The organism is Nocardia sp. NPDC004654 (assembly GCF_040609595.1).
GTDB lineage: Bacteria > Actinomycetota > Actinomycetes > Mycobacteriales > Mycobacteriaceae > Nocardia.
The window spans coordinates 391,948-505,437 of the sequence record NZ_JBEXKI010000006.1; the positions used below are offsets into that span (position 1 = coordinate 391,948).

Genomic DNA, 113,490 nt, shown 5'->3' on the forward strand with positions numbered 1-113,490 from the left:
GTTCGAACTGGGCCCGCATGGCGTCGGTGAACACCGCGACGCCGTTGCCGCCGCCCGATTTGGCCGACAGCAGGGCGTGGTCGGCGCGACGCAGCACGTCGGCCACCGTGGTCTCGCCGGGGATGCCGACCGCCACACCGACACTCGCGCCCCGGCTCACCGATTCCCCGCCCACGGTCACCCGGCGGCCGATGAGCTGCTGGATCCTGGTGGCCTCCAGCTCGGCGGTGACCGCGTCCATCGGCTTGGCGGGCACGATGACGAACTCGTCGCCGCCGAGGCGGGCGATCATGTCGTTGGCGTCAAGGTTCTCTCTGAGGCGCGAGGAGAGCGTGCGGATGAAGTTGTCGCCCGCGGTGTGCCCGAGGAAGTCGTTGAGCGCCTTCAAACGGTCGAGATCGAGGAAGAACGCCGCCACCGGGCCGGGATTGCCGGGCCGTAGTCGGTCCTCCATGTGCTCGAGCAGCGCGCGGCGGTTGGCCAGACCCGTCAGATCGTCGTGCAGCGCGATGTAGCGCAGCCGCTCCTCGGCCACCACCCGCGCCTGCACCTGGGCGAACAGTGCGGCGATCGCCTTGAGCACGTTGAGTTCCCTGGTGCTCCAGTCCCGGTCGCCCTGTTTGATGAAACCGAGCACGCCGGTGGACTCGCCGCGCGAGATGAGCGGCACGCACGCCATCGCCACCTGGGGAATTCCGGAGGAGCGCCGGATCGTCTCCTGGTAATCGGCGGAGCGGTGGTCGGGGCGCACCACGATCGGTTCGGTGGCGAACTCGAGTTCGCGGAACACCGAGTCGGCGTTCTCGAACTGCACGACCTTCAGCGGATCGGGATCCGGGATCTCGCCGCGGTGCGGCCATTCCGCGACGAGCACGGTGGCGCGCCGTTCCCGGTCGGTGTGGCGCAGGTAGCTGAAGTCGACGTCGAAATGCTCGACCAGCTTGGCGAGCACGCGTTCGCTCGCCGCCACCATGGTCGTGGCGTCGACGCCCATCAACTCGGCGGCGACTTGCGTCACCAGTGAGTCGAGCGTTCGCCGAGGCACCTTGTCTCCGATCGTGCTAGCTGCGGTCGCCCGCACCCGGCACTGGAAGCCGCCTGCTGCGGACCGTGGCTGCTGCCGCGTAGCTCAGGCGAAGCACCAATGCCATGATCTCATGTCCAGGCACTCCCAGCAGGTCCAGGAAACGGCCCTGAAGTGACGTTAGTGTATCCGCGAAATCCGGGGAAATCGCGATCAGCTCGTCGGGGTGCCGCGCGTAGACGAAGACCGGGGACACTGGTTGCACGGCCAAACCGCGCCGTTCGGCCTCCAGCCAGACGCGCTGCAACGCCGCGCCCGCGGTGGCGTATTCGGCCAGACTCGCGCCTTCCGGCCCCGGTCGGCACGGCAGAGTCACCGCGACGAGAGCCGAGCTGGACAGCACCCGATCCCGGCTGTACTCGCCGAGCGCGGCGCCGCCGGACCACTCGTGCAATCTCGCCATCACATCGGCGCGTCCGGCGATCCGCATCTTGGCCTGTTCGTCCGGCGCAAGCTCCATGCCGCGCACGTCGATACCGGTGCGCAGGTCCTCGCCCGGCCAGCGCAGTTCGCCGTACATCTCCTGGTGCAGTCGCGGGGTGAGGTGGCGGATCCGGTCGGACTCGCCGAGCAGCGCCGCCGCGTGGGCCAGCTCGGTGCGGCCCGTGATCGCGTGCACCACGCCGCCCGCCGCGGCGGCGGCCGCGGCGAGACCGGCCAGCACGCCGTCGGCGAGCGGCGCGCCGGTGCCGAGCCTGCGGTTGGTGTCGCGGGCGAGCGCCGCAGGATAGTCGCGCGCCAGCAGGGGATCCGAGCCCGCGCCGAACTCCAGCAGCGCGGCGAAGCCGTCGTCCTCGACGAAACGATGACCGCCGAGGATGCCGTGCGCCGCGGCGGCCGCGCGGGCGTTGTGCAGCGCGGCGCCGATCGCGACCGCGCTGCCGCGGTAGCCGATATCCAGCGACGAGGACTTATTCCTGGCGAGTTCGATGCGCAGCGCGTCGTCCTCGATCAGCAGCCGCCACGGCTGGGTGTTGCCGCCCGACGGCGCACGCTGCGCGCAGTGCAGCACGTTCACCCGCGCGGGTCCGGACGGCGCGGCGGCGGGTTCGGATTCGTTGTCCCAGACCAAGTCTTCGGGTTCCGGCTCGGCGAGTCCGTCGAGTCCGCGTTCCAGGTCGATCCTGGTCCGGCCGGAAGAGAGCTTGTAGCCGAGGCCGATCCGGCGCACGGCCGTGGCGACGATGGCCGCGCCGAGCTGCACGTCACCGCCGAGCTGCGGCCAGGTCGTGACGGTCTCGTCGATCTCCACCAGGCTCGCCGCCATCCGCGCCGACAGTTCCTTCGGATCCAGGATCCGCATCACGTGCGGAGCTTTCTCCTTGGTGGACAACCCGCGCAGATCGGCCGCGGTCGTCGCGCCGAGCAGGCCGTGAAAGGGCGGTCGCTCCGGTTCCAGGTCGTAGCGCTCGACGTCGAACAGGCCGCGGTCGCTGGTGTCCATCAGCAGCGGCAGCCGGTGCCGACGCGCGCCCTCGCGGACCGCGAACTTGACGTCGAGCGAGTCGCATTCCTCGACGACGATCGATAGCCCGTACAAGAACTCGTCCACCGAGTGCTCGTCGACCCCCGCGGTGTACACCTCCACCGGCAGGTACGGATCGAGCTCGGCGATCCGCCGCGCGGTCACGATCGACTTGTTCACCCCGATGTCGAAGATGTTGCCCGGCACGCGATTCAGGTTCGACAGCTCGATGTCGTCGAAATCCGCCAGGCGTAGTAGCCCGCACGAGCCCTCCATCGCGAGGGTGTGCGCGATGGCGTGTCCGACGCTCTGCCCGATCACCCCGACAGCCAAGCCCGCGAGCCGCCGCTGTTCGGCGCGAGTCACCTTGTTGCGGTTGCGGTCCAGCCGGATCGCGCGGAAGGTTTGTTCGCCGGGCAATCCGACCAGCGTGCGCCGCCACGGGTAATAGACCCATCGGTCGTTTTCCGGGCCGCCCTGAGGCGGATTGTGCACCTTGCGGAGTTCGGCGTGCAGCACGTCACGCAAGTCGAGAATGCGGATCATCGGTGACTTACGCAGTTGCGTGAGGACGGACGCTTCGTCCGGCACCGTCTCGTCGAGGATCAGCGGCCGATAGTCCGCACCGGGACCAGGGTCACCGTTCATGCCTGCGCCAGTCCCCCCGTCCGAGCGTCGACCGCGGTGGACAGGCGGCGCGCCTGGGCGAACCAGGCGCCGAGCGCCGCGCGTTCGAGGGCGAGCAGCGACCCTTGCAGCTTGCTGGCGTTGGCGCGGTACGCGCGGGTGTCCCACCAGAGCGGGACGGTGCGATACCGATCGTCCGGATACGGCACCGGCGGCACGCCCTCGGCGATCCGTCCACCGCTGGATTCGTAGAGGCGGGCGGTGTGCGCCGCGGCGGTGACGAAACCGAACCGCGCGCCGAGCAACCAGGCCGCGTGCACCACACAGCGCGAGATCGCCGCGCCGAGTTGGGCACGGTGCGCGATGCCGTCGCGCGCCACCCACACCGCCTTGACCTCCACGATGCCCTCGCGAATCCGCTCGGAGATCATCGCGCGCAGGTCGGCCTCGCCGGGGCGTCCGGCCCACGCGCCGAGCCCGTGCACCTCGTCCTCGACGAGGTAGGGACCCTGCGCCCGCAGCCCGGCTACCACCTGGCCCGCCGGGTCGACCGCCGCGAAGAACAACGACGTCGAGCGCCCGTCGGCGACTTTCTCGTATTCCAATGCCGGATCGACTTCGTAGTGCCGGTAAACGCGCAGCGCACCGCGCAGATAGCGGCGCCACAGATCCGGATGTGCGTCCGGAGGAGCCACATGAAAGACATAACCGGAATGCATGTCGCGAAACCGCAACACCTCGGCATCGCGCGCGCCGAAGGCGCCGACTGCGACTGTTTCGACAGTCATGGTGTTCCTACTCCGTTGCTACCGCGCCCGCGCGCGGTTTTCGAGCCGGGCCGACCCCCTCACCCGCTGCCCGAGCGCTCCGGGAGAGTTTGCCTAGGGCAGTATCCGTCATCCGGCATGAATTGACCAGGCGTCTGGTTAATCTCCCGAAAACTGATCGTGTACCCCGAAATACATGCAGGTCAAAGGCTAGAAGGTATTCCTAAGTTAAAAAGGAGAGACCAGTCGGTTCACATTTAGTTAACCCGCAGCTATCACACCAGGATGGAGATGAACAACTCGACCGCGTCGGCTCCGCGCCAGACCTCGATCTCCTCCCGATAGGCCCGCGTGATTTCGGCGGACGCCGTCGCGTCGTCGACCTGCGCCCACACGTCCTCTACCGGGTCGTGATAGTCCCCATTCGGTTCGAACCGAGCGTAGACGCCCTTCGGTACCCGTACCAGCAGATCGCCGACAGGAACATCGCCCGGTTCCGCGTATTCGAAACAGACCATCGCGTTGTAGTTTCCGGCCGGATCCGGCACGTAGACGGTGTACATGGGTTGAGCGGCGGCCCCGCGATCACGCAACCGGTCCTTCAGGAACTCGATGAGGTCGCTGTTGCTGACCTTGAAGCTCGGCCGCACCCGCGGCACCACCAGTCCGCCGTAGAGCGCCTCGTTGCGGACGACGATCGCATAGGTCATCGGGGATCGACCGCCAGGTACAGATCGATCTTGTACGCGTGCGGGTAGCACTCGAAATCGCCGGTATAGGTCCGTTTGATCTGCTTGTGCTCCTCGGCGTAGGCGATCTGCGTCCAGAGGTCGGTCATCACCTGCGGAAAATTACCCACCGACGAGAACTTCGCGTAGCTGCCGCGCGGCAAGCGGGCGACCAGATGGCCACGAGTCACCTCGGCGAAGGAGCCGCACTGGTATCCGACGATCTGGGAGTTGTACGTGCCGAGTTCGCCGGTGTAGTCGGTGTAGGCGCTGGCGAGCGGTCCGCCGAGCTCCTGGTGCAGCACGGCCGCCCATGCCGCCTCCAGATCGTGGTCACGCAGTTTCCCGAGCGCACGCTTCGGGCTGCGCACCGGCAATCCGGCAACCCACGTCTCGTCCCGCTCGACGATTTCAAACTGCATGGAAAGACTCTTTCGAGGTGCATCCAGGGGTCCGCCCGCATCCGGTCGGCTAGAAACGCCATGCTATCAACATGATCCGGGTGGTACCGATCACATGTCCTACCGCCCGCCCGACCGGTTGGCCGCGCTGAACTGGACAGATGTCCTGCAAGACGGCGCCGCAGGGTGTCGAATGCGACGCCGTTGTCCACACCGACGCCGCCCCCGATCGCCCGGTGGAACCGGGCTCGGGCCGTCGAACAGCGAACCGATAGCAACGATCGAGCCACCCCTCGCGCGCCCCTGTCGGGTCGAGCGCCGACCTGCCGTCGCCGCTCGACCCGACCGCGTCCCGTTTCCCTACTGGGGCACCGGATCCGACCCGACCGGCCGGATCAGGCAGATCAGAAACCGGGGCGGTCCGCCGGGCAGCCGGGCGCCGTAGAGCTCGACGGACTGCCAGCCCTGGCGCAACGTCAGCAGCCGCACCGCCACTCTGGTTCGGTCGCTGCGCCGCTCGGCCAGTTCGCGCAGTGCGCCGAGGTAGCCGTCCACGTCGTCGGGATGCACGAGATGGGTAGTGGCCAAATTGAATTCGCGGCCGTCGTCCGGATCGAGGCCGCGCGAGGCCGGATGGTGCCGCCAGGCGATGCCCGCGAGCGGCGGGGTCAGCCATTCGATGATCTGCATGGTCTCGGCGTCGATCAGCGCGGTAGTGCCGCCGAGCAGCGTGACGGCCGCGTCGTCCCGATACGTCGCGGGCACCAGACCGGGGGCGCGGTCCGACGCCACCTCCAGCAAGAGTCCGCGCAGCGCGCCATCGTCGTGATAGCGCAGGAAACCGAACACCCGCGCGATGCGGTCGCCGGGCGTGCGCACCTGCATGGGGCCGCGCCAGGCGACGCCGGGGCGCGGGGCGAGCGCCGCGGTCATCAGCCGGTCACGGTCCTCGCATTCGATGACGCGCGACAGGAACCAGGCGCCGTGCAGCATCGAATGCCCTTCGGGCAGTACCGATCCCCCGCCGCCGTGGTTGCGCAACGTCCACTGGCGGCTGTCCCACACGAACGCGTCGACGGCGGGCGGATCGGGCGGATCGGTACGCGACGGACCGGCCCACAGCAGCACGGCCAACACCGCGTCGTCCGGCCCCGGCACCGGAATCGCCAGCAGCCGATGCGTTTCGCCGCGCACGAGCACCGTTCGTTCGCACCGCCGCGCGCCCCCTACCGCCTGCTCGATGACCGCGCCCGCCGCCCCGACCAGCGCGGCCGGTCGTATCGCCCGGTGCAGCGCACGCGCGCGCACCGTCCCCTCCTTCGGCAGATGCCGAATCACCTTGTCCGGCTCCGCCGTATCGACAAGAAACCACATACGTCCTCCCCCTCACGTACTTCGGTTGCGTGTACTCCTAGCTGTTCTGCTCCCCATCGGCCGGATCCCCACGGCCACCAACGCCCCGAATACCGACTCTAACCGTCGCGGGAGCGGCCGGGTACCTCGCGAAGCTGCGGCGAGGCGTTCTTCGGTTCAGCCCCAGCCCGCGAAGCGGCCGATCGCGACGAACAGGGCGAGCAGCACCAAGACCAGGTTCACCGGCAGGTTCTTCGTCTCGCCGCGGCGATAGTGCACCAGCATCGCGCCGACCTGGAGTGCGGCAAGGCCGAGCGCGGCCAGCGGCGTGAGGACCTCGGCGATACCGGTGGCGCGGGGCAGGATCAGACCGGCGGCGCCGAGCAGTTCGGCCACGCCGATCAGGCGGACCGCGCCGGGCGAAAACTCCTGCGCCCAGCCCATGCTCGGGTTCGCGGTGAGCTTCTCGTACGGCTGGACGAGCTTCGCCAGGCCCGCGGCGAGATACACCACAGCGAGCAACCCGGCGACAATCCACAGCGCGATGTTCATGGCCCGTCCCTCGTCCGGAATGAAGTTCCTACACGTGGAGCCAAGTGCTCCCCAGAGCGTACTCGGGTACGGCGCGCCGCCCCGGCCAACCAATCGTTACCGGCGATAGTTGGAGGCGATGGACAGCGAGACACAGCAACATCCCACCGCGCCGGACCTGCGTCTCATCGGGATCGGCGTCGCGGCAGTCGCCTGCGTCGTCGGCTGGGCGGCGCTCGGAAAGAGCAGCTTCGGATCGGTTTCGGACACCGCGCTCGACTGGGTGCTCGGCAACTTCGACTGGCTGTTCGTGGTGTCGGCCGACCTATTCCTCGTGCTCTGCGTGGTGATCGCCGCCAGCCGTTTCGGGCGTGTCCGGCTCGGCGCCGACGACGCCGAACCGGAGTTCAGCAACCTCGCGTGGATCGCCATGATGTTCAGCGCGGGCATGGGCATCGGCCTGATGTTCTACGGCGTCGGCGAACCGCTCCAGCATTTCGTGTCGCCGCCGCCCGCCGCCGACGTCGAGCCGCAAAGCACCGCGGCGGCCAGCACCGCGCTGCAATTCTCGCTGTTCCACTGGACGCTCACGCCGTGGGCGATCTACGGAATCGTCGGATTGGCCTTGGCGTACGCGGGTTTTCGCAAAGGTCGCGGCAATCGGCTGTCGGCCGCCTTCGTTCCGCTGCTCGGCGCGCGCCGCGCCGCGGGGTGGCAGGGACAGGCGATCGACCTGCTCGCGGTGTTCGCCACCGTGTTCGGCACCGCGACCAGTCTCGGACTCGGCGCGCTCCAGGTGGCAAAAGGGCTGAATCTCACGGTCGGCACCCCTGATTCGGTGACCGTGCAGCTGATCGTCATCGGCGCGCTCGGCGCCGCCTTCGTCGTTTCCGCGTTCTCTGGACTACACCGCGGCGTGAAATGGCTTTCGACACTGAACATCGCGCTCGCCGCCCTGCTGGCGCTGTTCGTCTTCACGCTCGGACCGACCGTCTACATCCTGGACACGATCCCGGCGAGCGTCGGCAACTACCTGTCGAATCTGCTGCCGATGGCCACTCGCACCGGCGCCTACGCCGACCCCACGTGGATGGGGACCTGGACGATCTTCTACTGGGCGTGGTGGCTGTCCTGGGCGCCGTTCGTCGGCACTTTCGTCGCCAGGATCTCGCGTGGTCGCACCATTCGGGAGTTCCTGGTCGGCGTGCTGCTGGTGCCGAGCGGAGTGACGGTGGTGTGGTTCTGCGTCATGGGCGGCACCGCGATCCGGGCGACCACCACGGGCGTCATCGATCTGACCGCCGACGCCGCCGACGCCGAGGCCGCGCTGTTCGGCATGCTGGAAGCGCTGCCCGCCGAAACCGTCACCTCGTGGGTCTCCATGGTTTTGGTGATGACCTATTTCGTGACGAGCGCGGATTCCGCGTCGCTGGTCATGGGTTCGCTGACCAGCCGTGGTTCGCTGCATCCGCCCTCCTGGCTGGTGGTCGTCTGGGGCACTCTGATGGCCGCGGTCGCCGCCGTCCTGCTGGTCGCGGGCGGGCTCGGTGCGCTACAGACCGCGACGATCCTGGTCGCCCTGCCGTTCGTGCTGGTAATGCTCGCGCTGTGCTGGTCGCTGCTGACGGAATTGCGCGAGGATCCCGGCGCCGGGCCCGCCGCCCACCACCCGCTCTACGGCCTGCGCGACGCGGTGCGCGCCAAGGTCGGCGAGGCGATCAGCGAAGCCGACCGCGGCGGGCACCGCCCGCGCCGCGCATCGGGCCGCGGGATCGAGCACCCGATACAGCGGGAGCCCGGCCACTCGTCCTGATCAGCCCGACGGTGATTGTGTCGGAGAACACTCCTGCGCTACAGTCGAAATCTGAGACCGGACAGTTCCACAGATGCCGGCGCCCGAGCACCATGGGGGACCTCGATGACGAACGGCCCGGCGACGCGCGGCTGCCGCGCCGCTGATCGCGCTCGTGACGCTGGTGACCGCGCAGGCCGAGAAGCCCGTGGCGTAACCCATTTCTCGCCCGTAGACGGCATCGAGCACTACCGCTCGGCACGCGCCGAGATCGCCTGGCTGCGCTACCTGGCACTCGGCGACGCCGTCGCCTGACACCGAACACCGCTTCGCAGAAAGAAATTCACCATGCTCTTCCGCCGCAACGCCTGGGTGACCGGGCTAGGCGCCGCCGTGCTCGTGACGGCGGCGCTGCTCTCCCCCGCCGCCGTGGCCGCGCCCGAAGCCGGTTGCGCCGAACCCGCCGCGGGACAGGCGCCGGAACGAAGGGACGCCGCCGAGGTCGGGATGGATTCGGCGGCGGTGGCCGACGCGGTGCAGTTCGGCGCGCGCACCGGGTCGCACGCGGTGCAGATCTACCGGCACGGCTGCCTGGTCGGCGAGCACACGCCGACGGGCAATGTGCCGATGCCGCTGGCCAGCGGCAGCAAGGGTATGGCGGCGGTGGCCGTCGGGCGCGCGGTGACCATGGGCTATTTCGGCCTCGACGATCCGCTCGGCAAGTTCTTCCCGCAGGCCGACGCCGCGCACGCGGCCATCACTGTGCGTCAGGTACTCAACCAGACCACCGGCATCCACTTCAGCTGGCCCGCCGATCTCGCGGGGCTGCAAACGGATTCGGTGCGGCAAACCCTCGCCGCGCCGGTCGAATACGAACCGGGCAGCACGTTCCAGTACGCCCAGAACATCCTCGCGCTGTTGCCGGAGATCATCGAGATCACCACCGGCGCGGACTTCCAGGACTTCGTCCAGCGCGAAGTCATGGGCCCCATCGGCATCGACCGTGGCAACTGGGTCTGGCTGCGCGACCGCAGCGGAAACACCGCGGTCAACGGTGGTCTGGCGATGCGTCCCGCCGACCTGGCCCGGATCGGCAGGCTGCTGTCGCAGGAAGGCCGGTGGGAAGAACGGATACTCATCGATCCCGGGTACCTCCGGCAGGCCACGACTCCGACCGAAGCCAACGGCGGCTACGGGTTCCTGTGGTGGCTCAACGCGGGCGACACCTATCGCGGCGTGAATGTTCCCGTCGCGCAGCTGTATTCGCATCCTGTCTTTGTCGGCTCGCCGCGCGACACCTATGCGTTCTCCGGAGCGCTCGGCCAGTTCCTCACCGTGGTCCCGAGCCGCGATCTGGTGATCGTCCGCCTCGGCGTGCCCACGCGCTTCGAGCCGGGCAACCTCACGGGGATGCTCACCGGCACCAGCAATCCGGACAACAAGGAGCTGTTCCGGAGGGTGGCCGCGGCGGTCACCGATCTGCCCGCGCTGCCGTACGAAGATCCCTACGCCGTCCAGGATCCGAATCAGCCGCTGGTGCGGAACCCGGAAGATCTCGGCAAGCTCGTCGACCCGCTGAACGTCGCGGCCGTCCTGCTCGGCGTCGGGCCGTACGCGTCGACGGAATGCAATGTCTTGTGGTGCAACGGGAAACCGGTCCACGAGGACGTATTCCGGTTGATTCTCGACGTGGCGGGCCAGATCTCCGGAGCGGTGGCCGCGCTCGGAAACACACCCCGCTGAGGACGGCGAGGGTCGGCCAGTGCCAGCACTGCCACACACGGCGCTGCCGTCGCTCGCATGACACCGATGGCCGCCCGGCTCCTCCGTCGCCGGAACGCCTTACGGTACGGGCCTCGGAAAAATCAGTGGCCGCGCTCCGGACTCGGTTATACAGTTCCTCGCGCGCACAACCGCGCGGTGGACGCGACCCACCCGGTCGCCCAGAAGGAGGATGATGTATGCCCCGGCTCGCGCCGAGAGCGCCTCGACGCGTGGCTCGGAACCTCGACCACGCCGGTAACGCCGACCGCCACTGACCTTTTCGAGGCGCACTCGGCCTGCTCCCGCTGCTCTTCACACAGCCAAGGAGTAAGGAGAATCCGGGTGTCCCACCCCAACATCTCGACCCACCGCGGTCCGAGCCCCGCGCTACGGACCGGCACCTTCACCTGCGTGCGCTGCGGCCTCGTCGTCGCCACGCTCGCGCCGGACGACAGCAGACGCAACCACTGCCCGAGCTGTCTTAATTCGCAGCACACCGTCGACCACGTCGAGGGCGGCGCCTCCGACTGCCACGGCCGGATGACTCCGCTGTCGATCGCGGTGCAGCGCAACGGTTCCTGGTCGGTGGTGCACCGCTGCACCCGCTGCCACGAGCTGTCGCTGTCGCCGGTGTGCGGCGACGACAATCAGCTCGTGCTGATGCGACTGGCCGTGCGGCCGCTCGCGGAACCGCCCTTCCCGCTCGAAGTCTTCGGCGATCTGTAGGGCGGGTGTGAGATGCCGCGAAGAAAGACGAAATCGGCTCGCGCGCAACGCCGTAAGGACGTGCTGCACGGGCCCGGCGGCGAATCCGGCGACGCCTTCCGCTGCGTCGGCTGCCGGATGGCGGTGTCGGTCGTGGCACCGGGCACCGCGCACCGCAACCACTGCCCGCACTGCCTGTCCAGCCGCCACGTCGACGGCCGGATCCCCGGCGACCGCGCGTCGACATGCGGCGGGCGGATGTCCGCGGTCAGCCTCTCGGCCCGCGACGACGGCGAGTGGCTGCTCGTACACCAGTGCGCGGCCTGCGGCGCGCTCAAGGCGAACCGCATCGCGGGCGACGACAATCCGCTGGCGCTGATGCGAATCGCGGTGCGGCCGTTGGCCGATCCGCGACTCGGCAGGCGCGCGCTGCTGGCGCTGTGACGGTCGGGGCCGGGCCGCCCGGCCCCGACTCACCACCAGCCGAGGATCGGCGCCAGCCTGCGACCGAGTTCGGGCGCGAGCGACCGCGAATAACTGGCGGTCAGATGGTGCTCGTCGTGATAGACGAGGATGTTGCCCTCGATCACCGGGCAGACCTCCGGCGTGCAGAGGGCGTCGGTCAGGTCGATCGGGAACACGTTGGGAAAGGACGCGGCGGGCTCGGCGGCGGGATTCACCTCGTCGAGCGCGTCGGTCCTGCGCATGCCGCAACTGACGCCGTCGCCGCTCTGGGCCAGGCAGTCGATGGCGCGGTAGCGGATGCCGTCGCGGCGCAGCCAAGGCGTGTCGCGCACGGCGAGCACATTGAGTCCGTGCTCGGCCAGCCGGGACCAGACCTCGAGGTAATCGGTCGGTGTCTCGTCGCCGGTGCGGTCGCGCGGGCGGGTTCCGGTGGTGAACACCCACTGCGGCCGGTCGACGCCGAGCCGGTCGATCACCTCCGCCGACCAGTCGCGACAGTCGGGAATCGGCTCGCCCTTGTACATCGGCTCGGCCGCGACCGTCAGCGGGCAGCCCATCTTCAGGTACACCGTGATGCGGAAGCCGTGTTCGCGGGCGAGCACGTCGAGCGCGGGCACCCAGTGCTCGGCGTGCGAGCTGCCGACCACGGCGATAGTGCGTTCCGCGTCCGCGTCGCCGTAGGTGCAGGTGATCACGTCCCGGGTGTCCCAGTCCGCGATGCACTTGTCCCGCGACGGGTACGCGGCGTCGGCGGGCGCCTCGAAGACCGTCGGGCGCATCTTGGCCCGCGGGACGGCCGCGCCCGCCGCCAACGCCTCGGCGCCGGGATAGCGCGTCGGATCCAGGTGCGCGACCGGCTGCGGCGGCAGGATCGCGGTCACCACCTGTGCGCCGACCGCCACCGCGAGCAGCGTCGCGCCGACGCACGCCACCGCCCGGCCCGCGTGGCGGCGATATCCGGCGAAGCGGGCGACCGCGCCGGTCCGCAGCGGCTCCTCGACGAAGCGGTGGGTCAGATAGGCCAGCGTGAACGACGCCGCGAGCACCACGAGCCCGCCTTCGATGCCCGCCGTCGGCGTACCTCGCTCGGCGAGCACGAAGATCAGGATCGGCCAGTGCCAGAGGTACAGCGCGTAGGCGAGCTCACCCAGCCGGACCATCGGCGCGGCGGCGAGCAACCGGTTCGGCAGCGGCTGGGCGGCGGTCGGCAGACCGGCGCCCGAGAGGATCAGCGCGACGGCCGCACCCACCGGGATCAGGGCAGCGGGTCCGGGAAACTCGTTGGCGCCGTTGGTCAACCAGCCGCAGCCCAGCACGACGAGCGCACCGGCCACCGCCAGCAGCACCCGAAACGCGCGCGGCAGTGCCAGTTTCGGCGCGAGCACGGCGAGCAGCGCACCGGCGAGCAGTTCCCAGCCGCGCGCCAGGCTGTCGTAGTAGTTCCAGCCCTGGTGCAGTTCCGCGCCGCGGGCGGCGTAGAGGAACGAGGCCACCGCCAGTCCGCCGAACACGACCGCCGCCGTCGGCCGCAGCGCGGTCACCCGGCCGAACCTGCGAACGACGGCCACCAGCAGCGCGATTCCGGCCAGCGCGACGAGATAGAACTGACCCTGCACCGACATCGACCACAGGTGCTGGAGCGGACTCACCGACGGGTCGGCGGCCAGGTAGTCCGACCAGGACAGCGCCAGATACCAGTTCTGGTAGTACAGCAGCGAGGCCAGCGTCTGCGTCGCCGCCTCGGTCCACTGCGTGTACGGGCGAATCAGCACCGTGCCGATCGCTACGACGGCCAGCACGAGCACCAAGCCCGGCAGCAGCCGCCTGCCCAACCGCCGCGCCGTGGCGCCGAGTTCGACAGCGCCGGTCGACTCCGCGCGCCGCAGCAGCGATCCGGTGAAGAAGAAGCCGGACAGGACGAGGAACACGTCCACGCCGCCGGAGACCCGGCCCAACCAGATGTGGAACACCACCACCAAGGCGATCGCGACGCCGCGCAGTCCGTCGAGGTCGTGCCGGTAGGCGTGCTTCCGCTTCGCGCGCAGCCGCCGACCGGCTTCGTCGGGCTCGATGGGCCGTCCCGGCGCCGGAGCCGGACGTCGTCCGATCACGCCCGGCGCAGTGGTCGCCGAACTCCCACGCCGATCGTCGACCTCGCCGGAGCCGACCGCCGGAGACCCCCCTTCCACCGGCCTCATCGATGCATCGACCGGCGCCGGACCCGCGCGCCGCGGCCTCTGGTGTCCGCGAGGCGGACACACGGTGAACATGACATGACAACCCTCTTATCACGTGCGGAGAAGCAAAATCCAACCGGACATAAGCGCGACTAATCGGACAAATGTCACCAATCAGTTCTTGCTTCGTTCAAGCGGTGCTAATACGCTGCGCCCCTTGTGAGCACAATCGCGGCGATCGAACCGCGCCGAGTAGGGCTGAAGTGGGGGGCGATTACCTCACTAGGAGTGATCGCGGGATATCTGGCGGTGTTGCTTGCCGATCCGCGGCACTACTACACCGACGATACCGAGGCCCAGTACGCCCCCATGTGGGTGGCACTCGGAAACCAGCTGCGCGAAGGGCGGTTGCCGATCCTCGTCCCGCACGAGTGGATGGCGGGCAACTACACACTCGAGGAGGCGGGGCTGCTCAATCCGGCCCACCTGCTCGTCTTCTTCATCGCCCCCTCGATGGACGACCTCGCCCTCTACGCGACCCTGGTGAAGCTGGTCTTCTCGATCATCGCGGGCCTCGGCGTCTTCCGTATCTGCCTCGCGTACGGCGCACGCGCGCCGTGGGCGGCGGTCGCGGGCGTGGCGTTCCCGCTCAGCGGCTGGTTCCTGTTCTTCGACGAGGCGAGCTGGTTCACCCCGCACGTCGCGACCGCGTGGATGGTGCACGCCTGGGCCTCGGGCGTGAACTACGCGCGCGGGCGCAGCGGACCCATTCCGGTGTTCGTCTTCCTGTATCTCACGCTCACCGTCCAGTACGCCTTTCCCGCGGTGGAATCGGCGCTGGTGATCGTCGCCGTCGCGGCGGGCGAGATCGTCCACCAGCAGCGCTGGGCGCCCGCGGTGCGGCTGATGCTCGCTTCCGGCTGCGCGGCGCTGACGGCGGCGATCGCGAACCTATCCGGAATCCTCTCCTCGCAGGTCACCTGGCGCGGTAGCGCGCAGATCCACAACGATCCGTTCCTGACGGTGCCGTGGTCGGAGTCGCTCAACGCCAGCCTGCCGAGCACCACACCGGCGTTCACCGCCTGGTGGGGTCACGTGCAGCCGCTGCCGATGGTCTATATCGCGTGGTTCCTCATTCCCGCGCTCGCCTTCGTCGACTGGCGGGCGGCGCGCCGCTCCGCACGGGAGTTCAGCGGCATCGCGTTCTTCGCGACGGCGGTGCTGATGTGGACCGCGGGCCCCGGCGCGATCGGCCCGCTGCGCTGGCCCGCGCGGGTGCTGCCGATGGTGGCGATCGCGCTGCTGGTGCTGGTCTGCGTATTGCTCAGCCGGTACGGCGCTTTCGCGGCCTCGCGAAGGCGGATGGTCGCCGCCGGGGTGTTGATCGGGCTGCTGTTCGTCCGATCGTTCTCGGCCGCACCCCTGTTGGCGCTGCGGCATCTGATCGCGGCTGTCGTGGTCGCCGCCCTAGGCTTCGCGGTCGTGTGGCTCGCGCGGCACCGCGGCATCGTCGCGGCGTGCGCGCTGACCATGGTCGCCATGTTCCCGATCGCTTTCACCCAGGTGGCGATCGCGCCGCTGACCCCGCTGTCGTACAACTTCCCGGAGAAGCGCTCCGAGATGCGTGCGGCCTTCCCGGATTTCGACGGGCTCACTTTGCAGCTCGCCGACCGGGCGATCATCGCCCCCGAGGACCGCGGTCTCGACGGCGCGTACGGATCGCTGGCCATCGGCAACTACGCCAAGGCGCTCGAACTCGACTACGTCAACGCCTACACGCCCATCGGCCACACCGGCATCGCCGGACTGCTCTGCATGGCATGGGACGGCAGCACCTGCCCGGACGCGTTCCGCCGCGCCTTCGCCGACGAACCGTCGACCGGAGTTCCCGTCGTCGACCTGATGAAGGTCGATCGGGTCGTCCTGCACCGCGCGCAGTATCCCGACGCGCGCGATCACCCCGCCCCGCCCGGCTGGCAGTGGGTGGACTACCGCGGACACGAGCGCTTCATCTGGGTGCTGGAACGCCAGGACGGTCCGGCCTCCACCCGCGACGGCGCCATCGCGCACACCTCCGGCGTCACCGCGTCGTCCACCGGCTCCTACGACGACATCACCACCCGCGCGAAGGTCAGTTCCGCGACCGGAGGCCGGGTCGTGTTCTCCCGCCTCACTTGGCCGGGCCACCGCGTCACGCTGAACGGCCGCGAACTGTCCACGTTCGCCGTCGCCCGCACCTTCCTTGCCGTCGACATCCCGCCCGGCACACAGAACGCCGAACTGGTCGTCGACTGGCGGCCGCCGGGCTGGCAGATCGGAATCGGCACGGCGATAGCCGGTTTGGCCGGGCTCGGTGTGTTGCAGTGGGCCTACCTGCGCGCACGCCGGCGGACGGACGATACGCCGGACATCGCGGAACCGGATGTCGCCGAGGAGATGGCCGAGGCGAAGGGCTGACCCGCGTCCGACGCGAAACAGACCGCGCGGGACGCGGTGTGTGAAATTCGTTTCATCCGAATGCGATGCGGCTCCGAATCAGATGCGTAGGAAACTCCGCTTCTGCGAATGAGGACGCCGCATGGCCAACAAGGCAGTTATCCCGTTCCGTTCCTTCTCACTGCGCACGACGACGCTGGTCGTCGGCGCGATCTCGGCCGCGGTCGTCACGGCCGCGCCCGCGATAGCCGACGCGCCTCCGCCCGGCGAGGCCATTCCGGTCGGCGCCGTCGCCGAACAGTTCCCGTTCGGCGCGAACATCTTCGGCGCGGTGATCCCGCTGCCGATCGTGCCGGCGCCCGCCGCCGACCCGATCGAACCCGCGCCGCGGACGGCCGTGGACGACGAGTTCGAGGCGGCCACACCGGTCGTCGAGGCCGCGCCCGTCCCGGCGCCGACGAACGTGCTCCGCGTCGGCAACGTCGAACTCGGACGGCCCGACTGGGTCACCCCGGAGCAGGCCGATCAGATCAACGGCGCCACGATGGTCGCGCAGAACGGCCTGTCCGGCGCACTCCAGTCCTCGGGCATGGAACGCTCGCGGTCCGACCAGATCTCGGCCGACGTCATCGGCACCGCGGCCCAGGGCGCGCTCGTCGGCGCGGCCGTCGCCAGCCCGATCGCGGTCGCCTCCGCGGTGATGGGCGCGGCCATCGGCCTCGTCGTCGGCATTCCCTTCGCCCCGGCCGGGCTGTTCTTCATGCCCGTCCTCGCCGCGACCCTGGCCGTCGGCATGATGTCGCTGCCGTTCGTCGCCGCCGGAGCGGGCATCGGCGCGATCGTCGGCGCCGTGGAAGGCTCGATGGCCCCGCCCATCGCGCCCGCCGACGAGCTTCCCGCCGCCTGAGTTTCGATTTTCGTTAGTACACAACCCAATACGTCAGGGGCGGGCTCGACTGGATCGGGCCCGCCCCGCTGAAGAACGCATCGACTCGGCTCAGCCGGGGCGATGCGGTGGCCGAAGATGCCCCGCAGGTTTCAGTTGGCCCCGCGGGTTTCAGTCGGCCCCGCGGGTTTCGGTCCGCGCCGCGGGTTTCGGTCCGCCGAGCCGATCGGTCCATCGTGTCGAGAACCCCGAAGGGTCCCCGGCCGCACAGCCGTGATCCGAATCAGGCCCGACGATCCACCGTCGCCCAAGCGGCGACGGCGACCACACCCGACACCACAGCCACCGACGGCCACGCGCCGATCTTCTTGGCCAACGGGTGCGAGGCGCCGAGCGCGCCCACCGACAGTCCCGTCAGCGCCGCCGCCCCACCGGTGCCGACCGCCTTTCGCCACCGCGGCAGCGCGGCTGCCGTCGCCGCAGCGAAAACCACACCGCCGAGCTCGCGCTTCTTCGTCGCCTGCGCGAGCGCGAAACCACCGCCGAGTCCACCGGCCGCCAACAGCGCTGTGGGAATCCGAGCCATGTCCAACTACCTCCTCGTAACGATCACTTCCTCAGCCATAGTGCCAACGCGTTGCGCGGAAGCTTCCCGCGTGCGCCCGGAACGGGCGAACACCGCAGGTCAGGAGAGCCTGGATCGGCTCCGGCTCGGTAGCGGGGACATCGGATCCGCGCTGGTTCAGGAGCCGGGCCGGACGATCATGAGCACGACGACGACCACCCACAACAGGTTGTAGACACCGGCGAGCATCCCGAGCACGCGCAGCCGCCGACCGTCGTCCGGCGCCGCGAGCGCGTCACGCTGCATCGGATGGATCTGGACCGCGAGCAGCCCGCCCGCGACGGCCGTGAGCACCATGGCCAGCGTGATCCAGATTTCGCCCATCCGGCCCTGCACCGCGGCCAGCACGATGCCGACCACCGGCACGATGACCCCGAGCGCCGCGTAGACACCGGTCACCCGGTGCATCGCCTGCGCGACGGGGACACTGCGTTCGGCCCCGTTGCGCGTCGGCGCGCCCGCCGCGACCGGGGCGTACCGGGGGAACAGGCTCGACGCCACCGCCGAGCCACCCACGAACACGATGGCCGCCACCACGTGAACCGACAGCAAGACATGCTTCACCGATCGACTCCTTCATCCTTCAGTTGGACTGAAGCCTAACGGAAAGCTTCAATCAAGCTGAAGGACGTGCGCGGAATCACCGCGCGGTGCGCGATTCGGGAAACCCTCCGGCAAAGGCCGCGAGGATGGCCGCGCCGATCTGCCGTCGGATCGGGTCGGCTTCCGCGCCGAACAATCGCTCGTCCACCTCGGCGACGACCCCCTCGGCCTTGCGGAGCAGCCGAGAACCCTTGGGCGTCAACTCGATCGTCGACGCCGACCCGGCGCGGGCCGTGCGGTCGCGCACCAGCCCCGCGGCGACCAGCGCCTTCACCGCCGTGTGCACGCTCTGGACGCTGATGCCCGACATCCGCGCCAGATCACTGAACGACGCGCCGGGCACGCCGGAGATATGACCGAGCAGCCCCAGCCGGGCGATGGTGAGATCCAGCGGGGCGAGGGCGGCGCCGAGCTCGGTCTCCACCTTGCGCGCGAGGGTCAGCACGATGATGGATGTGCTGATCGCGGGCGGTCCAGGTCGGGCGTTCTCGGTGGTCACGCCTTCAGTTTCGCGCATCTCGACCCCCGAGCGCGGCACGGGTGAACAAGTCGCTAACCTTCAGTCTTATTGAAGGATTGCTCGCGCGCCGCTACGCTGTGGCGCATGAGCGAAAGTACTACAGGCAGTAGTAATTCCGATTCGCCAACCGGTCGAGTCTCCCGCCGCACCTTGTTCGGCGCGAGCCTCGTCACGGCGGGAGCGGCAGCCGTCGGCGCGGTCGCCGGTCGAGCGACGGCGCCCGATCCCGCGCCGCCCTCCCGCACCGAGTCTTTCCACGGCCCCAGGCAAGCCGGTATCGCCACCCTCACCCAGTCGCACGCGCTGTTCCTGTCCGTCGACGTCGCGCGGCCGGATCGAACCGTGCTCCGCGAACTCCTGACCGGATGGACCGCGACGGCCGCGGCATTGACCCACGGCGACCCTGTCCCGGAAACTCCGGACACCGCACGCGGTTTCAGCGCGCATACCGATTTCGCCACCGATCTCGATCCGGCTCGGCTCACGATCACCTTCGGGCTGGGACCCGCGCTCTTCGACGAGCGCTTCGGCCTCGCGTCCCAGCGCCCGAACCACCTGCACCCACTCCCCGAATTCCGCGGCGACGCACTGAATCCCGCGTGGAGCGGCGGCGACGTCCTGGTTCAGATCTGCGCCGACGACGCCCAGATCGTGAGCCACGCGTTCCGCGCCCTCCGCGCACGCATGCCCGGCCTCGGCCGCATGCGCTGGACCCAGCACGGCTTCCTCACCAGACCGGCGGACGGCGGTACTCCGCGAAACATGTTCGGCCACAAGGACGGCACGGCGAATCCACGAGCTGGGACGGCTGATTTCGACCGCGCCGTGTGGATCGACTCCCCTGACGAACCCGATTGGCTGCGCGGCGGCACCTACCTGGTCTTCCGCAAGATCCGCATGAAAACCGCCGACTGGGACCAGCTTCCCCTCGCCGAGCAAGACCGCATCATCGGCCGCCGTCGCGGCGACGGCGCACCGCTGCACGGCGAACGCGAGTTCGATCCGCTCGACCTCGAATCCCGCACGGCCAGCGGCGAACTCGCCATTCCCGACGGAGCGCACGTCCGCCTCGTGCACAACATCCCCATGCTGCGTCGCAGTTACAACTACGACTACGGCACCCTCATCGCCAACGCGAGCGGCATCGCCGAGGAACCGCACACCCACGCGCCGGGGACGCCGGAGCACACCCACGGCGGACACAACCAGCTCGACGCGGGCCTGCTCTTCGCCGCCTTCATGAACAACCCACCCGAGCAGTTCATCAAGGCCCAGCACGCACTCGCGAACGGCGACCGCCTGAATCCGCTCATCCAGCACACCGGCAGCGCGCTCTTCGCGATACCGCCCGGCATCGAGCCAGGCGGGTCTGTCGCTGACGCTTTGTGGAGCTGAGCGGCCCGCATCCGCTCCGGTCTCGGCTCTGGTGCAACGCAGCAGCTTCATTCCGGCAAACGTGCCGTGTATCGTGGGCGACCTGACACCGTATTTGTGATGGGGGTCACTCCCCAGTGCTTGCCCCGAGGCGGCGCGTGCCGCATCTCGCCGGGGATATCGGAGCCGCGACAACGGAGCCATCATGAGTTCACCGAATCGATTCGACCAGCTTCAGCACCGGGTCGCCGACATCGCGCCGGTGTTCCGCAAGCCGCTGGATTCGCCGTACGACATCTCGAACGAGCTTTTCGAGGCCCTGCGCCACGTGCTGCACGACGTCGGCGGGCAACCGGACATTCCGGTGGCGTACCAGGAAAAAGTCGAAGAGCCGTGGGAGATGAGCACCTACGTCACCTGCGAATGCCTCGGCTGGCGCGGGGTGTGGAACTCCGAGGAACGCCGACGCGCCGAGAACGACCTCGGCGCGACCCTCTACTTCGGGCTTCCCTACTACGCGCGCTGGGCGACGGTCGCGGCGAAGGTCCTGATCAACAAGGGCCTGATCACTCCGGACGAGCTGTCGGCGAAATTGGACGAGGTGCGCGCGCGGCTGAAGGAGCGAGCATGACCCGCAAGTACCGCATCGGTGAGCGCGTGACGGTGCGCGACGCGACGTCGATGTTCCACACCCGGACCCAGAGCTACACCCGCGGCCGCACCGGCGTCGTCGTCGAATACCGGCCGGAGTGGATCATCCCGGAAGACGAGGCGTGGGGACGTGACGACGGCCGCGTCGAGCCGTTCTACGTCGTGCGGTTCCGCCAGAAGGATCTGTGGCCGAATTACACCGGCTTCGACGCCGACACCCTGGAGACCGAGGTCTCCGAGCGCTGGCTCGAGCCCGCAGAGGAGGACGATTCGCAGTGAGCCACACCCACGACCACGGGGCGCACGCGCCGATCCAGGCGAGCGAGGAGATCAGCGAGTTCGAGGTGCTGGAAACGGCGATCCGCGAACTCGCCATCGAGAAGGGCCTGTTCTCCCAGGAGGACCACCGGCGGTTCTCCGAATGGGCCGAGGCGGTCGGCCCGCACGGCGGATCGAAACTGGTCGCGAAGGCGTGGCTGGACCCTGATTTCAAGGCGCGCCTGCTCGCCGACGGCACCGAGACCTGCAAAGAGATCGGCATCGACTGGCGCGACCCCACCGGTTCCGGCACGCCGAGCGACTACACCTACTTCTACGTCCTGGAGAACACCCCCGAGGTGCACAACGTCATCGTGTGCACCCTCTGCTCGTGCTACCCGCGACCCGTCCTCGGCATGTCACCCGACTGGTACCGCACCCCCAATTACCGTCGCCGCCTTGTCCGTTGGCCGCGCGAGGTGCTCGCCGAATTCGGCCTGCACTTCCCGCCGGAGGTCGAGATCCGAGTCCACGATTCGAACCAGAAATCCCGCTTCATGGTCATGCCGATGCGCCCCGAGGGCACCGAGGGCTGGACCGAGGAACAACTCGCGGCGATCGTCACCCGCGACACCATGATCGGCGTCGCCCTCCCCCAAGCCGACTGGACCGCCCAGAAACCACCCGACCAGGTCGAGGACGCCATGCGAAGGGAGGGACGCCGGTGACCGGCCCCTACGACGTCCTGCTGAACACCCTCGTACCCGGATCCACCCGCGAATCCACCCTCCCCCAACTCGACCGCAAACCCGACCCGTGGGAGTCGAGCATGCAGGCGACGTGCGAATGCCTCTCCTGGAGAGGAGCTTTCGACAACCTCGAACGCCGGCACGCGGAAGACGTACTCGGCGAGACCATCTACCACGACTTTCCGGTGCGAGCGCGGTCGGCGGTGATCACCGCGCATACGTTGATGGATCGCGGGGTCATCAGTCCCGAGGAACTTCGCGCCCGAATGGATTTGGTGCGGGAAAGGTTTCATCGGGAGTAGAGCTCGCGAACGACGCACGTTCGAGCCGGTTCGTAGACGGTAGGTCAGCCGGATTCCACGTGCGGCCTGCACTATCCGGCGATAGCGGTCATTCCCGCGCCGCCTCGGGGGCGGAGTCCGGACACGCACCAGCGACGAGCACACCGCTCGCATCACCGACAGAGCACCAGCGTCCGGACGGGCTCGCACGTCGTTCGGAAATCAGCGGATGGCAGCACTGGGCGATCTCGCTCAGCGAGGATGTGCAACCTCAGGCGAGGTCGAGGAAGTCCGGTGATCGACGGTTCGTCCAGTCGGCAGTCTCCGACTTTCGCTCCATATCAGCCGCTGGTTCTGGCTCCGGCTCCGGCTCCGGCTCCGGCTCGGGCTCGGGATCCGGCTCGGGCTCCGGCTCGGGCTCCGGCTCAGGCTCGGGCTCGGGATCCGGCTCGGGCTCCGGCTCAGGCTCGGGCTCGGGATCCGGCTCCGGCTCGGGCTCCGGCTCGGGCTCCGGCTCCGGCTCGGGATCCGGCTCAGGTTCCGGCTCGGGCTCGGGCTCCGGCTCAGGCTCCGGCTCAGGCTCAGCATCCGGATCCGGCTCAGGTTCCGGCTCGGGCTCCGGCTCAGGCTCGGGCTCCGGCTCCGGCTCGGGCTCGGGCTCGGGCTCCGGCTCAGGCTCGGGCTCGGGCTCGGGATCCGGCTCGGGCTCCGGCTCAGGCTCCGGCTCCGGCTCAGGCTCCGGCTCGGGCTCCGGCTCCGGCTCGGGCTCCGGCTCCGGCTCAGGTTCCGGCTCCGGCTCCGGCTCGGGCTCAGGTTCCGGCTCGGGCTCGGGTTCCGGCTCGGGCTCCCAAACCGAGTCGGCAGGCGGGGCGGCCGCCTCGTATCCCGGGATCGATGGCACGGGGGAATACCTCGGGGTGTACGGGATCTTCGAGGTCGTGTCGAGTGGACCATCGGATTCCGGTTCCTGGACCGGTGCCCGCTCGCCCTGCGACGAGTTGCCGCCCTGACTGGCCTGTTCGCCTGCCGGGTCCGCACCGTGCGGTGTCCGTGGAATCTCGGTGGTGGGCTGCTGGGTGGCCGCTGGGTGTTCCGGTGTGGATCCAGGCTCGGATGTCTCTGCGCCTTCCGATTTCGCCTGGCTCGGCTGCTTTATCGGTCCCTTCTCCGTCGTCTGGTTCGGATCGGTTGCGGTGATCGGTTCCGGGGTGGGTCCCAATCTCTCGAAGTCCGCTCGCAGTTCCCGTCGCAGAGCGATGAACTCGTCGATCTGGCGCTGCAAGTTCCCGCGCTCGGCGGCGAACTCGTTGGGTCGCAACCCAGCAGCCTCGAGCGCGGCGGTCTTCTCGGCGAGCTCGTCGACTCTCCGCGCCAACCCCTCGTCAGCCGCCTGGCGCATCCGATCCGGGCTCATCCCCTCCGGATCGATGTTCAGTCGTCGCAACTTGTCTCGAAGCGCGTCGCTTCCCTCCGCAGGCGATTTCCGTTCCTCCTGGGCCTGCCCCGCATCGGGCGTCGGCCCATCCCCTCCCTGCGCCACCCCCTCTACGGTCGGACGCGGCGTACCGGACGATGCCGCGGGCACTTTCGGGCCCGGCGCTTCCGCCGGACGCACAGCGGCTACCGGTTCAGGCGCGGACGTGGCTTCCTTCCCGGTCGACGATGCCTCCACCGGCGAGCCGTTGGTGAGAGCCGACCGATGGCCTTCCGGTGTGCTCGCGCGTGATTGGGGAACGGCTGGGCGGTTGTCGCTGCTTCCTGCGCGTTGCGCGGACGAATCCGGGGTATTCGCAGGGGACGCAGGCTGCGGTCGAATCCCGTTTCGCGTCTCGGATGCGGGCGTGCGCCCCTCCGAGCCGGACATCGGGCGCAACTGGACGCCATCAGCGGCGCTGGGACCGGATGCGGCGCGCTGCGGACCCGTCGTGGACTCGGACGACAGTCCCGACGCCGACGCAGGCGATCGTGTTTCCCCCTCGCGTGCACCGGAATTCGGCTCGACCCCAGCAGTGCCTTCGTTACCCCGCGGCTCGGAGGAAGGCGGACCGGCCTCGTCCGCCGAGCTACTGAACATGCGGTCACCGCCGGCGGTTCCCGCCTCTGCGGTTCCCGCCTCCGATTCGACTCGCGATAGGTCCGAACCGGAGCGTGGCGGAACACTCTCCGACGTTCCCTCCCCTTCGGGCGCGTTGGAGCGCCCCCCGCTTCCTCGCTCTTCGGCACCGGTGTTGTCCTTACCCGACGCTTCACCGCCAGAAGTTCGGTTGCCATTGGCGGACTCGCCATCGTTCCCAGCACCGTTCTCCGGCGAGACGCCAACCGGCCTCTCGCCACCGACCGTGGACGAATCGTCGCCGCGAATTCCGTTATCCGGAGCGCCAACTCCGCGTTCACCACCACCCGCATGCGACGGATCGTCTCCGCGGCTTCCGGACTCGGCGACACCACGCTCACCACCACCCGCATGCGACGGATCGACCCCACGGCTTCCGGACTCGGCGACACCACGCTCACCACCACCCGCATGCGACGGATCCACACCGCGGGTCCCCGTACTCGAGGCGACAACACCGCGCTCACCACCGTGCGAAGGATCCGCGCCGCGGAGACCAGCACCCGCCGAAGACCCTGCGCGATTCCCGTTCGCCTCCGCCAGGCCACCGCTCGAAGTATTCCGCTCAGGCGCAACAGAGTTCGGCTGACCCTCACGCGCCGACGAAGCACTCGCAGGTTCGCCGGAGCCACTCCCCGAACCGGTTTCGCCCGCGTTCCGAGGTGTCTGAAATCCCGAGCTCCCGTCGCCCCCCGGACCGAACTGCGCAGGATCCGCGGCGCGGAACCCACCTATGCCGGGACCACGGCCCGCCATCGAATGGCGAAATCCCTTGCTGCCGCCGGTAGCCACACCAAAGGCCGCGCCACTGGTGAGCCAGAGCGGATCTCCCCAATCGAGCGGGTTCAAGCTCCCACCGTTGAACGCGTTGCCGAATCCCTGCGCGGCAACGGCACCGACCACGCCGGCGCCCGCACCGACAACCGCACCCTTGAACGCGTCGCCCCAACGTCCGCCGGGCAAGGGGACTTTCGCGGCACCTTTGGCCAGCAATCCACCCGCAGGCCCGCCGAACGCACCCGCGGCGCCAGCGGAATAAGCGGTCGTGCCGACGCGCTTCCAGTCCATCTTGTCGCGAGTGCCCGCCCCGGCCTGATACGCCTGGATCGCCGCGTCCTGTCCCGCGCCGAGCACCGTGCTGAACGCGACATGCTTCGCCAGGAATTTGGTGACGGCGGCAATGCCCGTCTTCGCCGTGAATTGCGCGATGGCGCTGACCGCCCGCTGTCCGAGGATCCGCACCGCCGCGCGCGTCGCCACAATGGCGGTCGCCTCGACCAGTGGCGCTGTAGGCGGAAAGAGCCACGCCGCAGCGATCTCGAACGCCAGCATGGCCAGCGAGCTGATGATGAGGATCTTCGTGTACTGGATCTCGGTGGCGAGCGCGTCCGCGGCGTCCGCCACCAGGTCGAGAACTTCGGCCAAGTGCTCCAGCGACTCCGGGCCGTGGTCCAGTTTGTCCAGGGCAGTGGTGATCGCTTCTACGCCGTCGCCCCACGGGTACGCCGCGATGGTCGCTTTCCTGGCCGCCTGCAGTTCCGGAAGGAGATCGCGGATGTCGGCGGCGGCCTTGCGCCAGTCGTCGGCGATCTCCCACATCTTGTCTTCGTCGCCGTCCGGCCAATCCGAGCCGGCGATCCAGCCGAGCCATTCCAGCTCGCCGGGAATAGTGATGGACACGTGCTACCGAATGCCGTCGCCCGAGCGCTTGTCCGTGCGTGCGAGCAGCGCCGCCGCCTTGTCTTGCCCATCGGAATATGAATCCAGCGTCTTGGCCGTGTTACTGATCCCCTCGGTGAGGTTCTTGCGCGCCGCCAGGTATCCCTCCGGACCGTCGGCGAAGGTGGTGCCGTAGCCATCACCGCCCCAAGCCGCCCCTCGGGTGTCCAACGAGGTTTCCAGGGTGGCGAGAATGCCGTTCACCTGATCTCGAAGGTCCCCCATCGCCCCGGCCGCGCGACGCAACCGATCCGGCGTTATCCCGAGTTTCGTTGCCACCCTTGCCCCTTCCACCGATGAATCGGTTTCAGAGAATGGCACCCTTCGGGCAGCAGCGATAAGACGTCCGCCTGGGATTTTGCGGGAATCTGACATGCGTTGAGCAGCAATGGGTCTCGCCCCGCGGCGCATCGGAGCCGGTCCCCCGGTCGAATGACCACGCATCCGCTGCCAGACGCATTGACGGATCCTTGACGCAGACGAACGCGACGAGCCGGATCGTGTCCTGGGCGCGGCTCCGTCGCCACCGCGCTCGATCCAGTCTCGGCGCCGTCACGTGCAGATCTTGCGATCACTGATACTTCCGGACGGCATTTTGTGGACCGGATCACCGAGGCCCGCTCCGGCTGGTAGCTTCCCGTACCCCTTGGTAGGTTTCGGCTTGTTCGCGCAGCGTCGCGCAACCTTCAGTCTTTGACCCGCGGAACGTTCCTCCGATCTACAGTTCGCGCGCCTCTCTCGTCGACAAGAGGCGGACATCGTCAAACTCACCCTCTCGCAGCCGATTTCGCGGCCATTTCTCGACGGCGAAAGCGGCGGCGGCATCGATGGAGCTTTCATGACACGCACCATCGCGCCGGCTTCGGCACGTGCGCGAGATATACCCGACGCCGTAGTGCGGAGTCGTGGTTTGTTGACGGGATACTTCGCCGGACTCGGCGTCGTGATGGCCGTCTGGGGAACCAGAATTCCGGCCATCCAGGAGTCCGCTGGACTGGACACCGCGGGGCTGGCCGCGGTACTGCTCGCCGCCGCGGTCGGCATGGTCGCCGGACTCCAGGTAGGTGGTCGGCTCGCCGAACCCGCCCGCCTTCCCCAGCTGTTGACCAGCGGCGCACTAGGTCTCGCCGCAAGCCTCGCATTGCTGGGCGCCTGCCGAACTCCGATCGCGCTCGCCGCCGCGGCGCTGCTCTTCGGCGCCACGCACGGTGTGCTGGACGTCGCGGCGAACGGCGCGGCGGTGCGTTGCCAGCAGGCATACGGTCGCCCGATCATGTCGAGCCTGCACGCGGCCTACAGTCTCGGCGCCCTGGGTGGCGCCTTGCTCGCCGCTGTCACCGCGCACGATTCGCACACCTACGTCTTCGGCGTCACCGCGGGCGTGGCGATCGCGGCGACGGTCGCGGCGGCACCCGCGACCCGTTGCATCGGATCGCAAAGCGCTGACGTCGGTCCGGTGGAAACCCATGCGGCGGAGCCTTTGTCGGAGCTGTCCCGAGCTCGGCTCTGGCTGTTGGGCTTGCTGGCTGCCGCGTGTCTGCTGGGCGAAGGCGCTGCCGCCGATTGGTCGGCAGTCCATCTCAGCGGATTGCACGCGTCCCCCGCGATCAGTGCCGCGGCGTACGCCGGATACAGCGCGGCCATGGCGGCCGGACGTCTCGTCGGCGATCGACTCATCGCACGCTTCGGCGCGCCGAAAGTGGTTCGCACGGGCGCACTTCTGGCCTCCTTCGGACTCGTCGCGGGTCTGGTGGTGACCGACGTGCCCTTCGCGTTGGCCGGTTGGGCCGCATTCGGCCTCGGTCTGTCCGTCACGATTCCTTCGCTGTTCAGCGCGGCCGGAACGGGTGGTCCGCGCGCGGTCGCCACCGTGGCCGTGGCCGGCTACCTCGGTCTGCTCGCGGGCCCGGCGCTCATCGGCGCCCTGGCCACCGCGACGACCCTGCCCCTCGCCCTCATGCTGCCCGCCCTGCTCGCCGCGGGCGTGGCCGTCCTATCTCATCGAGCACTGGAGAACCGGTGGTAACCGCACTATCTCAGCAGCCCGCGGAACTCGACGCGGTCATCTTCGACTACAACGGCGTCATCGGCCTACAGCCCACCGTTCCCATGTGGACCGGCCTCGCCGAACTCGCCGGGTGGCCCGCCGATCAGCTCGGACACTTCCAGAATGCTTTCTGGAGCGCCCGAGAACCCTACGACTCCGGCGAGTCCGACGACGCCGACTTCTGGACCGCCGTACTCGGCCACCGCCCGGACCCGGAACTGCTCACCCGGTTGCGTGCCGTCGACACCGCGATGTGGACCTCGACCGACGCCCGCGTCGTCGCCCTCCTGCACCAGGCCCGACAGGCAGATCTCCCAATGGTGCTGCTCTCCAACGCACCCCATCCGGTGAGCGATGCACTCGACGCCTCCGACTGGCGCCCCCTGATGACCGACGCCCTCTACTCGGCCAGGCTCGGCAAGAACAAGCCCCACCCCGACACCTACCGAAACGCCCTCGCCGCCACCGGAGTTCACGATCCCGGCCGCGTCCTGTTCATCGACGACCGCGCCGACAACTGCCAAGCCGCCGCCCACCTGGGCCTGCGCACCCTCCACTACACCGGCTCGCCCGCCGATATCGAACATCACCTCGGCCTCGCCACGGTCGCCGCATAGGTTCCTGCCAGTAGCCACAGGGGATTATCGAATCGGCGCAACACCGCCAGCCTGTGGTGGACACGAAGCTGGCCAAACGCTCGGTTGGGGCATCCCAGCCGAGCGTTTCGCAGGGGTGTCCGGGCTTCCGGCTTGGGCTCCGGTTCCGGGTCGGGTTCGGCCGTAGCTTTGCTCGGGCTCCAGACTTATTTTGCAGGTGAGGCAGCCGCCGTGTATCTCCAGGTTGGTGAAACTGCCGTTCACCCGATCCCGCAAATCCCCTCATAGCCCCAGCCACGCGATGCAATTGATCTGGCGTAACCCCGACTCTCGCCGCCATACATGCCCTCCCACCGAAGAGGCCGGTCTCCGGCGTTGGCACACATCCGTTAGCAGCGAGAAGACAACCGCTGCCGATTTGCGAGACCCTGACATACGTTGAACACCAGTGAATCTCACCGCTCAGCACGTTACAGCGGGTGCCCATCGGAACGAACCGACACCAGCTGCGAGACACATCGACGAATCTTTGACGCAGACAACCGCGACGACTGCGGCATCGAGTGCTGGGTCCCGGCCGAGTCGCCGCCGCGCTCGTCGCAGGGTCGCGGTAGCGTCGAGCTCAAAGGCGATGGGTGCGGTATGAAGGCCCCAGCGCTCAGGTTGTTGCGCAAACATGAGACGCCGCGTCCAGCCGCTGCGTCGAAGCCTGCCCCTATCTACCCAATTGCGCCAATACGCAGACGTCCTCATCCGGACGGTTATGCGTGAATGGAACCGACGACTCTTCGCTGTCCAAACTCAATCGGTGAATATTCGTGAAACGTCCGGTACTGGCAATCAGGTACTCGAGACCCTGGTAGTCGTAGCACCACTTGTGAGACTCGTAGGTCATACTATGCGCAAAGACTGAAAAATAAGCGCTCGCAGGAGCATCTTTGGGGATCCTATTCTGCGCCCACTCTACGAATCCTGGTAGCTCTTGGAGCTTACCAGCGATGTACGCTTCAGCGTACAGTTTCAGATCCGGGGCGGTTACCAGCAAATAGCCGTCGGGCTCCAAAAGCTTCGCACAATTTACTATCACGCGCACGCCAGCTTCAAAGTCGAAATGTTCGATCGTATGCTGGAGGCGAACTAGACTGAATTTTCCAAGTCTCGATAGTCGCTCGTCCGATGCGTTCAGGATATCCACTCTGAAGTATTTACTTTTTAAGTCGGACGGCACTAAACCCTCCGGAAAAATATCGAGGTAGTGAAAGTTTGGCGCAAACTCTCCGCCGGACCCCACGTCGAGCCAGCGGAGACGCCCTGATCCGACGAGACTCTGTTGTAGATTCATTCGTTTATCGTAACAGCCCCCAACAGCAGTTGGCGCCGTTGCCTCGAAGTGTCCGATTATTCAAATCTTACGACGCGACTATTGTGATGTTTCGCAAATAGCGGGGTAAAGGTCGATGATCCAGATACATTTTTGCTTGCGATCGCCTATGGCCAACTTGTTCTCGCGATTCACCGAGAGGCCGAATGGCTGTTGAACCCAGGGTGCTCCAAACTTTTCGGATACGACACTTAACGCCAGTGACTCGCCACCGTTTCTCCGGAACAATTTGAGCGACTCAGATTCTTCGTCCGACACAAATAGGTACTCATACCACGAGTGCACGCCTACCGGGTACCGAAACTGGTACTCACCATCACCATATTCGCCGAGGCTATAGATTTGCCTACCACCGCGATCGAACGCCACCAAGCGATGGTTGAATGTATCCGCAACCCAAATTCCCTGTTGATCAATATGCAAGCCACATGGCGCATTGAGAGGACTTTCCGGGTGGGCTACGCTCCAACGAGCGCCCGAGAAATCATTTCCACTCGCAATTAGAACGCGGTGATTATCAGTATCGGCAATTGCCAACATGAAGCGGTGACAGCGAACATCATGTGGCTTCCGCAGCGGTACCGATGCGCACTCCCGCACCGGCCTGACGTTGACAGCCATATCGTCAACTATTTCCGCAAGTATTATCTCATCCGCGGACTTGTTCGCTACGCACAGTAACCGGCGATCGAGGTGTACGTGGTGCGGTTCGAAGAGTCCAGGGAGTACGACTTGCGAGTCGATCGGACCGATCCTGACAATATGTTCGAACCGTTCGTCAGCCACATACAGATCTTCGCTCCACCATGAGACTCCGGTGGGACGGAGAATCTGTGACGGCCGAATACGCACATCCAGCCACCGAGGGAGCGGACCTACTAAACCCCTAAAAATATCCTCGAAAAGCCTGTCGTAGCCAACCTCGCCCGACAATACTATAGACCGAATATGCCCATCATATGCCCACGTTGGCAGTTCGGCATTTACCGGCACCACGAGAACGGGATTGGTTTCTGTGGCACACAGCGTACGCAGTCGATCGAAACAGCGGTCAGCGATTGCCGGGTCCTGTGGGACGAAAATCAGCACTTCTGGAAACCTAGCTCGCTCAATCCATTGAGGTGTTGCCGTCTGGCTGGCTAGGGAATCGACGGTCACGGACCATTGTCGGATGGCGAGGTCGTTCCGAACCGCGTCAGCAATTGCGGCATCTGAAGACTCCCGAAGAATTATCACCGCTGGCATTTCGTTGACCTATCTCCTAGATACTCACCACGTCCGTTGTGGCATCACCGCGACTAGGCAAGAATGATGGATCTACAATCGCACGTCGTAGTTCATCCATACCGTAAAGTTGAGCCGATTCCCAGAGTTCTGGCATAACAGGAAGTTTAGAGGAAAGAGTTGCCGAACCCAGCTCGGCAAGGGACCTCGAGCGCGGGTGAATGAATTTCTCCGTCACGGTCCTTACAATATCGTCGGCGAGTAATGGACACAGCGTTAGTTTTGTTGGAGCGGCCACGCATACATTTTTGAAGCCATAACTTTGAACAGACGGCAGATCGAGTCGATTACGATCCGCCCGCAGCTCACCCTTAGGTGCGCTATAGCTTCCCCAACACTCCGCACTATCAAGTCCAGTAGTAGCGCGACGTAGCAGCCGAGCAGTGGCTCGTAGCCACATCACCGCAGCATTTTCAGAGCAATCTGCTCCACCATATGACAGATAGTTGGAAACGAGCCAATAGCTCTGCGCCTCCCTCTGTCTACTCACTAGAAAAAGACCGTAAGCGTCATTTTCTGGCACGACCAGGCTGAGGTTGGGCATCTGTCGCCCAGCTAAGATCATCATGTAAGAAACACGATTCAACGCTTGACCCCGATAATTTGTCGCCGAGGATATCAAAGGAAGGTTCCCAGTGCCAGCCGCTAAAACATAGTATCGAGCGCAGATCCGGTGCACACTGTCGCCCTGGCGAATTACGACACCGGTTATGGTGTCACCCTCACATTCGAGGGAGGTGGCTTCCGCCTTTACCTGCACAACGCTCTCCAGTTGCGTTGCCGCATATGCAAACCAAGGAGTAAATATGTAGGTTGATTCTTCGGTAGAGAAGCAACGCTTCAAATACCCGCTAGACAGGCCTGGAGGTGGTTCCGATATTTCGAATTGCAGCCCACCCCGCCGCCATGCCCGCTCAGCGACGTCTGCAGTATAGCGACTTTTGAACCCAACACAGGAATTCAGATTATGCGGTTGCACCCCGGCAGCATGCAGAAGATCGTACCATCGGTCCGCACCCTCGCAGAGCGCCTTGACGAGTACTGGGGACGGCTTCCCGTAGATATGACCGCGATGCAAATAACCGTGAGAATGGTTCGATTGCGCCCCGCCCAGACCGACTGAATCCATTAGTGTTACAGAAAAACCAGCCTCTGCTAGTCGCTGCGCAGCAAGGATGCCGGATGCTCCGGCACCGACTACCAGGACGTCACCCGCAAATATGCGACTTTCGCTTTCAGACAGCACTTTGGAAGCTTGGTCTTCGTCTGTCATCTACAATGCTTTCTTGCATCAACGGATTCCGTAGACAAGCCCTCTTCAGCCGTCGTCGTGATCTCTGCGCGTTTCACATCAGCGGTGAGTGCCTCTTTGATGAAGTCGAGATACCCGCTGAACCGCTCTTCGTTCCGAGCTTTGCGCGTGCCGCACGAGCCAAGACCAAGCATCGCCTGAACGCGCTGCCGTCGCGCCAAGGTAGCTGAAGGGGAGCTCTTTTCGTCCTCATAGAGGTGGCTCAGGATTCCGATCATCAACGGCACAGGCGTTCTGCCGAGACCGGCTCGGCCGGGTAGCGTAGCCGGTCGCAGCTGCGCATTGGAATCGAGGGCATGAAGCACCTCGAGCACTGTGACTCCGTTAGCCATGTCGATGTCCTGTTGATTGCCGAGTTGCCAGGAGAGGAGTTGTCGTAGACTGCGCGGTAACTGTCGGTGGATCGGCTCAAATGCCTTGCCATCAGCTGAGTTCGAAAAGGCCGAGGTCACGTTCGTGCAGAGCGCCTCGAGCTTGGCGTCATACGCTGCGGCACTCACCACGATGTACTCGCGCCGTAAATTGTCGGCATCTGACTCGATCCCCATCCCGAGTGTGATCGTCCTGCAATTGAAGCGTACCCCTACCCAGTGCTGATGCGGTTGAAACATGTTGCGCTGCTTGTTTTTTCAGCACATTTGTGTTAGTACATAGTGGCGTCGCACCGGCCGAAGCGGTCGAACCGCGCAAAGCCTCCAGTGTCATATCCGCGTCCCCGGTTTCGATGCGGTATTCGGCCGGGGTGTTCGGGCTCGTCGAGCCGCAGTGATGCGGTGCCCCGCTCCGGTCTGGACACACGCTGGCGGAACGAACCCGACACACGAGGTCACGGTTCGTTTCGCTCGGTCAGGACTCGGACAACACCCGTCAGTCGCCGACGAACAGGAGATACCCGTTGGCGCGTAGCGCGATCGATTCCGCCCGTCGCAGCAGCTCGACAGCCTGCCGCTCGGCATCGGTCCGTACTTCGATCCCCTCGATTCGATCCAGGATCAAGTCCAGCTGGTACCGGTTGAACATGGTGTCGCCGTGCCGGTAGATCCCCCGTACCAAACTGGTTTCGGGCTGTGCCGCGCACAGCCTGAACAGCGTTTCGTTCGCATCGTCACCGAAATGGTGTTCCTCGGCGTGGTTGATGTCCTGCACAACGATGTCTGAAGCCACCTGATCCCTCCTCATCTCCCGCGGGGTGCAAGCGGCGCGGTCAGCTCGATTCCGTGCCACTGCCCGACAAGAGAAACTCTTCGAGCCGGTCGACGAAACCCGGTGCCGCCGGGACGAAATGGCCCGCACCTGGTGCTATGAGCCGTTGCGCCCCGAGTGCGTCGGCAAGCAGGTCGCAGATCCGTTCCAGGCCGGAAGAGTGCCCACCCGATGCGACTAGAACAGGGACATCGGCCGCGCGCAAAGCGGTCAGGTCCGGTCGTGCTTGCCCCGGTAAACGAGCGCCCCACGCGCGGCGCACTGCTCCATCGGACAACCGACTCCCTCCCCCATCCGGTGCCCCTGCGAGAGTGAGGAATTCGCGCAGTATTGCGGGGTCGGCGTCGAGACCGTGGGTGAGCACCGTATTTCCCAGACTCTCCAACCGAGCCACTTCCGGATCATCAGGGGCGAGGAAGTACAAGGGTGGTTCGATGAGGGTGAGCGAGCGCACGGTCTCGGGTGCCTGGGCGGCGGCGAGGAGCGCCCCGAGGACCCCGTAGGAATGGGCGACCACATGTGGGCGCCGATCCTGGAATATACGTCCGAGATCGTCCGCGTCGATCTCGAAGTCCTGTTGCCCACCCGGTGGCGGCGGACTCACACCGAAGCCGCGTCGGTGCACGAGCAGCAGCGTCCACCGCGCGGACAGCGAGTCCAGCCCAGTCCAGGTTGCCTTCGGCCCCGCGCCACCGTGCACGAGTGCCACCGCAGGTCCGGTCCCGTGCTCGAGGATCGTTAGAGCTTGCATGACTCCGAGTGTCCGCCATGCGGTCGAAACCGGGCTACCCTTGACTTCGAGCTGGTCACGCTGCCTCGAGGGACGCCGAACTCCGGCGCCGCGGCAGCCGCTGACGCGGGCGGTCAATCGGGCAGCAGGCCGTGCTCCATGGCGAAGACGGCCGCGCCCGCGCGTGTGCGGCGGCCGGTCTTGTCGTAGATGTGCGCGAGGTGATGTCCCACCGTGCGCTCGGACAACACCAGTTCCGCCGCGATCAGCCGGTTCGAGAGGCCACGTGCGGCGAGCCGCAGCACTTCGACCTCACGTTCGGTGAGGCCGCATGGGAATTCGGTACGCGGCTTGCGCAGACCCGCCGCCTCCACCACCGCGGCGCAGGCGGCCATATCCAGCCTGCCCGTGGTCGCCTCGGCGACGAGCATCTGCGCGGCGTCGTCGGGAGAGAAGGCAGGGCGGTGCGGTCGAGGCTCGGTCAGTGCCGCGAAAACGTCTGCGGCGGCGAGGATTCGGGCCGACTTCGACAGGTCGTGGCCGCCGACACCGCGGTGGTAGCCGCTGCCGTCGAGACGTTCGTGGTGGCCCGCCGCGATCTCGCGCAGATCGGCGAGGCCCAGGCACCGTTGCAGCACTCGGTCGGTCCAATACGTGTGCAGCCGAACGCGTTCCCAGTCGCCAGGGCCGAGCGGTCCCGGACGATCCCAGATCGCGGAGGACACCGCGGCCCGGCCGATGTCGTGCAGCAGTGCCGCGGCGCGGAGGGTGTCGAGATCGGCGGCGCCCATCCCGGACAACCTGGCCGCGCCGCAGGCGAGATCGGCCACGTGTGCCGAATGCCCGAGCAGCCAGCGCCCTTTCAGGTCGACGACGACGGCGAGCGCGAGGCACAGTTCCATCCGTTCCGCGGGCCGGATGTACAGCGGAACCCCGGGCTCGGCGTGCATGACCGCGGCGAGCGCGTCCGGCACGTCGAGGCAGTCCCACAACTCGCCCGCAGCGAACGAGGCCACCACCCCCGGGTCGAGATGCCCGCCAGCGCGGCGCCGCAGTTCGTCCACCGCGCCGCGGCGTCCCCGGCCCACGGCCGCGAGGACCGCTTGCTCGGCGACGTGAACGATGCGTCCCGGCAGTGAGATCTCTTCGCCCCGAAGATGTTCGGGTGCGCCAAGGCCGTCCCAGCGTTCCTTGACCTCGGTCAGCGCGACCACCGCAGCGTCCGGCAGCCCGAGCCGCGGTCCGAGCGCACGGCTGACTTCGCACACCGAGCGGACCGCCGCGGATCCCTGCGCCGGCGTCGTCGTGACGAAACGCTCCCGCACCAGCGGTTGGACCCCGGGCGCCCAGGAGCCGAACTGCTCCAGTTGCGCGGCGAAGACCGGTGCGTCGCCGCTGTCGATCACGTGGTAGGCCTGCTGGAAAGCGATGTCGTCGGCGAACGCTGCGGCGTTCTCCGACGCTCGGCTGGTGCACCCGACCGCCCCGAGCAAAGCGGCGTGGAAGACGACGCGCCGGTCGGCCTGGTCCAGACCGATCCGCTCGGCGAGCGCGGTCGCGAGCAGGCAGGTTGCCAGTCCCTTCTCGAACGGCGCTCCGGTCGCCAGATCGGTGGTCAGTGACAGCGCCGCCAGGACCTCGGTGACCCGGATGGATGCGGCTGGTACACCGCCCGAGCGAGCTGATCCCCGGTACTCGTTTTCGGTGTCGAGACGGGGGGAGGAGTCGGCCACCCTCCTACCGTATCGCGGGCCGGATCAGCCCGAATCACATCGACTACGGCCCGCGTCGATCCGGCAGACCGGTCGACGCGGGCGCGTCCCCATCGATTCATCGGGCGCCGAGCGCCTCGAGGGCCTGTCGTGCCCGCGGAGCGTGCAAGGGCGAGAAATGGGGGTTCGTACGCAGCGCCTCGGACAGTGCGGCTGCGGCCTGATCGGCCTCGCCGAGCGAAGCGAGGATCATGCCGCGATGGTAGGCGAGAGTGGCGCTGCGCCAGCCGAGCGATGCCGCCCGGTCGGCGTAGACGATCGCTTCGGCATCACGCCCCGCCTTGTGCAGCGACCAAGCGAGCACGTCGGAGGTGATGACGCTCTGTCGGCGGCCGAACTCCAGCTGCGCCAGCCGGACCGCCTCGACCGGGTCGCCATGTTCGGCGGCGAGCTGAGCGGCGTCCACGTACTCGGTGGCTCCCTGCTCTTCGAGCCTGCGGAACTGGTCGGCGACCTCCCGAAACCTGACAGCTGCCTCGTCGGGCCTGCCCGCGGCCTCCAACAGCTCTCCGAACTCGATCAGGTACTCGGGCAGCGGCGCGCGATCGGTCAGTGCCGTGTACTCCGCGATGGCCCGGTCGAGATCGCCGCGGGCGGCGTACGTCTTGGCCATGCCCTGTTGCAGCGCCGCATCCGCCGGGTTCGCCAGAAGACCGGAGCGATAATGGCTTTCGGCCTCGTCGAGGCTTCCGGTGTGGAACGCGAGCTCGCCGAGGTGGTAGCGGCAGAAGGCGATCTGGTCGGCGGTGTTCGCCGCGTTCAGCGCCATCTGCAGCGCCTGCCGGGCCTCGTCGGTGCGACCGCGCAGTTCGAGGTCGTAGGCGGCGCGGGTGAACGACGGAACGCCGGGACGCAGGTCGAGCATCCGCTGCACGGCCGCGCTCGCGGCGTCGGCCTCACCGAGTTGGGTCAGCGCATCGATGAGGACGCCGTGGGCGTCCGCACTGTCCGGTCGCAGCGCGAGGGCTTGTTCGGCGTAGCCGCGCGCGGCGATGAAGTCGTGCAGGGCGTTGGCGAGCGCACCGAGTCCGGTCAGCGCTTCGGCATTGCCATCGGGTTTCAGCTCCAGCGATCGATCCAGCGCCCGCTGCGCCTCGCCGTAGTTCTCGGGATCGCCGGTCACCCTGGCCAGCTCGACATAGGCGGCGCCGAGACCGGCCCAGCCGATCGCGTTGCCGGGCACTCGATCGAGTTGTTGCTGCGTCTGGGTGATCTGTGCGACCAACGGGCCGCTGGGGTCGGTGGTGACGGGCCGCGCGGTCGGGGAGTCGTCGGGCAGCGCGGCGGTCACTCCCAGCGCGGCGGCGATCGTGGCGGCCAGGACGAAAAGGATGAGCGAAGGCTTGCGGAGGGTGCGGGAAAGAAGCTCGGACATCACGAGTCCTTCGGGTGATCATGTGCGCGAGGAAGAGGGACCGTTGCGGTGGTGGGACCCGATCGAGTCCCACCACCGGAACGAGATGTCAGGCGCTCGGCGGCGGGCTCGACACCGATGCCCTGCGCGCCCGGCGGCGGATCAACAGCCAGCCGCCGCCCGCGACCACGGCGCCCACGCCGACACCGGCCGCGACGAGCAGCACCGAAGATGTGCTGTCGTCGGCGTTCTGCGGCAGCGTGACGGCCACGTTCGCAGTCGCGTTCGTCGCCTTCGCCTGGACCGTGGTCATGCCCGAGGACGGCAGTGCGACGTACGGGAAACTGCTGGAGAACGACGCGTCGTTGACATCGACCGCGTCCCCGGCGGCGAGCGCCTCGACCGGTTTGCCGGTATGCGCGGCGCCCACCATCGCTTGCAGCGCGATGTCGACCACGTCGTCGCTCAGCCGCCGGCCGTTCGGGAACCCTTGAAGGTCGCCGCCGATCACGCCGAGCCGGTTGGGCTGGGCCGTCACCGGCACCGACATGTTCAAGCGCAACATCTCCGATGGCTGGAATGCCGCTGCCTGTGCGTCGGCATTGAGGATCTGCGAGTTCAGGTCGGCCTGGATGGGCGGGGCGCTGCCGTCCAAGGTCGGCGCCTTCTTCGCGATCCCGGTGAGGAAGATCTCCACGAGGTCGTTGCGAGGGGCCGTTGGTACGGGCACCTTGTACAGCGACTCGATCAACTTCGGCAGTTCGGGATCAGTGACCCGCCGGACGACCTCTGGAATCGTCGCGTCCCTGCTCGGTGACAGCCCGTTGAACGCGTCCTTCAGCGCGACCGGGACGACGACCTCGTTCACCAGCGGGTTGCCCAGTCTCGAGACCTGCACGAAGTCACCGACCGATGTCGCGGCGCCCGGGCTCAGTTGCAGCGAGCGGCGCTCGGTGTCGCTCCACACCCCGACCACGGGGTTGCGCGCCGGGTCTCCTCGCAGCGCGAGATCGCGCTTCGGCACCTGCAGGACGACGGTGTTGACGTTGTACCCGGCGAGTGTGTCGGTACCGACCTCGGACAGATCACCGCCGTAGAGCAGATCGAACACCCGCAGATCGAGGAAGAAGGGGTCCTCCGCGGCTCCGACGTAGACCGAGCCGCCGCCCGGCAGAGTCGCGGTCGCCTCCTTGCGCAGCTGACCGTAGTCCGGCATCGAAGCCGGACCGGTGAACGACGGAGCCGCCTGACCGTGCGCGATCGGCCGCCAGTCGTTCACTCCCTGACTCACCGACACCGTGTAGTTCTGCCGGAACAGCAGGTTCTCGTCTTTCAGTCCGGTGACCGGACCGTTGTTGAACAGGAAGGTGCTGCCACCGCGCCGATCCTCGGTCGCGAAGGTGATCCGATAGGTGATGTCGGGCTTTCCGTTGCCGTCGTTGTCGATGTTGATGTCGTAGTTGGCGTCGGTGGCCCACGGATAGAAGTTCGGGCCGCCGTTGGGTTCCTGCAACCCGAACCAGTTGGCGACGAGCGTCACCGTGTCCGGATTGTCGGGGCTGACGAACGCGTAGACGTCCGTGTTGTCCACCGCCGGATCGGCGGCGACCAGGGGAGCCTCGCGGTGACTCGAGGCGCCCGCGGTGTGCAGCGCGGGGCCCGCGGCCGTGCTGAGCGCGATAGCACCCACACCCACGAGAATGCCTGCGGCACGAGCGCCGCGGCGGAGTGGACGGGACATGAGTTTCCTTCGATCAGTGCGACGATGCTGCGCCGGAGCGCAATTGGGCACGGCTCGACAATGGATCGACAGTCGAGGCAACGCATTTCACGCGTCGACCGCCGACGATCGGTGTTCATGTTCGTCGAATCCGTGCCGTCAATGGTGCGCGCCGACCCGTCCGGCCACATCGGTCGATCGACCTATCTCGGACAGCCTCGCCCGTGTCCGGCCGTCAGGTCGGCCCGAGCTTGCATGACTTCGAGTGTCCGACATGCGGTCGAAACCGGGCCACCCTGGACTTATTTGAACCTCAGATTCACTGAGCCACACAGCCTTCCACTAGCTCGATGAATGATGCCTCCCAGTTCATCCTGAATTTGCCCGGCATCAGGTTCATTGGTACAGGAAGGGCAGCACCTGTGTTTATGAGACGTGAGTGCTGCGACAGGTAACGGACTTCCGCTCGATCGCGTGTCGCGAGGGTTTGACGTAGCGGGTTCGGCGCCCCTCCCTGGAGCCTGGGGACAGGGTGCGCCGACCGGAGCGGAGCGGAGGGCGGGGCGGAGGGCGGGGCGACCCTGGGCGGCGCGCGCATGCGCGCCGCTCTTGACTCTGTAGAGAGAAATTCGGCAAGTACTGATCTGTTGAGTTACCGGTTATCTTTCCTTCTTTTCCTACTGATTCCCGTGGGTTCCCAACTTCTCTCACTCTCTTCAAACGCGGCAGACAAGCCGGACGAAGCGGCACATGTCGCGCTGGCGGCCGTGGAGTCCGGGCGCCTGGTGCCGTCGAACTACTGGCGCGTGTCCGAAAGGCGAGACCTCAAACGGGTCTCGCCTATCCAGCTCGACGCACCGGCCGAAAGGTCCCCGATCGCAATGGATCACGCGCGCTGGATGCGGTCATGGCGGCGGCCACGAGCATCCGCGTTCCCCTCGGCGGTGTGGACGCTGCGCGATCCGCAGAACGTCGGCGACGAATGGCGGCGCGTTCGTGACGCCCTCGGTATGGCCGAACGACATCACCACACACAGCTTCCGTCATGCGGTGGCGACGATCCTCGATGACGCCGGACTGTCGACGCGAGTCACCGCTGATGTCCTCGGCCACGCCGGCCCGGCGATGACACAACGGCACTACATGGCACGGGGAGGAACACCCTGCGGCGGGGAGGCGCACCCGAAGCGGCGTGTCTTTCGGCCCAGCGAGCAAGGGCAAACCAACCCGAGCAGGCCGACCTGGGAGGGGGTCCGGGGGGCGTAGCTCCGCCGGGTGGGGCGTGGGGGCTCCGCCCCCACAAAACACACAAAACCCGCAAAAAAGGCGAGCGCTCTCCGCGAGCACTCGCCTCCTAGGGTGGAGCTAAGGGGAATCGAACCCCTGACCTTCTCGATGCGAACGAGACGCGCTACCAACTGCGCTATAGCCCCGTGCGGTTCCCGGGGGAACCGCGCTGTGCCACTGTAGCAGGCGATGCGGCGAGATACCGAATCGCCTGCCTGAGCTGCGGTTATTCGCCTACTGCCCGGCGCATGTCGCCGCTGGTGCGGCCGCGGAGGGCGCGGGCGGTGGCGGGGTCGAAGGTGTCGAGGTGTTCGAACATGGGGTCTTCGTCGACGGCGTCGAGGAGGGCGGAGCGGCGGCGCAGGGCGCGGGCGGTCTCGCGGTCCATGCCGCGGCGGGTCTCGGTGTCGTCGTCGTGCTGATCCTCGTGGTCGTCGCGGTCCCGGGTGAGGCGGGACGCGCGGCGGCGGCGGATCTCCTCTTCCATGCGGACCTGCCTGCGCAGGTACGCAAGGTAGGTGCCGAGGACGACGGTGGACAGTCCGCAGGCCCACCACAGCAGCGGGCTGACGACGATCGCCAGCGCGCCGCAGAGGATGCCGGTCAGCAGCAGACCGAGGACGGCGCGCTGCCGGAAGGTGTAGCGGGCGGCGCGGGCCATCGCGTCGGCTTCCGGGTCGAAGCCACCGCGGCCGCGCCGGGTCGGGACGAATTCCGGTTCGTCCGAGTCGGTGTGGTATTCGGGGTCCGAGGCGCGCGCGGGTGCGGCGGAACGGGCGGGCGGGATACGTGCCGTGGTGGGTTCGTAATACGCCGCGGCCTCTTCGTCGTCATCGGCAACGTCGTCATCATCGGACGCGGCGTCCGCGTCCGCAGGCGTTCGGGCCGTCTCGGTGTCGTTCTCGTCCGAATCGAGATCCGAGTCGAGAGCCGACTCGGAATCCGGCTCGAGATCCGCCTCGGAATCCGCCGCACGGTCGGCCTCGCTCGTCACGGCGTCCTCGTCCGTGTCGCCCGAATCCGCCTCGGCGGGTTCGTCTTCGGCGTTGTCGGAGCGGACGGCGGACGCGGGGCCCGCCTCGAGCGCCGGGAGGTCGTCCCGCGCTTCGTTGTCCTCGTCGACCTCGGTGACTTGCTCGTCGGCCGGTGCGCTCATCCGGTCCTCCGCATCATCGCTGTGGAAACGCTTTCTCTGCACTCGGGTCGGCCGATAGTCCGGGTCGCTGTCGTGCCCGGCCGCCGGCCCCTTCTTCATGCGCCGCTTGGAGCCGCCGCGGTGCAACACGCGGGTCGCCAGTGCCGCGTCGGTGGTCTGCCGGATCCTGGGGTGCCGGTCGGCCAAGATCGGGAACAGGACGAAGACCCAGAGCACGACGAGCCCGATCCAGAGAATCGAGTTCGGCATCAGGTCAACACCTCCGTCCCCACCTGTTCGTCCGTTCGGCCCGCGCCCGGATGGCGTACCGCGTCGTGCGTTCGCTACCGCTCACGCGCTCGGACGCGGCCCTCGGTCCGAAGACGCCTCTCAGGCTCCCTGCCGGTACCGCAAGACGCGGTACCGACGTCCGTAGGTTAATTCGGCGCACCACGCGAATACGGCAGGCGCGCCGTGCACATCCGCCACATCTGTCACAAACACTGCCCTCCGTCCGCGTGCCTCGCGGGAGTTGACGTGTCACGCCGGTATCGTCCTGCTGATCCCGTATCGATTGCCCGGCCGAAGGCCGTCCCGACACCCGTGCATGGCCGCGGCGAAGGCGAATCGCGGATCTCAGGGCAGGATGACCCGCCCGTCTCGCACCAGCCGATCCATCACGGTTCCGCTGATTTCCTCGACCGTCAGACCGACGAGCAGATGGTCGCGCCAGGCGCCGTCCACATCGAGGTAGCGGCGAAGCAGGCCCTCCTCCCGGAAGCCCACATTGCGCAGAACCGCCTGGCTGGCAAGGTTTTCCGGACGCACCGTCGCCTCGACGCGGTGCAGGCCGACCGGCCCGAAGCAGTGGTCGAGTCCGAGCGCGAGCGCGGCGGTGGCCACGCCCTGCCCGCTCAGGTCCTTGGCCACCCAGTAACCGATCCACGCCGAGCGCAGCGCCCCGCGCACGATGTTGCCGACGGTCAACTGGCCGCTGAAAGCGCCGTCCACCTCGATGACGAGCGGGATCATCGCACCACGTCTGGCCTCGGCCTTCAGGCTCGACCACAGCGAGGGCCAGTTCGACGCGTGATTGCGTGCCTCCCACGCGCCTCGTCCGGTCGGCTCCCACGGCTCCAGATGCTCGCGGTCGCGTAGCCGGATGCGGCTCCATGCCGTGGCGTCGCGCAACCGCACGGGCCGCAGCGTGACCTGTCCCGCGGCGACGCGCACCGGACCGAGACGCGCGGGCCACCCCGGATGCTGGGTCACCCGGAAGACGTTCATCGACTCCACGCTTCAGCCGCGCTGGGAGAGAAAGGCGACCTGCACCTCGTCACCGGTCCTGACCTCGGTGTCCTCCGGGTCGATGATGATCAGGCTGTTCGCCTCGGCCATGGTGGCCAGCAGATGCGAGGAACCGGCGCCGCCGCCGAGGGGCTGCACCAGGTAGTCGCCGGTGGCTTCGTCGCGCATGAGCTGGGCGCGCAGAAAGCCTTTGCGCCCGACCATCGAACTGATGGGGGTGATGGTTCTGGCCCGGATGATGCGGCGCATCGGATGTCTGCGGCCCAGCGCGATCCGGATCAGCGGACGCACCATCACCTCGAAGACCACCAGCGCGCCAACGGGATTCGACGGCAGCAGGAAGGTCGGAACCTCGTCGCGCCCGAGCCTGCCGAAACCCTGCACCGAACCGGGATGCATGGCGACACGGTCGATTTCGAGATCGCCGAGCCCCTCCAGCGCCTCGCGCACCTGCTCGGAGGCCCAGCCGCCGACCGCGCCCGCGATGACGACGACCTCCGAACGCACCAGCTGACCCTCGACGACATCGCGCAGCCGTCGCGGATCCGCGCTGACGATGCCGACGCGATTCACGTCCGCGCCCGCGTCCCTGGCGGCCGCGGCCAGCGCGTAGGAGTTGACGTCGTAGACCTGGCCGGGGCCGGGCGTGCGATCGATGTCGATCAGCTCGCCGCCGACCGAGATCACCGACAGCCGCGGCCGCGGATGCACGAGCACCTTGTCCTGGCCCACCGCGGCGAGCAGACCCACTTGAGCGGGACCGATGATGGTGCCCGCGCGCACCGCGACATCGCCGGGCTGCACGTCGTCGCCGATGCGCCGCACGTAATCGCCGGAGCGGACGGGCTCGTAGACCTTGATCCTGGCCCGGCCGCCGTCGGTGAAGTCCAGCGGCAGCACGGCGTCGGCGAGCGTCGGCAGCGGAGCTCCGGTGTCGACGCGCACCGTCTGGCGCGGCTGCAACCGGATCGGCTGCCGGGAACCCGCGACCACCTCGCCGACCACCGGCAACGTCAGATCGACCAGTTCGCCGTCCTCGTCGCGGATATCGGACCCGGCGGCGGCCACGTCGACGCTGCGCACCGCGTAACCGTCGATGGCCGCCTGGTCGAAACCGGGCAGCGGCCGCTCGGTGACCACGTCCTCGGCGCACAGCAGGCCCTGGGCCTCGGAGATCGCGACCCGGACCGGCCGGGGCGCGACCGCCGCCGCGGTCACCTTGATCTGCTGATCCTCAACCGAGCGCATCCAGCCCTTCCTGATCTACTCCGCACATCGAACCGATTCCGCCGCACGCGCTTCGGACGCAACCGCGTTCGGTGAACCATCATTCGTACCCGACGGTCCACTGTCGACGAAAGCCGAGCTTGGCTCAGTCGTCCGTCGTCAGCTGCGGATCCCAGTCCGGACCGAGCCGGTGCTGCAGCCACTCCCGCAGGGCAGGGCCGTATTCCTCTCGTTCCAAAGCGAAATCGACCGCAGCACGAAGATAACCGCCCGGGTTGCCCAAATCGTGGCGCGACCCACGGTGCACGACGACGTGAACCGGGTGTCCCTCGTCGATCAGCAGCGCGATGGCGTCGGTGAGTTGCAGCTCACCTCCGGCGCCCGGCTCGATCCGCCGCAGCGCGTCGAAGATGGCCCGGTCCAACAGATATCGGCCCGCGGCCGCGAAGGTCGACGGCGCGTCCGCGAGCGCGGGCTTCTCCACCATTCCGTTGACCCGCAACACGTTCGGATTGGTCGCGTCGGGCACCGGCGCGACGTCGAAGACGCCGTAGGCGCTGACCTGGTCCTTGGGTACATCGATGGCGCACAGCACGCTGCCGCCGCGCTTGCGCCGGACGCGGCTCATCACGTCGAGCACGCCGCAGGGCAGCACCAGGTCGTCTGGGAGCAGGACCGCGATCGCGTCCTCGTCGTCGTCGAGCGCCTGCTCGGCCTGCGCCACCGCGTGACCGAGGCCGAGGGGCTCCTCCTGCACCACCGAGGTGACGTCCAGCAGGGCGGGCGCCTTGCGCACCTTCTCCAGCAATTGGAATTTGCCGCGCTCGGCGAGGGTGCTCTCCAGCACCAGGTCCTCGACGAAGTGGGCGACGACACCATCCTTGCCCGGCGAGGTCACGATCACGAGCCGGTTCGCGCCGGAATCGGCGGCCTCGCTCGCGACCAGCTCGATGCCCGGTGTGTCCACCACCGGCAGCAACTCCTTGGGCACCGTCTTGGTCGCGGGCAGGAAACGGGTCCCGAGCCCGGCCGCGGGCACGACTGCCGTGCGGAAACACGACGTCGGCGCACCATCCGCGGACTGTCCTGCCTGTGCTGTCATACGCATACCCTATCCATCCATCACACCGCCCGACCGCCGTCGCGGCGACCTGGCACCCGGTGAGCTTATGGTGATCCCCATGGAGATGCCCGGCGAGCGGGACAAACATGCATGGCGTGGCGAAATTCTCGCCCGGCGGGCGGCGGTGCCCGCGGACGAGCGTGAGCGGGAGGCGCTGGCGCTGGCCGAAGCGATCGGCAAGTTCGAGACACCGCTGGTGTCCGAATGGGTGTGCGCCTACGTGCCGGTACGCGACGAGCCCGGGTCGATGGCCCAATTGGAAGCGCTGCGAGAGTCCGGGGCGCGCATACTCCTGCCGCTCACCGGCGATTCGGGACCGTTGAACTGGTCCGAGTACACGGGCCCCGCCGACCTGCGCCGGGCCAGGTACGGGCTGCGGGAGCCGAGTGGGCCCCCGCTGGGCGTCGAGGCCGTCGCGCTGGCCGAGCTGATCCTGATTCCCGCGCTCGCGGTGGACCGGCGCGGCGTCCGGCTGGGGCGCGGAGCCGGGCACTACGACCGCACGTTGGGCGCCGCGCGGCCGGGCGCCCGGCTGGTCGCGGTGGTGCGCGACGACGAATTCGTGGACCGGCTGCCGGAAGAACCACACGACCTGCGGATGGGCTGGGTGCTCACGCCGCGCGGTGGATTGCGGCAACTCGGCGGCGATCGGGTCGCGGAATGAAGGACCGATTGGCGGCGTTGGCACTGTCGACTGTAGAGTGCTAGTCGACGAACCCTGCGGAGGATCCTGTGCCAACTTATTCATACGCGTGCACCCAGTGTGACAACCGCTTCGACATCGTGCAGTCCTTCACCGACGACGCACTGACGGTCTGCGAGAACTGCTCCGGGAAGCTGCGCAAGCTGTTCAACTCGGTCGGCATCGTGTTCAAGGGCAGTGGTTTCTACCGCACCGACAGCCGCGGCGGCGCGTCCACCGCGAGCGAGCCCGCGAAGTCCGACAGCGGCTCCAGTTCGTCGAGTTCCGATTCGAGCTCGTCGAGCAGCTCGAGCTCGACCACCAGCACGGCCGTCGCCAGCTGATTTCCCGGCTTATCCACAGCCTCTCGCCCATCCACAGATCGCCTTTTCGGTGACCGGCGCGGTGTGATCCTGGCCATAGGATCCGGCCATGACTCGCGCACTCGCCGATCTCGGTCGCGGCAGCCCGCTGCGCTTCGCGCTGTGGAATCGGCCGCCTTGGCTCGATGGACTGCTCGCCCGCCGTGTCTTCGCGGCGGCTCTGACGCTCCTGGCCGTGTTTCTCTTCGCGCGCGGGAATCCGAGCGCGGAGCGGGCGGAGGTCGTCGTCGCCGGGCGTGATCTACCGCCCGGCAAGGTGCTCGAATCGGGGGATCTGAGATCCGTGCCGCGCGAATCCGGCACGCTCCCCGTCGGTGCGGTGCGCGACCCCGCGACGCTGCTCGGCGCCACATCGACCGGCGCGATGCGAGCCGGTGAGGTGTTCACCGATCTGCGGGTGATCGGTCCGCGCTTGGCCGAGGTGGCAGCGGGCGCACGTGACGCGCGAATAGTCCCGATCCGGCTGGCGGACACGGCGGTGGCGGAGATCCTTCGGCCGGGTGACCGCGTCGACGTGATCGGCGGCGACGAGCAGCAAGGACTCGGCGCGCGACCGGCTCGCACGCTGGCCAGCGACGCCGCCGTGGTCTTGGTCTCCCAGCCCGGCGAGCGGCGGGGCGCGGCGGACCGGGTGGTGCTGGTCGCCATGGATTCGGAACACGCCACGGTGGTCGCCGCCGCTTCGCTGCACACCGCACTCACGGTCGTCTTCCATTGACGCCCGGCTCCCCGTATTTCGTGACACGGGCTTCGGCGGGTTGCCGAAGCGCCGGAACCACTGCTCGGTGGTCAGGTCGGCGATATCGCCTTGGTTCGCCGAATATTAACCAACTAGGTCGAAAAACATCGCCTGATACCCGGCACGGCAAGCTTCTCCGAGGGCGACCCCCAGCTCCGCCGAAGAGGAGAAACCGGTAATGCTCGAGGGGTCGAGGGATTTGTTCTCTGCACAAACATCGTCTACCTGGCTATTTCGACAGCAATCGGCACCGCTTTCGTCGCGCTCGCCACCGAGACCACCAACGGAATCAACGATTCGCTATTCGCCGTTCTCGACGGAAGCCAGGAACCCGGCGCGGTTTCTACTTGATTGCCGACAAGCCATATGCGTTCAGATCGATACGTCGTCACCACACCCATGGAGTTTCGCTATTACCGAAACGGCGCTGAATTCCATGCTGGAACTGGCCGCCGCGAAGATGAAAGCGTTTCGGCGGCCACAGGGAAGAGATACTGCGATACCGCGATTCTGGCGCAGATCCGCGACCCGCTAGCAGAGGGCCGCATGAGCGCGGGCGGCGCGCGCCGAAACGAACGGGAAGCGGGCTCCGGAGCTGCGGCCCCGGGAAGCCCGCTTCCGCCGGCCGTCCGGTTTGTCCCCTCCGAACGACAGATCCAGCCTAACGCGAGCGAACACCCGGCGTTAACCAGCATGTCACTCGGCGTTCCACCGATGATCATGTTCGGCCTCGGAGGCCGCCCACAGGGACGACAACGGGCCCGTCGCCGAAACGACGGGCCCGTTCGTTCGAGACGTCAGGCGTACTCGAGAGATCGGCGCAGCCGGACGAATTCCGCCGACGACCAACACGTGGCCGCGGCGGAGGGTGCATCAGCCGAGGCTGAAGGGCTGACCCCACAGCGTCACCCAGGTGACGACGTTGTCGGTCTCGACCTCCACGCTGACGAAGGCGCGGGCCTGCGCGTAGCCACCGCAGCCCGACAGGCCGATGGTGGAGTCGGCCCAGGTGACCGAGCCGTTGCTGCCCTTGAACTTGTTGCGCTTCTTGTGCGCCTCGTTGCCGAAGTCGTCGGCCTCCTCGATGTCGAGGATGTAGAACGAGGTCGCCTGGCCGGGGCCGAGCGACAGGTTGCCGCCGCTGCTCGCGCCGAGCTTCGGCTGCACCGTCTCACCGGACCAGTCGGCGCCGGCGTCGACGCCGCCCTCGGCGCCGCCGCCCGCGATGTTCACCTGGCAGCCGACGGTGTAGCCCGGGAAGATCTTGCCGCCGGCTTCCGAACCGGTGCCGGACAGCTCGACCTGAGCGGAGCCGGAGACCCACGCGTTGCGGTGCACCGGGGTGGAACCCATGGACGGGCTGATGAGAGCGGACTCGCCGACCAGGCGGACGGTCACCACGGTGCCGTCGGACAGGTGCTTGACGATCTCGCCGCCCGGCAGCGGAACGAAGGTATCGGCGTTGGCGGCGCCGGTGGAGAACAGGCCCATGGCGATGGTGGCGGCGGCACCGACACCGGCCATCCGCGCCACGTTCTTACGGTTGATCATTTCGTTGTACCCCTCGAGGGTTGAATTCGCTTGAGCGAGAAGATTTTTCGTGTTCGATCGACGGCGGCCCCTGGCACGTCGCGGTCACTACGGGCGACCGCTTCCGGCCCGCGCACGCCACTGGGGACTCGACAGACGTCAGCCGATGCTGAACGGCGCTCCGTAGAGGGTGGTCTTCGAGTAGTGGTCACCGATGATCTCGACCACGGTGTAGGCGCGCGCCTGGGCGTAGCCGGCGCAGCCCTGGATCTCGATCTCGGCGTCCTGGTACTCGACCGAGTACACACCCGGCTTCAGGATGTCCTTGTAGTCGATCTGCACGAACTTCACTTCGCCCGGGCCGAGGTTGATTCCGATCGAACCGCCCAGCGAACCGCCCGACAGGTCGATGCCACCGGACAGACCGGCGGAGATGGCGTCGTCCGCGATGCTGACCTGGCAGCCGACGATGTAGCCAGTGCTCAGCTGGGACGCGCCGTGCGTCGAGGAGTTGTTGCTGCCCGGGCCGCCGGCGGGGCCGTTGTTCGGGCCGACTTCACCCTCGGGGGTGACGGTCACATCGGCGGTGGCGTTGCCCGAGACCCAGACGACGCGACCGGCGCCGTTGGCGGCAAGGGACGGCGAAATCAGGGCGCGCTCACCCGTGCGGGTGATCGTCACGCCATGACCGACCTTCTGACCGTCCGGCAACGGCACGAAGGTGTCGGCATTGGCAGCACCGGTCGACAGCAGGCCCATGGCAACGGCCGCGGCGGCGCCGACGCCCGCGACGCGGGCACCGCGACGCAGACCGTTGGTGCGGTTCTCGCTCATACTTCCCCTCATCAGGTTCAAACAGTCAACCTCGACCATCGAGGCTGGACAGTGGTCCTCTCAGGCCCAGCTCAGTTTGTCGCCCCTTTGTTGCCGGTATGTAACCGGCTGTTATTTCGGCGCAACGCCCTCACTGGCAACGGAACCGAGCCTTGTTCCGCCGGATCGACGACGTACGTGCCGTATCCGGACCCGCGGGGACCTTCGTTTGGGTGGCCCGTGGCGAAGATTAAACCGTCGGTAACTGCCTGGCAACGTAAAGAATTGTAAAGATCAATGTGATGTAGATCACAGGTGCCCACATGCCAATATCGCTTGACGTGCATAAATGCAGGCGGGAATCCCGCGCATTCGCGGAAACGATCGGCTCGAGTCGCAACGAGGCCATCGGCTGTGTACGAGACAAGGCCGTAATCGATGGCGCAGATCACAGCGCGTTATAGAAAACGGTGAGGAGGTAACGGACCCATATCGCCCGAAAGTACGTACTTAAATAGTAGGAATTAGCTCAACCGTGGTGCGGAGGCACCTGGGAGCGCAACCAGTCGTCGCCGGAGCGGCGATCGTCCGGGTCGTCACCGCGTTCGTCGCGGGTGGTGTCCGGCAGGGTGTCACCGAAGATCCGCGCCAGACGCGCGGCGTCCCTCGCCCGGCGCGCGGCGGAGCGAGGGACGTCGGAAGAGTCGGCGGCCGGAATTATTCGGCCAATCCGGACAGTTCGCCGATCACTTTGCTGGCGAGCGGCGAGAGGGTTGCCATACCGTCGCGGATGGCGGAACGGGTGCCCGGCAGGTTCACGACCAGGGTGCTGCCCGAAATGCCCGCCAGACCGCGCGAGAGACCCGCGTCCAGGGAGCCCGCGACTCGGCCGGAGGAGCGCAGCGCCTCGCTGATCCCGGGCAGTTCCCGGTCCAGCACCTGCGAAGTCGCCTCGGGGGTCACGTCACGCGGCGACATCCCCGTGCCGCCGACCGAGATGACCAGGTCGACGCCGCCGATCACCGCCGTGTTCAGCGCGTTGCGGATCTCCACCTCGTCGGCCTGCACCGACACCGACGCGTCCACGAGGAAACCCGCCTCGGTGAGCAGCTCGGTGACCAGCGGCCCGAGCGAGTCCACACCTCCATGCGCCGTTCGATCGTCGACGACCACCACCAGTGCACGCCCCGCCACAGGAGCATCGATTTCCATGGTGCTCACCGTAGCGCCTGTGCCGAGCAACCCGGCGGCGGCGCTGGACAATTCCGCGTCACCGAGCCGCCTCACCGGCCACCGTCCGCGGGTGCGCCGGTGAGGGTGACCTCGACGGTCTTGGGGTTGTTGCCTTGTTCGTCGGTATAGGTGACTTTCACCTTGTCTCCCGGTTGGTGTGAGCGGACGGCGGCGATGAGCGCTTCGCCGGAATCGATGGGCCGATCGTCCAGCTTGGTGATGACGGCGCCCGCCGGAATGCCAGCCTTGGCCGCGGGGCCGTCCGGGGTGGCCTCCAGCACCAGCGCGACGCTGTCCTGCGGCCGCAGCTTGATGCCGATCTGGGCGTAGGTGGCGTGGCCGTTCTTGATCAGCTCGTCGGCGACCCTGCGGGCCTGGTCCACGGGGATGGCGAAGCCGAGACCGATCGAACCGCTCTGCTGGCCGCCGAGCTCGCCGACACCGAGGCTGGCGATGGCGGTGTTGATGCCGATCAGCTTGCCGCTCGCGTCGACCAGCGCGCCGCCCGAGTTGCCCGGATTGATGGCGGCGTCGGTCTGGATCGCATCGATCACCGGCTGCGGGGCGTTCGGGTTCTGGCCGCCCTCGCCGCTGGTCGACACCGGACGGTTCAGCGCGGACACGATGCCGGTGGTGACGGTGCCCGCCAAGCCAAGCGGCGAGCCGATGGCGATCACCGGCTGGCCCACCTGCAGATTCGACGAGCTGCCCAGTTCGATCGGAGACAGGCCGCTTTTGCCCTGCACCTTGATGACCGCCAGGTCCGAGACCGGGTCGGCGCCGACCAGCGTGGCGGGCGCGCTGCTCCCGTCGGAGAACATGACCTCCATCTTCGCGCCGGCGCCACCGCCAGCGGCCACGTGATTGTTGGTCAGGATCAGGCCGTCGGAGGAGAGCACGACGCCGGAACCCTCGCCTTGCGCGCGGTTGCTCGCCACTTTGATCATCACGACGCTCGGCAGCACCTTCTGCGCCACCGCCTGGGTCGAACCCGCCGGGGCGTTGGACGCGTTTCCGACATTGGGCTTCGGGGCGTCGAGCGCGTTGGTCACCGAGGCTCTGCCGTCGTCGGACCGGGTGGCCAGCGCACCGACCGCACCGCCGACGCCGCCGCTGAAGAGCGCCAATGCCACCGCGCCCGCGACAAGACCAGCACTGAACGAGCGCTTGGGGGGCTGCGGGGGCTGTGCGCCGAAGGCCGCGCCGGGCACGGTGTACGCGGGCGGCGGCCCGCCGGGAGCGCCGAATCCCGGACCCGGTTCGGGGAACGGTTGCGTCTGATAGTGCTGCTGCGGCTGATGGTGCGCCGCGCCGGGCGCTGCCCATGCCGCGTGCTCGGCATGGCCGGCGGCCGGGAACTGCTCGGCATGGCCCGCGACCGGGAACTGCTCGGTCGGCCGGGGACCGGAGGCGTCCGCCTTTCCCGGTTCCACGTTTCGGTTCTGGAAATCCTCCGTCATGGCTTCTCGCTTCTCCTCACGTCTGCCGACCAGCGTGCCGACGACGGCTTAGAGCCGACTGAGACCGTGCTTTCAGTTCTCCGAGATCTGCTGAGTCGACGCGGGACCGTCACCCTCACCAGGTAACACGATACGGATCAGCGCGCCGCCGCGGTCGGACGTATCGATCGTTATCGTGCCGCCGTGCTTGGTCACCACCTGCTTGACGATGGCCAGTCCGAGCCCCGAGCCGGGCATCGAGCGGGACGCGGTGGTCCGGTAGAACCGCTCGAACACCAGCTCCCGTTCGTCCGAGGGGATGCCCGGGCCCGCGTCGTCCACCGCGAGTTCCAGCAGACCCCGTCCGGCCTCGCGCATGGTGACCAGTACCTGGGCGCCCGCCGGACTCCACTTGGCGGCGTTGTCGAGCACGTTCAGCACGGCCCGCTCCAGACCCGCCTCGTGGCCGTAGACGAACCACGGCCGCAGTTCGGCGACGAACTCGATGGCGCCGCGGCGACGCCTCGCGCGCTCCAGCGCCCGTTCGGTCACCTCGCCGAGATCGATCCGGTCGTAGACGGTCTCCGGCGCGTCCTCGCGCGCCAGGTCGACCAGGTCGCCGACGAGGGTGGACAGCTCTTCGATCTGGGCCATCACGTCCTGGCGCAGCTCGGCCATGTCCTCCTCGGGAATGGCGGGCGCGCCCGGCCTGCTCGAGGCGATGAGCAGCTCCATGTTGGTGCGCAACGAGGTCAGCGGCGTGCGCAGCTCGTGCCCGGCGTCGGCGACCAGACGCCGCTGGCGATCGCGTGATTCGGCGAGCGCCCGCAGCATCGTGTTGAAACTGTCGGTGAGCCGGGCCAATTCGTCGTCGCCGGTGACCGGGATGGGCGTGAGGTCGTCGGTGCGCGCGACGCGCTCGGTCGCGGCCGTCAGCCTGGCGATGGGTCTCAGGCCCGTGCGGCCCACCGCGGTGCCCGCGGCGGCGGCGAGCACGACGCCGCAGCCGCCGACCACGAACAACAGCCAGGCCAGCCGGTCGAGCACCTCGCGGGTCGGCTCCAGCCGCTGCGAGATGACCAGCGTCGCACCGGAGTTCGTGCGCACCGCGAGCACGCGCTGATTGCTCACCGTGCGCAGCGAGGAGTTCAGCTTGCCGTCGGCGACGGCGAACTCCTGCTCGCCCACCGGCGGAATCGTCTGCTGCGGCGGCATATAGGGCTTGTGGTCGGCGAAGATCAGCGCGACGCCGACGTCGTTGGAGAACAGACCCGCCAGGATGATCGACTGAAAGCCCATGCTCTCGAAGTTGTTGTCGATCATCGTCGACGCGCGCGCCCGCAACTGCGAGTCGACGTCGGCGTAGAGGGCCCGCGCCACCATCGCGTAGGCGGCGATGGAGGTGAAGGCGACCGCGATGGCCACCACCGACGCGGCGAGCAGGGTGACCCGCCAGCGCAGCGACACCGAGCGGGTCAGCGGCATCGGCGGCCGCATCTCGGTCGAGTCGGGCTGGCCGAGGGTCGCGATGACGGGTCGCCGTGGAACGCTTCGTGCCATTGTCGCGCGGCCTAGGGTGGGGTTTCGCGCAGGACGTAACCGACGCCGCGCACGGTGTGGATGAGCCGCGGTTCGCCCTCGGCCTCGGTCTTGCGGCGCAGGTAGCCGATGTAGACCTCGAGCGCGTTGCCGGAGGTCGGGAAATCGTAGCCCCACACCTCTTCCAGGATCCGGCTGCGGGTGAGCACCCGACGCGGGTTGGCCATCAGCATTTCCAGCAGCGAGAACTCGGTGCGGGTCAGGCTAATCGAGCGGGAGCCGCGGGAGACCTCGCGGGTCACCGGGTCCAGCGACAGATCGGCGAACAGCATCGCCTCGGAGGTATCGCCCTGTTCGGGCGCGCGGCGGCGCAGCAGAGCGCGCAACCGGGCCAGCAATTCCTCGAGCGCGAATGGTTTCGGCAGATAATCGTCGGCTCCGGCATCCAGTCCGGCAACCCTTTCGGAAACCGAATCGCGCGCCGTCAAAACCAGAATCGGAAGATCATCACCGGTGCTGCGCAGCCGTCGGCAAACTTCGAGCCCGTCCAATCTCGGCATCATCACGTCCAGTACGAGTGCGTCCGGCCGTTGGACGGTCGCTTTCTCCAAGGCGTCCACACCATCCACCGCGAGATCGACCGAGTAGCCGTTGAAGGTCAGCGACCGACGCAGCGATTCACGGACGGCGCGATCGTCGTCGACTACCAGAATGCGCATGCCACCAGTTTGACCGCACCGACTGAGAGTCGACTGAGAGGCCATGCCCGACACGCCGCGAACGGGGGCCGGTCGGGTGACGCAGCGGAGCACCACCGATGACCTGGGGCTTTCACCGGCGTGCGCGGATTTCGGTCGTTGCGAGTCTCGCAATGGGACCGAAACTTGTTCTGCGTAGCCATATTAGAGAATTATCGCGCCGAGTCCCCCAGATTGCCGTTACCCACTCAGCACGGTATGTTCCCAGCGGTAAAAACAAGACCTCGAGTTGGTTCTCAGCGGGTTGGTCCCATACTTATGTGAAACAGCCACTAGCCATCCGGGGAACCCGCGCGGAGTGGAGGCGACGGAAGCGGATGGATGCAGCACCGCGTTCCCGGCAATTCAGGCTGTCGAACTGGTCCGTCACCCGCAAGGTCGGGATCGTGCTACTGCTGCCGGTGGTGCTCGCCTCGACGTTCGCGGTATTGCGAATCAACGACGAGTTGAACACGATCGGCGACCTCGACGCGGCGACCGACCAGGCCAGGATCATCCGGCCGATGCTCGGTTTCGCCTCGGCCACCGAACAACTCGCCGTCACGACGGCGACGACCTGGGAGAACCAGACGTCCGACGCCGACCTGGACCGCATCGCGGGCCGGTTCGATCAGGCGGCCGCCGATCTCCAGACGGCGCTGCGCTCGACGGGAGCGCCGACGGAAGTCTCCAACGAACTCGACGCGGCGCTGACCGCGGGCCGCGCGATGCGCAACGGCCTGCGCAACAGTTCGCCGGTGGCGATCGGCCAGCAGGCCGACGAGGTCGCCGCCCGCATCGGTAACGCGATCGCGCGCTCGACCTCGCTGGAGGAGATCACCATCCAGCGCTACTTCCTGCAGCTCGGTGTGACCACCAACGCGCGCAGGCTGCACACCCAGCAGTACCTGCTGATCGGTTCGCCGGGCGCGGACCGCAACCCGGCAGTGCGCCCGACGGTCTTGATCACCGCGGGTGGTGAGCTGGTGTTGCTGAGCCAGTTCGCCCAGCTGCAACCGTCTTCGGCGCTCAACGCCAGCGTGCTGATCGACGCGGTGAACGTCCGCCTCGGCGCCTTCAGCCAGAACCTCGGCGACCCAGCGGGCAGCCAGCCGGTCATCGACTCGCTGCGCACCAGTGCCACCGCCTACGACCAGACGACGCTGAACCTGGTCGACACCATCGACGCGCGACTGGCCGACCGGACCGCCGAAGTCCGCGGCATCGTGTTGCGCGATATCGCGATCGTGGTCGCGACGCTGCTCGCCGGTCTGGCCCTCGCGCTCGCGGTCGCCCGCTCGCTCGTCGTCCCGATTCGCCGCCTGCGCCACGGCGCGCTCCAGGTCGCGCACGTCGACCTGCCCAACGAGCTCGAGGTCGTGCGTTCCGGCAACGCGACACCGGAGCCGACCCGAGTCGACGTGCACACCACCGAGGAGATCGGCCAGCTGGCCCGCGCCGTCGACGACATCCACAACGCCGCGCTCCACCTCGCCGCCGAGCAGGCCCGTCTGCGCCTGCAGATCGGCAGCATGTTCGAGACCCTTTCGCGCCGCAGCCAGTCGCTCGTCGAGCAGCAGCTGACGCTGATCGAGGAACTCGAGCACGACGAGGACGACTCCGAGCGCCTGCAGAGCCTGTTCCGCCTCGACCACCTCGCCACCCGCATGCGCCGTAACGGCGACAACCTGCTGGTGCTCGCGGGCACCGCGCTGCGCCGCGGCCACCTGCCGCCCGTTCCGCTCTCGGACATGCTGTGGAGCGCGGTCTCCCAGGTCGAGGACTACCAGCGCGTCGAGATCGGCAGCGCGCCCGACGGCATCGTGCCCGGTGAGCCCGCCGTCGACGTCGAGCACCTGCTCGCCGAGCTCATCGACAACGCGCTGCGCTACTCGCCGCCCACCACCCCGGTGGCGGTCTCGGTGGCCCGCGCAGTGGACGGCGGCTACCTGATCGAGATCATCGACCGCGGTCTCGGCATGTCCGCCGAGGACCTGCAGACGGTCAACGAGCACCTCGCCTCCGGTGGTGAGGTCACCGTCGAAACCGCTCGCCGCATGGGTCTTTTCGTGGTCGGCCGACTCGCCAAGCGGCACAACATCACGGTCAACCTGCGCCGGACCTCGGCGATGGCGCAGCAGCCAGGCATCACCGCGAGCGTGCACCTGCCCGGCACCCTGGTCTCGCCGGTGCCGATCAGCGACAAAGCGCCGCAGCTCACCGCGCCGCAGCCGCTGGAAAGCGCGCCCGAACCCACGGCCGCGCCGCCGCGCATGCTGGTCCCGGTGCCGAGTCTGGCGCTGCCCGAGCACACTTCCTCGTTCGAGATGAGCAGCACCGGCCTGCCGCAGCGGCGTCCGGCGATCCGGGTCGCCACCCCGGCCGACCGCCGCCCGTCGGTGATCGATGCCGAGACCACCGATCCCGGCCGCGGCGGCCCGCTGCCGATCCGGACGCGCAACGAGAACGGCGCGCCGCGACCGGTGGAGTCGCTCGCGCTGCCCGCGCCGGCGGGCGAGCCCGCCGAGCCCGCGCAGGTCGACGTGTGGGCCGAGACCGCCGTCTACGAGGTGCCCGAGCCCGCGGCCGTCGCGAACGCCGCCCAGGCCACGGTCACCGGGCTGCGTCCGGTGAACCCGGAATCCCCGACGCCGATCTACCAGCGCATGGTCTCGGAGTGGCTGGTCGAACCCGCCTCCGCCGGATCCGAGAACGAAGGCGGCGCTTGGTCGTCCCCCGCCGACGTCGGCTGGGCCGCCGCCGCGGAGGCGAGCAACCCGACCACCTCCGGCCGCACCTCCGGCGGCCTGCCCATTCGGCAGCCGGGCGCGCAGCTGGTCCCCGGCGGTTTGGCGCCGGCCAACGAATCCAACACGCGGAATCCTGATGAGATCCGCAACAGCTTGACCAGGCATCTCAGCGGGGTCCGCAGCGGGCGGGCCGACGCCCAGTACAACGACGGAGGGCTTGCATGACCGACAAACCAGGCAACACCACAGACGAGAATCTGAACTGGCTGGTCACCCGTTTCACTCGGGACGTGCCGGGTGTCACCCACGCGGTGCTGGTGTCGGCCGACGGCCTGCTGCAGGCGACCAGCCCGCACCTGCCCGCCGATCGCGCCGAGCAGCTCGCGGCGGTCACCGCGGGCCTGGCGAGCCTGTCCAGCGGCGCCGCCCAGTTGTTCAACGGCGGCAAGGTGATGCAGTCGATCGTCGACATGCAGCGCGGCTACCTGCTGGTGATGACGGTCGGCAACGGCTCGCATCTGGCGGTGCTCGCCAACAAGACGCACGACATCGGCCGGATCGGTTATGAGATGGCGCTGCTCGTCGATCGTGTCGGTTCGGTGGTCCAAGCCACCGCCCGGACGGCCGTGTAGAGCGTGCGATGTCCAACCCAACCGGCGGGGGGCCGGGCATACCACCCACCCGCGTTCGTCCCTACGCCCTGACCTCGGGGCGTACCGAACCCGCGGTCGACCTTCCCCTGGAGGCGGTCATCGAGACCATCTCCTACACTGCACATTTCGAATGGCCGGTCGGCGATATCCGGACCGATATCGTGCGGCTGGGCACCGCACGTCTGTCGGTCGCTGAGATATCGGCTCAGCTACAACGGCCGCTCGGACTGGTCCGAGTCGTGATCGGCGATCTCGTCGTCGCCGGGACGCTGCGCGTGCATTCGACCCTGAGCGACCAGGCGAGCTACGACGAGCGCCGGACCCTGATGGAGAGGACTTTGCGTGGACTCCGCGCCCTATAACTCCCAGCCGTACGGCTCGGCATCCATGGACAATCGCACCGCGTCGACGAAAATCGTTGTCGCAGGGGGTTTCGGCGCGGGCAAGACCACCTTCGTCGGCGCGGTGTCGGAAATCGTCCCGCTGCGCACCGAAGCCATGGTGACCGGCTTCTCCGACGGCATCGACGACCTGGCCGCGACGCCGGGCAAGGAGACCACAACGGTCGCCATGGATTTCGGCCGCATCGTGCTGCCGGGGAACCTGACGCTGTACCTGTTCGGCACGCCGGGCCAGCGCCGGTTCTGGTTCATGTGGGACGACCTGATCCGCGGCGCGATCGGCGCGGTGGTGCTGGTGGACACCCGCCGCATCGAGGACAGCTTCGCCGCCGTCGACTTCTTCGAGGCACGCGGACTGCCGTTCCTGGTGGCGGTCAACCGTTTTCCGGACGCACCGCGGTTCCCGGTGGCCGAACTGCGTGAGGCGCTATCGGTGCGGTCGGGGGTGCCGATCGTCGACATCGACGCGCGCAACGCGATGGAAGTGCGCCAATCCCTGGCCGCTGTCACGGAATACGCGATCCAGCGGCTCGCGGCGCAGCAGCACGAGCAGCCCGTCGGACAGGTGTGAGGGTCGCTGTCTTGTCCTACTTCTCCATGGGTTATTGGGTCCTAGGACTGTCGATCCTGGTGGCGATGGCGGGCGCGCTGATCGGTCTGATCTGCATCCGCCAGTCGACCAAATCGGTGACGTCCAAGTTCCGGCTGGTCTGGCTGGCCTCGGCGGCGGTCTCCATCGGCGGAATCGGCACCTGGCTGGCGGTTTTCGTCACGATGCTCGGCGTCACGCCCTCGGGCGACGCGCTGATCCGCTACGACGTCGCCCGGCTCACGGGAGCGGCGGTGCTCGCGGTGCTTTCGGTCTTCGGTGGACTGATGGTGCTCGGGCGGACGCTGCAGCTGTCCCGCCTGCTCGCCGCGGGCGTGCTGATGGGCACCGGACTGAGCCTGATGCTCGCCTTGGGGATGAGCGCCGTGCAGGTGCGCGGCGACATCGAGTACGGACTGTGGCAGGTGATCGTCTCCGGCCTGCTCGGCGTCGTGATCTCGCTCGGCACACTGTGGTTCGTGCTGCGCTCGTGGCCGACGATCGCCGTCGTCGGCGCCTCGGCGCTGTTCGGATGCGCCGTCGTCGGCATGCACTACCTGCGGATGGCCGGACTGGAGTTGCGGATCAATCCGCGCGCGGCGCTCCCGACCGGTGAAGACCTGTTCTCCTTCCTGGTGCCGATGTTCGTCATCGGCATGCTCTCGCTGGCCGTGCCGATCACCGCGGTTCTCGTCGCTCCCGATCGACGCACACCGTCGACGCCGCCCGCACCGGCGCGGCGGCCAGAGTTCACGCGCTGAACCCCGGCGAACCGCACCGTCCACGTCTTACAGTGGGAGACATGCGGTTCGGCCTGGACTACGCCGGTGGACGGCCGGGCGGCGCCGCTATCCGGGCGGCGGGTTTCGATTTCGTGGTGCGGTATCTGACGCCCGGCGGTCCGAGTCTGCCCGGCAAGCTGCTCACACCGGCGGAGGCCGACGACCTTCGGGCGCACGGCATCTCCATCGTCTCCAACTGGGAGACCACCGCCGCCCGCATGCTGGACGGCTACAACGCGGGCATCGTCGACGCGCGCGCCGGTCTCGCGCAGGTACTGCGCTGCGGCGGTCGCCCCGACCGGCCCATCTACTTCTCGGCGGATTTCGACGCCACTCCACAAGACCAGGTGCCGATCAACGCGTACCTGGACGGCGCGGCCACCGTGCTCGGCGACGCGAATGTCGGTATCTACGGCGGGTATTGGTCGGTGAGCCGGGCGCTGGACGCGGGCAGCGCGGCCTGGGCGTGGCAGACCGACGCGTGGTCGGGCGGCAATGTGGAGACCCGCCGCAACATTCATCAGACGCTGCGCCAGATCCGGGTCAACGGCGTGCTCTGCGACGTGAACGTGGCCGAGACAGCGGATTTCGGCCAGTGGGATTTCGGACAGGAGGAGCCGGACATGACGCCGGAGCAGGATGCGGTGCTGCGCGACATCCAAACCCAGTTGCGCGGCCCCGGTCTCGCGGGGTGGCCGCAGCTGGGCACGGACGCCGAGGGACGGCACCTGACGCTGGTGGACGGGTTGGCCGCGGCATTGCGTCGCATCGACGCGCTGGAGGGCGACACCGAGGCACTGCGCGCCCAGATCGGCGAACTGCGCACGGAGATCAGCGAACTGGAGGCCACCACCGCCGATCTGGTCGAGCAGGTGCGGCAGCTGGAGGGGCACCGCTGGCCGTGGCCGCTCTCCTTGATCGAGGGGCCCGCGGAGTTGATCGGCGCTCAGCTCGCGCGATTGGAGTCCCTGCTGCCGGATTTGCCCGGATTGCCGGGACATTCGGAGGCGGAATCCGAATCGCGAAACGGGAAGCCGTAAGCGCGCGAAACAGCTTTCGCGAGAGTGCTTTACGGGAGAATGCCGAAGTTTGGCGATGAGCGGGTTCTTCCGAGAAACCGGAAGAACCCGCCCTCTCGGATGAGGGTACCGGCGCGTGAGCACGAAATCATCACTGCACGGAGACTTTTAAGGCCGCTAAAAACAAACTTTGGGTATGCATTTCATCGTCCAGTTACTTTGCCGCACGCGATAATTCAGGAATAGCTGCATGTGACGCAGAGCACATCGGGTAGCTGATCAGTTGCCGCAGTATCACGATCGCAACGAACCGTCCGGTCCGCCACCGCAGCCTATGGGCACCAATCCGCCTGGCGCGTTCGGCACACTGGCGGCCATGGGGCGGGTTGCGGCCGACCTGGCCGGCAAGCAGGGCTGACTTCCACTCTGCGGCACGACAACGCGTAGGGCCCGGCGGTGGATCCGCCGGGCCCTACGCGTTCGACCGGAGCTGGATCAGAGGCGGTCCAGGTCGATCAGTCCGCGGCGCACAGCCTGCACCAGGCGGCGCGGCACCTGATGCACCACTCCCCCGACGGTCACCGGCACCAGCGCGGGCGGGGCCGCCTTCCACTGGGCGCGACGGCTGCGCGTATTGGACCGCGACATCCTCCGCTTGGGCACCGCCATCTCAGGCCTCCTGTCCGGCGCGCACGCGCCTGCCGTACTTGCGCTCGAACTTCTCGACCCGGCCCTGGGTGTCCAGCACGCGGTGCGCGCCGGTCCAGAACGGGTGCGAGTCGGCGGTCACGTCGACCACCAGCAGCGGATACGTGTTGCCGTCTTCCCACTCGACGGTCCGCGCGCTGGTGGCGGTGGACCTGGTGAGGAACCGCTTGCCGGTGCTCGAGTCCTCGACCACCACCGGGTGGTAGTCCGGGTGGATACCTGTCTTCACTTTCCTTCTCCTCTCCGACTTTTCGGTTCCGCGACCTCGTCGACCAGCTCGCCCGCGTCCTCGCACGGGTCGGCGTGCCAGTCGCCGAACGGGTCGTCCCACAGCGCGACCCGCTCGGGCGCGCGCTCGACCAGTCGCAGTTCGTCGTCCTCGACCAGCGCCCAGTGCAGGGCCCGGCGAATCTCGCCGGGATCGGCGTCGTGCGCGAGGATCACCAGTGAGACGTCCCGATCACCGAAGCGGTCGTCCCAGCGCAGCGCGGCGAGCGCCCGCCGAGTCGGATCCGCCTGTGCCAGTTCGTCTTCGCTCATCGCGGCGAGCCAGCGCCCCGCGCCGCCGACGCGCAGCCCGCCACCCGCCGACTCCAGCCACACCACCTCGTCGGGCTGGGTGGCCAGCCAGAGCCTGCCGCGCGCGGTGACCACACCTTCGAAGAGCACGTCGAGCGCGTCGTGCAACCTGCCGGGATGGAAGGGCCTGCTCGCGGCGAACTCGATCAGGCTCACGCCGTGCTCGGCGACCAGTGGCGGCTGCCCGCGCAGCAGCGGTGCGTGCGCGTCGAAGATCCGGCCGCGCCGCGACTGCGCCGGAATCCGGGCGAGCACGGCTTCGATGTCGGTGGCGGCGACGGCGTCCAGGTCGTCGATCCAGGCGACAGGCGCGTCCGGCACCAGGCGGGTCAGCACCGCGCCGAGCCTGCCCTGCTCCACGGCGTCGAGCGCGGGGCCGATGGCCAGCACCGCGTCGGCGAAATCGACTTGGCCGACGGCGACCTGCGCGACGGTGCGGTCGTCGTCCGCGGCCGCGAGCCCGCGCTCGGCGAGCGTCTCGTCGCCGGTGGCGTCGTTCAGCCACTCCTGGTTGTCCAGGCAGGTCAGCACCGCCTCGACGCGCACGTCGCGCCCGGCGGGGCCGTCCACCCGGCCGACGACTCCGGTGACCACGACATCACCGATGGCCTGGCACACGGCCTCGGCCTCGAAGGCCGGATCGAGCGCGAGGACAATGCGCCGCACCGATTCCCGCGCGGCCAACGTGCACAGCAGCGGAAGCAGGCCGGCCCGCAACGTACAGGAGACGCAGCCGTGCGCCAGCTCGAGCACGGCGGTCTTGGCGTCCGTCTCGGTGCGCACCGTGCGGCGCACGACGCCCTCGCGCAGCTCGCTCAGCTCGTGGCGCACGACGACGGTGCCATCGCCGCCGAGCAGCGCGTCGGCGACACGGTCGACGCCCGCTGCCGCGCGTCCGGGCAGACCGGCGACCAGCACGACCGGCGTCCGGCGATCGGGCTCGGGCGGGAGCAGGGCGGGATCAGGCACAACCACCAGAACCCCTTTCGATAACGATTTTCATTTACCGGAGGGCAACGGTACAGTGTCGAACAGCCGTTGTCGAAAATGATTGTCATCTCGCTCTACTTACCCCCGAATGGAGGGAGCCCACATGTCGGCCCACTGCCAGGTCACCGGCCGCAAGCCGGGGTTCGGCAAGTCCGTGTCGCACTCGCACAAGCGGACCAGCCGCCGTTGGAACCCCAACATCCAGCGCAAGACCTACTACCTGCCCAGCGAGGACCGCCGCGTCACGCTGAACGTCTCCGCCAAGGGCATCAAGACCATCGATCGGGACGGTATCGAGGCAGTCGTCGCTCGCATCCGCGCTCGCGGCGAGAAGATCTAGGAGCTCTCATGGCATCGAAGTCCACCGACATCCGCCCGATCGTCAAGCTGAAGTCCACCGCGGGCACCGGCTACACCTACGTCACCCGCAAGAACCGGCGCAACGACCCGGACCGCCTGGTGCAGAAGAAGTACGACCCGGTGGTGCGCAAGCACGTCGACTTCCGCGAGGAGCGCTGACGTGGCGAAGAAGTCGAAGATCGCGCGCAACGAGCAGCGCAAGGCCGTCGTCGCCCGCTACGCGGCCCGCCGCGCCGAACTGAAGGAACTCGTCCGCAAGCCGGCCACGTCGGACGCCGACCGGGCCGCCGCGCAGGCCGCCCTGCAGCGCCTGCCGCGAGATGCCAGTCCGGTACGATTGCGCAACCGGGACGCCGCGGACGGACGTCCGCGGGGTCACCTCCGGAAGTTCGGTCTCTCCCGTGTGCGTGTGCGCGAGATGGCCCACCGGGGAGAGCTGCCCGGTGTGCACAAATCGAGCTGGTAAGAACCACCGATCCCGTAGAAGGAACCCCTGATATGGCAGTCAAGCGAGCACCGTCGAAGAAGGTCCGCGCGGAACAGGCCCGCCGCCCCAAGAAGAACCCGCTGATCGCCGCGGGGATCGAGACGGTGGACTACAAGGATGTGAACCTGCTGCGCACGTTCATCTCCGATCGCGGCAAGATTCGCAGCAGGCGCGTTACCGGGCTCACCCCGCAGCAGCAACGTCAGGTCGCCGTCGCGGTGAAGAACGCCCGCGAGATGGCCCTGCTGCCGTTCACCAGCCGGTAGCGCGAGCCCTTCCGCTCTCGACGGCGGGGGTTCGGGTGTGTGACACACCCGAACCCCCGCCGTTGTCGTATCCGGTCACCTAGCTCGAGACACACCCGACCCCCTTCGATGGACAATCCACAGCTATCGATCGAGCAGGCCGTTTCAACCGGTCCGAACTCGGCATACATTGCACCTGAACCTATTTCCGCAGGTGCAAATCACTCGATTACTAATCGGTAGTTAATAGCTGGCGATCAATATCGAAGCGCTTTGTGACCGACCAGTAGTCGAGCGATGTCAACAGTCTATGAAAAAACGTGACCTTCGTCACAACATGCCGTTATACAGGCGTTATAGCAATGTGATCTAATTCCCGAATTCCGGCCGGGTGATACATTGATGCATACAGAATTGATGCATTCACCTTTCGGGGGTGGGAAGTATGACGGCTTTACAAGCCGGAGTTTTGATGATCGGATCATACCGGCCCGATCGAATTGTTTCCAATTCCGACCTCGCCCCCGAATTGGGTGTCGACGAAGAGTGGATAACCACGCGGACCGGAATTACCGAACGTAGATACGCCGGAAATCACGAGACAGTAATTTCGATGGCCGCGACGGCCGCGCGAAGAGCGCTCGACGCCGCCGAAATGTCCGCTCGACAAATCGATGTCCTCATGCTCGCGACGTCGACCCATCTCAACAACACTCCGGCCGCCGCCGCCATCGTCGCCGCCGAACTCGGCTGCGCGGGACCGGCGGCCTTCGACATTTCCGCGGGCTGCTCCGGCTACGCGCACGGCATCGGACAAGCCGCCGCGCTCATCAACGCAGGTCAAGCCGACAACATTCTCGTCATCGGGTCGGAAAAGTTCAACAACGTCATCGATCGTGACGACCGTTCGGTGGGACCGATCTTCGGCGACGGCGCCGGCGCCGCACTGGTCGGCCGCACGGAATCCGGCCACATCAGGCGCACCGTATGGGGTAGCGACGGCACCCGAGCCAATCTGATCCGCCAGGAACCCACCTGGGAGGAATTGCGCTGCGCGCCGACCACGACGGCACCTCCGACTCTGCACATGGAGGGGACCGAAGTATTTCGCTGGGCGACCGGCGAGGTGCCCAGAATAGTATCCGAAATCGCGCATGCCGGCGGTATCACCCTCGCCGACGTAGAGGTATTCATCCCGCATCAGGCGAATTTGCGAATCATCGACGGGGTTGCTCGCAAACTCGGCTGGCAGGACGAATCGGTAGTGATCGCAGACGACATCCGGCGGGCCGGAAACACTTCCGCCGCCGCCCTGCCGCTGGCGATCGACGACCTGGTGTCTTCGGGCCGCGCAAAGCCGGGACAACTTGCACTGCAAGTTTCTTTCGGCGCCGGTCTGTCGTATGCGGGACAGGTTTTCGACCTGCCCCAGGTTGCCTGAACCGAATTGCTCGATCGCTCTTCGAAAGTTGCTCTGCCATGACCGTTTCTTTTTCCAGCTACGACGAACCCCTCGGACCCCGGTCCGATCGATACTTCGGTGAAGGTTACAAAAAGGTCAGCCCCGAGCTGGCCGACCTGCAGATCCGCCGCTCCACCCAGCTCGGCGCCAAGCACACCGGTGTGGCGCGGCTGAGCTACCCGGCCGCCTGGTCGACCAAGAAGCACCGCGAGCTGGTGCCGCACGTCAGCAGCGTCGACACGATCATGCTCGCCGCCTCCCTGTGCGACGCCTCGATCACCCACTCCCGGGACCTCGGCCCGGCCGAGTCGTCCCGCATGTGGGTGCGCCAAGCGGCCGTGCGGGCGGGCGCCGCACCACACGAGGATCTCGACAACATCCCGGTCGAGGCCGAGATCACCACCACCACCGCCGCGGAGGACGCCGACGAGATCGAGACCGCGTTCAAGTTCCGCGTCGGCAACCTGACCGGCACGCTGACCATGGTGCACCCCGTCGGTTCGGGCGCGCTGGACGTGCCGGGAACCGATCACATCGCGCAGCTCAGCGACATCTACGGCCCGGCGCCGCACTACTACCTCAACGGCGTCAAGGACCACACGCTGACCGCCGCGGACCTGATCGTGGACGAGACCGCCACCCGCATCAACAGCAGGCAGCGGGTCACCACCGGTGTCGAGGGCGGCTACGTCGGCGCGGAATCGGCCTACTGGGATTCGGTCTCGCCGATCGACGCCATCGTCGGCGCGGCGCAGCTCTCCCAGATCCTGCTCTACGAAATGGACGGACTGGACCGGCGCAACAGCAACACCCTGTGGATGCGCAAACTCGAGTTCGTCACCGAGGGGCCGCGCCGCCCCTCGAACGAACCGTTCGACGGCACGGTGGAGATCCGGCGCACCTCGACCATCGACCGCGGCGGCCAGCGCTGGCGCAGCGCGGATCTGCTGATCAAGGAGTTCCAGGGCGTCACCGGGTTCTGCCTGCTCGCCCACCAACTGCCCGACTGAGAATGCCGGGCAACGGAATTCGGTCCGTCTCACTCCGATTCCGGAGCGTCGAACCCGCAGTCCTGGCCGAGCGCGCATTCCGCGAGCGCGGCCAGCGCGGGGTCGTCGGCGTGTTCGGTGGCGTTCATCGCCAGCAGCGCGTTGAGCAGCATGCCGTTGGCGATGAATTCCCGTGCGCGCTCGGGGTCGCAACCGGTGCGTTCGACCAGCAGGGTGTACAGCGCGGAGACGAAACGCCTTGCGGCGGCGGCGATCTGCGGATGACCGGCGGCCGCGCTGAAGCCCTGCAACAGGACGACCAGCACGTCCCGGTCCTCGACCAGGCTGTTGTAGACCCCGCCGAGGCGTTTCCACACCTCGGGCGACGCGGCGACCTCCGGATCCTCCAGTTCGGCGGCGAACGCGGCGAGCAGGGACTGCACCGCCCGGTCGAAGACCTCCTGGAAGAGGTCGGCCTTGGTGCCGAACATCCGCACCACGTACGGCTGCGAGACCCCGGCCTCCAGCGCGACGACGTCGGTGCTGGTGCCCGCGTAGCCGCCGCGCGAGAACGCTCGGCCAGCGGCCTCGAGAATCATCTCGCGACGCTCGGCCGCGCTCAGTCTGGCCCTCATGTTGACAAGTTATCACTTGATTACTAGATTTTCGATGAACCCGGTGAAACCGCATTTGGCGTTCGCGTATTCCGCTTGCACACAAGGGGATACGCGGAAATGCGGGCACCCGCTATACAAGGACGCCCGATGAAGGATGCACCCGCGCTACGACTGGCCGTGACCGGCGCACCGCGAACGGGTAAGACCACCGTTTGCACCGCTCTCGCGCTGGCCACCGGCCTGGACCACGCGGCCATCTCCACCCACCTCGCCACCCCGGGCGTCGACCGGAGGCTCGCGCCGACGGTCGACGCCGCAGTGCGCGGCTTCGAACAGCGCGTGGATTCCGAAGCCCGGCTGACCTCGGGTTTCGTCTCCGACGGTTCGGTGCTCCAGGAATGGGTGGCGGCCGAGGCGCTGCGGCGAACCCGCAGACTCCGGCGCTGGCTGTGGAACCCGCGCGACCTGCCCTATCGCATCTTCGAGAAGAAGTACCTGCTGGCGCACGGCGGAATCGTGACCCGGCGGGCCAACGTCACCTACGACGGGTTCATTCATCTGCGGATGGACCGGGAATCGGCCACCGAAGGCGATGACCGATACCGCAGCACGATCGACCGACTACTGCTCGACACCCTGCACGAAGGGACCGTCCCCTATCTGGTGATCGGGGGGTCCATCGAAGAAATCGTCACCCGGGTGGCCGGAATGTATCAGCTACCGCAGCTGATGCCGGTGCCCGACGCGGTCTCCGCAGCGTTGCACGCCGCATAACCAACAGCCGTCGCCGCATACCACCTGGAGGGGAATTCCCATGGCATCCGCAGACGCCTTGACCAAGCCACCACAGCGATCGGACAGTGCGATCTGGACGCTGGTCGTCGTCGCGCTGGCGACGTTCATGCTGATGCTCGACCTCACCGTCGTCAACGTCGCGCTACCCGATATCCGCGAAGCCTTCGATTCCACGTTCTCCGCCCTGCAGTGGATCCTCGACGCCTACGCTCTCGGCCTCGCCGCGGTGCTGCTCGCGGCGGGTTCGCTCGCCGACCGCATCGGCCGCAAGAAGGTCTTCGACGCGGGCCTGGTGATCTTCGTGCTCTCGTCGCTGGCCTGCGGCCTCGCGCCGAACGATTTCGTGCTGATCGTCGCCCGCCTCGTGCAGGGTCTCGGCGGCGCGATCCTCTTCGCGGTCGGCCCGGCGCTGCTCGGACACGAGTTCCGCGGTAAGGACCGCGGCATGGCCTTCGGTGTGTTCGGCGGCGTCGCAGGTCTGGCGATCGCGTTCGGCCCGCTGATCGGCGGCGCCCTCACCGAGACCGCTGGCTGGCGCTGGATCTTCCTGATCAACGTGCCGGTGACCATCGCCGCGCTCGCCGTCGGCTACCTGAAGATGCGCGAATCCCGCAGCGACACACCGCCGCCCGTGGACTGGACGGGCATGGTCACCTTCTCGGCCGGTCTGTTCTTCCTGGTGCTCGGCTTCATGCGCGGCGAGCAGGACGGCTGGACCAGCGGCCGGATCATCGGCTGCTTCGCACTGGCGCTCGTGCTGCTCGCGGTGTTCACCTGGCTGCAGATCTCCCGGCCGAACCGCGCGATGTTCGACCTGACGCTGTTCCGCAACCGCACCTTCAACGGCCTGTCCGTGGTGACCGCGCTGTGCGCGCTGTCGGTGATGCCCGCGCTGTTCCTGCTCATCTCCTACGTGCAGAACCTGCTCGGCTACTCCGCCTTCGCCAGCGGCGTGCGCTTCCTCCCGCTGACGCTGCTGCTGTTCGTCGCCGCCGCCATCGCGGGCAGCATGGTCGCCAAGCTGCCGCCGTCCATCCTGGTCGGCGCCTCGCAGCTGCTCATCGCCGCGGGTCTGGTCGCGGTGCTGCTCGTCGAGCCCGGCTCCTCGTGGACCGCGCTGATCCCCGGCATGGTGCTGATCGGTCTCGGCATGGGTGTGTTCAACCCGCCGCGCGCCGCGTTCTCGATCGCGGTCACCAGCCCGGACAAGGCGGGCATGGCCTCGGGCGTGAACGAGACCTTCCAGCAGGCCGGTCTGGCCATCGGCATCGCCGCGGTCGGCGCGTTCTTCCAGAACCGGGTCGGCAGCGCCTTCACCGAATCCGAGGCGGCGCGCACGGTCTTCGGCGACAAGGCCGCCGAGGCGGGCGACGCGGTGGCGGCCGGCGGTCCCGCCGTCGTCGCGGCCGAGGTGCCCGAGTCGGTCGCCGAATCGGTCCGCGCGGCAGCGGAATCGGCCTTCGTCAGCGGCTTGGAGAACGCCATGGTGCTGGCCGCGGTGCTCGCGGCCGTCTCCGGTGCGATCGCGTTCCTCACGCTGCGCAGCCGCGATCTGGACGAGGCCGCGCTCGCCACCCCCGGCGTGCCGACCGAGGATGCCGACACCCAGCCCGCGCCGGTGGCCTGACCGTGCTGGCGACCAGGCCGCGCTTCGCGTTCACCGACGTGGACCACACCCTGCTGCGAATCAGCACCTTGCAGCACTTCGCCCAGTACTTCTTCGAAGGCACCGGGCGCGGGGAGGTGCTGGTCATGCATCAGAAGCGGATGCAACGCCTGGCCGAGACCGGAGCGGACCGGGAGACGCTGAACCGGAGCTATTACCTGCTCTGGACCGACATCCCGGTCCGCGAGGTCGAGGACAACGCGCGCGCCTGGCACGATCGCGTCCGTGCCGACGGGCTCTACCGCGAGCCCCTCGTGCGGCGGCTCGGCGAGCTGCGCGCGCAGGGCGTGGAGACGGTACTGGTCTCCGGCTCCTTCCGCGCCTGCCTGCGACCGATCGAGATCGAACTGGACTGCGCGGGCGTGCTGTGCACCGAGCTGGAAGAGCGCGACGGCGTGTACACCGGCGCGGTGCGCAAGTCCCTCATCGGCGCGGCCAAGCGCGCCGAGGTGGAAGCGTTCGCGGCCAGATACCCCGAGCACGACCTCGCGGGCGATTTCGGCTTCGGCGACCATCTCAGCGATGTACCCGTACTGGAGACGATCGGCCACCCGGCCGTCGTCCCGGTCGACCCCGCGCTGGAGCGGGTCGCGGCCGAGCGCGGCTGGGAAGTGCTGCGTGACGACCACTGAGCGATCGGAGAAGAAACCCGTGTATCTAGTTGGCGGGCAGCGCCGCGACAGCCTGAAGCTGGCCATCTCGGGCACCTACGGCGTCGGCAAGAGCACGACGACCGAGACGCTCTCGATCGCCACCGGGATCCCGCGTACGCACGCGCTCACCTCTCGTGAGTTGCTGATCGATCTCGCTCCGGGCAAGACGGTGATGGAGCTGAACTCCATCGAGTTGCTGCAACTCGGGCTGCGCCGCTTCGAGGAGCGGGTGCACAACGAATCCGGCGGCGGCTCTTTCATCTCCGACGGCTCCGTGGTGCACGAATGGGTGTACGGCACCGCGCGAATGGCGGTCGGCATCAATCCCGGCGCGGGGCTGCTGCTGCGCACCGTGAAGGCCGCCGCGGGCATCGGGCGCAAGGCGCCGCTGCGGGAGTACACCGACATCATCGGCGACGTCGTCAAAGAGCGGGCCGCCAGGCTCTACGACGCCTATGTGCACCTGCCGGTGGAATTCGAGATGAAGGCCGACGGCCACCGCCCGGTGTCGGAACCGTTCCGCAAGCTCTCCGACGACACACTGCTGCAAGTGGTGAAGGACATCGGGCTGCCCTACGAAGTGGTGGGCGGGACCGTGCACGAACGGGTTTCGCGGATCATCGAGCTGTTCGACCTGGAGACCGTGATGCCGGTCGACGAGGCCATCGCCGAGGCCAAGCGCCGGGTATCCGCCGCCACCGAGGTGCTGGAAGAGGACGACCGGTTCAAGGAAGCCCAACGCAAGAAGTCGCTGTGGCGCAAGGTCTCCTACGCCATGCGATACTGACCATCGGCGAAAGCCCCACGCGGGCAAGACCCCTCAGACCATTCACGCGAAAGACGTGGGACCCCGAGAGCTAGTCCCGGGGTCCCACGTTGTTTTTCGCAGGCGTAGACGGTGTCCGGCTACGGAATCGTCAGCACCTGACCGGGTTCGATCGCGTCGGGGTTCGGAATGCCGCTGGCCTCGGCGATCTCCTGGTAGCGGTTGCCGTCGCCGTAGAAGCGCTCGGCGATCGCCCACAGGGTGTCGCCCGGTTCCACCGTGTAGGTCTGCGCCGCGGGCTGCGGGGGCGCCTGCTCGGCGGCCTGCGCCTCGGCGGGCTGTTCCTGCTCCGGTGCGGGCAGCGGGTTGTCGGTCTTGGTTTCCGACGCCCACAGCGCGCTGCCGTCGGTGCCGTACAGCACCACGTTGCGGTCGGCCTGCACGACGAGGCGGTCCGCGTCCGCGCCGTTGGTCTCGGTCGACCAGGCGGCGCCCTCGCCCTTGTAGAGCACGAAGTTGCCGTCGTGCTGGAACGTCGCCCGCTCCACACCCTGATCATGAGTCTGTGTGGCCCAGACGGCGTTTCCATCCGGCTCCGACAGGACGAGGTTGCCGTCGGATTGCAGAGTGAGGGTGTACGCACCGCCACTCAGGGATTGGCCGAGTGCAAGTTCTTCGCCTACGCGCAGCGTGTCGCCCACGTTTTTCCTTTCGAAGATCAACTGTGCGGAGCATTCGACATCGATGCGGGGCGTATGCCACTTGCCCACATCGGAGCCGAATCTACAGTCGAGTCCACGTCGGTGAAGGCAGTAACGCGCGGGGTTCCAGGAATGTTCACCGGCGCGTCGATCGCTATGGTGGTCGCCATGAATCGCCGCCGCACCAGCCTCGTCATCGCCGCCCTGCTGCTCGGCCTCACCGTCGCGGGGTGCGGTAGCTCGAACGACGATGGCGCGCAACAGAACACCACCTCCGGCGCAACCACTTCCGCGCCGCCCACGCCGAGCGAGGTCGCGCAGCCGCAGGGCCAGCCGTTCACGGCCGATCCGACGATCGTCGGCGCGCACCCGATCCCGTTCACCTCGTGGGCCCGCGTCGCCGACGACAAGATCGCCGTCAACTTCCAGACCGGCGCGCCGGAATGCTACGGCGTGGACGCGGTGACCACCGAGACCGACAAGACGGTCACGGTGGAGTTGCGCGGCGGCACCCGCGCCGACGCCGTCGGCCGGATGTGCGTGATGATCGCGGTGTTCGGCACCATGGAGATCCCGCTGAAGGCGCCGCTGGGCGACCGGACGGTGCTCAGCGCAGCCTGACCACTCAGCGCCGCCTGACCACACAGCGCCGCCCGACCACACAGCGCCGCCTGACCACACAGCGCGGCCCGGCCACGCAGCGCCGCCTGACGCGGGCGTCGGCTCGACCCGACGCTTGCCCGGCGGTCCGGCCGGACGGTCCGCGCCCGGCCGGACCACCACCCCTCGGCGTAACCGCTCAGCGCGTGGCGAAGGTGTACTTCATGGCTTGATCCAGCGTGCTGTGCGTGAACTCGAAACCATTGCCCACCAGCGCCTTCGGCACCATCTTGTGCCCGTGCAGCATCTCCGCGCCGCCCTCGCCGCCGATCAGCTTGAGCACGGCGCCGGGCAGCGTCAGCACGGCGCGCCGGTTCATCGCCGCGGCGAAGGCGGTGGTGAACTCGGCGTTGGTGACCGTCTCCGGGGCGGACAGGTTCACCGGGCCGGAGACCGAGAAGGTCAGCAGCCAGTTCACCGCCTCGAGCCAGTCGTGCAGCGTGATCCACGGCAGGTACTGGCGGCCGGTGCCGAACTTGCCGCCGAGCCCGAGCCGGAACAGCGGGCGAAGCCGCTCGACGAGCATCGAGTCGGCGGAGAGCACGTTCGCGGTGCGCAGCAGCACCACCCGGACACCGGCGGTGGCGGCGGCCTCGGTGGCCGCTTCCCAATCCCGGCACATGGTGCCGAGGAAATCCGTTCCGTGCGGTGCGAATTCGTCGACGTCCTGATCGCCGCTGTCGCCGTACCAACCGGCGGCCGACGCGTTGAGCAGGACGGGGACGCCGGTCTCGGCCACCGCGCGGGACAGCACCCTGGACGGCACGATGCGGCTGTCGCGCATCTCCTCCTTGTACGCGGGCGACCAGCGCTTGCCGGCCACGGTCGCGCCGCACAGGTTGATCACCGCGCCCGCACCCGCCACGATGCCGCTGTCGAAGATGGAACCGTAAGGGTCCCAGCTGATCTCGTCCGGACGCACGGCTTCTCGACGCACCAGGCGGACCACATCGTGGCCGTCGTCGTTCAGCTTGGAGACCAGATACTTGCCGAGGAACCCCGATGCCCCGGCGACCACGATACGCATGCGTACATTCTGCACCATGGAAATACTGTTCCGGGGATTCCATACCGGATAATGAGATCCAGACGTCCAGTTCGGTTACCGAAAAGCCTTGCGGCGCTGCGGCATCGATTGATCAGGGGTGCCGGTGAACACGAAGAACGCGGAGAGCGGACCCCTTTCGGGATCGCTCTCCGCGTTCGCTCGGATCAGTGCGCGAAGTGGCGAGACCCGGTGAGGTAGAGCGTCACACCGGCCTCGCGGGCCAGGTCGATGGTCTCCTGATCGCGGACCGAACCACCGGGCTGCACGATGGCGCGGATACCGGCCTGGATCAGTTGCTGCGGTCCGTCCGGGAACGGGAAGAACGCGTCGGAGGCGGCCACCGAGCCCTTGGCCCGGTCCCCCGCGCGCTGCACCGCGAGCTGCACCGCGTCCACCCGGTTGACCTGCCCCATGCCGACGCCGACCGACGCGCCGTCGTGGGCGAGCAGGATGGCGTTGGACTTCACCGCGCGGCATGCGCGCCAAGCGAATTCGAGATCGGCGAGGGTCTGCTCGTCCGCGGGCTCGCCGGTGGCGAGGGTCCAGTTGGCCGAGTCGTCGCCCTCGGCGTCGAGGATGTCGCGCTGCTGTAGCAGCGCGCCGCCGCTGATCGGACGCAGTTCCGCGCCCGCCCGCTGCGGCGGCTCGGCGACCAGGATGCGCACGTTCTTCTTGCGCTGCAACACCTCTACCGCGCCGTCCGCGTAGGACGGCGCCACGATGACCTCGGTGAAGATATCGGCGACCTGCTCGGCCATCTCCACGGTGACCTCGCGGTTGGCCGCGATCACGCCGCCGAAGGCGCTCACCGGATCGCAGGCGTGCGCCTTGCGGTGCGACTCGGCGATGTCGGCGCCGATCGCGATGCCGCACGGGTTGGCGTGCTTGATGATCGCCACCGCGGGCGCCTCGTGGTCGTAGGCGGCGCGCCATGCGGCGTCGGCATCGGTGTAGTTGTTGTACGACATCTCCTTGCCGTGCAACTGCTCCGCCTGCGCCAGCCCGACCGAACCGCCGTTGTCGGTGTACAGCGCCGCCGCCTGGTGCGGATTCTCGCCGTAGCGCAGCACCGCGGCGCGCTCCCAGCTGCCGCCGATCCACTCGGGGAACGGCGTGCTGGCGGGCTCCTCGGCCACGCCGGGGGCCAGCACGCTGGTCATCCAGCTCGCCACCGCGACGTCGTAGCTCGCGGTGTGCTGGAAGGCCTTGGCCGCCAACGCCGTCCGCTGCGCGAGGGTGAAGCCGCCCGACTTCACCGCGGCGAGCACGTCGTCGTAGTCGCCGCTGTCCACGACCACGGCGACCGACGGGTGGTTCTTCGCCGCCGCGCGCACCATGGACGGGCCGCCGATATCGATCTGCTCGACGCACTCGTCCGGGCTCGCGCCGCTCGCGACGGTCTGGGTGAACGGGTAGAGGTTCACCACCACGAGCTGGAACGCCTCGACGCCCAGCTCGACCAGCTGATCGACGTGCTCCTGCTTGCGCGTGTCGGCGAGGATGCCCGCGTGCACCCTCGGGTGCAGGGTCTTGACCCGGCCGTCCAGCGTCTCCGGGAACCCGGTCAGCTCCTCGACCTTGGTCACCGGGATGCCCGCGTCGGCGATCTTGGCGGCCGTCGAACCGGTGGAGACCAGCTCGATGCCCGCCGCGTGCAGACCGGTCGCGAGCTCGATGAGCCCCGTCTTGTCGTAGACGCTCACCAGCGCCCTGTTGATCGCCTTGCGATCGGCCGGAACCACGGTCGCTTCGCTACGCTCACTCACTGGCGCACCCGCTCATCTGGAATTACTGCCTTTCGTCCGTCGGAGACAATGCCTCGCGTCGCGACGGCGGCGACAACCTCCGCCAGCAACCGTCGCTCGACAACCTTGATCCGCTCGTGCAGGGAGTCCTCGTCGTCGTCGGGCAGCACCGGCACCGCCTCCTGCGCGAGGATCGGTCCGGTGTCGACGCCCGAGTCGACCAAGTGCACCGTCGAGCCGGTGACCCGCACCCCGTACGCGAGCGCGTCGCGCACGCCGTGCGCACCGGGAAACGACGGCAGCAGCGCGGGATGGGTGTTGATGATCCGCCCGCCGAAGCGGTTCATGAACGCGGGACCGAGGATCTTCATGAACCCGGCCGAGACCACCAGGTCCGGCTCGTGGGCGGCCACCGCCTCGGTCAGCGCGGCATCCCATGCCATGCGGTCGGGAAAGTCTCTCAGCGCCACCCGGAAATGCGGGACGCCCGCGGCGTCGGCGTGTTCGGTGGCGGCGCAGACACGGTCGACGCCGACCGCGACGATCTTCGCGGGATAGTCGGCGGCGCTCGCCGCGTCGAGGAGCGCGCGCAGCAGCGACCCGGTGCCCGAGGCGAGCACGACTACGGTGGCGGGCGCCGCGGCGGGCACCCACTCGGCATGCGGAGACGTCAGCGCTCTACTCCTGCGTGTCGGTCGGAACGGCGGCCGGATCGGGGCGCCGCCGGAGTAAAGCCTAGTCGGTGGCCTGTTCGTGACTTTCGACCGGTGGCGAGCGCGGCCGAACGCGCGGATGCTAGTGCGTGCCTTCGCCTCCGTCAGGGCTGGCCCGCCGCGACCTTTCGACCGAAGGTGACCACGACCAGGTACCAGCCGGTGAAGGTGACATTCAGTCCACTACGACCATCCCGACCGAAGATGACCTCCAGCTGGCGTCGGCCGGTGAGGGTGACATTCAGTCGGGACGGTCGGGCGAGTGCGACGAACCGGGGCCGGTGGGGCTGGTGGTGTTGGTAGAGCTGGCCTCGAAATCGGCGCGGCCGTGCGGCGGTCGTCGACGGGGTCTGCCGCTAGCGCCGGGCGTCGGGGTGGGGGTCGAGGTCGGCGTCGGGCTCGATGACCTCGGCGTCGACGATGTCCGGCGCGGCTTGGCGTGGGGCGGTGGTGGGAGTGGGCGGCTCATCGATGAGTTCGCCGTCGAGGGCTTCGTCGGGCTCGTCCTCGTAGAGCGAGTCGTCCTCGTCGTGCGGGTCGTCGTCGTAGTACCGGTCGTCGTAGTACTCGTCGTCGCGGTAGTCGTCGTCCGCGTAGCGGTAGCCGTCGGATTCGTAGTCGTCCGAGTCGTCGTAGTAGTAGTCCGCGTCGGTGTCGTAGTAGTCCGCGTCGTAATCGTCGTCGTAGTCGTAGCCCGGCAGCACCGCGCCGACCGGAGCGATGAAGTACCTGGCGCAGACCAGGCCGACGTAGCCCGCCCCGGCCAGCCATAGGAAGCTCACCAGGGCGAAGATCGGCAGCTCCAGCCCGACCCGCCCGAAGGAGCCGAGTTCTCCGCCCGCCAGCGCACCGAGCAGCACGAGCGACAAGGTCGCCACACCGGCGGAGGTCAGGGTCGCCCACGGCGCGGTGCGGCGGTCGCCGGATGTGCGTGCGGCGTCCACGCCGCCGAGCGCGCCGACCGCCGCGGGGATCACCAGCAACACCGCCCACCAGGCCGCCGCCGGTCCGGTCGGCACCGCCGCGATCACCGGCACCGCCGGAACCGGTCCGCCGACCACGCCGAACAGGCCGATCGAGGCCGCACCGAAATTCGCGCCCGCGCCCATCAGGACGCCGAGCGCGCCGAGCACGACATTCGGCAGGTAGGCCAGCGACAGCAGCGTCAGACCGATGAAGCCCCAAGCATTTCCGGCGGAGCGGTAGGTATCGCCGACGGCGCCCCAGTGCGCGAGAAACGACACCAGGGTGACCGCCGCGGCGCAGCCGAGCAGGCGAAGCACCGTGCGGCCCGCGCCGTAGACGCCCGCGATCGCCCATTCGGGTGCGCGCACCAGGTCGAAGATCCGGCGTCGCATCCGCAGCGCGATACCGGCGCAGGCAGCGAGTAGGTGCAGGAAGAGGACCCAGCCGAAGGAGGCGAGGCTGTTCGGCGGTTGCAGCGCGACCACGGCGGAGGCGTCCTCCGCGACGGCCAGGCAGACCGCGGTGAGCAGCAGCGGTCCGCCGAGCGCGGCCCCCACCACCCAGCCGAGCTCGGTGCGCGAACTGTTCGGCGCCACCGCGTGGTAGCACTCCCGCCCTGCCGCGCCGAGCAGCAGCGCGGTCGGCAACAGCGGAAGAAGACCCAGCGTAGTTTTCCCGATCACCAACGGAACCTGGTGCACCGCAAGCCAGCTCGCGGCGATGGCGCCGGAGGCGCCCGCCAGTCCGCTGTCCGCGGCGAGCAATGTGACCAGCGCGAGCACCACGATCGCGCTGAGCGCGAAGGTGGCCGGGCGGGCCGCGACGAGCAGCAGGACCCTGGCGCGTTCCGGGGTGAGGGACAGGAACCCGGATTCGTCGGCTTCGGACGGATGACCGCTACTCATCGGCGATTCCGATGTGTCGGGTTCCCCACCGGTCCAGCGGACGAGAGAGTTCCGTGACGAGTTCATGGCACTTCAGCGTGACACCTTTCCCGAGGTGAGCGGGTCAGGCGCGCCGCGAGCACCCACCCGGTCCGGGTAGGTGCTCGCGGTACCTGCGTCTCTTACTTGTTGTCGTCGGACGGGCGGAACGCCTGGGTGGCGTCGCTCGCCGGGTCGGACGGCTTCTCGCCGCCGAACGGCTGGCCCTGCTGGGCCTGACCGTAACCGGGCGCACCGTACTGCTGCTGACCGGACTGCGCGCCGCCGAAGTGCTGCGTGGCGCTCTCGTCCGGACGCGGCTGCTGCTGCGGCTGCGCGGGCGCGGCGCCGTACGGCGAACCCTGCTGCGGCGCACCGTAACCCGGCTGCTGACCGTAGGACTGCTGGCCGTAGGTCTGGCCCGGCTGCTGCTGACCGTAAGTCGGCTGGCTCGGCTGGCTCTGGCCGTACGGCTGCTGCTGCGACTGGTACTGCTGGCCGGTGCCGTAGCCCGCCTGGCCATAGGTCTGGCCCGGCTGCTGACCGTAGACCGGCTGGCTCGGCTGGCTCTGCTGGCCGTACTGACCGGCCTGGCCGAACTGCTGCTGGCCGTAGCCGCCCTGAGCCTGACCGCCGAAACCGGCCTGCGCGCCCTGCGCGGACGCGGGCTTGGGGGCGGGCGCCTTGATGATGCCCGCCTCGAACAGCACCGCGGCGACCGCGACGCCGGTCTGCACCAGCGCGAGGAAGATCAGCACCCACGCGCCGAACTCCGCGGTGAGCTGGTCCGGTAGCGCGATGGTCTGGAACAGCAGGAGGAGGAAGCCCGCGGCCGAAGCGGCGGCGGCCGCGCCCTTCCAATTCTGCTTGGGCAGCAACGAGAATCCGGCGAGAAGACCGCCGAGCAGCAGCAGCCCGAGCGCGCCGGGCGCGCCGAACAGCGTGAAACCGCTGTAGCTGTCGCCGGTGATGGTGGCGCCGGAGCGCTCGATCTCCTCCACCGCGAACGGCAGGAATCCGAGCAGGAAGTTGATCACGCCGAGCGCTGCGACACCGACCACCAGGAAGAACGGCAGCCCCTTGGCATCGGAACCGGAAGCGCTCGCACCTGTGCCTGCACCACCAGCGGTCTGGCTCGGGCTGGATGGTGCGGAGGGCGTCGCGGGTGTGTTGTACCCGGAGCCCCCGGTCGGGTATGACATGTCGTCGTCTCCTACGTCGAGTCGTTGTTCGGCTGGATCTCTCTTGACGCTACTGCACTCGCCCCTTCGGGTCATCCTCGAACAACTGGTCAGACGACCCGGCGGACGGACGACGAGGGCCACCTTTCCAGCGGAAAGGCGGCCCTCGTAACGATTTCGTTCGAACCGAATCAGGCGCTGATGCTTGCCTTCTCCAGGATCTCGCGAGCGAGCGCGGCGGTCTCCGACGGCGTCTTGCCGACCTTGACGCCCGCGGCCTCCAGCGCGTCCTTCTTCGCCTGGGCAGTGCCCGCCGAGCCGGAGACGATCGCGCCCGCGTGGCCCATGGTCTTGCCCTCGGGGGCGGTGAAGCCCGCGACGTAGCCGACCACCGGCTTGGTGACGTTGGCCTTGATGTAGGCCGCGGCCCGCTCCTCGGCGTCGCCGCCGATCTCGCCGATCATGACGATGAGCTTGGTCTCCGGGTCCTTCTCGAACGCCTCGATGGCGTCGATGTGGGTGGTGCCGATGACCGGGTCGCCGCCGATGCCGATAGCGGTCGAGAAGCCGAAATCGCGCAGCTCGTACATCATCTGGTAGGTCAGCGTGCCGGACTTCGAGACCAGGCCGACCGGGCCCTTGCCGGTGATGTTGGCCGGGGTGATGCCGACCAGCGACTCGCCGGGGGTGATGATGCCGGGGCAGTTCGGGCCGATGATCCGGGTCTTGTTGCCCTTCTCCACGTTGTAGGCCCACGCGTAGGCGGTGTCCTGCACCGGGATGCCCTCGGTGATGACCACCAGCAGCGGGATCTCCGCGTCGATGGCCTCGATGATGGCGTCCTTCGAGAACTTCGGCGGGACGAACGCGATGGACACGTCCGCGCCGGTCGCCTTGATCGCCTCTTCGACGGTGCCGAAGACCGGCAGCTCGATCGCGTTGCCGTCCTTGTCGGTGTGCGCGACGGTGGTGCCCGCCTTGCGCGCGTTGACACCGCCGACGACCTGGGTGCCCGCCTTGAGCATCAGCGCGGTGTGCTTGGTGCCCTCGCCGCCGGTGATGCCCTGGACGATGACCTTCGAGTCCTTGTTCAGGAAGATAGACATTTCCGGTTTCCTTACTTGGCCGCTGCCAGTTCGGCGGCCTTGTCGGCGCCTTCGTCCATTGTCTGCGCAAGCGTGATCAGCGGGTGCGCGGCGTCGACGAGGATCTTGCGGCCCTCGTCGACCTTGTTGCCGTCCAGACGCACGACCAGCGGCTTGTTCGCCTCGGAACCGAGGATCTCCAGCGCTTTGACGATGCCGTTCGCGACCGCGTCACAGGCGGTGATGCCGCCGAAGACGTTCACGAACACGCTCTTGACCTGCGCGTCGCCCAGGATGACGTCGAGCCCGGCCGCCATCACCTCGGCCGAGGCGCCGCCACCGATGTCGAGGAAGTTGGCGGGCTTGACGCCGCCGTGGTTCTCGCCCGCGTAGGCGACGACGTCCAGGGTCGACATGACCAGACCGGCGCCGTTGCCGATGATGCCGACCTCACCGTCGAGCTTGACGTAGTTGAGGTCGTTCTCCTTGGCCTTCAGCTCCAGCGGGTCGGTCGCGTCCTTGTCCGCGAACGCCTCGTGGCCGGGCTGACGGAACTCGGCGTTCTCGTCCAGGGTGACCTTGCCGTCCAGGGCGAGGATCTCGTCCTGAGGGGTGCGCACCAGCGGGTTGACCTCGACCAGGGTGGCGTCCTCCTTGATGAACACCTCCCACAGCTTCTGAATGGTCACCGCCGCGGCGTCCAGCACGTCGGCGGGCAGGTGGCCCTGCTCGGCGATCGAACGCGCGAACGCGAGGTCGACACCCTTGACGGCGTCGACGGGGACCTTGGCGAGGCGCTCGGGCTTGGTCGCGGCGACCTCTTCGATCTCCATGCCGCCCTCGACCGAGCACATCGCCAGGTAGGTCCGGTTGGAGCGGTCGAGCAGGAAGGAGATGTAGTACTCCTCCGCGATGTCCTTGGCCTCGGCGACCAGGATCTTCTTGGTGATGTGGCCCTTGATGTCCAGGCCGATGATGTTCTGCGCGTGCGTGAACGCGTCCTCCGGGGTGGCGGCGTACTTGACGCCACCCGCCTTACCGCGGCCACCGGCCTTGACCTGGGCCTTGATCATCACCGGCTTGCCGATTTCCTCCGCGATGGCGCGGGCGTCCTCGGCCGTGTCCGTGACGCGGCCCTCGGACGAAGGCACTCCGTGCTTAACGAAGAGCTCCTTCGCCTGATATTCGAAGAGATCCATGTACTCACCGTCTCGTCTGCGTTGTGATGACAACGTCTTTGTTGGCGGCCCGACGTCGGAAGCGGGTCGGGTCGGACTCTAACCAGTCACATGGAGGGCCAATCGGCCACGTTCATCCTAAGTGGCGCAGGTCACGGGCGGCGCCGCCGGTCGGAAAAACCGCTGGCCAAGGCTACTGGCGAGTAGTTTGTTGGGGGTTTGCCAGGTAGAGCCGCTCGAGCCGGGAGCGGACGGCGATCTACTACAAATCGTCGTCGGCGAACCTCACTCGAGTGCCCCGGAAATAGTGAGTTATTCCGCGCTGTTACGGTGATCAATCTCACATGTTTGGACAGATCGACCGCAACGCTTGCGGACCCCGCAATCGTTTCGTTACCGTAAATGCGGTCGAAGTCACAACTAGGTTACGACCCCGTTGTTCCAAGGATCCAGGAGGACGGCAAGCCTTGATGCAGCACAGCGCTCCGTGGGCGGTGAGTCGCTCCGCGGACCAGCCTTCGACGTCGACCTTCTGCCGATTTCTCGGCACCGTGACCATCTCCCGCTCCACGATGTGGCACCGCCGATGAACCACCGCTCCACCCTCGCTCCCGACAATCGCTCTCGCTCGGGACATCGTTATCGCGACGACGACGAATCCTTCGATCACGGTGATCACGGCCGACGCGCCTTCCCGTCGTCGAACAGCCGTTACGCAGGCGCCACGGGCGCCACCGCATACTCCAGTGCCGCAGGCGCGACCGGATACGCCGCCGCAGGCGCGGCCGACTACGCCGCCGAGGGCGCGCACCACGACGAGAACACGGGCGCGTGGTCCGCGAATACCGAATGGGCCGAGCAGAATTCGTGGTCCGACGGCGGCGCGTGGACCGCCGACAACTCTTGGTCGCCGGACGCGGACGAGGCGTGGACGCCACAGGCCGACAACGGATGGACCGCCGACAGCGCGTGGACCGCGCAGCCCGGAGCGGCTTGGACCGAACAGGGCGACAACTCCTGGGGCGCCGAGGCCGGCAACGGATGGTCCGAGGGCGGTGACGCCTGGACCGAAGCTTCCGAGAACGACTGGTCCGCCGAGCACTCCTGGTCTTCCGAGAACACCTGGTCTGCCGAAGAGGCTTGGGGCGACGGGGAGGAGCCGACCGCAGGCTCCGCGACGCCGACCGTCATCCCGGCCAGAGATCCCAGCAGACGTGGTGGCGCGCACCGGATGCCCGCGCCCCCCACCGCGCTCAAGGGCCGCGCCGCGGTCGTCGCCGTCGCGGCGGGCGCTGTCGTCGCCGCGGGACAGGCCGCGATGGCCTCGCCCGAGCAGCCCTCGCACACCATCGACTACGAGGCCGCGGGACAGATCCACGAGATCGCCGCCCAGTCGGTCAGCATGGCCGACCCGAACTCCTCGCCCGACTCGCCGCAGGTGCTGAACGTCTCCAGCCCGGCGAATCTCGGTCAGTTCAACGACATCCTGGAGAAGGGCCGCAAGTACGCGGAGGATCTCGCCGCCGCGGAGGCCGCGAAGCTGCGCCCGCTGTTCGCGCGCTTCGCCGCGGGCAACTTCACTTCCGGTTTCGGCGCCCGCTGGGGCGTCCAGCACCTCGGCATCGACGTCGCCGGCCCGATCGGCACCCCGATCTACGCGGTCGCCGACGGCACCGTCATCGAGGCGGGCCCGGCCGCGGGCTTCGGCATGTGGGTGCGGCTGCTGCACGACGACGGCACCGTCACCATCTACGGCCACATCGACACCGCCACGGTCTCCCAGGGCGAGCGCGTGTTGGCGGGCGATCAGATCGCCACCATGGGCAACCGCGGCTTCTCCACCGGCCCGCACGTCCACTTCGAGGTCTGGCTCAACGGCGTCGACAAGGTCGACCCGCTGCCCTGGCTGGCGACCCGCGGCATAGGCCTCGGCCCCCGGCGCGACTGACGAGTGAGCAACGGCACGCTTCCCGTGCCGTTGTCCACGTTCTAGCGTCGGGTCATGGCTCGTACATCGACGTACACCCAATTCCTGGCGCTCCCACCGGAACTCGTGTGGCGGGTGGTCGGTGATCCCGCACGCTGGCCCGAATGGAACCCGGCCGTCGCCTCGGTGCGGCTACACGGTCCCGTCGAAGTCGGGGCGACCGGCGACTATCTGCCGCGCGGACGCTTCGTCGGCGCGCTGCACGGTCGGACCGCGCCACCGTTCTCGATCACCGTGCTGCGCCCCGAACGCGAACTGACCATCGAGCAGCCGGAACCGGCGGGGCTGATGCGGCTGACCTGGCGGCTGGCTCCTGTCGACGGCGGTACGAACCTCACCCAGGAACTGTCTTTCTCCGGGCCCTCGGCGGCCGCGGCGCGGGCCGTTGTCCCCCGTCTGCTGGAGGCAGATCTCCGCGTCTGCTTCGCCCGGCTGGCCTGGCTGGCCGGTCTCACTCCCGAACCCGACGCGCTGACGGCGGTGATCGCGGGCGGCACCGGCGCACTCGGCAGACACCTCGCCGCCGACCTCACCTGCCGCGGCCAGCGGGTCACCATTCTGACCCGCCGCCGCGACCCCGGGCTGCCGTTCGACCAGGTCGAATGGGACGGCAAGTCGGTCGGCGAATGGGTTGCGGCACTTCGCAATCCGGGTCCCACCGCGATCGTCAACCTGGCGGGCAAGCTGGTGGACTGCCGCCCCACCGAACGCAACATCGCCGAATTGCGCAGCAGCCGAGTCGATCCCACCAGCGCATTGGTGGCGGCCGCCGCCACGTTGCCCGCGCCCGTCGACTACTGGGTACAGGCCAGCACCACCGCGATCTGGTCGGACGCGGGCGAAACCCGTTGCACCGAAACCACTCCGCTGCCCGTCGGCCTACCCCAGATGACCGGCGTGGCCGAACCGTGGGAGCGCGCGTTCGCCGGTGCGAACACCGCGCACCACACCATCCTCCGCACGTCCATCGTGCTCGACCCGGACGCCCCCGCGCTGCGGCGGCTCTGCCAGTTGACCAAGGCCGGGCTCGGAGGTCGAGTCGGATCGGGCGACCAGTGGTTCAGCTGGATTCACATCGAGGATTGGTTGGCCATCGTCCGCGCGGCACTCGGTCTGGACCCCACAGTCGCTCTCCCGGACGGAATTCTGGTGGCCGCCACCGATTTCCCGGTACGAAACCGAGAACTGATGCGCACACTCCGGCGACACCTCCACCGACCGCCCGCCCCGCCAACCCCCGAGGTGATGCTGAAACTCGGCGCGGTGCTGCTGCGCTCGGACGCGGCACTGGGATCGACGGGTCGACACGCTACCTCGGCCATATTGAAGCCAGCCGGCTTCCAATTCCGCTATCCACAGCTGGACGACGCCCTCGAATCTCTGCTACCGCACTGACCACCGACATTGCCAAAATCGACTGTAGCCAAATGGCGATAGCCCCCTGGACAAACGAAACACAACAGCCCCAAACGACCAATCAGAAACGCAACCACAGCCGGTCGACCACGCCGGAAGCCGAACCCACGCCCACCGACTGCGGGAGGTAAGCCGGGTACGGCACCCGACGCGCCCAGCATCGTTCGAGGAATACCTGGGTGGGCCAAACCATTTGGACCGGGCGACCCCGGGCATCACCCCTACGGCGCCGCGACGACCGCCAACCCCACCAACGCGACCACCTTCACAACCTCCAACGCGACATACCAGTAATGCGCATGCGACCGCGGCAACTCCTCCCCCGCGAGCACCCGATCGGACCTGCGAGTCAGCGGCGGCCGAACCACGAGAATCTGCACAGCCAGAACCCCGACCGCGATCCCCAACCACACCCACGTCCCCACACCGGGCCCGACCACCACCGCACTCAGCACCAGCAGCCCCGCGAACACCGCCTCCGCGATATTCAACGCGCGGAACACGATCCGCCCGATACCCAACCCCAACGCCAGGGTCACGCCCGGCGCACGGAACTTCAGCGGCGCTTCGAGGAACGAGATGGCCAGCACCATGCCGAGCCACAGCATGGGCAAGAACCACACCAGATGTTGCGCGAGGGTCTCCATGCGCCGGACGCTACCGGCTTCTAGCGGCCTCCGGCAGGGGCCAAAGGTACCTCCGCCGTCACTTCCCCATTACGCGCCACCACCGGCCGACAGCGTCCACCACGCAGGCGGCCCCGCCTCAGCCAGGCTCAGGCCACTGCCCAGGAGCACGGCGCTCGACGACGTTCGTACGCAGCGCGCCTACCGCCACGGCCTCCGACAGATCGAACGGACCTCTCCGCTCACTTCGGCCGCCAGCCAACCCAGCGCCTACCGACTACCGCTGCGGCCGCCCGCAGCGTCGAACCGACCTCTCCGGTCACTTTCGGCCGCCAGCCAACCCAGCACCCACCGCCAACCTCGCCGCCTCAGCCCAACCGGACGGCGCACCGCTCAGAGCTTCACCAACGTCCGGCTGTACTGCGGAATCAAGCGGATCTTGCCCGCCGTACCGAAGTCGATCGTCACCGTCGCCAGCGGGCCGAAACCTTCCGCGGCGATCACACGGCCCAGGCCGTACTTGTCGTCGCTGACCCGGTCCCCGACCGCCAGCACCAGATTGGTGTTGTTGCGGGTGGCTCCGCCCGGTGCCGGGCGACGCGGGCCGCGGTCGGGGCGCACGCCCGGTCGCTCGGACCAGCCGTCGCCTCGGGTCCAGTCGCGTTCCAGTCCGTCGTCGTCGCCGCGCCGCCGGATGCCGCGGCTGGCGGCGGAACCGGCCGGTTCCAGTCGACGCCAGTCCATCAGGTGGCCCGGGATCTCCTGGAGGAAGCGCGACTCCGGGTTGGACACCGGCTGTCCCCAGCCGGAGCGGACCACCGCGCGGGTCAGGTAGAGCCGTTGCCGGGCTCGGGTGATGCCCACGTACGCGAGGCGGCGCTCCTCGGCGAGTTCGGTGGGATCGCCCAACGCGCGCATGTGCGGGAACTGCCCGTCCTCCCAGCCGGTCACGAAGACCACCGGGAACTCCAGGCCCTTGGCCGTGTGCAGCGTCATCATCGTGACCACGCCGGACCCTTCGTCCGGGATCTGGTCGGTGTCGGCGACCAGCGAGACGCGCTCCAAGAACGCCGCGAGTGAGCCCGGATCCGGTTCGCCCTCGCCGAGATCGGGCACGATGCCCTCCTCGCGAGCCGCGACCGCGTTGTTGTACGCCTCGGAGCTGAACTCGCGCGCCACGCTGACCAACTCGTTCAGGTTGTCCAGCCGGGCGCCGTCCTGCGGGTCGTCGGAGGCCTCGAGCTCGGCGCGGTACCCGGTGCGATCGAGCACCGCCTCCACCACATTGCCCACGTCCGGGAAGTCCGCGTCGGCCTGGACACCGGCCGCCCTGATCTCCTCGAGCAGATCGAGGAACCCGGCGATCGCCCGCTGCGCACGGGTGTTGAGCAGCGCGACCTTGCCGTCGGCGGCATCGCGTAGCGCCGCGGCGAAACCGATGTCGCGCTGTTCGGCGTGCACCGCGACGCACGCCTCGGCGCGGTCGCCGATGCCGCGGCGCGGGGTGTTCAGGATGCGGCGCAAGCTCACCGCGTCGTTGGGGTTTTCCAGCACGCGCAGGTAGGCGACGATGTCGCGGACTTCCTTGCGCTCGTAGAAGCGGACGCCGCCGACCACCTTGTACGGCAGACCCATCCGGATGAAGATCTCTTCCAGCGCACGGGAGTTGTTGTTGGTGCGGTAGAACACCGCGACATCGCTGTAGTTGGCGTCGCCCTGGTCGACCAGCCGGTCGATTTCCCGTGCGACGAACGAGGCCTCGTCGTGCTCGTTGTCGGCCACGTAGCCGACGATCAGGTCGCCCTCGCCGGAATCGGTCCACAGTCGCTTGTCGCGCCTGTTCTCGTTGCGCGAGATGACCGCGTTCGCCGCCGACAGAATGTGCTGGGTGGAGCGGTAGTTCTGCTCCAGCAGAATGGTTTCCGCGTCGGGGAAATCGCGCTCGAATTCCTCGATGTTGCGAATGGTCGCGCCGCGGAAGGCGTAGATGGACTGATCGGCGTCGCCGACGACGCACAGTTCGCTCGGCGGCGCGGCGTCCTCGTTCGGCTCCCCCTCGCCCGTGTGGTGGCCGACCAGTTCGCGCACCAGCACGTATTGCGCGTGGTTGGTGTCCTGGTACTCGTCGACGAGCACGTGCCGGAAGCGGCGGCGGTAGTACTCCGCGACCTGCGGGTGGTTCTGCAACAGTGCGACCGTCTCGCCGATCAGGTCGTCGAAGTCGAGCGCGTTGGCCGCGCGCAGCCGCCGCTGGTATTCGGTGTAGACGCGGGCCACCAAACCGGGCAGTTCGGTGTCGTCGGATTCGGCGTCCGCGGTGGCCTGCTCCGGCCCGATCAACTCGTTCTTCAGATTCGAGATGGCGGTCGCCAGGAGGCGCGCGGAGTATTTCTTCGTATCGATGTCGAAGTCGCGGCTGATCATCGTCAGCAATCGCCGGGAATCATCGGCGTCGTAGATCGAGAAATTGGAATTCAAACCGGGCAGCAGCGCCGCCTGCATACGCAGGATCCGCACACAACTGGAGTGGAATGTGGAAACCCACATGTTGTTCGCGCGCGGCCCGACCAGGCCGATCACCCGCTCCCGCATCTCCGCGGCAGCCTTGTTGGTGAAGGTGATCGCCAGGATCTGGCCCGGCGTCACGCCGCGGGCGGCGAGTAGATAGGCGATGCGGCGGGTCAGCACGGCCGTCTTGCCCGAGCCCGCGCCCGCGACGATGAGCAGCGGCGAACCGGTGTGCACCACGGCGGCCCGCTGCTGTGGATTGAGCCCGTCGAGCAGTCGCTCGGCTTCCTCGGCGCGTTGCCGATCCCGCTCGGCGCGTCGCTCGGCCTGCTCGTCGGCGCGCCGCTGTGCTTGTTCGGCCAAGGAGGCCGGTGCCTGTTCGGCCAAGGAGGCCGGTGCTTGTTCGGCCAGAGAGACCGGCGCCTGTTCCGCCGAAGTAAGCGGCGCCTGCCCCGCCGAGGCGGGTAGCTCCGCCGATGACCGCGGCGACTCCCCCGCACCGGGCGCGCCGGAGAGCCCCGCAGCCCGGCCCGCGTGGGCCTGCGGCTGCGGAGCGGGGTTCACGTCCTGATGCCGGTTCCGACCGGCCTGCGTCTGAGGAGCCACCGTGATATCCATTGCCCATCCACGCTACCGGCGGCCACCGACACAGGCGAAGCCCCCGGGTGCGCTCCCGGCTCCGCGGCGATCACCGGCTAACATTCAGTGAACACATCGCGGCGCGCGACCCTGCAAATCTGTGCGACTCGTTCTCAGCAGATTCACAAAATCAGACGTTTTGCATCGGTTCGGCCGCGTGGCAGACTGGCCCCCATGGTCAGCCTTGCCGCGATGCACCCGATTCGGTTACCCGCCGGATATCGGTCTCGCGGAGCCTTGTAGCCGACCACACGCGTCTGGGGGGACTAATGAAGCCCCTCAGGTCTGTTTCACGGTGAAAGAACCGGACGGTAACGCGCCGCGCGCAGTAGCCGATCCACGTTCTGACACGAGGAGATGAATGATGAGCACTTCTGCCACGACCACCGGGTCCGACGCGGCGCTGCCGCAGTCAGAGGCGGAGATCGACAAGCTCCGCAAGGAGATCGACCAGCTCGATGCCGAGATCCTCGCCGCCATCAAGCGACGCAGTGAGATCTCCCGGCTGATCGGACGGACTCGGATGGCCTCCGGTGGCCCGCGACTGGTGCACAGTCGCGAGATGAAGGTGCTCGAGCGCTTCAGCGAACTCGGCCAGGAGGGGCACACCCTCGCCATGCTGCTGCTACGTCTGGGGCGCGGCCGCCTCGGCCACTGATCCCTCGCTTTCCGGCCGCGAAGTCACCGCTGCCACAGACCGCCCCGGGTGTCGAAACCTCGGGGCGGTCCTTGTGTTTCAGGCCGTGGTTATCAGGTCAGCGCGATGTACTTCGTCGACAGGTACTCCTCGATGCCCTCGGTACCGCCCTCGCGGCCGAAACCGGAGGCCTTCACGCCGCCGAACGGCGCGGCCGGATCCGAGATGACACCCCGGTTGACGCCGACCATGCCCGACTCCAAGCCCTCGGCCACCCGCAGCGCGCGATCCAGCGTCCTGGTGTAGACGTAGGCGACCAAGCCGAATTCGGTGTCGTTGGCGGCGGCGATGCCCTCTTCCTCGGTCTCGAAGCCGACGATCGGCGCGACCGGACCGAACACCTCTTCGCGCAGAATCCTGGCCTGCGGCGGCACGTCGCTGAGAATGGTGGCCGGGTAGAACCAGCCGGGTCCGCCGGGAGCCTTGCCGCCGAGGCGAACCCGCGCGCCCGCCGCGACCGCGTCGTCGACGAGCTCGCCGACGGTGGTGAGCTGGTCCTCGTTGATCAGCGGTCCGAGGGTCGTCTCGGGATCGGTGCCCGGCCCCATGGTGACCGAGTTCGTCATCGCCTCGGCGAATTTGGCGGTGAACTCCTCGAGTACGCCGTTCTGCACGTGGAACCGGTTGGCCGCGGTGCACGCCTCGCCGCCGTTGCGCAGCTTCGCCAGCATCGCGCCCTGCACCGCCGCATCGATGTCGGCGTCGTCGAACACCACGAACGGCGCGTTGCCGCCGAGTTCCATCGAGGTGCGCAGCAGTCCGTGCGCGGACTGTTCCACCAGCTTCTTGCCGACCTCGGTGGACCCCGTGAAGGTGAGCTTGCGCAGGCGCGGATCCTCCAGCAAGGGGCCGGTCACGGCGCTGGAACGGCTGGTCGTGATGACCGAGAGCACTCCGTCGGGCAGTCCGGCCTCGTGGCACAGCTTCGCGAGCAGCAGCATCGTCAGCGGCGTCTCCGAGGCGGGCTTGACGATCATGGCGCAGCCCGCGGCCAGCGCGGGACCGATCTTGCGGGTGCCCATGGCCAGCGGGAAGTTCCACGGCGTGATGGCGAGACAGGGGCCGACCGGCTGCTTGTGCACCATGATCCGGCCGGTGCCCGAGGGCGCGTGCAGGTAGCGCCCGTGCACCCGCACCGCCTCCTCGCTGAACCACCGGAAGAACTCGGCGCCGTAGCGCACCTCGTTGCGGCTCTCCGGCAGCGCCTTGCCCATCTCCAGGGTCATCAGCAGCGCGAATTCCTCGGCTCGCGCGGTGATCTGCTCGAAAACCGCGCGCAGGATCTCGCCGCGCTCCCTTGCCGGGGTCGCCGCCCATTCGGCCTGCACGGCGACCGCGGCGTCGAGCGCGCGCATCGCGTCGCCCGGGCTCGCGTCGGCGACTTGGATCAGCACCTCCCCGTTCGCGGGATTGTGCACCGGAAAGGTAGCGCCGCCCTCGGCGTCGACGGGCCCGCCGATCCACAGCTGCGTCGGTACGGATTGGAGTAGTTCGCGTTCGGACACCATGTCGCCAGCGTAGGCCGCGCACCGCTACCACGCCCGGCACCGACGCGACCCCGGATTGCCCGCCTCAGCCGTGCGTCGGCGCCGCGCGGTGAGTACGCTCGGCGGACGTGAGCAGCGACATCACCGCATCGGCGGCATGGCGGAAACTGCACGATCACTACGGCGCCGTGTCCGAGCGACACCTACGAGAGATCTTCGCGGACGACCCAGAGCGCGGTCGTGAGCTGACCGTCCAGGTGGGCGACCTGCACATCGACTACAGCAAGCACCGGGTCACCCGGGAAACCTTGCAGCTACTCGTCGAATTGGCACACGAGGCGGGGGTGGCCGAGCGGCGCGACGCCATGTTCGCGGGCGCGCACATCAACACCTCCGAGGACCGCGCGGTCGGCCACGTCGCCCTGCGGCTGCCCGCGGGCGAGTCGATGACCATCGACGGCGCCGACGCGGGCGCCGAGGTGCACGAAGTGCTGCGGCGGATGGGCGAATTCACCGACGCGCTGCGCTCGGGCGAGTGGCGCGGCGCCACCGGCGAGCGGATCAGCACCGTGGTGAACATCGGCATCGGCGGCTCGGACCTCGGTCCGGTGATGGTGCACCAGGCGCTGCGCCACTACGCCGACGCGGGAATCGGCGCCCGCTTCGTCTCCAACGTCGATCCCGCCGACCTGGTCGCCGAGCTCGTCGGCCTCGATCCGGCAACCACGCTTTTCATCGTTGCTTCCAAGACCTTTTCGACGCTCGAGACCCTGACCAACGCCACCGCCGCGCGCCGCTGGCTGGTGGCCGCGCTCGGTGAGGACGCGGTCGCCAAGCATTTCGTCGCGGTCTCCACCAATGCCGAGCGGGTGGCCGAATTCGGCATCGACACCGCCAACATGTTCGGTTTCTGGGATTGGGTCGGCGGCCGCTATTCCGTGGATTCGGCGATCGGCCTTTCGGTGATGGCCACCATCGGCAAGGAGCGATTCGCGGAATTCCTGGCCGGAATGCACACCGTCGACGTGCATTTCGCGAACGCGCCGCTGGAGGCGAACGCGCCGGTGCTGCTCGGCCTGATCGGCGTCTGGTACTCGAATTTCTTCGGCGCGGAATCCCGCGCGGTGCTGCCTTATTCGAACGATCTGGCCCGTTTCCCGGCCTATTTGCAGCAGCTCACCATGGAGTCGAACGGCAAATCGGTACGCGCCGACGGCACCCCGGTCACCACCTCCACCGGCGAGATCTTCTGGGGCGAGCCGGGCACCAACGGCCAGCACGCCTTCTATCAGCTGCTGCACCAGGGCACCCGCCTCATCCCCGCCGACTTCATCGGATTCGCCCGGCCCACCGACGATCTGGCGACTCGCGACGGCACCGGCAGCATGCACGACATCCTGATGAGCAACCTGTTCGCGCAGACCAAGGTGCTCGCGTTCGGCAAGACCGCCGAGGAGATCGCCGCCGAGGGCGCGGACCCGAAGGTGGTGCCGCACAAGGTGATGCCGGGCAACCGTCCGAGCACGAGCATTCTGGCGCCGCAGCTCACGCCTTCGGTGGTCGGCCAGCTCATCGCGCTCTACGAGCACCAGGTCTTCGTCGAGGGCAGCATCTGGGGCATCGACAGCTTCGACCAGTGGGGCGTCGAACTCGGCAAGCAGCAAGCCTTGGCCCTCGCCCCGCTGCTCACCGCAGCCGAAGAGCCCGCGCCGCAGGACGATTCGTCCACCGACGCGCTCATCCGCTGGTACCGCGCCAACCGCTGAGGGCGCTCAACGATCCCCGGTCGGATCTTCCGGCCGGGGATTTCGTGTGTCGTCGGCGCCGTGCTCCGGTTCGGCGACTTGGGCTCGGCGCGCGGCCACCTCCAGCCGGTGGGTGATTCCCGTGCTGACGATGGCCAGCAGGCTGCCGATCACGACGAGGTCGAAGACGATCTGCACCATCGTCGCGATCCGCGCCGCCTGGCCGGTCGCGTGGATGTCGCCGTATCCGACCGTACCCAGCGTGACGATGGTGTAGTAGAGCGCGTCGGTGCGGGTTTCGAGGCCCTCGAACTGGCCGGGGTAATGCACCGCGAGACGGTAGTAGTACAGCGCGAAGAACATGGCGACCACGCACAGCATCAACAGCATGCCGTCGACGCGGCCGCCGGTCGCCTGTGGTTCGCGCAGGTAGCGGTTGATTCGGCGCGCCGTCAGCCAAATGAGGCCCCCGACTCCGGCGAGGAAGGCCGTCAGTCCGGCCACCCTGCCCGGCCAACTGTCCGCGAAGTTCCACTCCATCGGGACGCCGTAGAAGAACAGGAGCGCGCACACCAGCGCGGCGACGTTGCGCAGCACGTGCCTGCTCCCCGAAACCCGCCGCGTGTTCGTCATGGGTCAATGATCGGCGCGCTCGGGTGGTCGGGGACTGACCCACGCCGGGCGATTCGCCGACATTGCCGCACGGACGCGCCGGGTTGGTTCGGTCGAGTCGCACGGCAGCAATCGACGCACCACCCATCGCGCCGAGGTAGACGGCCGGATGCGTCCGGCCGTAACGAGCGCGATCACCCGACGACGAAGTAGCGCCCGTCTCGCTCACGCAGCACGAGGTCGGCGCGGTCGCGGGTCGCGCTCACGAGGTCGGCATTGCGTAGATCGCTGTCCATCACCTTGATCCTGGCCGCCTCCGCCGACCTCCCGCCGAGCAGATGCCGTTTCAACAGGCGCTGCTCCAGCACGTCACGGTCGGCGTCGAGGTACCAGCACTCGTCGAGTTCCTTGCGCACCGCGGACCAGTCGCCGTCCAACAGCAGGTAGTTGCCCTCGGTGATGGCGACCCACTGGTTCACGAAGACCACACCCGCGGGCGTCGGCTCGTCCGAGGCTCGATCGAACGTCGGCCACGGCACCGGCGTCCCGTGCGGGGTGCCGCGCAGGCGGCGCAGGTTCTCGACGAAGCCCGCGACGTCGAATGTGTCGGGTTCGCCCTTGCGCGCCAGGTGTCCCGCCGCGCGGAGCCGCGCGTTGGACAGGTGGTAGCCGTCCATCGGCGCGATCTCGGCCGCCGGGCCGCCCACTTCGGTGACGAAGGTGTCGCGGAGCAGCACCGACAGCGTGGATTTGCCCGCGCCGGGCGGTCCGGCGATGCCGAGCAGGTACCGCCGCTCGGGATGTTCGGCCACTCGATCCAGCACCCGCCGCACCAGCCGATACAACGGAATCTCGATCACTACCGAGTACCCGTCATGCGACGAAGGCCCGTTCGATGATCGCGCCGGTGTCCACGCCGGTCGGCAGGGTGCCGAAGGCGATGCCCCAGTCGTCGCCGAGCCGGGTGGCGCAGAAGGCGTCCGCGACCGCGGGGTGACCGTGGCGGACCAGCTGCGCGCCCTGTAGGACCAGCGCCATCAGTTCCACGACGCGGCGGGCTCGGTATTCGATGTCGCTGAGATCGGCCAGTTCCTTGCCGACCTTGGCGATGGCGTCGTCCAGCCGCGCGTTCGCGCCCTTGGCCAGCGAGATCTCGTTGAAGTAGGCCTCGACGGTCTCCGGCTGACGGCCCATGGCGCGCAACGCGTCCAGCGCGGCCACATTGCCCGAGCCCTCCCAGATCGACATCAGCGGCGCCTCGCGATAGAGCCGCGGCATTCCCGACTCCTCGGCATATCCGTTGCCGCCCAAGCACTCCAGCGCCTCCGCGGAATGCGACGGCGCGCGCTTGCACACCCAGTACTTGGTGACCGCGAGGGCGATGCGGCGCAGCGCGGACTCGGCGGGATCGGAACTCGACCGGTCCGTGGCTCCGGCGAGGCGCATCATGACGGTGGTCGCGGCGTCGGACTCGATCACCAGGTCGGCGAGCACATTGCGCATGGCGGGCTGGTCGATCAGCTTGGCGCCGAATGCTTCTCGGTGCCTGGCGTGGTGCACGGCGTAGACGACGCCGGCCCGCATGTTGGTCGCGGAACCGATCACGCAGTCCAGGCGAGTCATGTTCACCATCTCGATGATGGTCTTCACGCCCGCGCCTTCCGCGCCGACCAGCCAGCCGGTGGCGTTCTCGTATTCGATCTCCGAGGAGGCGTTGGACTTGTTGCCCAGCTTGTCCTTGAGCCGTTGGATGCGAATGGGATTGCGCGTGCCGTCCGGCAGCACCCGGGGCAGCAGGAAGCAAGACAGACCAGCGGGCGCCTTGGCCAGTGTCAGGAACATGTCCGACATCGGCGCGGAGGTGAACCATTTGTGCCCGACGATGCGGTAGCTGCCGTCCGGCTGCGGCGTCGCCGTGGTGGTGTTGGCCCGCACGTCGGAGCCGCCCTGCTTCTCCGTCATCGACATGCCCGCGATCAGCCCGGCCTTGGTCGACGGTTCACGGAGGCCGAAATCGTAAGTGCGGGAGGCGAGCAGCGGTTCGTACTTCGCGGCGAGCTCGGGGTTGTTCCGGAGCGCGGGCACGATCGCGTAGGTCATCGAGATGGGACACATGTGTCCGGCGTCGGCGACGCCCCAGGTGTAGAACTTGGCGGCACGGGCGGTGTGCGCGCCCGGCCGGTCGTCGGTCCACGGCGAGCCGTGCAGACCGTGCTCGACCGCCACCCGCATCAGATCGTGCCAGTGCGGGTGGAATTCGACCTCGTCGACGCGATTGCCATAGCGGTCGTGGGTGTGCAGCACCGGCGGGTACTCGTTCGCCAGCCTGCCCCACTCCTGCGCCGCGAAATCGCCCGCGCGCCTGCCGAGTTCGCGCACCTCGTCCTCGGCCCAGCCCGCGCCCTCGCGGCGCAGGCCCTCCAGCAGCGCCGGGTTGCGCGCGGCGTCGAAGGGCACGATGTTCGGGACCTGGTTGAAGACCTCATGAGTCTGCATCGGACACTCCTGATCTCTCGGCGCTCACCGGCACGCCGAGGGCGCGGATGGCGAAGGTGACGAGTTGGGGAACAACGGATTCGGCGTGCGGCGCGGCGGCGAGCGGGCCGACGAGCACCTCGCCGATGGCGCCGACGAGGGCGGCGGCGCTGGTGCGCGGGTCCTGCGCGGGCAGTTCACCGGCCGCGACGCCGTCGGCCACCGCGGATTCGAAGGCTTCGGCAAAGGCGCGGCGGAAGCGCAGGCGCTCGGCGTCGACCACGGTGTCGACCGGCTCGACGAGCAGCACGTAGGCGAGCTTGGGGTTCTTCATCGCGCGCCCGGCGAAGGTCTCCACGGCCGCGGTCACCCGCTCCACCGCGGCGCCGGTTCGGGCGGCCTCGGTGACGGCGGCGACCTCCCTGGCGACGACGGTACGGAAGACCGCGGTCACCAGGTTCGCCTTGCCGTCGAAGTGCTTGTACACGGTTCCGGTGGCCACGCCCGCGCGGTTCGCGACCGCCGCCATCGACAGGCCCGCGAACCCGGCCTCGGAGAGGACCTTGGTCGCGGCCTGCACGATCAGCTGCTCTTGGGCGTCCAGGCGGGCCTGGACGGCAGGGGTCCTGCGGTACGCCACGAAAGAAGTGAATCATTGATTCACTTCTTCACACAAGGGCCCCGCCGTCGTATGGTCGAGGCGTGATCCATCCACACAGCACCGGCCCGCGACGCGGCGGGGCGGCAATCCGGAGGGGGCGTCGGTGAGCGTTCGCGTCGAGAAAAAAGGGCCCGTGACGACGGTGATCCTGCACCGGCCGCAGGCACGCAACGCGGTGGACGGTCCGACCGCCCACGCGCTGGCCGACGCCTTCCGCGAGTTCGACGCGGACCCCACCGCCGCGGTCGCGGTGTTCTGGGGCGAGGGCGGCACCTTCTGCGCGGGCGCCGACCTGAAGGCGCTCGGCACCGAACGGTCGAACCGCGCGGACGAGGACGGCGACGGGCCGATGGGCCCGACCAGGATGACCCTGTCCAAGCCGGTGATCGCCGCGATCTCCGGCTACGCCGTGGCGGGCGGGCTCGAGCTTGCGCTGTGGTGCGATCTGCGAGTCGCCGAGCAGGACAGCACCTTCGGCGTCTTCTGTCGCCGCTGGGGCGTGCCGCTCATCGACGGCGGCACGGTCCGGCTGCCGCGGATCATCGGCACCGGCCGCGCCATGGACCTGGTGCTGACCGGCCGCGCCGTCAGCGCACCGGAAGCGCTCCAGATAGGCCTGATCAACCGCGTCGTGCCGACCGGCGAGGCGCGCAACGCCGCCGAGGAACTCGCGGCCGAGCTCGCCGTACTGCCGCAGACGTGTTTGCGCTCGGACCGGATGTCGCTGCTCGAGCAGGACGGCATGGACGAGGACGCGGCCATCCGCAACGAATTCCGGCACGGACTCGCCGCGCTGGCCGACGGTGCGCTCGCGGGAGCCCAGCGGTTCGCCGCGGGCGCGGGACGGCACGGAGCCTCCGGCTGAGAATGGACCGCCTCGGCGTCGTCGACGAGATCTTCCTGCGCACCCACCGCGGGCTCGGCACCCCCATCGCCCTCCAGGGGCTGTGGCGGACCTCGGATCGCGTCGAACCCGCGCTCTTGCAACGGATTCACGACGCACTGCGCTCCGGGCCGTTGGGGCGCAGGGTGGTTCGTCCTCGTGTTCCCGGTGCGCGTCGCGGGTGGCGGGTGAACACCCGGGCCCACCCTCTGTTGTTCATCGATGATCCGCTTCCGACCTCCGCGTTGTTGCCGTGGGCGGGCGACCTCGGGGCGGAGCTCGATCCGGAGTTCGGGCCGGGTTGGCGTCTCGCCGCGGCCTGGCTCGCGGACGGGGGGTCGGTTGTCGTGCTGACGTGTTCGCATGCGCTCGCGGATGCGCGGGGGCTGGTGTACGCGGTGGATGTCGCGCTGCGCGAGGTTGGCGCTACCGCGGGGGCAGCTCAGGCTCGGACCGAGTCGACGCGTGCTGATCGACCGGAGGCCGAGGCCGTCCGCCACGCGACATCTCTCCCGGACACGGATCGGCTTGCCGATCGCGCTGCGGCGGAACCCAGTTCGCGGCGGTCAGGTGACGCGGCGGCTCGTGCTGCGGAATCGAGCACGGCCCGTTCGGCAGCTGCTCGCGAGTCCGATTGGGCGGACGCGCTCCGGCAGTGGTCGATCGTGGCGGGCGGCACGATTCGAGCACTGCGCCAAGGCATTCCGAAACGTCCCGTATCCAGCACACCGGTGCGTACGGGCGGGAGCGAACTGCGCGTGCACAGTGCGGTGGTGCAGTTCCGCGCCGCCGATTGGGACAGTGTGGCGAAGGCACACCGCGGCACCGCGAACAGCCTGTTCATCCAGCTGGTCGTGAACCTGTTGTGGGACATCGGCTTTCCCGACCCGACCATAGGAGCGAGCCTTCCCGTCGACACCCGCGACGAACCGCGGGTCGACAACGACCTGTCGATGACCGAGATCATCGTCGACCGCTCCGACACCCCCGCGACGCTGCGCGCGAAGGCCCGCGCCGCCTACGAGCGCCGGATGACCAGCCCCGGCGGCATGCCCGAGGAACTGCTCCAAGTGATCCCCGACCGCTGGGCCTACGCCCTGTCCAAAGGCGCGGGTGAACGAGACATCTTGTGCTCCAATATCGGAACGCTGCCCGATTCACTGCGCACGATCGGCGCGCACCCCTGCACCGGCGTCGCCGCCCGCGCCATCCACCCGCACCTCACCCCCGCCCGCTTCCCCCGCACCCGCTTGTCCGGCTACCTGTGCCGCACCGGAGACGACTACGTCCTCTCCCTGGTCGGCCTCGACCCAGCCATCCAATCCGGCACGGCCCTATGCGAACTCACCGTCGAAGCCGCAACCCGCCTCGGCCTCGACGGCTCACCCTGGTGATTCACTCGACGCACCCGGAACGGATCGCCCGGCAGCATTGAAGCCGCCCGGCATCGCAAGCGAATCGCCCGGCCTCCGCTTTCGCACGGCACCCCCAATCCCTCACCGCACGTACGAAACCCCCGATGCGCTCCGCTCGAGCACGTCGGGCGCCACCTGGATCCCGGCCGCCAGATCGGGGGAATCGATCGGTGCGCCCCACACCTGGCGCAGGGGCAGCACACCCGCCCACGTGGGGCTGTCCACATCCTCGGGGTCGTCGACCGGCCCGCCCGCGCGGACTTTGACCGAGGCCTCGGTCAGGTCGAGGGCCAGCACCATGGTCGCGGCGAGCTCCTTCTTGTTCGGCGGACGCACCCGGCTCCACGCGCCGGGCGCGGCGTGCTCGACGATGACCCGCAGGGCCTGCGTGCGCGCGTCGGGATCGGTCAGTTCGACCGCCCGCCCGTGCACCACCGCCGAGCGGTAGTTCATCGAGAAGTGCATGGCGGAGCGGGCGTAGACGATGCCGTCGACGTGGGTGACCGCGACGGAGATGTCGGAGGTCATGGCGGCGCGCATGTTGCCAGAACCGGTCGACCCGTGCAGGTAGAGGGTGTCGCCGTCGCGGCCGTACGCGGTCGGCAACACCACGGGACTGCCGCCGAGGAGGACGCCGAGGTGGCAGATCAGACCGGCGTCGAGCACGGCGTCGAGTTCGGCACGGTCGCTGCGGCCGCGTTCCTTCGACCGGGTCAGCGTGCTGCGCGGGGTCGGGGACAGGGGCGGGCGGGCGCTGATCGAATTGGTCATGAAGACAGCGTCGCGTGGGAAGTGGCATGCTGAAATAGCCAATTCAGTCTGATTCTCACAGTCCAATCCGAGGTTTCCGGATGCTCGACGAACTCCCGCTCACGCTCGACCGCGACGCGTCCGAACCGCTGTCGGTGCAGGTCGCCGACGGTCTGCGCGCCGCGGCGACCTCCGGTCTACTGCGGACCTCGGACCGGCTGCCGTCCTCTCGGGCATTGGCGCAACGACTCGGCGTGAGCCGGACGGTGATCGCCGCGGCCTACGACCAGCTGCACGCCGAAGGCTGGATCGCGGGCAAACGGGGTTCGGGCACCTACCTGACCACCGCTCCGGCCGCCGCGCCCGCCCATCACCGCGTCACCCTCGACGCCGCGGACGAAGGCCCCGGCTACGACCTCGGCCCCGGCGCGCCGTGCGTCGAGGCCATCGACCGAACGGCATGGCGTCGCGCCTGGCGCGCCGCCTCCGACCAGCCGCCGGTGGTGCGCAAAGACCGCGCGGGCGAACCGGAATACCGCGCGGCCGTGGCCGAACACCTGCTCCGCCATCGCGGATTGAGCGCGGGCAGCGACACCGTCGTATTGGCCACCGCCGGAACCAGTTCCGCCGTAGGCGAACTCGCCGCCGCGCTGCTGCGCCCCGGAGACGCCGTCGCCATGGAGGACCCTGGCTATCAGCGCGCGGCAGGCGCCTTTCTGGCCGCGGGAATCCGAGTGCTTCCGGTGCCGGTGGACGCCGAGGGTCTGCGGGTGGACGAACTGCCGCCCGATATCGAAGCGGTGTATTGCACACCGGCGCACCAGTTTCCGCTCGGTGCGCGAATGCCCGCAGCTCGTCGGGTTCAGCTCGTCGAGTTCGCCAGACGCACGGGCACATTCGTCATCGAGGACGACTACGACGGCGAATTGCGTTACGACACCGCACCGCTGCCGCTGCTCGCCGCGATGGCGCCCGACGTCGTCGTGCACCTCGGCACCACGAGCAAGATCCTTTCCCCGGTCCTCGGCGTCGGCTGGCTGGTCGCGGCGCCCTGGATCGCCGCGGCGGTGCTCGCGCATCGCGATCGCACCGGCACCTCGCCGAGCCCGGCGGGCCAACGCGTGCTCGTCGAACTCGCCGCGCACGGCGATCTCGCCAGGCACCTGCGCAGGCTCCGGCGCGCGCTCCCGCCGCGCCGGGAGCTCGTCGTCACCGAGCTGCGCCGCAGGAGTGCGACCGTGCTCGGCGACGACGCGGGTTCGCACGTCGTCGTGCCGCTGCCGACGGCGGAGGCCGAGCGACGCGCGGTCGCCACGGCCCGGGCGCGCGGCGTCGTCATCGACGGCCTGGCCCGGCATCACCTCTTCTCCCAGCACGACACGCGATCGGCGCCGCCGAGCACCTTCGGCATCGCCATCGGCTACGCGGCGCCGAGTTCGCGCGACCTCCACGCGGCCGTGCCGATCGTCGCCGACTGTCTCGCCGAAACACTGGCCAGCGGCAAATCGATCGGGCCCGCCGACAGGGCCTAGATCCGCCCCCTGACGACCGGATCACCCGCCGCTTCGCGATCCGGCCCGGCTCCGACCGCACCCGCGCCCGCCGGACCCGGTCGTAGCATGGTCCATGACCGCAACCGGTCGCTGCACGTCCTGCCGTATACCTCCGAGTATCGAAGTGGTGACTCATGACCGAACAGGACATCCTGGAACGCATCAAGCAACTGGTCGACGACGAGCACAAGCTGCGCTCCAAGGCGACCTCCGGCGAGGTGGACCCGGTGACCGAACGGCAGCGGCTGGCCGAGCTGGAGGTGATGCTCGACCAGTGCTGGGACCTGCTGCGGCAGCGCAGGGCCAGGATCGACGCGGGCGCCTCGCCCGACGAGGCGCAGGTCAGCTCGCCGCGCCAGGTCGAGGGCTATCTGCAGTGAGTTCCGAGCCGTCCGCCGAGTACGACGTCATCGTGATCGGCGGTGGGCCCGCGGGAGAGAACGCCGCCGCCTACGCCATCGCGGGCAGCGACCGCACCGCCGCCATCGTGGAGCGCGAACTGCTCGGCGGCGAGTGTTCCTATTGGGCCTGTATGCCGAGCAAAGCGCTGCTGCGCCCCGGGCATCTGCTCGCCGCCGCCCGCGCCTTGCCCGGCATCGATGCCCACGGCTTGGACGCCAAGGCAGTGCTCGCCCACCGCGACCGGATCGTGCACGACCACGACGACTCCGGCCAGGTCGAGTGGGCGGAAAGCAGCCGCATCGACGTGATCCGCGGCGCGGGGCGGCTCGCCGGAGAAAGGTTGGTCGAGATCGACGGCCGCACGCTGCGTGCCAGGCACGCGGTGGTGCTGGCGACCGGAACCCGAGCCCGCATCCCCGACGTGCCGGGCCTGCGCGATGCCCTGCCCTGGACCTCGCGCGACGCGACCAATCTGCACGAGATCCCGCAGCGCGTGGTGCTGGTCGGCGGCGGCGTGGTGGCTTGCGAGGCGGCGACCTGGCTCGCCGCGCTCGGCAGCGAGGTCACCGTGCTGGTGCGGGGCAAGGCGCTGCTCACCAATACCGAGCCGTTCGCGGGCGAGCGGGTCGCCGACGCATTCGCCGCTTCCGGTGTCCGGGTGCTGTTCGAGACCGAACCTGAGCGCGTCACACGCTCGGAGCCGAAGGACACCGGCGAGGGCCGGATCCACGGCGGCCCGGTCACCGTGTGGACGCGCGGCGCGCACACCGAAACGATCGAGGCCGACGAAATCGTGGTCGCGGCCGGGCGCGGACCCGCGACCGCGGAACTCGGGCTCGGGTCCGTCGGATTGGCGGACGGCTACGTCGAGGTGGACGACCACCTCTCGGCGCGCGACGTGCCAGGCCAGTGGCTGTACGCGGTGGGCGACGTGAATCACCGTGCGGCACTGACACATATGGGCAAGTACCAGGCCAGAGTCTGCGGTGACGTGATCGCCGCGCGCGCCGAGGACCGCCCGCTCGCCGGGGCGCGGTACGCCGCGACCGCCGACCACGAGCAGATCCCGCAGGTGGTGTTCACCGATCCCGAGGTCGCCTCGGTCGGCCTGACCGAAGCGGCGGCCCGGCGCGCGGGCTACGACGTGGACACCGTGGAGATCGACATCGCGGTCGCCGGCTCGACGCTGGCCCGCGAAAACTATTCCGGCCGAGCCAAGATCGTCATCGACACCGCCTTCGACACCCTGCTCGGCGCGACCTTCGTCGGACCCGAGATCGGCGAACTGCTGCACGCCGCCACCATCGCCGTCGTCGGCAAGGTCCCCCTCGACACCCTCTGGCACGCCGTACCCGCGTATCCCACGGTCAGCGAGGTCTGGCTGCGGTTACTGGAAGCCCGCCGCACATAGCTCTCACTCAACCGCACGCTGCTTCTTGTTCTGGAAAGCTGCGGCTACGAAAGCAGAATCAGCTGGTGGGAACTAGTCGAGCGAGGACAGCTCGAACGAGAACCTGATCCAGTTACCATCGATCAATGGTGGCGACGATCGACGTGAAGACCGCCGACGGTGTAGTCCGCGGTCGCCGGGGCCGCCGCGTGCTGCGCTGGCGCTCGGTGCCGTACGCGGCGCCGCCGGTGGAAGACCTGCGATTTCGCGCTCCGCAACCGGTGCGGCCCTGGTCCGGGGTGCGCATGGCGACCGAGTTCACCAACGCCTCCATGCAGCATCGGGCGGGTGCTCGTATCGGGCCGAGGACGTACCAGCCGACCAGCGAGGACTCCCTGACGCTGAATGTCGTCGCGCCCGCCACACCGTCCGCGGGTCCGCGACCGGTGCTGGTGTTCATCCACGGCGGCGGCTACGTGATCGGCACCTCGGCGCTGACGCTGTATTCCGGAGCGCGGCTCGCGCTGCACGGCGACGCGGTCGTCGTTTCGCTGAACTACCGGCTCGGCGCGTTCGGTTACGTCGACTTCAGCGCCTTCGGCACGCCGCAACGCCCCTTCGACGCCAATCTCGGTCTGCGCGATCAGGTCGCCGCGCTCGAATGGGTGCAGCGCAACATCGCCGAGTTCGGCGGCGACCCCGACAACGTCACCGTCTTCGGTGAATCCGCGGGCGCGCACGCCGTGCTCACGCTGCTCGCCACGCCCGCCGCGGGTGGACTCTTCCACCGCGGCATCGCCCAAAGTCCGCCCGCCGATTGGGCTTTGAACGCCGAGGACGCACAGATCTTCGCCCAGCGCTGCGTCGAAGCGCTCGGCGCCGATCCCGCCGACGTAGCCCGCGCCCTCACCGAGGCGCCCGCCAACGACATCCGCAGGGCCGTCGACCGCACCAGCGGCGCGGTGCTGCGGGAGCGGCCAGGGCTTTTCGCGATCTGCCCGGTAGTGGACGGGGATTACCTGCCGCGGTCCCCGGTCGACGCGATCACCGACGGCACCGCCCACCGGGTGCCGCTGATCATCGGCACCAATCGCGAGGAGGGCACGCTGTTCGCGCGCTTCGCCGACCACCTGCCCACCAACCCCACCCGCCTGCACGCGCTGTTCACCCGCGCCGGGGAGGGCGTCGAGGCTCGCGTCGCCGCAGCCTATCCGGGTTACCCACAGCCGCGTGTCGCCGTGCGGATGGGCGGTGACTACGTGTTCTGGCGGCCGTCGGTCACGGTGATGGAGGGACACAGCCGCTATGCGCCGACCTACGCCTACCGCTACGACTTCAACCCGCGCGCATTGCAACTCGCAGGCATCGGCGCCACCCACGCGACCGAACTGATCCCAGTCTTCGGCGTGGCCGACAGCCCGATCGGGCGCACCTTCACCGCGGCGGGTGGACGCCACGGCCTGCTCGCGGTGACCAAGCAGTTCCAGGACAACTGGATATCCTTCGCGCGCACCGGCGCGCCGCTGCCGTCCTGGCCCGCCTACACCGAAGACAGCCGAACCACACTGATCATCGACAACCCCACCCGGCTCGAGCACGACCCGGATCGCGCGAAACGCCTGGCCTGGCAGGGCATTCGAGTCCCGACCCTCACCTGACGGTTCACTTCAGCAACCGCGACATCCTGCGGTCGGCGAGCACCTTGCCGCCGGTCTGGCAGGTGGGGCAGTACTGGAAGGACCGCTCGGCGTAGGAGACCTCGCGAACGGTGTCACCGCAGACCGGACACGGCTGCCCGGTGCGCGCGTGTACCCGCATTCCGGAGCGCTTCTCGCCCTTGAGCCGCGCCGCGTCCTGTCCGACCGAGCGCTGGACCGCGTCGGTGAGCACGGTGCGCATCGCCTCGTACAGTTGCGCGGTCTTCTCGGCGGTGAGGGTCTTGGTGTTCGCGAACGGCGAGACCTTGGCGGTGTGCAGGATCTCGTCGGAGTAGGCGTTGCCGATACCGGCCAGCAGCGTCTGGTCGACGATGGCCGTCTTGATCCGCTGCGAGGTGCCGTGCAGGATCTCGCCGAACTGCGGCTCGGTGACCTCGAGCGCGTCGGGCCCGAGCCGCGCGATGCCGGGCACCATCTTCGGATCCTCGACGATGTAGACCGCGAGCCGCTTCTTGGTCCCCGCCTCGGTCAAGTCGAAGGCGGGCGTCGCGCCCTCCGGCGTGAAGAAGTGCACCCGCAGCGCCAACGGGCTCTTGCCGCCCGGTTTGGGCGGGGTCGGGCTCGGCTCATCGATCCAGCGCAGCCAGCCGCCGCGGGACAGATGGGTGATCAGCCAGAGTCCCGAGCAGTCCATGCCGAGGAACTTGCCCCAGCGGCCCGCGCCCGTGACGTCCTGTCCGGACAGCGCCGTCACGGGCGGGTCGAACGTCTTGACCGCGCTCAACGCGGCCACGTCGACACGCCCCACCACCGCGCCGACCGCGTGTTCCCGCAGGAACTGCGCCAACGCCTCTACTTCCGGCAGCTCGGGCACGCGTCCCAGGGTACTGAAGAGCACCGACAGGTCCGGGCCGAACGATCAGCCGCGACGCAACAGGTAGATGTCCATGATCCAGCCCTTCTCGGCGCGCAGCGCGGCCCGCCGTTCCAGGATCTCGTCCTGGACCGCGCGCAGCGGTCCCGCGACGAGCGTCTCGTCCGGCATGCCGAGGTAGGCGCCCCACCAGATGTGCACGTCGTCGCCGGGCAGCTCGGTGAAGGAGCACTCACCGTCGAGCATGACCAGCGTCGAGCCGGATCCGAGCCCCTCCTCGCGCAGGCGTCGGCCGGTGGTGACGTGCACCGGTTCGCCGATGCGGTGCAGCACCATGCGGTGCCGCGCGGCCAGCGCCTGCGCACTGGTCACGCCGGGGATCACCTCGTAGTCGAAGGTGGTCCGCCCGCTGTCCAGCACCAGCTCCACCATGCGCAGGGTGCTGTCGTAGAGCGAGGGATCGCCCCACACCAGAATCCCGCCGACGCCTTCCTCCGCCGCGAAAGCCTCCGCGAGCAGGGTGGCCCTGCGCTCGTGCCAGTCCGCGACGACGCCGCGGTAGTCGGACGGATCGCGATCGCGCGGCGGATCGGTGATCTCCACGACCCGGTACGGCCGCTCGACGTGCTCGGCCAGGATCGCGGTCCGCACGTCGAGCAGCTCCTGTTTCTCGACGCCCTTCGCGATCAAGAAGAACGTGTCGACCTGCCGCATGGCCTTGATCGCCTGCATCGTCACCTGATCCGGGTCGCCCGCACCGATGCCGATCACGAAGAGCTTGCGCATGCGCGAAAGCTTGCCAGCACCCCGCCCCGACGCCGCGAGCCGCACCGCGTCCGCGCACCACTACAGCCGGTCGGTCCCACCGACCCGGACAAGTAAGCTTGCCAACCGTGGCGACGGATACGCAGTACGAGGACTTGCTCCGCCTGGTGTTGGAGACCGGGACCGCGAAGGCGGATCGCACCGGCACCGGCACCCGCAGCGTGTTCGGCCATCAGCTGCGCTACGACCTCGGGGCGGGCTTCCCGCTGATCACCACGAAGAAGGTGCACCTCAAGTCGATCGTGTACGAACTGCTGTGGTTCCTGCGCGGCGATTCGAACGTCGGCTGGCTGCGCGAGCACGGCGTGACGATCTGGGACGAGTGGGCCGACCCGCAGGGCGAGCTCGGCCCCGTCTACGGCGTGCAGTGGCGCTCCTGGCCGACCCCGGACGGCGCGCACATCGACCAGATCGGCCAGGTGCTCGACACCCTGCGCACCGATCCGGATTCGCGCCGCATCATCGTCTCCGCGTGGAACGTCGCCGAGCTGGACAAGATGGCGCTGGCCCCCTGCCACGCGTTCTTCCAGTTCTACGTCGCCGACGGGAAACTCTCCTGCCAGCTGTACCAGCGCAGCGCGGACCTGTTCCTCGGCGTGCCGTTCAACATCGCGAGCTACGCGCTGCTCACCCACATGGTGGCCCAGCAGACCGGGCTCGAACCCGGCGACTTCATCTGGACCGGCGGCGACTGCCACATCTACGACAACCACGTCGAGCAGGTCGCCGAGCAGTTGCGCCGCGAGCCGTATCCGTTCCCCCAGCTTCGCCTGCGCCGCGCGGCGAGCCTGTTCGACTACACCTACGAGGACATCGAAGTGGTTGGCTACCAACATCATCCGGCCATCAAGGCGCCGGTGGCGGTGTGAGTACGGCCGTGCGCACCCGCACCATCGGCCTGATCTGGGCACAGACTCCCGACGGCGTGATCGGCTTCGAGAACACCATCCCCTGGCGCGTGCCCGAGGACATGGCCAACTTCCGCACCGTGACCTGGGGCCACCCGGTGATCATGGGCAGGCGCACGTGGGATTCGCTGCCGCCCAAGTTCCGCCCGCTGGCCGGGCGACGCAACATCGTGGTGACCAGGCAGCCGCACTGGTCCGCGCCGGGCGTCGAACGCGCGGGCTCGCTGGCCGAGGCGCTCGAGCTCTCCGCGCCGGATCCGGTGTGGATCGCGGGCGGCGGCGAAATCTACCGCGCTGCCATGGATTTCGCGACCGAACTGCTGGTGACCGAGGTGGAGATCAGCGTCCAGGGCGACGCGCACGCTCCCGCCATCGGTCCCGAATGGCACGCCGACGAGCCGGAGGAATGGCGCACGTCCACCACCGGCCTGCGCTACCGCATCCGCAGGTACCTGCGCCGCACCGCCGGCTGACCGCCGCAACACGCCGCCTACCGGGGAGGCCGGGCAAACCCGGCACGCGGGCGGCCCCGGTCGGGCATACTCCAGGTAAGCGGCGGTGCGGACCATCGTTCGCCCGAGCGCTCAGAGCCGGTGACACCAGCCCTGCACCGGCGGATGTGACGCGAAAGGCAGTCCATGGACAAGAAATCCCTGACCGCGGTCGCTCGACAGCAATTGAAATTGGCCGCAACTGCCACCAGCGGGCGCAGCTCGCAGACCATCTACGGCGGCCACGCCCATACGCTGCGCCAGACCGTCGTCGGCCTCACGGCGGGCCAGAGCCTGGCCGAACACGACAACGCGGGCGACGCCACCCTGCTGGTGCTCACCGGCACCCTCACCCTGATCAGCGGCGCGAACGAATGGAAGGGCTCGGCGGGCGACCTGCTCGTCGTCCCGAAGGCGCGGCACAGCGTGAAGGCGGTCGACGACGTCGCGTTCCTGCTGACTGTCGCGAAGTGAGCGAGCGCCATCCGGTCCGGGTCTCGACGGACCCGGTCGGACGGCACCACTACTCTGTTGATCATGGGTGAGCCGCAGCCGATCCTCGAACCGCTCACACCGGCCGCGATCTTCCTCGTCGCCACCATCGACGAGGGTGGCGAAGCGACGGTGCGCGAGCTGCTCGCCGATATGCCCGGTTTGCGCCGTTCGGTCGGTTTCCGGCTGCCCGGCGCCGGGTTGAGCTGTGTCACCTCGATCGGCTCGGACGCGTGGGATCGCCTGTTCGCCGGGCCGCGTCCGGCCGAGCTGCATCCGCTGCGCGAGTTCGTCGGCGAACACCATCGGGCGCCGTCGACGCCGGGCGATCTGCTGTTCCACATCAGGTCCGAGGTGCACGACGCCTGCTTCGAGCTGGCCATGGTGATCGGCGACCGGCTCGCAGGCGCGGCGACCATCGTCGACGAGACCGTCGGCTTCCGGTATTTCGAGCAGCGCGATCTGCTCGGTTTCGTGGACGGCACCGAGAATCCCGAGGGCACGGCCGCGATCGGCGCCGCGCTGGTCGGCGACGAGGATCTCGAATTCGCCGGTGGCAGTTACGTTGTGGTGCAGAAATATCTGCATCCGCTGGACGAGTGGCGCGCGCTGACGGTCGAGCAGCAGGAGAAGATCATCGGCCGCACCAAGCTGGACGATTTCGAGCTCTCCGACGAGGACAAGCCCGCCGATTCGCACGTCGCGGTGAACACCGTGGTCGACGCGGACGGCACCGAACGCCAGATCGTGCGCGCCAACATGCCCTTCGGCAGCGTGCGCGAGGGCCAGTTCGGCACCTACTACATCGCCTACGCGGCCACCCCGAGCGTCACCGAGACCATGCTCTCGCGGATGTTCGAGGGCACCGAAGAAGCGGCCTACGACCGGATTCTGGATTTCTCGGTCGCGGTCACCGGCACGCTGTTCTTCGCGCCGCCGCTGGACTTCTTCGACGAGCTGCCGCCGCCACCGGACGCGGAGACCAGCGCGGAATCTCTGCCGCGCAACGACGTTGATATGTCCGCCGTGGCGGGCGACGGCTCACTCGGTATCGGCACGTTGAAAAGGAGCACCCCGTGAACAACCTCCATCGCGAACTCGCGCCGATCACCTCCGAGGCATGGACGGCGATCGAGGAAGAGGCGACCCGCACCTTCAAGCGGCACATCGCGGGCCGCCGGGTGGTCGACGTGTCCGGCCCGCACGGCACCGACTACTCCGCCGTCGGCCTCGGCCGCACCACCCCGATCGCCGCGCCGGACGAGGGCGTGCAGGCGCGCCAGCGCGTCGTCGCGCCGCTGGTGGAGCTCCGGGTGCCGTTCACGCTCTCCCGCGAGGAACTCGACAACGTCGAGCGCGGCGCCAAGGACACCGATCTGGATCCGGTCAAGGAGGCCGCGCGGCGCATCGCCTTCGCCGAGGACCGCGCCATCTTCGAGGGCTACGCCGGGGCGAGCATCACCGGTATCCGCGCGAGCTCGTCGAACGAGCCGATCCAGCTGCCCGAGGATCCGCGCCTGGTCCCGGAGGCCGTCGCCCAGGCGCTGAGCGCGCTGCGCCTGGCCGGTGTCGACGGACCGTACTCGGTGCTGCTGAGCGCCGACCTGTACACCGCCGTGAGCGAGACCTCCGACCACGGGCACATGATCCGCACCCACATCGAGCGCCTGATTCCCGAGGGCGAGATCATCTGGGCCCCGGCCATCGACGGCGCGTTCGTGCTGACCACCCGCGGCGGCGACTTCGACCTGAGCCTCGGCCAGGACCTGTCCATCGGCTACCTCTCGCACGACGCCGAGTCGGTGCGCCTGTACTTCCAGCAGAGCCTGCAATTCCTGGTCCACACCGCAGAAGCGGCAGTCGCCCTACGCGCCTGACACCCCCACCCCACCACCTCCGGGGTCCTGCCACAGAAGTTCCACACGGTCCACATAGGCACCAGCTATGTGAACCGTGTGGTACCCGTGTGGCAAGGGCGCAACGTCGGCCGCGGGGAAGGCCGGTGGTGCGGCGGGTACGGTGAGCCCGTAGTTGCGAGGAGGTGCGACGGTATGACGATGGTGCGCGCGGGTGTGGTCCCGACTCGGCGAGCGATGCTCTACGGCATGTTCGGCATCGCGGTGACCGTCCTCGTATGCGCGGCGATCGTCACCGGTTTCGGACTGAATCGCGTGTTCACCGGCCTGCTCGCGGGCGCGGTCGCGGGTATCGGGCTCCTGGTGGCGCTCTTCGGGCGCGACGCGATCGTGCTCACCGAGGGCGCCATCTATCGCCGCACGCCGTGGGCGGAGTCGAGCATCGATTGGGACCGGGTGGTCGCGGGCCGCTTCACGCTGGACGAGCGGGCGCGCTGGTCGCTCGCGCTCGATCTGTCGGGCGGCGACGAGCGGCACGGCGAGCTGGTGCTGTTGTCCATCCCGCCGGTGGTCCGGCCGGTCTCCGGCGCGTACGACCTGCGCAAACGCGATCAGGTCAAGCAGATCCGGGAGATGTTGCGCCACAAGCGGGTACCGGTGACCGTGTTGCCGGAGATCGCCGGTGCGCTCAACGCGCACTGGAAGATCGCGCCGCCGACGCGCTGAATCGCCCGGGACGAACTGTTCTCCGCCGTGGCGCCGAACACGGATGACGAGCACCGCCCGCGTCGTATACGTTGACTGCTGTGTCGATGATGAAGGGCGCCAATGTTGCGGTGCCGATGTCCGCGGTCCGCATCGAGCTGGGGTGGCAGTCGGGTCCTGGAATCCCGGACGCGGATGCCTCGGCCCTGTTGCTGGTCGGCGGTAAGGTCCGCTCCGACAACGACTTCGTTTTCTACAACCAGCCGCTGCACCCGTCGGGCGCCGTCCGGCACGAGGGCAAACAGCAGGGCCCGACGGTGCTCGACGTGCTGTCGGTGCAGCTGGCGCAGGTCGAACCGCAGGTCGAGACCGTTGTCATCGCGGCGTCCTCCGACGGCGGCACCTTCGGCCAGTTCCAGGGTCTCTACGTGCGGGTGCTGGACGCCGCGAACGGCGCCGAGGTGGCGCGCTTCGACAGCACCGGCGCCACCACCGAGACGGCGTTCGTGCTCGGCGAGCTGTACCGCCGACAGGGCGCGTGGAAGTTCCGCGCGGTGGGTCAGGGTTATGCCTCCGGGTTGGCGGGACTGGCCACCGATTTCGGCATCTCCGTCGACGACGATCCGGCGCCCGCGGCCCAGCAGTCCGCGCCGCCCGCCCAGCAGACCCCGCCGCCCTCGCCGGCCCAGCAGACCCCGCCGCCCTCGCCGGCCCAGCAGTTCGCGCCGCCGCCGCAGCAATACGCGCCGCCCCAGCAGCAGCCGTACGCTCCGCCGCAGCAGCAGTACGCACCGCCGCCGCAGCCGCAATACGCTCCGCCGCCACCGCAATTCGCGCAGCAGCAGTACGCACCGCCCCCGCCCCCGCCCCAGCCGCAGTACGCACCGCCGCCACCGCAGCAGCAGTACGCGCCCCCGCCGCCTCCGCAGGGCGGTGGCGCGCCGGTGAACATGAGCAAGATCTCGCTCACCAAGGAAGCGCCCTCGGTCTCGCTGACCAAGCAGGGTGCCACCGGCGGCACCATGCGGGTGAACCTGAACTGGACCAGCCAATCCCACCGCGGCGGCGGCCTGTTCGGCAGGCGGCGCGGCAGCGGCGGACTGGATCTGGACCTCAGCTGCTTCTTCGAGCTGGCCGACGGCCGCATCGGTTCGGTGCGCGCACTGGACCGCTCGTTCGGCGCGCTGGACCGCCCGCCGTTCATCCGGCTGGATCAGGACGACCGCACGGGCGGCAGCGCCACCGGCGAGAACCTGGACATCAACCTGGATTTCACCGCGCAGTTCCGTCGTATTCTGGTGTTCACCTCGATCTACGAGGGCGCCAACGATTTCCGCGGCGTCCAAGCCACCGCGACGCTGTACCCGTTGAACTGCCCGCCGATCGAGATGACACTCGACGGCTGCATGGACGACTCGCGGGACGCGGTGCTCGCGCACATCGAGAACATCAACGGCGAGCTGGTGGTCCGCCGCGAGGGCACCTTCATCCGGCCGCCCGCGGGCAGGCCCGGCGCGGGTGTCATGGAGATCGCGCGAATGTACAACTGGGACTTCGGTTTCAAGGCGGGTCGCGGCAAGGGCTGACCCGCCCGTCTCAGTGCACGGCGAGGCGTTCCAGCAGGACGGCCGCGTCGTCGCGCGCCTCCTCCAGGTCCCCGTTCCAGCCGAGCATGCGCAGCGCGGCGTCCGGAATGGTCTGCTCGGCGTAGGCGGGCGCGCTGCCCTCGTCGGACCGGATGCTGATCACCGTCTCCACGAGCCGGAACGGCAGGACCTCCGCGCCCGGAATCCCCGCCGCGCCCGCGCCTTCGATCACGGCCTCGGCCAGTGTCTCGTAGTGCCCGCGTAATTCGTCGCGACGAAGGCGGAACGCCGCGAAGCGCTTGGTGCGCAGCTCGGGAAGCAGGTACAGCGCACCGAGATTCCAGCGCGCCGCGCAGAGCTGGCGCACGTCGTACCAGGCCAGCGCGTAGAGCCGGGTCGGCGCGGGTTCCGCTTCGGCGCGCAGCCGCTCGGCGAGTTCCAGTGGCGTGGCGATGGTTTCGGTGAGCAGTGCGTCGAGGATGTCGTCTTTGGCGGCGAAATGGTGGTACAGCGAGGCCTGGCGGATGCCGACGGCGTCGGCCACCGCCCTCGTGGACGTATTGGCGTAGCCCTTGGTGGTGAACAGTTCGCCTGCCGCGTCCAGGATTTCGGCGCGCGGCGTATGGCCGCGACGGGGTCGCTGTTCCAGACGGGGACGGCCGGGACCGGGGTTTGCCACGTGCCCATTCTGGCACTGACGACCGACAGCGGCGGTCGGGCCGTCTGCGGCCGTCACCCGACGGAGAGGTTTCTGTCACTTGATAGAAACTCGGGCAACGCAGAAGTTACCAGCGTTGCCGCAAGCGATACACGGCGGACACCGAAATCGCGATCGTGAGCGCAAAACTGTCATGCGATAGGTATTGGCCGCACGCCGAAGGACCCCGCCCATGGCCACAACAGTCGTTCCGCCCCCATCCTCCGACGCCAACGTCGACAGCGCAGACCTCGCCAGTTTCGGCTATCGGCCGGTGCTGCACCGCAAACTGGGCCGCTACGCCTCGTTCGCGGCGGGCTTCTCGTTCGTCTCGATCCTCACCACGATCTTCCAGTTCTTCGGCTTCGGCTATTCGTTCGGCGGCGCCGCCTTCTTCTGGACTTGGCCGATCGTCTTCGCCGGACAGTTCCTGGTCGCACTGAACTTCGCCGAACTGGCCGCCCGCTACCCGCTCTCCGGCTGTATCTACCAGTGGTCGCGGCGGCTGGGCGGCGAGCTCGTCGGCTGGTTCGCGGGCTGGATGATGGTCATCGCACAGATCGTCACCGCTGCTGCGGCCGCCATCGCGCTACAGGTGGTGCTGCCGACGATCTGGAGCGGTTTCCAGATCGTCGGTGAGGACACCGCGCTCACCTCCGCGTCGGGCGCGACCAACGCGGTGCTGCTCGGCAGCGTCCTGCTCGTCGTCACCACGACGATCAACGTCATCGGCATCGATTTGATGGCGAAGATCAACTCCATCGGCGTCACCATCGAGATCGTCGGCATCGCC

107 protein-coding genes, 1 tRNA gene and 2 pseudogenes (2 of these 110 cut by a window edge) are annotated in these 113,490 nt (G+C 68.3%); 54 read left to right on the top strand and 56 right to left on the bottom strand.

Annotated features, from left to right (window positions below; all coding sequences use genetic code 11):
* The 7 genes from ABZV58_RS22305 to ABZV58_RS22335 all read right to left on the bottom strand — a co-directional run.
* Positions 1-994, bottom strand: the 5' portion of a protein-coding gene (locus ABZV58_RS22305) for an EAL domain-containing protein (protein WP_355002224.1). Its footprint begins 824 nt before the window's first position; 994 of the gene's 1,818 nt are visible here — the first part of the coding sequence; its start codon is at positions 992-994; the stop codon falls past the left edge of the window.
* Between the two features lie 67 nt (positions 995-1,061).
* Entirely contained in the window at positions 1,062-3,197 is a 2,136-nt protein-coding gene (locus tag ABZV58_RS22310; RefSeq protein ID WP_355002064.1) for an Rv1355c family protein, read from the bottom strand.
* Entirely contained in the window at positions 3,194-3,964 is a 771-nt protein-coding gene (locus ABZV58_RS22315) for a hypothetical protein (RefSeq protein WP_355002065.1), read from the bottom strand. Before ABZV58_RS22315 ends, ABZV58_RS22310 begins: the two co-directional genes overlap by 4 nt.
* Positions 3,965-4,218: 254 nt before the next feature.
* Positions 4,219-4,653 carry a GyrI-like domain-containing protein gene (locus tag ABZV58_RS22320; protein WP_355002066.1) on the bottom strand — a complete coding sequence of 145 codons (435 nt, stop codon included), beginning with the start codon at positions 4,651-4,653 and terminating at the stop codon, positions 4,219-4,221.
* The gene (locus ABZV58_RS22325; RefSeq protein ID WP_355002067.1) at positions 4,650-5,093 is read right to left on the bottom strand and encodes a GyrI-like domain-containing protein; all 444 of its coding nucleotides are present in this window, start codon (positions 5,091-5,093) and stop codon (positions 4,650-4,652) included. Before ABZV58_RS22325 ends, ABZV58_RS22320 begins: the two co-directional genes overlap by 4 nt.
* 339 nt (positions 5,094-5,432) lie before the next feature.
* Positions 5,433-6,446, bottom strand: coding sequence for a GAF domain-containing protein (locus tag ABZV58_RS22330; protein ID WP_355002068.1), 1,014 nt, complete (start codon positions 6,444-6,446; stop codon positions 5,433-5,435).
* Positions 6,447-6,602: 156 nt separating this feature from the next.
* On the bottom strand, positions 6,603-6,977 hold the full coding sequence (locus ABZV58_RS22335; RefSeq protein WP_355002069.1) for a DoxX family protein: 375 nt from the start codon (positions 6,975-6,977) through the stop codon (positions 6,603-6,605).
* Positions 6,978-7,095: 118 nt separating this feature from the next.
* On the opposite strand from ABZV58_RS22335, the gene ABZV58_RS22340 reads away from it, so the two are divergent.
* The 5 genes from ABZV58_RS22340 (at position 7,096) to ABZV58_RS22360 (ending at position 11,661) form a co-directional block, all read left to right on the top strand.
* The gene (locus ABZV58_RS22340; protein ID WP_355002070.1) at positions 7,096-8,769 is read left to right on the top strand and encodes a BCCT family transporter; all 1,674 of its coding nucleotides are present in this window, start codon (positions 7,096-7,098) and stop codon (positions 8,767-8,769) included.
* A 105-nt stretch (positions 8,770-8,874) separates the two neighbouring features.
* Positions 8,875-9,063, top strand: coding sequence for a hypothetical protein (locus ABZV58_RS22345; protein WP_355002071.1), 189 nt, complete (start codon positions 8,875-8,877; stop codon positions 9,061-9,063).
* A gap of 33 nt (positions 9,064-9,096) precedes the next feature.
* Positions 9,097-10,491 carry a serine hydrolase gene (locus tag ABZV58_RS22350; RefSeq protein WP_355002072.1) on the top strand — a complete coding sequence of 465 codons (1,395 nt, stop codon included), beginning with the start codon at positions 9,097-9,099 and terminating at the stop codon, positions 10,489-10,491.
* A gap of 363 nt (positions 10,492-10,854) precedes the next feature.
* Positions 10,855-11,238, top strand: a complete 384-nt coding sequence (locus ABZV58_RS22355) for an RNHCP domain-containing protein (protein ID WP_355002073.1) — start codon at positions 10,855-10,857, stop codon at positions 11,236-11,238.
* A 12-nt stretch (positions 11,239-11,250) separates the two neighbouring features.
* Positions 11,251-11,661 carry an RNHCP domain-containing protein gene (locus tag ABZV58_RS22360; protein ID WP_355002074.1) on the top strand — a complete coding sequence of 137 codons (411 nt, stop codon included), beginning with the start codon at positions 11,251-11,253 and terminating at the stop codon, positions 11,659-11,661.
* Between the two features lie 29 nt (positions 11,662-11,690).
* On the opposite strand, the gene ABZV58_RS22365 is transcribed toward ABZV58_RS22360, so the two are convergent.
* Positions 11,691-13,754 carry an acyltransferase family protein gene (locus tag ABZV58_RS22365; protein WP_355002225.1) on the bottom strand — a complete coding sequence of 688 codons (2,064 nt, stop codon included), beginning with the start codon at positions 13,752-13,754 and terminating at the stop codon, positions 11,691-11,693.
* A 324-nt stretch (positions 13,755-14,078) separates the two neighbouring features.
* Between ABZV58_RS22365 and ABZV58_RS22370 the strand changes: the two genes are divergently transcribed.
* Together ABZV58_RS22370 and ABZV58_RS22375 are read left to right on the top strand one after the other, a co-directional pair.
* On the top strand, positions 14,079-16,316 hold the full coding sequence (locus tag ABZV58_RS22370) for a hypothetical protein (RefSeq protein ID WP_355002075.1): 2,238 nt from the start codon (positions 14,079-14,081) through the stop codon (positions 16,314-16,316).
* Positions 16,317-16,437: 121 nt separating this feature from the next.
* The gene (locus ABZV58_RS22375; protein ID WP_355002076.1) at positions 16,438-17,202 is read left to right on the top strand and encodes a hypothetical protein; all 765 of its coding nucleotides are present in this window, start codon (positions 16,438-16,440) and stop codon (positions 17,200-17,202) included.
* A 262-nt stretch (positions 17,203-17,464) separates the two neighbouring features.
* Here the strand turns inward: ABZV58_RS22375 and ABZV58_RS22380 are convergent, their stop codons facing one another.
* The 3 genes from ABZV58_RS22380 to ABZV58_RS22390 form a co-directional block, all read right to left on the bottom strand.
* Positions 17,465-17,767, bottom strand: a complete 303-nt coding sequence (locus ABZV58_RS22380; protein WP_355002077.1) for a hypothetical protein — start codon at positions 17,765-17,767, stop codon at positions 17,465-17,467.
* A gap of 156 nt (positions 17,768-17,923) precedes the next feature.
* Positions 17,924-18,370: a hypothetical protein gene (locus ABZV58_RS22385; protein ID WP_355002078.1), complete on the bottom strand. Its 447-nt coding sequence runs from the start codon at positions 18,368-18,370 to the stop codon at positions 17,924-17,926.
* Between the two features lie 76 nt (positions 18,371-18,446).
* Positions 18,447-18,908: a MarR family winged helix-turn-helix transcriptional regulator gene (locus ABZV58_RS22390; RefSeq protein ID WP_355002079.1), complete on the bottom strand. Its 462-nt coding sequence runs from the start codon at positions 18,906-18,908 to the stop codon at positions 18,447-18,449.
* Between the two features lie 105 nt (positions 18,909-19,013).
* Here ABZV58_RS22390 and ABZV58_RS22395 point away from each other — a divergent pair, with 105 nt between their 5' ends.
* The 5 genes from ABZV58_RS22395 to ABZV58_RS22415 all read left to right on the top strand — a co-directional run bounded on the left by ABZV58_RS22395 (position 19,014) and on the right by ABZV58_RS22415 (position 22,263).
* Positions 19,014-20,324 carry a Dyp-type peroxidase gene (locus ABZV58_RS22395; protein ID WP_355002080.1) on the top strand — a complete coding sequence of 437 codons (1,311 nt, stop codon included), beginning with the start codon at positions 19,014-19,016 and terminating at the stop codon, positions 20,322-20,324.
* Positions 20,325-20,508: 184 nt separating this feature from the next.
* Entirely contained in the window at positions 20,509-20,934 is a 426-nt protein-coding gene (locus tag ABZV58_RS22400) for a hypothetical protein (RefSeq protein ID WP_355002081.1), read from the top strand.
* A complete protein-coding gene (locus ABZV58_RS22405; RefSeq protein WP_067784346.1) occupies positions 20,931-21,233 on the top strand; it encodes an SH3-like domain-containing protein in 303 nt (100 codons plus the stop codon). Before ABZV58_RS22400 ends, ABZV58_RS22405 begins: the two co-directional genes overlap by 4 nt.
* Positions 21,230-21,940, top strand: a complete 711-nt coding sequence (scnC, locus tag ABZV58_RS22410; RefSeq protein WP_355002082.1) for a thiocyanate hydrolase subunit gamma — start codon at positions 21,230-21,232, stop codon at positions 21,938-21,940. The genes ABZV58_RS22405 and scnC overlap by 4 nt, the downstream gene beginning before the upstream one ends.
* The gene (locus ABZV58_RS22415) at positions 21,937-22,263 is read left to right on the top strand and encodes a ScnB (RefSeq protein WP_355002083.1); all 327 of its coding nucleotides are present in this window, start codon (positions 21,937-21,939) and stop codon (positions 22,261-22,263) included. Before scnC ends, ABZV58_RS22415 begins: the two co-directional genes overlap by 4 nt.
* Before the next feature lie 250 nt (positions 22,264-22,513).
* On the opposite strand, the gene ABZV58_RS22420 is transcribed toward ABZV58_RS22415, so the two are convergent.
* The gene (locus tag ABZV58_RS22420) at positions 22,514-23,686 is read right to left on the bottom strand and encodes a hypothetical protein (RefSeq protein ID WP_355002084.1); all 1,173 of its coding nucleotides are present in this window, start codon (positions 23,684-23,686) and stop codon (positions 22,514-22,516) included.
* Between the two features lie 960 nt (positions 23,687-24,646).
* Here ABZV58_RS22420 and ABZV58_RS22425 point away from each other — a divergent pair.
* Complete coding sequence (locus ABZV58_RS22425; protein ID WP_355002085.1) at positions 24,647-26,116, top strand: hypothetical protein; 1,470 nt, start codon at positions 24,647-24,649, stop codon at positions 26,114-26,116.
* Here the strand turns inward: ABZV58_RS22425 and ABZV58_RS22430 are convergent.
* Entirely contained in the window at positions 26,039-26,353 is a 315-nt protein-coding gene (locus ABZV58_RS22430) for a hypothetical protein (protein WP_355002086.1), read from the bottom strand. The genes ABZV58_RS22425 and ABZV58_RS22430 overlap by 78 nt on opposite strands.
* 634 nt (positions 26,354-26,987) lie before the next feature.
* Here ABZV58_RS22430 and ABZV58_RS22435 point away from each other — a divergent pair.
* Both ABZV58_RS22435 and ABZV58_RS22440 read left to right on the top strand, forming a co-directional pair.
* On the top strand, positions 26,988-28,100 hold the full coding sequence (locus ABZV58_RS22435; RefSeq protein ID WP_355002087.1) for an MFS transporter: 1,113 nt from the start codon (positions 26,988-26,990) through the stop codon (positions 28,098-28,100).
* Positions 28,094-28,738: an HAD family phosphatase gene (locus ABZV58_RS22440; RefSeq protein WP_355002088.1), complete on the top strand. Its 645-nt coding sequence runs from the start codon at positions 28,094-28,096 to the stop codon at positions 28,736-28,738. Before ABZV58_RS22435 ends, ABZV58_RS22440 begins: the two co-directional genes overlap by 7 nt.
* A gap of 694 nt (positions 28,739-29,432) precedes the next feature.
* Here the strand turns inward: ABZV58_RS22440 and ABZV58_RS22445 are convergent.
* From ABZV58_RS22445 to ABZV58_RS22485, 9 genes are all read right to left on the bottom strand, one after another.
* Complete coding sequence (locus ABZV58_RS22445) at positions 29,433-30,059, bottom strand: hypothetical protein (protein WP_355002089.1); 627 nt, start codon at positions 30,057-30,059, stop codon at positions 29,433-29,435.
* A 78-nt stretch (positions 30,060-30,137) separates the two neighbouring features.
* A complete protein-coding gene (locus ABZV58_RS22450) occupies positions 30,138-30,719 on the bottom strand; it encodes a hypothetical protein (RefSeq protein ID WP_355002090.1) in 582 nt (193 codons plus the stop codon).
* 640 nt (positions 30,720-31,359) lie between these two features.
* Positions 31,360-32,655, bottom strand: coding sequence for an FAD-dependent oxidoreductase (locus ABZV58_RS22455; protein ID WP_355002091.1), 1,296 nt, complete (start codon positions 32,653-32,655; stop codon positions 31,360-31,362).
* Positions 32,652-33,305 (bottom strand): hypothetical protein, encoded by a 654-nt coding sequence (locus tag ABZV58_RS22460; RefSeq protein WP_355002092.1) that lies wholly within the window; start codon positions 33,303-33,305, stop codon positions 32,652-32,654. Before ABZV58_RS22460 ends, ABZV58_RS22455 begins: the two co-directional genes overlap by 4 nt.
* Before the next feature lie 256 nt (positions 33,306-33,561).
* Complete coding sequence (locus ABZV58_RS22465; protein ID WP_355002093.1) at positions 33,562-33,858, bottom strand: hypothetical protein; 297 nt, start codon at positions 33,856-33,858, stop codon at positions 33,562-33,564.
* Between the two features lie 40 nt (positions 33,859-33,898).
* Positions 33,899-34,648 (bottom strand): alpha/beta hydrolase, encoded by a 750-nt coding sequence (locus ABZV58_RS22470; RefSeq protein ID WP_355002094.1) that lies wholly within the window; start codon positions 34,646-34,648, stop codon positions 33,899-33,901.
* Between the two features lie 113 nt (positions 34,649-34,761).
* The gene (locus tag ABZV58_RS22475; RefSeq protein ID WP_355002095.1) at positions 34,762-36,360 is read right to left on the bottom strand and encodes an HD domain-containing phosphohydrolase; all 1,599 of its coding nucleotides are present in this window, start codon (positions 36,358-36,360) and stop codon (positions 34,762-34,764) included.
* 97 nt (positions 36,361-36,457) lie between these two features.
* Entirely contained in the window at positions 36,458-37,774 is a 1,317-nt protein-coding gene (locus ABZV58_RS22480; protein ID WP_355002096.1) for a tetratricopeptide repeat protein, read from the bottom strand.
* An 88-nt stretch (positions 37,775-37,862) separates the two neighbouring features.
* Entirely contained in the window at positions 37,863-39,443 is a 1,581-nt protein-coding gene (locus tag ABZV58_RS22485; protein WP_355002097.1) for a DUF4331 domain-containing protein, read from the bottom strand.
* Positions 39,444-40,405: 962 nt separating this feature from the next.
* Between ABZV58_RS22485 and ABZV58_RS22490 the strand changes: the two are divergent.
* A pseudogene (locus tag ABZV58_RS22490) lies at positions 40,406-40,739 on the top strand (tyrosine-type recombinase/integrase); the annotation flags it as partial.
* A 94-nt stretch (positions 40,740-40,833) separates the two neighbouring features.
* Here the strand turns inward: ABZV58_RS22490 and ABZV58_RS22495 are convergent.
* The 5 genes from ABZV58_RS22495 to ABZV58_RS22515 all read right to left on the bottom strand — a co-directional run bounded on the left by ABZV58_RS22495 (position 40,834) and on the right by ABZV58_RS22515 (position 45,532).
* Positions 40,834-40,906: transfer RNA gene (locus tag ABZV58_RS22495), tRNA-Ala, on the bottom strand.
* An 80-nt stretch (positions 40,907-40,986) separates the two neighbouring features.
* Positions 40,987-42,165 carry a gephyrin-like molybdotransferase receptor GlpR gene (gene glpR, locus ABZV58_RS22500; RefSeq protein WP_355002098.1) on the bottom strand — a complete coding sequence of 393 codons (1,179 nt, stop codon included), beginning with the start codon at positions 42,163-42,165 and terminating at the stop codon, positions 40,987-40,989.
* Between the two features lie 366 nt (positions 42,166-42,531).
* Entirely contained in the window at positions 42,532-43,182 is a 651-nt protein-coding gene (locus ABZV58_RS22505) for a GNAT family protein (protein ID WP_355002099.1), read from the bottom strand.
* Between the two features lie 12 nt (positions 43,183-43,194).
* Positions 43,195-44,451, bottom strand: a complete 1,257-nt coding sequence (gene glp / locus ABZV58_RS22510; protein ID WP_355002100.1) for a gephyrin-like molybdotransferase Glp — start codon at positions 44,449-44,451, stop codon at positions 43,195-43,197.
* Positions 44,452-44,575: 124 nt separating this feature from the next.
* A complete protein-coding gene (locus tag ABZV58_RS22515) occupies positions 44,576-45,532 on the bottom strand; it encodes a UTP--glucose-1-phosphate uridylyltransferase (protein WP_067784322.1) in 957 nt (318 codons plus the stop codon).
* A 79-nt stretch (positions 45,533-45,611) separates the two neighbouring features.
* Here ABZV58_RS22515 and ABZV58_RS22520 point away from each other — a divergent pair, with 79 nt between their 5' ends.
* The 3 genes from ABZV58_RS22520 to ABZV58_RS22530 all read left to right on the top strand — a co-directional run bounded on the left by ABZV58_RS22520 (position 45,612) and on the right by ABZV58_RS22530 (position 47,336).
* Positions 45,612-46,217, top strand: a complete 606-nt coding sequence (locus tag ABZV58_RS22520; RefSeq protein WP_355002101.1) for a 5-formyltetrahydrofolate cyclo-ligase — start codon at positions 45,612-45,614, stop codon at positions 46,215-46,217.
* 68 nt (positions 46,218-46,285) lie between these two features.
* Positions 46,286-46,579 (top strand): FmdB family zinc ribbon protein, encoded by a 294-nt coding sequence (locus ABZV58_RS22525; RefSeq protein ID WP_355002102.1) that lies wholly within the window; start codon positions 46,286-46,288, stop codon positions 46,577-46,579.
* Positions 46,580-46,667: 88 nt separating this feature from the next.
* On the top strand, positions 46,668-47,336 hold the full coding sequence (locus ABZV58_RS22530) for an SAF domain-containing protein (protein WP_355002103.1): 669 nt from the start codon (positions 46,668-46,670) through the stop codon (positions 47,334-47,336).
* Between the two features lie 894 nt (positions 47,337-48,230).
* Here ABZV58_RS22530 and ABZV58_RS22535 read toward each other — a convergent pair.
* From ABZV58_RS22535 to ABZV58_RS22560, 6 genes are all read right to left on the bottom strand, one after another.
* The gene (locus ABZV58_RS22535) at positions 48,231-48,908 is read right to left on the bottom strand and encodes an MspA family porin (RefSeq protein ID WP_355002104.1); all 678 of its coding nucleotides are present in this window, start codon (positions 48,906-48,908) and stop codon (positions 48,231-48,233) included.
* Positions 48,909-49,046: 138 nt separating this feature from the next.
* Positions 49,047-49,721 carry an MspA family porin gene (locus tag ABZV58_RS22540; protein ID WP_355002105.1) on the bottom strand — a complete coding sequence of 225 codons (675 nt, stop codon included), beginning with the start codon at positions 49,719-49,721 and terminating at the stop codon, positions 49,047-49,049.
* Positions 49,722-50,417: 696 nt separating this feature from the next.
* Positions 50,418-50,912 carry a MogA/MoaB family molybdenum cofactor biosynthesis protein gene (locus ABZV58_RS22545; protein ID WP_067784792.1) on the bottom strand — a complete coding sequence of 165 codons (495 nt, stop codon included), beginning with the start codon at positions 50,910-50,912 and terminating at the stop codon, positions 50,418-50,420.
* Positions 50,913-50,983: 71 nt separating this feature from the next.
* The gene (locus ABZV58_RS22550) at positions 50,984-52,393 is read right to left on the bottom strand and encodes a trypsin-like peptidase domain-containing protein (RefSeq protein WP_355002106.1); all 1,410 of its coding nucleotides are present in this window, start codon (positions 52,391-52,393) and stop codon (positions 50,984-50,986) included.
* Between the two features lie 72 nt (positions 52,394-52,465).
* The gene (locus tag ABZV58_RS22555; protein ID WP_355002107.1) at positions 52,466-53,932 is read right to left on the bottom strand and encodes a HAMP domain-containing sensor histidine kinase; all 1,467 of its coding nucleotides are present in this window, start codon (positions 53,930-53,932) and stop codon (positions 52,466-52,468) included.
* A gap of 11 nt (positions 53,933-53,943) precedes the next feature.
* Complete coding sequence (locus tag ABZV58_RS22560; protein ID WP_067784307.1) at positions 53,944-54,630, bottom strand: response regulator transcription factor; 687 nt, start codon at positions 54,628-54,630, stop codon at positions 53,944-53,946.
* A 356-nt stretch (positions 54,631-54,986) separates the two neighbouring features.
* Here ABZV58_RS22560 and ABZV58_RS22565 point away from each other — a divergent pair, with 356 nt between their 5' ends.
* Genes ABZV58_RS22565 through ABZV58_RS22590 form a run of 6 tightly spaced genes read left to right on the top strand, consistent with a single transcriptional unit; the run spans position 54,987 to position 60,863 of the window.
* Positions 54,987-57,623, top strand: coding sequence for an ATP-binding protein (locus ABZV58_RS22565; protein WP_355002108.1), 2,637 nt, complete (start codon positions 54,987-54,989; stop codon positions 57,621-57,623).
* The gene (locus ABZV58_RS22570) at positions 57,620-58,030 is read left to right on the top strand and encodes a roadblock/LC7 domain-containing protein (protein WP_067784303.1); all 411 of its coding nucleotides are present in this window, start codon (positions 57,620-57,622) and stop codon (positions 58,028-58,030) included. The genes ABZV58_RS22565 and ABZV58_RS22570 overlap by 4 nt, the downstream gene beginning before the upstream one ends.
* An 8-nt stretch (positions 58,031-58,038) precedes the next feature.
* The gene (locus ABZV58_RS22575) at positions 58,039-58,413 is read left to right on the top strand and encodes a DUF742 domain-containing protein (protein WP_253812816.1); all 375 of its coding nucleotides are present in this window, start codon (positions 58,039-58,041) and stop codon (positions 58,411-58,413) included.
* Between the two features lie 25 nt (positions 58,414-58,438).
* Positions 58,439-59,023: an ATP/GTP-binding protein gene (locus ABZV58_RS22580; RefSeq protein WP_067784299.1), complete on the top strand. Its 585-nt coding sequence runs from the start codon at positions 58,439-58,441 to the stop codon at positions 59,021-59,023.
* An 11-nt stretch (positions 59,024-59,034) separates the two neighbouring features.
* Positions 59,035-59,802, top strand: coding sequence for an MHYT domain-containing protein (locus tag ABZV58_RS22585; RefSeq protein WP_355002109.1), 768 nt, complete (start codon positions 59,035-59,037; stop codon positions 59,800-59,802).
* Positions 59,803-59,843: 41 nt separating this feature from the next.
* The gene (locus tag ABZV58_RS22590; protein WP_355002110.1) at positions 59,844-60,863 is read left to right on the top strand and encodes a glycoside hydrolase domain-containing protein; all 1,020 of its coding nucleotides are present in this window, start codon (positions 59,844-59,846) and stop codon (positions 60,861-60,863) included.
* A 474-nt stretch (positions 60,864-61,337) separates the two neighbouring features.
* Here the strand turns inward: ABZV58_RS22590 and rpmF are convergent, their stop codons facing one another.
* From rpmF to ABZV58_RS22605, 3 genes are read right to left on the bottom strand one after another with little or no spacing between them, the layout of a single operon-like run.
* On the bottom strand, positions 61,338-61,511 hold the full coding sequence (rpmF, locus tag ABZV58_RS22595; RefSeq protein WP_141808758.1) for a 50S ribosomal protein L32: 174 nt from the start codon (positions 61,509-61,511) through the stop codon (positions 61,338-61,340).
* A 1-nt stretch (position 61,512) separates the two neighbouring features.
* A complete protein-coding gene (locus ABZV58_RS22600) occupies positions 61,513-61,779 on the bottom strand; it encodes a type B 50S ribosomal protein L31 (RefSeq protein ID WP_355002111.1) in 267 nt (88 codons plus the stop codon).
* Positions 61,776-63,104, bottom strand: coding sequence for a GTP-binding protein (locus tag ABZV58_RS22605; protein ID WP_355002112.1), 1,329 nt, complete (start codon positions 63,102-63,104; stop codon positions 61,776-61,778). Before ABZV58_RS22605 ends, ABZV58_RS22600 begins: the two co-directional genes overlap by 4 nt.
* Before the next feature lie 118 nt (positions 63,105-63,222).
* On the opposite strand from ABZV58_RS22605, the gene rpmB reads away from it, so the two are divergent.
* The 6 genes from rpmB (at position 63,223) to ABZV58_RS22635 (ending at position 66,683) form a co-directional block, all read left to right on the top strand.
* Positions 63,223-63,459 carry a 50S ribosomal protein L28 gene (rpmB, locus tag ABZV58_RS22610; RefSeq protein WP_141808756.1) on the top strand — a complete coding sequence of 79 codons (237 nt, stop codon included), beginning with the start codon at positions 63,223-63,225 and terminating at the stop codon, positions 63,457-63,459.
* A gap of 8 nt (positions 63,460-63,467) precedes the next feature.
* Positions 63,468-63,638 (top strand): 50S ribosomal protein L33, encoded by a 171-nt coding sequence (gene rpmG / locus ABZV58_RS22615; RefSeq protein ID WP_355002113.1) that lies wholly within the window; start codon positions 63,468-63,470, stop codon positions 63,636-63,638.
* Between the two features lies 1 nt (position 63,639).
* Entirely contained in the window at positions 63,640-63,945 is a 306-nt protein-coding gene (rpsN, locus tag ABZV58_RS22620) for a 30S ribosomal protein S14 (RefSeq protein ID WP_355002114.1), read from the top strand.
* A 32-nt stretch (positions 63,946-63,977) separates the two neighbouring features.
* Positions 63,978-64,232 (top strand): 30S ribosomal protein S18, encoded by a 255-nt coding sequence (gene rpsR, locus ABZV58_RS22625; protein ID WP_011211513.1) that lies wholly within the window; start codon positions 63,978-63,980, stop codon positions 64,230-64,232.
* A gap of 424 nt (positions 64,233-64,656) precedes the next feature.
* On the top strand, positions 64,657-65,652 hold the full coding sequence (locus ABZV58_RS22630; protein WP_355002115.1) for a beta-ketoacyl-ACP synthase 3: 996 nt from the start codon (positions 64,657-64,659) through the stop codon (positions 65,650-65,652).
* A 38-nt stretch (positions 65,653-65,690) separates the two neighbouring features.
* On the top strand, positions 65,691-66,683 hold the full coding sequence (locus ABZV58_RS22635) for an AvrD family protein (RefSeq protein ID WP_355002116.1): 993 nt from the start codon (positions 65,691-65,693) through the stop codon (positions 66,681-66,683).
* 29 nt (positions 66,684-66,712) lie between these two features.
* On the opposite strand, the gene ABZV58_RS22640 is transcribed toward ABZV58_RS22635, so the two are convergent.
* Positions 66,713-67,297 carry a TetR/AcrR family transcriptional regulator gene (locus tag ABZV58_RS22640; RefSeq protein ID WP_355002117.1) on the bottom strand — a complete coding sequence of 195 codons (585 nt, stop codon included), beginning with the start codon at positions 67,295-67,297 and terminating at the stop codon, positions 66,713-66,715.
* A gap of 129 nt (positions 67,298-67,426) precedes the next feature.
* On the opposite strand from ABZV58_RS22640, the gene ABZV58_RS22645 reads away from it, so the two are divergent.
* The 4 genes from ABZV58_RS22645 to ABZV58_RS22660 are packed head-to-tail and all read left to right on the top strand — an operon-like array spanning position 67,427 to position 71,180.
* Positions 67,427-68,053, top strand: coding sequence for a hypothetical protein (locus ABZV58_RS22645; RefSeq protein WP_355002118.1), 627 nt, complete (start codon positions 67,427-67,429; stop codon positions 68,051-68,053).
* A gap of 40 nt (positions 68,054-68,093) precedes the next feature.
* Positions 68,094-69,701 carry an MFS transporter gene (locus tag ABZV58_RS22650; protein WP_355002119.1) on the top strand — a complete coding sequence of 536 codons (1,608 nt, stop codon included), beginning with the start codon at positions 68,094-68,096 and terminating at the stop codon, positions 69,699-69,701.
* A gap of 2 nt (positions 69,702-69,703) precedes the next feature.
* Entirely contained in the window at positions 69,704-70,372 is a 669-nt protein-coding gene (locus ABZV58_RS22655; protein ID WP_355002120.1) for an HAD family hydrolase, read from the top strand.
* Positions 70,359-71,180 carry an AAA family ATPase gene (locus ABZV58_RS22660; RefSeq protein WP_355002121.1) on the top strand — a complete coding sequence of 274 codons (822 nt, stop codon included), beginning with the start codon at positions 70,359-70,361 and terminating at the stop codon, positions 71,178-71,180. Before ABZV58_RS22655 ends, ABZV58_RS22660 begins: the two co-directional genes overlap by 14 nt.
* Before the next feature lie 119 nt (positions 71,181-71,299).
* Here the strand turns inward: ABZV58_RS22660 and ABZV58_RS22665 are convergent, their stop codons facing one another.
* A complete protein-coding gene (locus ABZV58_RS22665) occupies positions 71,300-71,860 on the bottom strand; it encodes a LysM peptidoglycan-binding domain-containing protein (protein ID WP_355002122.1) in 561 nt (186 codons plus the stop codon).
* A gap of 168 nt (positions 71,861-72,028) precedes the next feature.
* Between ABZV58_RS22665 and ABZV58_RS22670 the strand changes: the two genes are divergently transcribed.
* Positions 72,029-72,481 carry a hypothetical protein gene (locus ABZV58_RS22670; protein ID WP_355002123.1) on the top strand — a complete coding sequence of 151 codons (453 nt, stop codon included), beginning with the start codon at positions 72,029-72,031 and terminating at the stop codon, positions 72,479-72,481.
* Between the two features lie 178 nt (positions 72,482-72,659).
* Here the strand turns inward: ABZV58_RS22670 and ABZV58_RS22675 are convergent, their stop codons facing one another.
* The 7 genes from ABZV58_RS22675 to sucC all read right to left on the bottom strand — a co-directional run bounded on the left by ABZV58_RS22675 (position 72,660) and on the right by sucC (position 81,380).
* On the bottom strand, positions 72,660-73,547 hold the full coding sequence (locus ABZV58_RS22675; RefSeq protein WP_355002124.1) for a TIGR01777 family oxidoreductase: 888 nt from the start codon (positions 73,545-73,547) through the stop codon (positions 72,660-72,662).
* A gap of 185 nt (positions 73,548-73,732) precedes the next feature.
* A complete protein-coding gene (gene purH, locus ABZV58_RS22680) occupies positions 73,733-75,310 on the bottom strand; it encodes a bifunctional phosphoribosylaminoimidazolecarboxamide formyltransferase/IMP cyclohydrolase (RefSeq protein ID WP_355002226.1) in 1,578 nt (525 codons plus the stop codon).
* A 20-nt stretch (positions 75,311-75,330) separates the two neighbouring features.
* On the bottom strand, positions 75,331-75,963 hold the full coding sequence (purN, locus tag ABZV58_RS22685) for a phosphoribosylglycinamide formyltransferase (protein ID WP_355002125.1): 633 nt from the start codon (positions 75,961-75,963) through the stop codon (positions 75,331-75,333).
* Positions 75,964-76,382: 419 nt separating this feature from the next.
* Positions 76,383-77,897: a DUF6350 family protein gene (locus ABZV58_RS22690; RefSeq protein ID WP_355002126.1), complete on the bottom strand. Its 1,515-nt coding sequence runs from the start codon at positions 77,895-77,897 to the stop codon at positions 76,383-76,385.
* A gap of 161 nt (positions 77,898-78,058) precedes the next feature.
* Complete coding sequence (locus ABZV58_RS22695) at positions 78,059-79,117, bottom strand: DUF5336 domain-containing protein (protein ID WP_355002127.1); 1,059 nt, start codon at positions 79,115-79,117, stop codon at positions 78,059-78,061.
* A 170-nt stretch (positions 79,118-79,287) separates the two neighbouring features.
* Positions 79,288-80,202 carry a succinate--CoA ligase subunit alpha gene (gene sucD, locus ABZV58_RS22700; RefSeq protein WP_355002128.1) on the bottom strand — a complete coding sequence of 305 codons (915 nt, stop codon included), beginning with the start codon at positions 80,200-80,202 and terminating at the stop codon, positions 79,288-79,290.
* A gap of 11 nt (positions 80,203-80,213) precedes the next feature.
* The gene (gene sucC, locus ABZV58_RS22705; RefSeq protein WP_355002129.1) at positions 80,214-81,380 is read right to left on the bottom strand and encodes an ADP-forming succinate--CoA ligase subunit beta; all 1,167 of its coding nucleotides are present in this window, start codon (positions 81,378-81,380) and stop codon (positions 80,214-80,216) included.
* A gap of 1,183 nt (positions 81,381-82,563) precedes the next feature.
* Between sucC and ABZV58_RS22710 the strand changes: the two are divergent.
* Positions 82,564-83,307 (top strand): annotated as a pseudogene (locus tag ABZV58_RS22710) (M23 family metallopeptidase); the annotation flags it as partial.
* Positions 83,308-83,361: 54 nt separating this feature from the next.
* A complete protein-coding gene (locus ABZV58_RS22715; RefSeq protein ID WP_355002130.1) occupies positions 83,362-84,741 on the top strand; it encodes a DUF1731 domain-containing protein in 1,380 nt (459 codons plus the stop codon).
* Positions 84,742-84,983: 242 nt separating this feature from the next.
* On the opposite strand, the gene ABZV58_RS22720 is transcribed toward ABZV58_RS22715, so the two are convergent.
* Both ABZV58_RS22720 and pcrA read right to left on the bottom strand, forming a co-directional pair.
* Positions 84,984-85,409: a hypothetical protein gene (locus ABZV58_RS22720; protein ID WP_355002131.1), complete on the bottom strand. Its 426-nt coding sequence runs from the start codon at positions 85,407-85,409 to the stop codon at positions 84,984-84,986.
* 372 nt (positions 85,410-85,781) lie between these two features.
* Positions 85,782-88,514 (bottom strand): DNA helicase PcrA, encoded by a 2,733-nt coding sequence (gene pcrA, locus ABZV58_RS22725; RefSeq protein WP_355002132.1) that lies wholly within the window; start codon positions 88,512-88,514, stop codon positions 85,782-85,784.
* 385 nt (positions 88,515-88,899) lie between these two features.
* On the opposite strand from pcrA, the gene ABZV58_RS22730 reads away from it, so the two are divergent.
* Positions 88,900-89,193: a chorismate mutase gene (locus ABZV58_RS22730; protein ID WP_084482917.1), complete on the top strand. Its 294-nt coding sequence runs from the start codon at positions 88,900-88,902 to the stop codon at positions 89,191-89,193.
* A gap of 92 nt (positions 89,194-89,285) precedes the next feature.
* Here ABZV58_RS22730 and ABZV58_RS22735 read toward each other — a convergent pair whose 3' ends face one another.
* Positions 89,286-90,740 carry an NAD-dependent succinate-semialdehyde dehydrogenase gene (locus ABZV58_RS22735; protein ID WP_355002133.1) on the bottom strand — a complete coding sequence of 485 codons (1,455 nt, stop codon included), beginning with the start codon at positions 90,738-90,740 and terminating at the stop codon, positions 89,286-89,288.
* Positions 90,741-90,847: 107 nt separating this feature from the next.
* Between ABZV58_RS22735 and pgi the strand changes: the two genes are divergently transcribed.
* Positions 90,848-92,485, top strand: coding sequence for a glucose-6-phosphate isomerase (gene pgi, locus ABZV58_RS22740; protein ID WP_355002134.1), 1,638 nt, complete (start codon positions 90,848-90,850; stop codon positions 92,483-92,485).
* Between the two features lie 6 nt (positions 92,486-92,491).
* Here the strand turns inward: pgi and ABZV58_RS22745 are convergent, their stop codons facing one another.
* The 4 genes from ABZV58_RS22745 to ABZV58_RS22760 all read right to left on the bottom strand — a co-directional run bounded on the left by ABZV58_RS22745 (position 92,492) and on the right by ABZV58_RS22760 (position 96,191).
* On the bottom strand, positions 92,492-93,097 hold the full coding sequence (locus tag ABZV58_RS22745) for a potassium channel family protein (RefSeq protein WP_355002135.1): 606 nt from the start codon (positions 93,095-93,097) through the stop codon (positions 92,492-92,494).
* A gap of 173 nt (positions 93,098-93,270) precedes the next feature.
* Entirely contained in the window at positions 93,271-93,936 is a 666-nt protein-coding gene (locus ABZV58_RS22750) for a nucleoside/nucleotide kinase family protein (RefSeq protein ID WP_355002136.1), read from the bottom strand.
* Between the two features lie 13 nt (positions 93,937-93,949).
* Entirely contained in the window at positions 93,950-95,572 is a 1,623-nt protein-coding gene (locus ABZV58_RS22755; protein ID WP_355002137.1) for an acyl-CoA dehydrogenase family protein, read from the bottom strand.
* Complete coding sequence (locus ABZV58_RS22760) at positions 95,559-96,191, bottom strand: TetR/AcrR family transcriptional regulator (protein WP_355002138.1); 633 nt, start codon at positions 96,189-96,191, stop codon at positions 95,559-95,561. Before ABZV58_RS22760 ends, ABZV58_RS22755 begins: the two co-directional genes overlap by 14 nt.
* Positions 96,192-96,315: 124 nt before the next feature.
* Between ABZV58_RS22760 and ABZV58_RS22765 the strand changes: the two genes are divergently transcribed.
* On the top strand, positions 96,316-97,077 hold the full coding sequence (locus ABZV58_RS22765; RefSeq protein ID WP_355002139.1) for a crotonase/enoyl-CoA hydratase family protein: 762 nt from the start codon (positions 96,316-96,318) through the stop codon (positions 97,075-97,077).
* A 2-nt stretch (positions 97,078-97,079) separates the two neighbouring features.
* A complete protein-coding gene (locus ABZV58_RS22770) occupies positions 97,080-98,489 on the top strand; it encodes a hypothetical protein (protein ID WP_355002140.1) in 1,410 nt (469 codons plus the stop codon).
* Between the two features lie 102 nt (positions 98,490-98,591).
* On the opposite strand, the gene ABZV58_RS22775 is transcribed toward ABZV58_RS22770, so the two are convergent.
* The gene (locus tag ABZV58_RS22775; RefSeq protein WP_355002141.1) at positions 98,592-99,281 is read right to left on the bottom strand and encodes a pyridoxamine 5'-phosphate oxidase family protein; all 690 of its coding nucleotides are present in this window, start codon (positions 99,279-99,281) and stop codon (positions 98,592-98,594) included.
* A gap of 80 nt (positions 99,282-99,361) precedes the next feature.
* Here ABZV58_RS22775 and ABZV58_RS22780 point away from each other — a divergent pair, with 80 nt between their 5' ends.
* The 4 genes from ABZV58_RS22780 (at position 99,362) to ABZV58_RS22795 (ending at position 104,263) form a co-directional block, all read left to right on the top strand.
* Complete coding sequence (locus tag ABZV58_RS22780; protein ID WP_355002142.1) at positions 99,362-100,792, top strand: PLP-dependent aminotransferase family protein; 1,431 nt, start codon at positions 99,362-99,364, stop codon at positions 100,790-100,792.
* 155 nt (positions 100,793-100,947) lie between these two features.
* Positions 100,948-101,193, top strand: a complete 246-nt coding sequence (locus ABZV58_RS22785; RefSeq protein WP_355002143.1) for a DUF2630 family protein — start codon at positions 100,948-100,950, stop codon at positions 101,191-101,193.
* On the top strand, positions 101,190-102,626 hold the full coding sequence (locus tag ABZV58_RS22790) for an NAD(P)/FAD-dependent oxidoreductase (RefSeq protein WP_355002144.1): 1,437 nt from the start codon (positions 101,190-101,192) through the stop codon (positions 102,624-102,626). Before ABZV58_RS22785 ends, ABZV58_RS22790 begins: the two co-directional genes overlap by 4 nt.
* A gap of 125 nt (positions 102,627-102,751) precedes the next feature.
* Complete coding sequence (locus ABZV58_RS22795; protein ID WP_355002145.1) at positions 102,752-104,263, top strand: carboxylesterase/lipase family protein; 1,512 nt, start codon at positions 102,752-102,754, stop codon at positions 104,261-104,263.
* Between the two features lie 4 nt (positions 104,264-104,267).
* On the opposite strand, the gene ABZV58_RS22800 is transcribed toward ABZV58_RS22795, so the two are convergent.
* Complete coding sequence (locus ABZV58_RS22800; protein WP_355002146.1) at positions 104,268-105,137, bottom strand: DNA-formamidopyrimidine glycosylase family protein; 870 nt, start codon at positions 105,135-105,137, stop codon at positions 104,268-104,270.
* Between the two features lie 45 nt (positions 105,138-105,182).
* The gene (gene cobF, locus ABZV58_RS22805) at positions 105,183-105,923 is read right to left on the bottom strand and encodes a precorrin-6A synthase (deacetylating) (protein WP_355002147.1); all 741 of its coding nucleotides are present in this window, start codon (positions 105,921-105,923) and stop codon (positions 105,183-105,185) included.
* 107 nt (positions 105,924-106,030) lie between these two features.
* On the opposite strand from cobF, the gene ABZV58_RS22810 reads away from it, so the two are divergent.
* The 7 genes from ABZV58_RS22810 to ABZV58_RS22840 all read left to right on the top strand — a co-directional run bounded on the left by ABZV58_RS22810 (position 106,031) and on the right by ABZV58_RS22840 (position 112,000).
* Entirely contained in the window at positions 106,031-106,831 is an 801-nt protein-coding gene (locus ABZV58_RS22810; RefSeq protein ID WP_355002148.1) for a thymidylate synthase, read from the top strand.
* Complete coding sequence (locus ABZV58_RS22815; protein ID WP_355002149.1) at positions 106,828-107,343, top strand: dihydrofolate reductase; 516 nt, start codon at positions 106,828-106,830, stop codon at positions 107,341-107,343. The genes ABZV58_RS22810 and ABZV58_RS22815 overlap by 4 nt, the downstream gene beginning before the upstream one ends.
* Positions 107,344-107,508: 165 nt before the next feature.
* Positions 107,509-107,835 carry a LuxR family transcriptional regulator gene (locus ABZV58_RS22820; RefSeq protein WP_067784180.1) on the top strand — a complete coding sequence of 109 codons (327 nt, stop codon included), beginning with the start codon at positions 107,509-107,511 and terminating at the stop codon, positions 107,833-107,835.
* 63 nt (positions 107,836-107,898) lie between these two features.
* Positions 107,899-108,933: a Dyp-type peroxidase gene (locus ABZV58_RS22825; protein ID WP_355002150.1), complete on the top strand. Its 1,035-nt coding sequence runs from the start codon at positions 107,899-107,901 to the stop codon at positions 108,931-108,933.
* Positions 108,930-109,730 (top strand): family 1 encapsulin nanocompartment shell protein, encoded by an 801-nt coding sequence (locus tag ABZV58_RS22830; RefSeq protein WP_355002151.1) that lies wholly within the window; start codon positions 108,930-108,932, stop codon positions 109,728-109,730. The genes ABZV58_RS22825 and ABZV58_RS22830 overlap by 4 nt, the downstream gene beginning before the upstream one ends.
* 174 nt (positions 109,731-109,904) lie before the next feature.
* Positions 109,905-110,435, top strand: a complete 531-nt coding sequence (locus ABZV58_RS22835) for a hypothetical protein (RefSeq protein ID WP_355002152.1) — start codon at positions 109,905-109,907, stop codon at positions 110,433-110,435.
* A gap of 86 nt (positions 110,436-110,521) precedes the next feature.
* Positions 110,522-112,000, top strand: a complete 1,479-nt coding sequence (locus tag ABZV58_RS22840) for a TerD family protein (RefSeq protein WP_355002227.1) — start codon at positions 110,522-110,524, stop codon at positions 111,998-112,000.
* A gap of 10 nt (positions 112,001-112,010) precedes the next feature.
* On the opposite strand, the gene ABZV58_RS22845 is transcribed toward ABZV58_RS22840, so the two are convergent.
* The gene (locus ABZV58_RS22845) at positions 112,011-112,679 is read right to left on the bottom strand and encodes a helix-turn-helix domain-containing protein (RefSeq protein ID WP_355002153.1); all 669 of its coding nucleotides are present in this window, start codon (positions 112,677-112,679) and stop codon (positions 112,011-112,013) included.
* 211 nt (positions 112,680-112,890) lie between these two features.
* Between ABZV58_RS22845 and ABZV58_RS22850 the strand changes: the two genes are divergently transcribed.
* On the top strand, positions 112,891-113,490 hold the 5' end (the start) of the coding sequence (locus ABZV58_RS22850; RefSeq protein WP_355002154.1) for an amino acid permease. Its footprint extends 942 nt past the window's final position; the window shows 600 of its 1,542 coding nt (coding positions 1-600); the start codon lies at positions 112,891-112,893; its stop codon lies beyond the right edge, outside the window.

What these genes read in the sequence shown, in the direction of transcription:
- pcrA (WP_355002132.1), bottom strand. Translation starts at nt 88,514, where the DNA reads ATGGATATCACGGTGGCTCCTCAGACGCAGGCCGGTCGGAACCGGCAT.
- ABZV58_RS22770 (WP_355002140.1), top strand. Translation starts at nt 97,080, where the DNA reads ATGGACCGCCTCGGCGTCGTCGACGAGATCTTCCTGCGCACCCACCGC.
- cobF (WP_355002147.1), bottom strand. Translation starts at nt 105,923, where the DNA reads ATGCGCAAGCTCTTCGTGATCGGCATCGGTGCGGGCGACCCGGATCAG.
- ABZV58_RS22425 (WP_355002085.1), top strand. Translation starts at nt 24,647, where the DNA reads ATGCGACGGATCGTCTCCGCGGCTTCCGGACTCGGCGACACCACGCTC.
- ABZV58_RS22375 (WP_355002076.1), top strand. Translation starts at nt 16,438, where the DNA reads ATGGCCAACAAGGCAGTTATCCCGTTCCGTTCCTTCTCACTGCGCACG.
- glp (WP_355002100.1), bottom strand. Translation starts at nt 44,451, where the DNA reads ATGCGCTCGGTTGAGGATCAGCAGATCAAGGTGACCGCGGCGGCGGTC.
- ABZV58_RS22825 (WP_355002150.1), top strand. Translation starts at nt 107,899, where the DNA reads ATGGGTGAGCCGCAGCCGATCCTCGAACCGCTCACACCGGCCGCGATC.
- ABZV58_RS22330 (WP_355002068.1), bottom strand. Translation starts at nt 6,446, where the DNA reads ATGTGGTTTCTTGTCGATACGGCGGAGCCGGACAAGGTGATTCGGCAT.
- ABZV58_RS22650 (WP_355002119.1), top strand. Translation starts at nt 68,094, where the DNA reads ATGGCATCCGCAGACGCCTTGACCAAGCCACCACAGCGATCGGACAGT.
- ABZV58_RS22565 (WP_355002108.1), top strand. Translation starts at nt 54,987, where the DNA reads ATGGATGCAGCACCGCGTTCCCGGCAATTCAGGCTGTCGAACTGGTCC.
- rpmF (WP_141808758.1), bottom strand. Translation starts at nt 61,511, where the DNA reads ATGGCGGTGCCCAAGCGGAGGATGTCGCGGTCCAATACGCGCAGCCGT.
- rpsR (WP_011211513.1), top strand. Translation starts at nt 63,978, where the DNA reads ATGGCAGTCAAGCGAGCACCGTCGAAGAAGGTCCGCGCGGAACAGGCC.
- ABZV58_RS22395 (WP_355002080.1), top strand. Translation starts at nt 19,014, where the DNA reads ATGAGCGAAAGTACTACAGGCAGTAGTAATTCCGATTCGCCAACCGGT.
- ABZV58_RS22580 (WP_067784299.1), top strand. Translation starts at nt 58,439, where the DNA reads ATGGACAATCGCACCGCGTCGACGAAAATCGTTGTCGCAGGGGGTTTC.
- ABZV58_RS22545 (WP_067784792.1), bottom strand. Translation starts at nt 50,912, where the DNA reads ATGGAAATCGATGCTCCTGTGGCGGGGCGTGCACTGGTGGTGGTCGTC.
- ABZV58_RS22570 (WP_067784303.1), top strand. Translation starts at nt 57,620, where the DNA reads ATGACCGACAAACCAGGCAACACCACAGACGAGAATCTGAACTGGCTG.
- ABZV58_RS22530 (WP_355002103.1), top strand. Translation starts at nt 46,668, where the DNA reads ATGACTCGCGCACTCGCCGATCTCGGTCGCGGCAGCCCGCTGCGCTTC.
- ABZV58_RS22820 (WP_067784180.1), top strand. Translation starts at nt 107,509, where the DNA reads ATGGACAAGAAATCCCTGACCGCGGTCGCTCGACAGCAATTGAAATTG.
- ABZV58_RS22515 (WP_067784322.1), bottom strand. Translation starts at nt 45,532, where the DNA reads ATGACAGCACAGGCAGGACAGTCCGCGGATGGTGCGCCGACGTCGTGT.
- ABZV58_RS22520 (WP_355002101.1), top strand. Translation starts at nt 45,612, where the DNA reads ATGGAGATGCCCGGCGAGCGGGACAAACATGCATGGCGTGGCGAAATT.
- ABZV58_RS22345 (WP_355002071.1), top strand. Translation starts at nt 8,875, where the DNA reads ATGACGAACGGCCCGGCGACGCGCGGCTGCCGCGCCGCTGATCGCGCT.
- ABZV58_RS22315 (WP_355002065.1), bottom strand. Translation starts at nt 3,964, where the DNA reads ATGACTGTCGAAACAGTCGCAGTCGGCGCCTTCGGCGCGCGCGATGCC.
- ABZV58_RS22745 (WP_355002135.1), bottom strand. Translation starts at nt 93,097, where the DNA reads ATGACGAACACGCGGCGGGTTTCGGGGAGCAGGCACGTGCTGCGCAAC.
- ABZV58_RS22560 (WP_067784307.1), bottom strand. Translation starts at nt 54,630, where the DNA reads ATGCGCATTCTGGTAGTCGACGACGATCGCGCCGTCCGTGAATCGCTG.
- sucD (WP_355002128.1), bottom strand. Translation starts at nt 80,202, where the DNA reads ATGTCTATCTTCCTGAACAAGGACTCGAAGGTCATCGTCCAGGGCATC.
- ABZV58_RS22360 (WP_355002074.1), top strand. Translation starts at nt 11,251, where the DNA reads ATGCCGCGAAGAAAGACGAAATCGGCTCGCGCGCAACGCCGTAAGGAC.
- ABZV58_RS22640 (WP_355002117.1), bottom strand. Translation starts at nt 67,297, where the DNA reads ATGAGGGCCAGACTGAGCGCGGCCGAGCGTCGCGAGATGATTCTCGAG.
- ABZV58_RS22555 (WP_355002107.1), bottom strand. Translation starts at nt 53,932, where the DNA reads ATGGCACGAAGCGTTCCACGGCGACCCGTCATCGCGACCCTCGGCCAG.
- ABZV58_RS22630 (WP_355002115.1), top strand. Translation starts at nt 64,657, where the DNA reads ATGACGGCTTTACAAGCCGGAGTTTTGATGATCGGATCATACCGGCCC.
- rpmG (WP_355002113.1), top strand. Translation starts at nt 63,468, where the DNA reads ATGGCATCGAAGTCCACCGACATCCGCCCGATCGTCAAGCTGAAGTCC.
- ABZV58_RS22840 (WP_355002227.1), top strand. Translation starts at nt 110,522, where the DNA reads ATGATGAAGGGCGCCAATGTTGCGGTGCCGATGTCCGCGGTCCGCATC.
- ABZV58_RS22780 (WP_355002142.1), top strand. Translation starts at nt 99,362, where the DNA reads ATGCTCGACGAACTCCCGCTCACGCTCGACCGCGACGCGTCCGAACCG.
- ABZV58_RS22755 (WP_355002137.1), bottom strand. Translation starts at nt 95,572, where the DNA reads ATGCAGACTCATGAGGTCTTCAACCAGGTCCCGAACATCGTGCCCTTC.
- ABZV58_RS22795 (WP_355002145.1), top strand. Translation starts at nt 102,752, where the DNA reads ATGGTGGCGACGATCGACGTGAAGACCGCCGACGGTGTAGTCCGCGGT.
- ABZV58_RS22675 (WP_355002124.1), bottom strand. Translation starts at nt 73,547, where the DNA reads ATGCGTATCGTGGTCGCCGGGGCATCGGGGTTCCTCGGCAAGTATCTG.
- ABZV58_RS22460 (WP_355002092.1), bottom strand. Translation starts at nt 33,305, where the DNA reads ATGTTTCAACCGCATCAGCACTGGGTAGGGGTACGCTTCAATTGCAGG.
- ABZV58_RS22550 (WP_355002106.1), bottom strand. Translation starts at nt 52,393, where the DNA reads ATGACGGAGGATTTCCAGAACCGAAACGTGGAACCGGGAAAGGCGGAC.
- ABZV58_RS22835 (WP_355002152.1), top strand. Translation starts at nt 109,905, where the DNA reads ATGACGATGGTGCGCGCGGGTGTGGTCCCGACTCGGCGAGCGATGCTC.
- ABZV58_RS22785 (WP_355002143.1), top strand. Translation starts at nt 100,948, where the DNA reads ATGACCGAACAGGACATCCTGGAACGCATCAAGCAACTGGTCGACGAC.
- ABZV58_RS22380 (WP_355002077.1), bottom strand. Translation starts at nt 17,767, where the DNA reads ATGGCTCGGATTCCCACAGCGCTGTTGGCGGCCGGTGGACTCGGCGGT.
- rpmB (WP_141808756.1), top strand. Translation starts at nt 63,223, where the DNA reads ATGTCGGCCCACTGCCAGGTCACCGGCCGCAAGCCGGGGTTCGGCAAG.
- ABZV58_RS22405 (WP_067784346.1), top strand. Translation starts at nt 20,931, where the DNA reads ATGACCCGCAAGTACCGCATCGGTGAGCGCGTGACGGTGCGCGACGCG.
- ABZV58_RS22715 (WP_355002130.1), top strand. Translation starts at nt 83,362, where the DNA reads ATGGCTCGTACATCGACGTACACCCAATTCCTGGCGCTCCCACCGGAA.
- glpR (WP_355002098.1), bottom strand. Translation starts at nt 42,165, where the DNA reads ATGCCGAACTCGATTCTCTGGATCGGGCTCGTCGTGCTCTGGGTCTTC.
- ABZV58_RS22690 (WP_355002126.1), bottom strand. Translation starts at nt 77,897, where the DNA reads ATGAGTAGCGGTCATCCGTCCGAAGCCGACGAATCCGGGTTCCTGTCC.
- ABZV58_RS22470 (WP_355002094.1), bottom strand. Translation starts at nt 34,648, where the DNA reads ATGCAAGCTCTAACGATCCTCGAGCACGGGACCGGACCTGCGGTGGCA.
- ABZV58_RS22325 (WP_355002067.1), bottom strand. Translation starts at nt 5,093, where the DNA reads ATGCAGTTTGAAATCGTCGAGCGGGACGAGACGTGGGTTGCCGGATTG.
- ABZV58_RS22645 (WP_355002118.1), top strand. Translation starts at nt 67,427, where the DNA reads ATGAAGGATGCACCCGCGCTACGACTGGCCGTGACCGGCGCACCGCGA.
- ABZV58_RS22535 (WP_355002104.1), bottom strand. Translation starts at nt 48,908, where the DNA reads ATGATCAACCGTAAGAACGTGGCGCGGATGGCCGGTGTCGGTGCCGCC.
- ABZV58_RS22480 (WP_355002096.1), bottom strand. Translation starts at nt 37,774, where the DNA reads ATGTCCGAGCTTCTTTCCCGCACCCTCCGCAAGCCTTCGCTCATCCTT.
- ABZV58_RS22540 (WP_355002105.1), bottom strand. Translation starts at nt 49,721, where the DNA reads ATGAGCGAGAACCGCACCAACGGTCTGCGTCGCGGTGCCCGCGTCGCG.
- ABZV58_RS22340 (WP_355002070.1), top strand. Translation starts at nt 7,096, where the DNA reads ATGGACAGCGAGACACAGCAACATCCCACCGCGCCGGACCTGCGTCTC.
- ABZV58_RS22350 (WP_355002072.1), top strand. Translation starts at nt 9,097, where the DNA reads ATGCTCTTCCGCCGCAACGCCTGGGTGACCGGGCTAGGCGCCGCCGTG.
- ABZV58_RS22635 (WP_355002116.1), top strand. Translation starts at nt 65,691, where the DNA reads ATGACCGTTTCTTTTTCCAGCTACGACGAACCCCTCGGACCCCGGTCC.
- ABZV58_RS22575 (WP_253812816.1), top strand. Translation starts at nt 58,039, where the DNA reads ATGTCCAACCCAACCGGCGGGGGGCCGGGCATACCACCCACCCGCGTT.
- ABZV58_RS22720 (WP_355002131.1), bottom strand. Translation starts at nt 85,409, where the DNA reads ATGGAGACCCTCGCGCAACATCTGGTGTGGTTCTTGCCCATGCTGTGG.
- ABZV58_RS22590 (WP_355002110.1), top strand. Translation starts at nt 59,844, where the DNA reads ATGCGGTTCGGCCTGGACTACGCCGGTGGACGGCCGGGCGGCGCCGCT.
- ABZV58_RS22455 (WP_355002091.1), bottom strand. Translation starts at nt 32,655, where the DNA reads ATGACAGACGAAGACCAAGCTTCCAAAGTGCTGTCTGAAAGCGAAAGT.
- ABZV58_RS22505 (WP_355002099.1), bottom strand. Translation starts at nt 43,182, where the DNA reads ATGAACGTCTTCCGGGTGACCCAGCATCCGGGGTGGCCCGCGCGTCTC.
- ABZV58_RS22450 (WP_355002090.1), bottom strand. Translation starts at nt 30,719, where the DNA reads ATGGCTGTCAACGTCAGGCCGGTGCGGGAGTGCGCATCGGTACCGCTG.
- ABZV58_RS22310 (WP_355002064.1), bottom strand. Translation starts at nt 3,197, where the DNA reads ATGAACGGTGACCCTGGTCCCGGTGCGGACTATCGGCCGCTGATCCTC.
- ABZV58_RS22695 (WP_355002127.1), bottom strand. Translation starts at nt 79,117, where the DNA reads ATGTCATACCCGACCGGGGGCTCCGGGTACAACACACCCGCGACGCCC.
- ABZV58_RS22400 (WP_355002081.1), top strand. Translation starts at nt 20,509, where the DNA reads ATGAGTTCACCGAATCGATTCGACCAGCTTCAGCACCGGGTCGCCGAC.
- ABZV58_RS22735 (WP_355002133.1), bottom strand. Translation starts at nt 90,740, where the DNA reads ATGGTGTCCGAACGCGAACTACTCCAATCCGTACCGACGCAGCTGTGG.
- ABZV58_RS22335 (WP_355002069.1), bottom strand. Translation starts at nt 6,977, where the DNA reads ATGAACATCGCGCTGTGGATTGTCGCCGGGTTGCTCGCTGTGGTGTAT.
- ABZV58_RS22445 (WP_355002089.1), bottom strand. Translation starts at nt 30,059, where the DNA reads ATGAATCTACAACAGAGTCTCGTCGGATCAGGGCGTCTCCGCTGGCTC.
- ABZV58_RS22670 (WP_355002123.1), top strand. Translation starts at nt 72,029, where the DNA reads ATGAATCGCCGCCGCACCAGCCTCGTCATCGCCGCCCTGCTGCTCGGC.
- sucC (WP_355002129.1), bottom strand. Translation starts at nt 81,380, where the DNA reads ATGGATCTCTTCGAATATCAGGCGAAGGAGCTCTTCGTTAAGCACGGA.
- ABZV58_RS22730 (WP_084482917.1), top strand. Translation starts at nt 88,900, where the DNA reads ATGAGCACTTCTGCCACGACCACCGGGTCCGACGCGGCGCTGCCGCAG.
- ABZV58_RS22775 (WP_355002141.1), bottom strand. Translation starts at nt 99,281, where the DNA reads ATGACCAATTCGATCAGCGCCCGCCCGCCCCTGTCCCCGACCCCGCGC.
- ABZV58_RS22320 (WP_355002066.1), bottom strand. Translation starts at nt 4,653, where the DNA reads ATGACCTATGCGATCGTCGTCCGCAACGAGGCGCTCTACGGCGGACTG.